At 66.8% G+C, this 114,313-nt stretch carries 107 protein-coding genes (2 of these 107 cut by a window edge); 46 read left to right on the top strand and 61 right to left on the bottom strand.

Annotated features, from left to right (window positions below):
- On the top strand, window positions 1-581 hold the 3' portion of the coding sequence (locus tag ABQF30_RS24685; protein WP_448468749.1) for a DUF4097 family beta strand repeat-containing protein. It extends 304 nt beyond the left edge of the window; the window shows 581 of its 885 coding nt (coding positions 305-885); its start codon lies off the left edge, out of view; the stop codon is at window positions 579-581.
- 13 nt (window positions 582-594) lie between these two features.
- Here ABQF30_RS24685 and ABQF30_RS24680 read toward each other — a convergent pair whose 3' ends face one another.
- Window positions 595-1,620, bottom strand: a complete 1,026-nt coding sequence (locus tag ABQF30_RS24680) for a nitronate monooxygenase (RefSeq protein WP_448468747.1) — start codon at window positions 1,618-1,620, stop codon at window positions 595-597.
- Window positions 1,620-2,138: a GNAT family N-acetyltransferase gene (locus tag ABQF30_RS24675; protein WP_448468745.1), complete on the bottom strand. Its 519-nt coding sequence runs from the start codon at window positions 2,136-2,138 to the stop codon at window positions 1,620-1,622. The genes ABQF30_RS24680 and ABQF30_RS24675 overlap by 1 nt, the downstream gene beginning before the upstream one ends.
- Before the next feature lie 55 nt (window positions 2,139-2,193).
- Between ABQF30_RS24675 and ABQF30_RS24670 the strand changes: the two genes are divergently transcribed.
- Window positions 2,194-2,577, top strand: coding sequence for a VOC family protein (locus tag ABQF30_RS24670; protein WP_448468843.1), 384 nt, complete (start codon window positions 2,194-2,196; stop codon window positions 2,575-2,577).
- On the opposite strand, the gene ABQF30_RS24665 is transcribed toward ABQF30_RS24670, so the two are convergent.
- The gene (locus ABQF30_RS24665) at window positions 2,555-3,205 is read right to left on the bottom strand and encodes a maleylpyruvate isomerase family mycothiol-dependent enzyme (RefSeq protein ID WP_448468743.1); all 651 of its coding nucleotides are present in this window, start codon (window positions 3,203-3,205) and stop codon (window positions 2,555-2,557) included. The two genes, ABQF30_RS24670 and ABQF30_RS24665, sit on opposite strands and share 23 nt — an antisense overlap.
- Window positions 3,192-4,094 carry an alpha/beta hydrolase gene (locus tag ABQF30_RS24660; RefSeq protein ID WP_448468741.1) on the bottom strand — a complete coding sequence of 301 codons (903 nt, stop codon included), beginning with the start codon at window positions 4,092-4,094 and terminating at the stop codon, window positions 3,192-3,194. The genes ABQF30_RS24665 and ABQF30_RS24660 overlap by 14 nt, the downstream gene beginning before the upstream one ends.
- Before the next feature lie 78 nt (window positions 4,095-4,172).
- Here ABQF30_RS24660 and ABQF30_RS24655 point away from each other — a divergent pair, with 78 nt between their 5' ends.
- On the top strand, window positions 4,173-4,826 hold the full coding sequence (locus ABQF30_RS24655) for a TetR/AcrR family transcriptional regulator (protein ID WP_448468739.1): 654 nt from the start codon (window positions 4,173-4,175) through the stop codon (window positions 4,824-4,826).
- Here the strand turns inward: ABQF30_RS24655 and ABQF30_RS24650 are convergent.
- Genes ABQF30_RS24650 through ABQF30_RS24640 form a run of 3 tightly spaced genes read right to left on the bottom strand, consistent with a single transcriptional unit; the run spans window position 4,795 to window position 6,575 of the window.
- On the bottom strand, window positions 4,795-5,265 hold the full coding sequence (locus ABQF30_RS24650; protein ID WP_448468737.1) for an Rrf2 family transcriptional regulator: 471 nt from the start codon (window positions 5,263-5,265) through the stop codon (window positions 4,795-4,797). The two genes, ABQF30_RS24655 and ABQF30_RS24650, sit on opposite strands and share 32 nt — an antisense overlap.
- A gap of 41 nt (window positions 5,266-5,306) precedes the next feature.
- Window positions 5,307-5,972: a pyridoxamine 5'-phosphate oxidase family protein gene (locus ABQF30_RS24645; RefSeq protein WP_448468735.1), complete on the bottom strand. Its 666-nt coding sequence runs from the start codon at window positions 5,970-5,972 to the stop codon at window positions 5,307-5,309.
- 6 nt (window positions 5,973-5,978) lie between these two features.
- The gene (locus ABQF30_RS24640; RefSeq protein ID WP_448468733.1) at window positions 5,979-6,575 is read right to left on the bottom strand and encodes a cysteine hydrolase family protein; all 597 of its coding nucleotides are present in this window, start codon (window positions 6,573-6,575) and stop codon (window positions 5,979-5,981) included.
- A gap of 44 nt (window positions 6,576-6,619) precedes the next feature.
- On the opposite strand from ABQF30_RS24640, the gene ABQF30_RS24635 reads away from it, so the two are divergent.
- On the top strand, window positions 6,620-7,069 hold the full coding sequence (locus ABQF30_RS24635) for a hypothetical protein (protein ID WP_448468731.1): 450 nt from the start codon (window positions 6,620-6,622) through the stop codon (window positions 7,067-7,069).
- A gap of 7 nt (window positions 7,070-7,076) precedes the next feature.
- On the opposite strand, the gene ABQF30_RS24630 is transcribed toward ABQF30_RS24635, so the two are convergent.
- From ABQF30_RS24630 to ABQF30_RS24605, 6 genes are all read right to left on the bottom strand, one after another.
- On the bottom strand, window positions 7,077-7,817 hold the full coding sequence (locus tag ABQF30_RS24630; protein WP_448468729.1) for a 3'(2'),5'-bisphosphate nucleotidase CysQ: 741 nt from the start codon (window positions 7,815-7,817) through the stop codon (window positions 7,077-7,079).
- Window positions 7,814-9,658 (bottom strand): sulfate adenylyltransferase subunit CysN, encoded by a 1,845-nt coding sequence (cysC, locus tag ABQF30_RS24625; protein ID WP_448468727.1) that lies wholly within the window; start codon window positions 9,656-9,658, stop codon window positions 7,814-7,816. The genes ABQF30_RS24630 and cysC overlap by 4 nt, the downstream gene beginning before the upstream one ends.
- Window positions 9,658-10,596: a sulfate adenylyltransferase subunit CysD gene (cysD, locus tag ABQF30_RS24620; RefSeq protein WP_448468725.1), complete on the bottom strand. Its 939-nt coding sequence runs from the start codon at window positions 10,594-10,596 to the stop codon at window positions 9,658-9,660. Before cysD ends, cysC begins: the two co-directional genes overlap by 1 nt.
- A gap of 94 nt (window positions 10,597-10,690) precedes the next feature.
- Window positions 10,691-12,022: an MFS transporter gene (locus ABQF30_RS24615; protein WP_448468723.1), complete on the bottom strand. Its 1,332-nt coding sequence runs from the start codon at window positions 12,020-12,022 to the stop codon at window positions 10,691-10,693.
- Window positions 12,023-12,091: 69 nt separating this feature from the next.
- The gene (locus ABQF30_RS24610; RefSeq protein WP_448468721.1) at window positions 12,092-13,024 is read right to left on the bottom strand and encodes a phosphotransferase family protein; all 933 of its coding nucleotides are present in this window, start codon (window positions 13,022-13,024) and stop codon (window positions 12,092-12,094) included.
- Between the two features lie 77 nt (window positions 13,025-13,101).
- A complete protein-coding gene (locus ABQF30_RS24605; protein ID WP_448468719.1) occupies window positions 13,102-14,217 on the bottom strand; it encodes an Rv3169 family protein in 1,116 nt (371 codons plus the stop codon).
- 73 nt (window positions 14,218-14,290) lie between these two features.
- Here ABQF30_RS24605 and ABQF30_RS24600 point away from each other — a divergent pair, with 73 nt between their 5' ends.
- Window positions 14,291-14,863: a TetR/AcrR family transcriptional regulator gene (locus ABQF30_RS24600; protein WP_448468717.1), complete on the top strand. Its 573-nt coding sequence runs from the start codon at window positions 14,291-14,293 to the stop codon at window positions 14,861-14,863.
- Window positions 14,864-14,916: 53 nt separating this feature from the next.
- A complete protein-coding gene (locus tag ABQF30_RS24595; RefSeq protein ID WP_448468841.1) occupies window positions 14,917-15,303 on the top strand; it encodes a PaaI family thioesterase in 387 nt (128 codons plus the stop codon).
- A 3-nt stretch (window positions 15,304-15,306) separates the two neighbouring features.
- Here ABQF30_RS24595 and ABQF30_RS24590 read toward each other — a convergent pair whose 3' ends face one another.
- The 8 genes from ABQF30_RS24590 to ABQF30_RS24555 all read right to left on the bottom strand — a co-directional run bounded on the left by ABQF30_RS24590 (window position 15,307) and on the right by ABQF30_RS24555 (window position 24,293).
- Window positions 15,307-15,798 carry a beta-class carbonic anhydrase gene (locus ABQF30_RS24590; RefSeq protein WP_448468715.1) on the bottom strand — a complete coding sequence of 164 codons (492 nt, stop codon included), beginning with the start codon at window positions 15,796-15,798 and terminating at the stop codon, window positions 15,307-15,309.
- 189 nt (window positions 15,799-15,987) lie between these two features.
- Window positions 15,988-17,928: a glycosyltransferase family 39 protein gene (locus tag ABQF30_RS24585; protein ID WP_448468713.1), complete on the bottom strand. Its 1,941-nt coding sequence runs from the start codon at window positions 17,926-17,928 to the stop codon at window positions 15,988-15,990.
- Between the two features lie 24 nt (window positions 17,929-17,952).
- The gene (locus ABQF30_RS24580) at window positions 17,953-19,212 is read right to left on the bottom strand and encodes a bifunctional glycosyltransferase family 2/GtrA family protein (RefSeq protein ID WP_448468711.1); all 1,260 of its coding nucleotides are present in this window, start codon (window positions 19,210-19,212) and stop codon (window positions 17,953-17,955) included.
- 55 nt (window positions 19,213-19,267) lie between these two features.
- On the bottom strand, window positions 19,268-21,061 hold the full coding sequence (locus ABQF30_RS24575) for an ArnT family glycosyltransferase (protein WP_448468839.1): 1,794 nt from the start codon (window positions 21,059-21,061) through the stop codon (window positions 19,268-19,270).
- A 79-nt stretch (window positions 21,062-21,140) separates the two neighbouring features.
- Window positions 21,141-22,775 (bottom strand): sensor histidine kinase, encoded by a 1,635-nt coding sequence (locus ABQF30_RS24570; protein WP_448468709.1) that lies wholly within the window; start codon window positions 22,773-22,775, stop codon window positions 21,141-21,143.
- The gene (locus ABQF30_RS24565) at window positions 22,753-23,457 is read right to left on the bottom strand and encodes a response regulator transcription factor (RefSeq protein WP_448468838.1); all 705 of its coding nucleotides are present in this window, start codon (window positions 23,455-23,457) and stop codon (window positions 22,753-22,755) included. Before ABQF30_RS24565 ends, ABQF30_RS24570 begins: the two co-directional genes overlap by 23 nt.
- 181 nt (window positions 23,458-23,638) lie before the next feature.
- Window positions 23,639-23,959 carry a hypothetical protein gene (locus ABQF30_RS24560; RefSeq protein ID WP_448468707.1) on the bottom strand — a complete coding sequence of 107 codons (321 nt, stop codon included), beginning with the start codon at window positions 23,957-23,959 and terminating at the stop codon, window positions 23,639-23,641.
- 79 nt (window positions 23,960-24,038) lie between these two features.
- Window positions 24,039-24,293 (bottom strand): hypothetical protein, encoded by a 255-nt coding sequence (locus ABQF30_RS24555; RefSeq protein WP_448468705.1) that lies wholly within the window; start codon window positions 24,291-24,293, stop codon window positions 24,039-24,041.
- Between the two features lie 272 nt (window positions 24,294-24,565).
- On the opposite strand from ABQF30_RS24555, the gene ABQF30_RS24550 reads away from it, so the two are divergent.
- The 4 genes from ABQF30_RS24550 to ABQF30_RS24535 are packed head-to-tail and all read left to right on the top strand — an operon-like array spanning window position 24,566 to window position 30,023.
- Window positions 24,566-25,543 carry an oligopeptide ABC transporter permease OppB gene (locus ABQF30_RS24550; protein WP_448468703.1) on the top strand — a complete coding sequence of 326 codons (978 nt, stop codon included), beginning with the start codon at window positions 24,566-24,568 and terminating at the stop codon, window positions 25,541-25,543.
- Window positions 25,540-26,463, top strand: coding sequence for an oligopeptide ABC transporter permease OppC (locus ABQF30_RS24545; protein ID WP_448468701.1), 924 nt, complete (start codon window positions 25,540-25,542; stop codon window positions 26,461-26,463). The genes ABQF30_RS24550 and ABQF30_RS24545 overlap by 4 nt, the downstream gene beginning before the upstream one ends.
- A complete protein-coding gene (locus tag ABQF30_RS24540) occupies window positions 26,460-28,298 on the top strand; it encodes an oligopeptide ABC transporter ATP-binding protein OppD (protein ID WP_448468699.1) in 1,839 nt (612 codons plus the stop codon). Before ABQF30_RS24545 ends, ABQF30_RS24540 begins: the two co-directional genes overlap by 4 nt.
- Window positions 28,299-28,340: 42 nt before the next feature.
- Window positions 28,341-30,023 carry an oligopeptide ABC transporter substrate-binding protein OppA gene (locus ABQF30_RS24535; RefSeq protein ID WP_448468697.1) on the top strand — a complete coding sequence of 561 codons (1,683 nt, stop codon included), beginning with the start codon at window positions 28,341-28,343 and terminating at the stop codon, window positions 30,021-30,023.
- Window positions 30,024-30,081: 58 nt separating this feature from the next.
- Here the strand turns inward: ABQF30_RS24535 and ABQF30_RS24530 are convergent, their stop codons facing one another.
- The 5 genes from ABQF30_RS24530 to ABQF30_RS24510 are packed head-to-tail and all read right to left on the bottom strand — an operon-like array spanning window position 30,082 to window position 36,426.
- Window positions 30,082-30,570, bottom strand: coding sequence for a DUF2231 domain-containing protein (locus ABQF30_RS24530; RefSeq protein ID WP_448468695.1), 489 nt, complete (start codon window positions 30,568-30,570; stop codon window positions 30,082-30,084).
- A gap of 55 nt (window positions 30,571-30,625) precedes the next feature.
- Window positions 30,626-31,096 (bottom strand): DUF309 domain-containing protein, encoded by a 471-nt coding sequence (locus ABQF30_RS24525; protein WP_448468693.1) that lies wholly within the window; start codon window positions 31,094-31,096, stop codon window positions 30,626-30,628.
- Between the two features lie 18 nt (window positions 31,097-31,114).
- Entirely contained in the window at window positions 31,115-32,614 is a 1,500-nt protein-coding gene (locus tag ABQF30_RS24520; protein WP_448468691.1) for a GMC family oxidoreductase, read from the bottom strand.
- A 39-nt stretch (window positions 32,615-32,653) separates the two neighbouring features.
- Window positions 32,654-35,287 (bottom strand): AAA family ATPase, encoded by a 2,634-nt coding sequence (locus tag ABQF30_RS24515; protein WP_448468689.1) that lies wholly within the window; start codon window positions 35,285-35,287, stop codon window positions 32,654-32,656.
- Window positions 35,284-36,426, bottom strand: a complete 1,143-nt coding sequence (locus ABQF30_RS24510; protein ID WP_448468687.1) for a metallophosphoesterase family protein — start codon at window positions 36,424-36,426, stop codon at window positions 35,284-35,286. Before ABQF30_RS24510 ends, ABQF30_RS24515 begins: the two co-directional genes overlap by 4 nt.
- A 133-nt stretch (window positions 36,427-36,559) precedes the next feature.
- Between ABQF30_RS24510 and ABQF30_RS24505 the strand changes: the two genes are divergently transcribed.
- On the top strand, window positions 36,560-37,042 hold the full coding sequence (locus tag ABQF30_RS24505) for a SixA phosphatase family protein (protein WP_448468837.1): 483 nt from the start codon (window positions 36,560-36,562) through the stop codon (window positions 37,040-37,042).
- Between the two features lie 3 nt (window positions 37,043-37,045).
- Here the strand turns inward: ABQF30_RS24505 and ABQF30_RS24500 are convergent, their stop codons facing one another.
- Together ABQF30_RS24500 and ABQF30_RS24495 are read right to left on the bottom strand one after the other, a co-directional pair.
- Window positions 37,046-37,594 carry a DUF3558 domain-containing protein gene (locus tag ABQF30_RS24500; RefSeq protein WP_448468685.1) on the bottom strand — a complete coding sequence of 183 codons (549 nt, stop codon included), beginning with the start codon at window positions 37,592-37,594 and terminating at the stop codon, window positions 37,046-37,048.
- A gap of 8 nt (window positions 37,595-37,602) precedes the next feature.
- Window positions 37,603-38,196, bottom strand: a complete 594-nt coding sequence (locus ABQF30_RS24495) for a DUF3558 domain-containing protein (protein ID WP_448468683.1) — start codon at window positions 38,194-38,196, stop codon at window positions 37,603-37,605.
- 118 nt (window positions 38,197-38,314) lie between these two features.
- Here ABQF30_RS24495 and ABQF30_RS24490 point away from each other — a divergent pair, with 118 nt between their 5' ends.
- Genes ABQF30_RS24490 through ABQF30_RS24480 form a run of 3 tightly spaced genes read left to right on the top strand, consistent with a single transcriptional unit; the run spans window position 38,315 to window position 44,138 of the window.
- Window positions 38,315-40,051 (top strand): ABC transporter ATP-binding protein, encoded by a 1,737-nt coding sequence (locus tag ABQF30_RS24490; RefSeq protein WP_448468681.1) that lies wholly within the window; start codon window positions 38,315-38,317, stop codon window positions 40,049-40,051.
- Window positions 40,048-41,940 carry an ABC transporter ATP-binding protein gene (locus tag ABQF30_RS24485; protein ID WP_448468679.1) on the top strand — a complete coding sequence of 631 codons (1,893 nt, stop codon included), beginning with the start codon at window positions 40,048-40,050 and terminating at the stop codon, window positions 41,938-41,940. Before ABQF30_RS24490 ends, ABQF30_RS24485 begins: the two co-directional genes overlap by 4 nt.
- 35 nt (window positions 41,941-41,975) lie before the next feature.
- Complete coding sequence (locus tag ABQF30_RS24480; protein WP_448468677.1) at window positions 41,976-44,138, top strand: molybdopterin-containing oxidoreductase family protein; 2,163 nt, start codon at window positions 41,976-41,978, stop codon at window positions 44,136-44,138.
- Here the strand turns inward: ABQF30_RS24480 and ABQF30_RS24475 are convergent.
- A complete protein-coding gene (locus tag ABQF30_RS24475) occupies window positions 44,135-44,650 on the bottom strand; it encodes an ATP-binding transcription factor AbmR (protein ID WP_448468675.1) in 516 nt (171 codons plus the stop codon). The two genes, ABQF30_RS24480 and ABQF30_RS24475, sit on opposite strands and share 4 nt — an antisense overlap.
- Before the next feature lie 75 nt (window positions 44,651-44,725).
- Entirely contained in the window at window positions 44,726-44,929 is a 204-nt protein-coding gene (locus ABQF30_RS24470; RefSeq protein WP_448468673.1) for a hypothetical protein, read from the bottom strand.
- Between the two features lie 114 nt (window positions 44,930-45,043).
- On the opposite strand from ABQF30_RS24470, the gene ABQF30_RS24465 reads away from it, so the two are divergent.
- On the top strand, window positions 45,044-45,898 hold the full coding sequence (locus ABQF30_RS24465) for an AIM24 family protein (RefSeq protein ID WP_448468671.1): 855 nt from the start codon (window positions 45,044-45,046) through the stop codon (window positions 45,896-45,898).
- Window positions 45,899-45,921: 23 nt separating this feature from the next.
- Here ABQF30_RS24465 and ABQF30_RS24460 read toward each other — a convergent pair whose 3' ends face one another.
- From ABQF30_RS24460 to ABQF30_RS24435, 6 genes are all read right to left on the bottom strand, one after another.
- Window positions 45,922-47,142: an MFS transporter gene (locus ABQF30_RS24460; protein WP_448468835.1), complete on the bottom strand. Its 1,221-nt coding sequence runs from the start codon at window positions 47,140-47,142 to the stop codon at window positions 45,922-45,924.
- A 32-nt stretch (window positions 47,143-47,174) separates the two neighbouring features.
- Window positions 47,175-48,251 (bottom strand): PLP-dependent cysteine synthase family protein, encoded by a 1,077-nt coding sequence (locus ABQF30_RS24455; RefSeq protein ID WP_448468669.1) that lies wholly within the window; start codon window positions 48,249-48,251, stop codon window positions 47,175-47,177.
- Window positions 48,252-48,342: 91 nt separating this feature from the next.
- Window positions 48,343-48,720, bottom strand: a complete 378-nt coding sequence (gene lpqS / locus ABQF30_RS24450; protein WP_448468667.1) for a putative copper homeostasis (lipo)protein LpqS — start codon at window positions 48,718-48,720, stop codon at window positions 48,343-48,345.
- On the bottom strand, window positions 48,717-50,918 hold the full coding sequence (locus tag ABQF30_RS24445; protein ID WP_448468665.1) for a heavy metal translocating P-type ATPase: 2,202 nt from the start codon (window positions 50,916-50,918) through the stop codon (window positions 48,717-48,719). The genes lpqS and ABQF30_RS24445 overlap by 4 nt, the downstream gene beginning before the upstream one ends.
- 11 nt (window positions 50,919-50,929) lie before the next feature.
- Window positions 50,930-51,766, bottom strand: coding sequence for a DUF8832 domain-containing protein (locus tag ABQF30_RS24440; protein ID WP_448468663.1), 837 nt, complete (start codon window positions 51,764-51,766; stop codon window positions 50,930-50,932).
- 8 nt (window positions 51,767-51,774) lie between these two features.
- Complete coding sequence (locus tag ABQF30_RS24435) at window positions 51,775-51,981, bottom strand: heavy-metal-associated domain-containing protein (protein ID WP_448468661.1); 207 nt, start codon at window positions 51,979-51,981, stop codon at window positions 51,775-51,777.
- Window positions 51,982-52,071: 90 nt separating this feature from the next.
- Here ABQF30_RS24435 and ABQF30_RS24430 point away from each other — a divergent pair, with 90 nt between their 5' ends.
- Both ABQF30_RS24430 and ABQF30_RS24425 read left to right on the top strand, forming a co-directional pair.
- Entirely contained in the window at window positions 52,072-52,779 is a 708-nt protein-coding gene (locus ABQF30_RS24430; RefSeq protein WP_448468659.1) for a response regulator, read from the top strand.
- Window positions 52,776-53,882: a sensor histidine kinase gene (locus ABQF30_RS24425; protein WP_448468657.1), complete on the top strand. Its 1,107-nt coding sequence runs from the start codon at window positions 52,776-52,778 to the stop codon at window positions 53,880-53,882. Before ABQF30_RS24430 ends, ABQF30_RS24425 begins: the two co-directional genes overlap by 4 nt.
- Here ABQF30_RS24425 and ABQF30_RS24420 read toward each other — a convergent pair.
- The 3 genes from ABQF30_RS24420 to ABQF30_RS24410 all read right to left on the bottom strand — a co-directional run bounded on the left by ABQF30_RS24420 (window position 53,879) and on the right by ABQF30_RS24410 (window position 56,995).
- Window positions 53,879-54,541 (bottom strand): DUF305 domain-containing protein, encoded by a 663-nt coding sequence (locus ABQF30_RS24420; RefSeq protein ID WP_448468655.1) that lies wholly within the window; start codon window positions 54,539-54,541, stop codon window positions 53,879-53,881. The genes ABQF30_RS24425 and ABQF30_RS24420 overlap by 4 nt on opposite strands.
- Window positions 54,542-54,612: 71 nt before the next feature.
- Entirely contained in the window at window positions 54,613-55,896 is a 1,284-nt protein-coding gene (locus tag ABQF30_RS24415; RefSeq protein WP_448468653.1) for a GAF domain-containing protein, read from the bottom strand.
- 52 nt (window positions 55,897-55,948) lie between these two features.
- Entirely contained in the window at window positions 55,949-56,995 is a 1,047-nt protein-coding gene (locus ABQF30_RS24410) for a 2,3-butanediol dehydrogenase (RefSeq protein WP_448468651.1), read from the bottom strand.
- A 141-nt stretch (window positions 56,996-57,136) separates the two neighbouring features.
- On the opposite strand from ABQF30_RS24410, the gene ABQF30_RS24405 reads away from it, so the two are divergent.
- From ABQF30_RS24405 to ABQF30_RS24375, 7 genes are all read left to right on the top strand, one after another.
- Window positions 57,137-58,966 (top strand): flavin-containing monooxygenase, encoded by a 1,830-nt coding sequence (locus tag ABQF30_RS24405; protein ID WP_448468649.1) that lies wholly within the window; start codon window positions 57,137-57,139, stop codon window positions 58,964-58,966.
- An 80-nt stretch (window positions 58,967-59,046) separates the two neighbouring features.
- Entirely contained in the window at window positions 59,047-59,751 is a 705-nt protein-coding gene (locus tag ABQF30_RS24400; RefSeq protein ID WP_448468647.1) for a polysaccharide deacetylase family protein, read from the top strand.
- A gap of 98 nt (window positions 59,752-59,849) precedes the next feature.
- Window positions 59,850-61,589 carry a GMC oxidoreductase gene (locus ABQF30_RS24395; protein ID WP_448468645.1) on the top strand — a complete coding sequence of 580 codons (1,740 nt, stop codon included), beginning with the start codon at window positions 59,850-59,852 and terminating at the stop codon, window positions 61,587-61,589.
- A gap of 10 nt (window positions 61,590-61,599) precedes the next feature.
- Entirely contained in the window at window positions 61,600-61,926 is a 327-nt protein-coding gene (locus tag ABQF30_RS24390; RefSeq protein ID WP_448468643.1) for a Rieske (2Fe-2S) protein, read from the top strand.
- A complete protein-coding gene (locus ABQF30_RS24385; RefSeq protein WP_448468641.1) occupies window positions 61,883-62,407 on the top strand; it encodes a DNA-deoxyinosine glycosylase in 525 nt (174 codons plus the stop codon). Before ABQF30_RS24390 ends, ABQF30_RS24385 begins: the two co-directional genes overlap by 44 nt.
- A 17-nt stretch (window positions 62,408-62,424) precedes the next feature.
- On the top strand, window positions 62,425-62,961 hold the full coding sequence (locus tag ABQF30_RS24380; protein ID WP_448468639.1) for a P-loop nucleotide/nucleoside kinase family protein: 537 nt from the start codon (window positions 62,425-62,427) through the stop codon (window positions 62,959-62,961).
- A 40-nt stretch (window positions 62,962-63,001) separates the two neighbouring features.
- Window positions 63,002-64,426, top strand: coding sequence for an HNH endonuclease signature motif containing protein (locus ABQF30_RS24375; protein ID WP_448468637.1), 1,425 nt, complete (start codon window positions 63,002-63,004; stop codon window positions 64,424-64,426).
- Here ABQF30_RS24375 and ABQF30_RS24370 read toward each other — a convergent pair.
- Window positions 64,405-65,238, bottom strand: a complete 834-nt coding sequence (locus ABQF30_RS24370; protein ID WP_448468635.1) for an AraC family transcriptional regulator — start codon at window positions 65,236-65,238, stop codon at window positions 64,405-64,407. The two genes, ABQF30_RS24375 and ABQF30_RS24370, sit on opposite strands and share 22 nt — an antisense overlap.
- Window positions 65,239-65,265: 27 nt before the next feature.
- Between ABQF30_RS24370 and ABQF30_RS24365 the strand changes: the two genes are divergently transcribed.
- Genes ABQF30_RS24365 through ABQF30_RS24355 form a run of 3 tightly spaced genes read left to right on the top strand, consistent with a single transcriptional unit; the run spans window position 65,266 to window position 66,628 of the window.
- Window positions 65,266-65,733: a VOC family protein gene (locus tag ABQF30_RS24365; RefSeq protein WP_448468633.1), complete on the top strand. Its 468-nt coding sequence runs from the start codon at window positions 65,266-65,268 to the stop codon at window positions 65,731-65,733.
- 9 nt (window positions 65,734-65,742) lie between these two features.
- Window positions 65,743-66,180: an HIT family protein gene (locus tag ABQF30_RS24360; protein ID WP_448468631.1), complete on the top strand. Its 438-nt coding sequence runs from the start codon at window positions 65,743-65,745 to the stop codon at window positions 66,178-66,180.
- Window positions 66,181-66,184: 4 nt separating this feature from the next.
- Window positions 66,185-66,628: a nitroreductase family deazaflavin-dependent oxidoreductase gene (locus tag ABQF30_RS24355; RefSeq protein ID WP_448468629.1), complete on the top strand. Its 444-nt coding sequence runs from the start codon at window positions 66,185-66,187 to the stop codon at window positions 66,626-66,628.
- Here the strand turns inward: ABQF30_RS24355 and ABQF30_RS24350 are convergent.
- On the bottom strand, window positions 66,625-67,674 hold the full coding sequence (locus ABQF30_RS24350) for an LLM class flavin-dependent oxidoreductase (protein ID WP_448468627.1): 1,050 nt from the start codon (window positions 67,672-67,674) through the stop codon (window positions 66,625-66,627). The two genes, ABQF30_RS24355 and ABQF30_RS24350, sit on opposite strands and share 4 nt — an antisense overlap.
- Before the next feature lie 13 nt (window positions 67,675-67,687).
- On the bottom strand, window positions 67,688-68,509 hold the full coding sequence (locus tag ABQF30_RS24345) for a uracil-DNA glycosylase (protein WP_448468625.1): 822 nt from the start codon (window positions 68,507-68,509) through the stop codon (window positions 67,688-67,690).
- Window positions 68,510-68,579: 70 nt separating this feature from the next.
- Between ABQF30_RS24345 and ABQF30_RS24340 the strand changes: the two genes are divergently transcribed.
- Window positions 68,580-69,806: a multidrug efflux MFS transporter Tap gene (locus ABQF30_RS24340; RefSeq protein WP_448468623.1), complete on the top strand. Its 1,227-nt coding sequence runs from the start codon at window positions 68,580-68,582 to the stop codon at window positions 69,804-69,806.
- On the opposite strand, the gene ABQF30_RS24335 is transcribed toward ABQF30_RS24340, so the two are convergent.
- The gene (locus ABQF30_RS24335; RefSeq protein WP_448468621.1) at window positions 69,799-70,530 is read right to left on the bottom strand and encodes a ParA family protein; all 732 of its coding nucleotides are present in this window, start codon (window positions 70,528-70,530) and stop codon (window positions 69,799-69,801) included. The genes ABQF30_RS24340 and ABQF30_RS24335 overlap by 8 nt on opposite strands.
- Window positions 70,527-72,020, bottom strand: coding sequence for a CHAD domain-containing protein (locus tag ABQF30_RS24330; protein WP_448468619.1), 1,494 nt, complete (start codon window positions 72,018-72,020; stop codon window positions 70,527-70,529). The genes ABQF30_RS24335 and ABQF30_RS24330 overlap by 4 nt, the downstream gene beginning before the upstream one ends.
- A 59-nt stretch (window positions 72,021-72,079) precedes the next feature.
- On the opposite strand from ABQF30_RS24330, the gene ABQF30_RS24325 reads away from it, so the two are divergent.
- Window positions 72,080-73,447, top strand: coding sequence for an FAD-binding oxidoreductase (locus ABQF30_RS24325; protein WP_448468617.1), 1,368 nt, complete (start codon window positions 72,080-72,082; stop codon window positions 73,445-73,447).
- On the opposite strand, the gene ABQF30_RS24320 is transcribed toward ABQF30_RS24325, so the two are convergent.
- Window positions 73,444-74,316, bottom strand: a complete 873-nt coding sequence (locus ABQF30_RS24320) for a rhomboid family intramembrane serine protease (RefSeq protein ID WP_448468615.1) — start codon at window positions 74,314-74,316, stop codon at window positions 73,444-73,446. The two genes, ABQF30_RS24325 and ABQF30_RS24320, sit on opposite strands and share 4 nt — an antisense overlap.
- 80 nt (window positions 74,317-74,396) lie before the next feature.
- Here ABQF30_RS24320 and ABQF30_RS24315 point away from each other — a divergent pair, with 80 nt between their 5' ends.
- From ABQF30_RS24315 to ABQF30_RS24305, 3 genes are read left to right on the top strand one after another with little or no spacing between them, the layout of a single operon-like run.
- The gene (locus ABQF30_RS24315; protein WP_448468613.1) at window positions 74,397-75,638 is read left to right on the top strand and encodes a cytochrome P450; all 1,242 of its coding nucleotides are present in this window, start codon (window positions 74,397-74,399) and stop codon (window positions 75,636-75,638) included.
- Entirely contained in the window at window positions 75,638-76,234 is a 597-nt protein-coding gene (locus ABQF30_RS24310) for a TetR/AcrR family transcriptional regulator (RefSeq protein ID WP_448468611.1), read from the top strand. Before ABQF30_RS24315 ends, ABQF30_RS24310 begins: the two co-directional genes overlap by 1 nt.
- A gap of 44 nt (window positions 76,235-76,278) precedes the next feature.
- Entirely contained in the window at window positions 76,279-77,109 is an 831-nt protein-coding gene (locus tag ABQF30_RS24305) for a DUF5995 family protein (protein ID WP_448468609.1), read from the top strand.
- A gap of 7 nt (window positions 77,110-77,116) precedes the next feature.
- Here the strand turns inward: ABQF30_RS24305 and ABQF30_RS24300 are convergent, their stop codons facing one another.
- The 4 genes from ABQF30_RS24300 to ABQF30_RS24285 form a co-directional block, all read right to left on the bottom strand.
- Window positions 77,117-79,483 (bottom strand): arylsulfatase, encoded by a 2,367-nt coding sequence (locus ABQF30_RS24300; protein WP_448468607.1) that lies wholly within the window; start codon window positions 79,481-79,483, stop codon window positions 77,117-77,119.
- A 91-nt stretch (window positions 79,484-79,574) separates the two neighbouring features.
- Window positions 79,575-80,288, bottom strand: a complete 714-nt coding sequence (locus tag ABQF30_RS24295; protein WP_448468605.1) for a siderophore-interacting protein — start codon at window positions 80,286-80,288, stop codon at window positions 79,575-79,577.
- A gap of 46 nt (window positions 80,289-80,334) precedes the next feature.
- Window positions 80,335-81,486: an acyltransferase family protein gene (locus tag ABQF30_RS24290; RefSeq protein ID WP_448468603.1), complete on the bottom strand. Its 1,152-nt coding sequence runs from the start codon at window positions 81,484-81,486 to the stop codon at window positions 80,335-80,337.
- The gene (locus ABQF30_RS24285; protein ID WP_448468602.1) at window positions 81,483-83,237 is read right to left on the bottom strand and encodes a DEAD/DEAH box helicase; all 1,755 of its coding nucleotides are present in this window, start codon (window positions 83,235-83,237) and stop codon (window positions 81,483-81,485) included. Before ABQF30_RS24285 ends, ABQF30_RS24290 begins: the two co-directional genes overlap by 4 nt.
- 46 nt (window positions 83,238-83,283) lie before the next feature.
- Between ABQF30_RS24285 and ABQF30_RS24280 the strand changes: the two genes are divergently transcribed.
- The 4 genes from ABQF30_RS24280 (at window position 83,284) to ABQF30_RS24265 (ending at window position 89,761) form a co-directional block, all read left to right on the top strand.
- Window positions 83,284-83,883 carry an LppP/LprE family lipoprotein gene (locus ABQF30_RS24280; RefSeq protein ID WP_448468600.1) on the top strand — a complete coding sequence of 200 codons (600 nt, stop codon included), beginning with the start codon at window positions 83,284-83,286 and terminating at the stop codon, window positions 83,881-83,883.
- A gap of 162 nt (window positions 83,884-84,045) precedes the next feature.
- Window positions 84,046-84,915, top strand: a complete 870-nt coding sequence (locus tag ABQF30_RS24275; RefSeq protein WP_448468598.1) for a putative endonuclease domain-containing protein — start codon at window positions 84,046-84,048, stop codon at window positions 84,913-84,915.
- A gap of 74 nt (window positions 84,916-84,989) precedes the next feature.
- Window positions 84,990-88,412, top strand: a complete 3,423-nt coding sequence (locus ABQF30_RS24270; protein WP_448468596.1) for a TM0106 family RecB-like putative nuclease — start codon at window positions 84,990-84,992, stop codon at window positions 88,410-88,412.
- The gene (locus ABQF30_RS24265) at window positions 88,409-89,761 is read left to right on the top strand and encodes an FAD-binding oxidoreductase (protein WP_448468594.1); all 1,353 of its coding nucleotides are present in this window, start codon (window positions 88,409-88,411) and stop codon (window positions 89,759-89,761) included. Before ABQF30_RS24270 ends, ABQF30_RS24265 begins: the two co-directional genes overlap by 4 nt.
- 18 nt (window positions 89,762-89,779) lie before the next feature.
- Here ABQF30_RS24265 and ABQF30_RS24260 read toward each other — a convergent pair whose 3' ends face one another.
- Both ABQF30_RS24260 and ABQF30_RS24255 read right to left on the bottom strand, forming a co-directional pair.
- Entirely contained in the window at window positions 89,780-91,543 is a 1,764-nt protein-coding gene (locus ABQF30_RS24260; RefSeq protein ID WP_448468592.1) for an MFS transporter, read from the bottom strand.
- A gap of 91 nt (window positions 91,544-91,634) precedes the next feature.
- Window positions 91,635-92,918, bottom strand: a complete 1,284-nt coding sequence (locus tag ABQF30_RS24255) for a multidrug effflux MFS transporter (RefSeq protein ID WP_448468590.1) — start codon at window positions 92,916-92,918, stop codon at window positions 91,635-91,637.
- A 171-nt stretch (window positions 92,919-93,089) separates the two neighbouring features.
- Between ABQF30_RS24255 and ABQF30_RS24250 the strand changes: the two genes are divergently transcribed.
- Together ABQF30_RS24250 and ABQF30_RS24245 are read left to right on the top strand one after the other, a co-directional pair.
- A complete protein-coding gene (locus tag ABQF30_RS24250) occupies window positions 93,090-93,848 on the top strand; it encodes a hypothetical protein (protein ID WP_448468833.1) in 759 nt (252 codons plus the stop codon).
- Between the two features lie 183 nt (window positions 93,849-94,031).
- A complete protein-coding gene (locus ABQF30_RS24245) occupies window positions 94,032-97,754 on the top strand; it encodes a multifunctional oxoglutarate decarboxylase/oxoglutarate dehydrogenase thiamine pyrophosphate-binding subunit/dihydrolipoyllysine-residue succinyltransferase subunit (RefSeq protein ID WP_448468588.1) in 3,723 nt (1,240 codons plus the stop codon).
- A 9-nt stretch (window positions 97,755-97,763) separates the two neighbouring features.
- Here the strand turns inward: ABQF30_RS24245 and map are convergent, their stop codons facing one another.
- Window positions 97,764-98,525 (bottom strand): type I methionyl aminopeptidase, encoded by a 762-nt coding sequence (gene map, locus ABQF30_RS24240; protein WP_448468586.1) that lies wholly within the window; start codon window positions 98,523-98,525, stop codon window positions 97,764-97,766.
- A gap of 65 nt (window positions 98,526-98,590) precedes the next feature.
- Between map and ABQF30_RS24235 the strand changes: the two genes are divergently transcribed.
- Both ABQF30_RS24235 and ABQF30_RS24230 read left to right on the top strand, forming a co-directional pair.
- Window positions 98,591-98,857: a helix-turn-helix domain-containing protein gene (locus ABQF30_RS24235; RefSeq protein ID WP_448468584.1), complete on the top strand. Its 267-nt coding sequence runs from the start codon at window positions 98,591-98,593 to the stop codon at window positions 98,855-98,857.
- An 87-nt stretch (window positions 98,858-98,944) separates the two neighbouring features.
- Window positions 98,945-99,769, top strand: a complete 825-nt coding sequence (locus tag ABQF30_RS24230) for an SDR family NAD(P)-dependent oxidoreductase (RefSeq protein WP_448468582.1) — start codon at window positions 98,945-98,947, stop codon at window positions 99,767-99,769.
- 87 nt (window positions 99,770-99,856) lie between these two features.
- Here ABQF30_RS24230 and ABQF30_RS24225 read toward each other — a convergent pair whose 3' ends face one another.
- Together ABQF30_RS24225 and ABQF30_RS24220 are read right to left on the bottom strand one after the other, a co-directional pair.
- Window positions 99,857-100,690, bottom strand: a complete 834-nt coding sequence (locus tag ABQF30_RS24225; RefSeq protein WP_448468580.1) for a glycine betaine ABC transporter substrate-binding protein — start codon at window positions 100,688-100,690, stop codon at window positions 99,857-99,859.
- A gap of 8 nt (window positions 100,691-100,698) precedes the next feature.
- Complete coding sequence (locus tag ABQF30_RS24220; RefSeq protein WP_448468578.1) at window positions 100,699-101,901, bottom strand: NAD(P)-dependent malic enzyme; 1,203 nt, start codon at window positions 101,899-101,901, stop codon at window positions 100,699-100,701.
- A gap of 120 nt (window positions 101,902-102,021) precedes the next feature.
- Here ABQF30_RS24220 and corA point away from each other — a divergent pair, with 120 nt between their 5' ends.
- The gene (gene corA / locus ABQF30_RS24215) at window positions 102,022-103,128 is read left to right on the top strand and encodes a magnesium/cobalt transporter CorA (RefSeq protein WP_448468576.1); all 1,107 of its coding nucleotides are present in this window, start codon (window positions 102,022-102,024) and stop codon (window positions 103,126-103,128) included.
- On the opposite strand, the gene ABQF30_RS24210 is transcribed toward corA, so the two are convergent.
- From ABQF30_RS24210 to ABQF30_RS24185, 6 genes are all read right to left on the bottom strand, one after another.
- Window positions 103,125-103,730 (bottom strand): suppressor of fused domain protein, encoded by a 606-nt coding sequence (locus ABQF30_RS24210; protein ID WP_448468574.1) that lies wholly within the window; start codon window positions 103,728-103,730, stop codon window positions 103,125-103,127. The two genes, corA and ABQF30_RS24210, sit on opposite strands and share 4 nt — an antisense overlap.
- Window positions 103,727-105,025: an ABC transporter ATP-binding protein gene (locus ABQF30_RS24205; protein ID WP_448468571.1), complete on the bottom strand. Its 1,299-nt coding sequence runs from the start codon at window positions 105,023-105,025 to the stop codon at window positions 103,727-103,729. Before ABQF30_RS24205 ends, ABQF30_RS24210 begins: the two co-directional genes overlap by 4 nt.
- A gap of 4 nt (window positions 105,026-105,029) precedes the next feature.
- Window positions 105,030-105,866: a carbohydrate ABC transporter permease gene (locus ABQF30_RS24200; protein WP_448468569.1), complete on the bottom strand. Its 837-nt coding sequence runs from the start codon at window positions 105,864-105,866 to the stop codon at window positions 105,030-105,032.
- Window position 105,867: 1 nt separating this feature from the next.
- A complete protein-coding gene (locus tag ABQF30_RS24195; protein ID WP_448468567.1) occupies window positions 105,868-106,770 on the bottom strand; it encodes a carbohydrate ABC transporter permease in 903 nt (300 codons plus the stop codon).
- Window positions 106,767-108,164, bottom strand: a complete 1,398-nt coding sequence (locus tag ABQF30_RS24190; protein WP_448468831.1) for an ABC transporter substrate-binding protein — start codon at window positions 108,162-108,164, stop codon at window positions 106,767-106,769. The genes ABQF30_RS24195 and ABQF30_RS24190 overlap by 4 nt, the downstream gene beginning before the upstream one ends.
- Before the next feature lie 204 nt (window positions 108,165-108,368).
- The gene (locus ABQF30_RS24185; protein ID WP_448468565.1) at window positions 108,369-108,881 is read right to left on the bottom strand and encodes a YflT domain-containing protein; all 513 of its coding nucleotides are present in this window, start codon (window positions 108,879-108,881) and stop codon (window positions 108,369-108,371) included.
- Window positions 108,882-109,032: 151 nt separating this feature from the next.
- Between ABQF30_RS24185 and ABQF30_RS24180 the strand changes: the two genes are divergently transcribed.
- Window positions 109,033-109,677, top strand: coding sequence for a DUF4190 domain-containing protein (locus ABQF30_RS24180; RefSeq protein WP_448468563.1), 645 nt, complete (start codon window positions 109,033-109,035; stop codon window positions 109,675-109,677).
- Between the two features lie 36 nt (window positions 109,678-109,713).
- Here ABQF30_RS24180 and ABQF30_RS24175 read toward each other — a convergent pair whose 3' ends face one another.
- Window positions 109,714-110,670 carry an HpcH/HpaI aldolase/citrate lyase family protein gene (locus ABQF30_RS24175; RefSeq protein ID WP_448468561.1) on the bottom strand — a complete coding sequence of 319 codons (957 nt, stop codon included), beginning with the start codon at window positions 110,668-110,670 and terminating at the stop codon, window positions 109,714-109,716.
- A gap of 25 nt (window positions 110,671-110,695) precedes the next feature.
- On the opposite strand from ABQF30_RS24175, the gene ABQF30_RS24170 reads away from it, so the two are divergent.
- From ABQF30_RS24170 to ABQF30_RS24155, 4 genes are all read left to right on the top strand, one after another.
- Window positions 110,696-111,982, top strand: coding sequence for a magnesium transporter MgtE N-terminal domain-containing protein (locus ABQF30_RS24170; protein ID WP_448468559.1), 1,287 nt, complete (start codon window positions 110,696-110,698; stop codon window positions 111,980-111,982).
- The gene (locus tag ABQF30_RS24165) at window positions 111,979-112,527 is read left to right on the top strand and encodes a DUF1003 domain-containing protein (RefSeq protein WP_448468557.1); all 549 of its coding nucleotides are present in this window, start codon (window positions 111,979-111,981) and stop codon (window positions 112,525-112,527) included. The genes ABQF30_RS24170 and ABQF30_RS24165 overlap by 4 nt, the downstream gene beginning before the upstream one ends.
- A gap of 263 nt (window positions 112,528-112,790) precedes the next feature.
- Complete coding sequence (locus tag ABQF30_RS24160; RefSeq protein ID WP_448468829.1) at window positions 112,791-114,056, top strand: lytic transglycosylase domain-containing protein; 1,266 nt, start codon at window positions 112,791-112,793, stop codon at window positions 114,054-114,056.
- Window positions 114,057-114,094: 38 nt separating this feature from the next.
- Window positions 114,095-114,313 carry the beginning of an Mrp/NBP35 family ATP-binding protein gene (locus tag ABQF30_RS24155; RefSeq protein ID WP_448468555.1) on the top strand. 924 nt of this gene lie beyond the right edge of the window, so the window shows 219 of its 1,143 coding nt (coding positions 1-219); it begins with the start codon at window positions 114,095-114,097; the stop codon falls past the right edge of the window.

The following is a 114,313-nucleotide window of genomic DNA, read 5'->3' as shown; positions in this document are numbered from 1 at the left end:
ACAGCGGCGAACATGAGCTGAATGTGACCACCGAAGGCAGCGAAACCCGGATCAGTATCGCGGGCCAACCCTCGCCCATGTTGGAGTGGGCCCGCGGCGGGGAGATCACCATCGCCTTGCCGCCCGAGCAGGCGCGCCGGATGACCGTACGCACCGAACAAGAGATCGGGATGGTGATGGCGCAGGCCGACCTCGATCAACTCATCTCGCGCACGAACGACGGGCCGATCATTCTCGGGGGCGCGGCTCGGCGTATCGAGGTACACACGGTCAGCGGCGATGTGACGACCCGCGACCCGATCGCGGTCACCGAGCACTTCAGCGCCACCACCTCAGACGGTGACATCACGGTCGATTTCAAGGAAGCGCCACCGCGCACAGTCGAGGCGACAAGCCGCGAGGGGGACGTGGTCATCGGGCTGCCGGAGCCCGGTCCCTACCTGGTGCTCGCACAGTCGAGTGAATCGACGGAAGTACGGGTGCCCCAAACCAGCACACCCGCCAACGCGGCCAGCGAGATCACGGCACGCACGGACGACGGCGCGGTGATCATCGAGGCTGCTCGTGTCGAACATCGATGAGGTGGGAGCGATCTCAGCTCTGCGGCGCCACCCTGTCCATGATCTCGGCCACCGAACCCGACCGGGATTCGCGGAAGCCCGCGCCTGCCCACACATTCGTGGCGTGCGGGTCGCCCGCGGCCACCGACGCCTTGCGCACCGGGCTGGTCAGATAGTGGATCTCCGGGTAGCCGAACGGAGCTTGTCCCTCGTGCTCTGTGATGAACCGGTTGCGCAGGCCGCGGGCGTAGCGCCCGGAAAATGCGCGGGTGACAACGGTTTCGGTGAATTCGGGGCTTTGCAGCGCAGCGCGGTGCACCGGGCTGCTGCCGGCTTCGTCGGCGAGCAGGAACGCGGTGCCGAGTTGGGCGGCCACCGCACCGGCGGACAGCACTACGGTGACGTCGTCGGCGGTCGCCAGCCCACCGGCGGCGGCCACCGGTAGGTCCACCACGGCAAGAATCTCAGCCAGCAGTTGGTTCAGCGGCTGCGTCCCAGGTGCTGCGGCGGGGTCGAAGGTGCCGCGGTGACCGCCCGCAGCAGGTCCCTGCACCGCGAGCGCATCGACACCACGGGCCCCGGCCAACCGTGCCTCGTCGACGGTCGTCACCGTGCCTACGGTCGTCACCCCGGCGCTGCGCAACCGCGCGACCTCTTCGACGCTCGGCAACCCGAACGTGAAAGACACCACCTCGGGCCGCAGGTCACCCACCACGTCCAACTTGGCCGACCACGCGTCGTCGTCATAACGCGGCTCGCCCAGTGCGACGCCGTACCGAACCGACTCACCGGCAAGCGCCTGCGCGTAAGCCTCGATCTCGGCCGGTGTCCCCGCACTGGGCTGTACCGCAAAGAGATTCACGCCCAACGGTTCGGTGGTCAGCCGGCGCGCTGCAGCGACGCGCTCGGCAAGCCCGTCGGCCGTGAGATACCCGGCGGCGATGAATCCGAGCCCGCCGGCGTTGCTGCCTGCCGCAGCCAACTGCGGGGTCGACGGCCCACCGGCCATCGGTGCGACGATCACCGGCCGTCGCAGTCCCCGTAGGTCGAATCCGCTCATCACCGCACCGCCTTTCCGAAGAGAAACACATCCTGGGGTTCGTCACTGAGGTTCGGGAACTGGCCGTAGCGCGCGAGCCGCCCTTCCAGTGTCAGCCCGCAGCGTTGCAAGACCCCGGCCGATCCGACGTTGTCGACATGGCAGTACGCCGACACCCGGTAGACCGACGGGTCGCGCGCCGCCTCGTCCAACAACACCGTAACCACCTCCGTCATCAATCCCTGCCGCCACCATTGACGTCCCAGGCAGTACCCCAGTTCGGCCTCGTGTTGCTGCGGACGCCGCATGCCACATACCCCGATCACCTCGCCGGAAAGCTCGATCAACCAGGTCCGTTCCTCACCGACGTTGAACAACGAGGTGATCACCCGCCGTGTTTCCTCCACACCCGGATGCGGACGCCACGACAGGTAGCGCGTCACGTCGGGATCGGATGCGACCCGGGCGAACAGGACCTCGGCGTCGGTGACGACGGGCGCCCGCAGCAGTACCCGCCGCCCGCTCAGGATCTCGGCCATGCGCTCATCCTGCACCGTTGCCGATCACATCCCACAGCGGGTTTACTGGATCCACATGGCCATCACCTTCAACCACACCATCGTCGCCGCCAGGGATCGGCAAGAGTCTGCGGACTTCTTCACCGAACTTTTCGGCCTGCCCAGCCCGCAGGAATTCGGACCGTTTCTCGCGGTGACACTCAACCACGGCGTCAGCCTGGACTACGCCCAAGTCGCCCCCGGCGCGGAGATTCACCCCCAGCACTACGCATTCCTGGTGTCCGAGGCTGAATTCGACGCGATCTACGACAAAATCCACGAGCGGGGCCTGCAGCACTGGGCAGATCCGCATCAGACGCGGCCCGGCGAGATCAACCACAACGACGGCGGCCGCGGCGTGTACTTTCCGGACCCCTCCGGGCATTACCTGGAGATCATCACCCGACCGTACGGCGGCTGAGCACCCGCCGCGAGAGCAGTTCGACGCCCGCACCGCGCAGCCGTGGGAGCATCTTGGCGCGGTTCCCCAGCACTGAGACCAAATCCGCCGCACGGCCCTCCACCAGCGGGCCGCCGTTGCCGTGCGTCCAATCCGCGTCGGTGGCCACCAGCCTCAGCCCACGACTGTTGCGGAATGCCGGGACGAACGGATTCGGCAGGGATACTTGGGTATTGAGCACCCCGACGAGAACTTCGGCGGGAATCCGAGGTTCCCGATCCAGGGCGTAGAGGATGTCGAGTTCGTGCGTGACGTGGTCGCCGACCAGCAGCCGGCGCGGGAAGTACCGGCCCATACCTGACGGTCGGACCATGAACCCGCGGAAGTCTGCCAGCAGATCGTCGGGACTGCGGGTGGCGGCCAGCGTCCGGGCCAGCGCAGTGTTGGCGGGGTCGAAGCCCCGCCGGCGATACATCTGCATGGCGAAAGTGCCGACACCGCAGCTATATCCGACCACCAGGTGGGCGAGCACCTCGTGGTTGGTCCACTCCGCGCACAGGCTGGGCGCCGCCCACTCCTCGGGCTCCAGCGTCGCGGCAACAGCGGCGAACCGGGTGTCATTGGCCCGCAACACCTCACGCGTCGACACTGAGATGCTCCTTGAGGAAGTCGGTCTGATCCGCCAGTGCCCGGGTGACCAGTGGCGGGTGATAGATCGCGAAATGGTCGGAATCATAGTGCCGGGCCACACCATTGGGTGCACTTAGCGCTATCTGCTCGGCGTGGCGGGGATCCATCAGATTCTCCCGCTCGCACACGCAGACCAGCAGGGGTGCGCGCACCCGCCGTGCCTGCCGCAGCGCCGAACCCGCCACGATGCCGATGGCGTCGGCTGCCACGAGGCGGTTGTCGAAGGCGGCCCCGAACGGCACGGTGGAGTTCCAGCCGGCTTCGGCTCCCGGCGCGGTGACCAGTGCATATCCCCCGGGCGGCCCGACAATCGGTACGTAGCGACGCCGCCGGCGGAACAGCGCGCGCAGCGAGTCCTCGACGATCGCCGGCGCCAGGCGTAGCGGACCGATAAGCCCGAGGCTGCGCGCAGCGCCCGGGCCGTGCACGATTGGACACTGCACGACGGTGGCGGCGACATCGGTCCGCTCGGCGGCCACCCGAACCGCGTTCATCGCGCCGAGGCTGGTCCCCCACAGAGCCAGCCGACTGGCGTCGACATCAGCACAAGTGCGCAGGTGGTTCAACGCCGCATGCACGTCCCGGCATTGCCGTCGTATCGAAATGCGTTGTCGTGGCATGCCTTCCGACGCGCCGGTGTGGCGGTAGTCGAACGCGAGGGTGGCGATGCCCGAAGCCGCGAAATGTTGCTCGTACTGCCCCAGCATCATGTCGTGCGTAGCACCGAGACCATGGGCCAGTACGACGGCCGGGTGCGGCCCAGGCGTCGTGGGCAGTGTCAGCCAGGCTGCGCACTCCGCGGTTCCGGACATGAAACTGACGCGGCTGGTGGGTATGACGACCGACATTCCGACCTCCAATATAAGTACGATGTACGTATTGGCTACACTTCATTACGTACGCCGTACTTGTCAAGGGGTCCTCAGATGCGCGCACGCTTCACGGTCGACGAAATCGCCTCGGCAGCATTGGAAATCGTTGACCGATCCGGACCGGCCGCGCTGAGCATGCGAGCGCTGGGCAGTGCATTGGGCACCGGCCCGATGACGATGTACAACTACGTCGCCGACAAAGAGGCGCTGGAGGAACTGGTGGTGGCCGCGGTGGTCGCCGAGATCACCGTGCCCGGCGCCACCGGCGACTGGCAGGTCGACGTGCACTCGATCGCCACGGCGATGTGGCGGGGCGTGCGGGCCCATCCGGCCGCCGTCCCATTGGTGCTGACGCGCCGGATGTCCTCGGCGACCGGCTTCGCGATCGCCGACGCGCTGGTGGCCGCGCTCGGTCGTGCCGGCCTGTCCGACAGCGACCGGCTTTCGGCCTTCCACGCGGTGCTGGGCCTGGTCACCGGATCCGCGCAAGCCGAACTTGCCGGCCCTTTGACTGGTGGCGCTCCCGAGGCTGCCGCGCGGATCGGATCGGTCGCGGGCGCCGAGTACCCGCATATCGAAGCGCTGTCACACGTGGCTGCGCGGACGTCGGTCACCGACGACTTCGACGGCGCGCTGCGGATGCTGATCGACGGCATCGCACTGCGCGGCGGTGCAACTAGCCGTGTCCGCGCTGCTCTTCCTGATTGATGTAGGCACCCGCCAGCTTCGCGACGTGGGGGGGCAACTTGCCGCGGGCCACGTCGGCCAGGCTGGTCTCCTCCAGCACCGAGCGCATGCTGGCCCGCAGTGCGCGCCAGACGTCGGTCAACGCTGCGGTCGGGCCGGAGTACGGCAGATCCCCCAGCCCGATGTCACGCACGCTGGCGAGCGGCCCGTCGATGCAGCGCAGCACGTCAGCGATGCTGATGTCGGCGGCCGGACGGGCCAGTTCATACCCGCCGTCTCGACCGCGATGGCTGCGGACCAGCCGATCTGTCCGCAGGTCGGAGAGGATATCGACGAGAAACTGCGCCGGGATGCCCTGCGCCTTGGCCAGGTCGTCGGTTTTCACCAGGCCGCCATCGCCAACAGTGGCCAGTTGGACCATGGCGCGGACGGCATATTCCGCCTTCGCCGACATCCGCATGCTGTGGATTGTGCCAGCCGGACAATTCGGGTGCGGTCGCCCTACCGCTCCGGCGTGTTCCGTAGGTGTCCTGCCATGGCGCGCACCGACGGCGGTACCGGTGTCCCCGGCGTGACATCCGGAGCCTGCTGCGGAGTCCCGTACTGCACCGTCAACGGCACAACACCGGCCCACCCGCCCGCGGCGATGTCCTCGTCCGCGTCCTCGGGCCAGCCGTCGCTGATCTTCAGCGACCAATTGTCGGCACCGATGGGCAGCCGCATCGCCACGGTGGCGGCGAGCTCTTTGCGGGTGCTTGCCCGCAGTTCGGCCGTCCGCCCGGGAATGAAACTGTCGGTGAGGGTCTGGAGGTAGCGGTTCTTGTCGTCCTCGGCGATGGGCTCGAACGATCCGAACAGCACCGCGCTGCGATAGCGGAACGACGATTCGAAGCTGCTGCGCGCCACCACCACAGCGTCGAGCGCGGTCACCGAGACCGCGGCAGACGCACCGGCCGCCAGGGCCCGCAGCCACGGCGATCCGGTCGAGCCGTGAATCACCAATTCGTCTCCGACGCGGGCGAATCCGGTCGGGAAGACCACCGGATGGCCGTCGCGCACCAACGCTATGGTGGCCAGCGGCGTGCTGTCCAGCAGCTCGTCGAGCTGACGGCGCTCGGTGCTCTGCTTCTCGTCAAGTCTCGTGATACGTGTGGAGGGGTGGGTCATGCGGTATCAGTCCGGGATGCTGCCCGCGTCCGGCACGACGATGGCGAACAGGTCGGCCATCGCGGCCAGGCTCGCGGACTGCATCGCCGGGGCAGGTACCGGAGCCCCATCCGGTCCGGCCAGGGTGCGCGTTGCGGTGGCGGCGGCCACCACCGTGGGCGCATAGCCGAGGTTGAAGGCGCCGCGAGCGGTGGAATTCACGCACATGTGCGTCATGAACCCCGCCAGCACCAGGTGCGACGCGTTCACCTCTTGTAGCCGCTGTTGAAGGTCGGTCTGCACGAACGAGTTCGGGAAGTTCTTCACCACAACGGGTTCGCCTTCGCGGGGTGCCACCGCGGCGACGATGGCCCCGCTCTCGCCGTCGACGTCGTAGAGCGATCCCGGCCCATCGGAGTGCTGGATGTGGATGATCGGGATGCCGGCCGTGCGGGCCCGGTCGAGCAGTTGAGCCGTCTCATCCAGAGCGGCCTGCACCCCTTCGAGCTCCAAGGCGCCCTGGGTGTAGGTGTTCTGGCAGTCGATGAGGACCAGGGCGGATTCGGCAAGGCCGACCGGCGCGGCTGGCAGGCCTGCGAGTTCGCGCAGCGTAGGACGGGTCATGCCGGTCAGCGTACTGGCCCGCGCCGACGCCGTAGTCTGCATTGGTGTCGATCCGGGATTGGTCGAGCGCCAAGGTCAGGCTCGTCATGCTTGCGATCGCCGCGCCCTTCATGACGATCTGGGTGATCGTCGGCTACGCGCAGGAGTCGAGCGGCCAGAACCCGGATTGTGCGCATGCGGATACCGCGGCCCGACACTGGGCAGTGGTCATTCCCGGCATCCACGCCGGGCTGGCGGGCGGTGCCGAAACCCCGAACCTCTCCCGCGACACGGCCGACGCCGCCGACGCAATCCGCGGCGAGGCTGACTCGATCACGGACTCGACGTTGAAAACCAAGGTGCTGGCGCTGGCCACCGCGCTGGACCGGGTCAGCCGAGGCAACCCGAGCAGTCCACCGAACGGCTTCCCGGACAAGGACTACATGGGCGGCATGCAGGGTGCGACATCGGCACTGCACGACCTCAAGATCGCCTGTCCGGACATCGGCGATTGACGCCGAGTTAGGTGGTGGCGGCCAGGACCCGCTCGGCAAGCTCGGGTCGGCACACCAGCAGATCGGGTAGCAGCGGATCGGCTGAGTTGTAGACCAGCGGCGAACCGTCGATCCGTGAGGTGTGCAGTCCGGCCGCCCTGGCCACCGCCACCGGGGCCGCCGAATCCCACTCGTACTGACCGCCGGCATGCACGTACACGTCGGCGACCCCGCGGATCACCGCAGCGACCTTCGCGCCCGCCGAACCCATTTCCACCAGAGTGCCGCCCAGCGCATCGCGCACCGCGAGCGCCACCGCGGGCGGCCTGGTCCGTGACACCACGATGCGCGGCGGGCCGTCGAAGGCGCGCGGCGCGGCCACCTCGGGGGTGGACAACGTGGTGTTCTGTGCGGGCAGCGCGATGGCTCCGGCGACGAGTGTGCCTGCGCTCCACAGGGCCACGTGCACGGCCCAGTCGTCGCGGCCGAGTTCGGAGAACTCCCGGGTCCCGTCGAGCGGGTCGACGATCCACACCCGCTCGGCATTGAACCTGGCCGGATCGGCTTTGTCTTTTTCGGACGCTTCCTCTGACAGAACCGCATCGCCGGGACGCGCGGCCGCCAGCTCAGCCATCAAGAAGTCGTGAGACTGCTTGTCCCCCTCGGCTTTCCGATCAGCTTCCGAGGCGTCGGCGAAGTCGGCGCGCACGTCGAGCAGCAGATCCCCGGCCCGCGTGGCCAGCCGGGCGGCCAGTTCGTGATCGTTCACCGGCGACTGTCCAACAGGTCGATCACCAGCTGTGCCAGCTCCTCGGGCGTGCGGTCCGGGGTGAGGCGCAGATCAGGGTTCTTCGGCCGCTGGTACGGGCTGTCGATCCCGGTGAAGTGGGTGATCTCACCGGAGCGCGCCTTGGCGTAGAGCCCCTTGGGATCACGGCGCTCGCAGTCCTCAAGCGGGGTGTCGCAGAACACCTCGAAGAAGTCGACGCCGCTTTCGGTCGCCACGCGCCGAGCCAGCTCGCGGTGCTCCTCCAACGGGCTGATCGCCGGAACCAGCACGACCTGGCCGGAATCGGCCAGCAGCGACGCGACATGAGCGAGCCTGCGCAGGTTCTCGGCCCGGTCGGCCATCGAGAATCCGAGGTCGGCATTCAAGCCGTGCCGCAGGTTGTCGCCGTCGAGTACGTAAGCGGCAACACCTCTTTCGAGCAGCTTCTGCTCGACCAGCATTGCCACCGACGACTTGCCGGAACCCGACAGCCCGGTGAACCACACCGTGCGGCCGCGGCTGAGCCGGTCTTGCGGCGTAACCAACGAATCGTGCCGCACCGTGTTCGGGCTCGCGGTCTCGTTGCGCGTATCACGCAGCACCATGCCCGCTCCGACGGTGCCGTTGGTGTTCGGGTCGATCAGAATGAACGACCCGGTGGTCGCGTTGCGGCTGTACTCGTCGAGCAGCAACGGCGCCTGGGTCCGCAATGAAACACGGCCCAGCTCATTGAGTTTGAGTGCAGTCGCGGTCTTGTCCCGATGCAGGGTGTTGACGTCCAGGCGGTAGTCCAGGCCGACGACCTTCACCCTCGTGGTGCGGGTGGTCTGCTTGATCAGGTACTCGCGACCGGGCTCCAGCGACGATTCGTCCGCCATCCAGCACACCGTGGCGTCGAAGTCCTGCACCACCCGGGGTTGGTTGTTGGGCCGCGCGATCATGTCGCCACGCGAGATGTCGATGTCGTCGGACAGACTGATCGACACCGCCATCGGTGGGAACGCCTCGTCGACAACGCCGCCGGGACCGTCGATCTGGGTGATCCGCGAGAGTTTCCCGGCCGGCAGCACGACCACGTCGTCACCGGGACGCAGCACCCCGCTGGCGACGGTGCCTGCATAGCTGCGATGGTCGGCATGCTCATGGGTCTGTGGCCGGATCACGTACTGCACCGGGAACCGGACGTCGACGAGATTGCGGTCCCCGGCGATGTACACGTCTTCGAGGTGGCTCAGCAGGGCCGGCCCGTCGTACCAGGGGGTCGCATCCGACTTCGTGACCACGTTGTCGCCGAGCAGCGCCGACAACGGAATCGTCGTCACATCATGGACGTCCAACCGCGCTGCAAACGCGTGGAACTCGTCGCGGATCGCCTCGAACTTCTCCTGGTTCCAGTCGATCAGGTCCATTTTGTTCACGGCCAGGACGATGTGCTGGATGCCCAGCAGGGAGGCCAGGAACGCGTGCCGGCGTGACTGTTCCAACAGTCCGTGCCGGGCATCGACGAGCACGATGGCCAGCTGCGCGGTGGACGTACCGGTCACCATGTTGCGGGTGTACTGCAGGTGCCCCGGGGTGTCGGCGATGATGAATTTGCGCTTGGCCGTGGCGAAATAGCGGTACGCGACGTCGATCGTGATGCCCTGCTCACGCTCGGCCCGCAGACCGTCGGTGACCAGCGCCAGGTCGGTGTAGTCGTGGCCACGTTCTTTGGAGGTCTGCTCGACGGCCGCGAGCTGATCCTCCATGACGGCCTTGCTGTCGAAGAGCAGCCGGCCGATGAGGGTGGATTTGCCGTCGTCGACAGATCCTGCGGTCGCGAGCCTCAGCAACGTGCTCATCAGAAATACCCCTCACGCTTACGGTCTTCCATGCCGGCCTCAGAGATCCGGTCGTCGGCGCGCGTCGCACCACGCTCGGTCAGCCGCGAGATCGCGGTCTCGGCGATCACCTCGGAAACCGTTGCGGCCGTTGACTCGACGCAACCGGTGCAGGTCACGTCGCCGACGGTGCGGAACCGCACCGACTTCTCGATGATCGGCTCCTCCTTGCGGGGCTGGAGATACTTGTGGACCGCGAGCAGCATGCCGTCACGCTCGAACACCTTGCGTTGGTGGGCGTAATAGATGCTCGGCAGCTTTATCTTCTCGGCGCCGATGTAGGACCAGATGTCGAACTCGGTCCAGTTGGAGATCGGGAACGCGCGGATGTGCTCACCCTTGTGATGACGTCCGTTGTACAGGTTCCACAGTTCGGGCCGCTGCGCCTTGGGGTCCCACTGGCCGAACTCGTCGCGGAAGCTGAACACCCGCTCCTTGGCGCGGGCCTTCTCCTCGTCGCGACGGGCACCGCCGAAAGCGGCGTCGAACTTGTTTTCCCGGATGGCGCGCAGCAGCGTGACGGTCTGCAACGGGTTGCGCGACGGGATCGTCTCGACCACCCGCCCGGCGTCGATGTCGTCCTGCACCTTGGCAACGACCAGCCGGACGCCGTGCTCGGCGACCAGTTCGTCGCGGGTCGAAATGACCTCGTCGAAGTTGTGTCCGGTGTCGACGTGCATGACCGGGAACGGCAGCCGCCCCGGCTTGAACGCCTTGATCGCCAGATGCAGCATGACGATGGAGTCCTTGCCGCCGGAGAACAACAGCACCGGCCGTTCGAACTCCGCGGCGACCTCGCGGATGATGTGGATGGCCTCGGCCTCCAACGAGCGCAGATGACTCAGCTCGTAGTGGCCTGAGTGGTCGGACTGCTTCTCGGGTGTCTCAGCTGTGGTCACTACTTCCCCATTAAGTTGGTAGGAATGGCCAAAATTGCAAGCATGGCCTGAAATCTAACCGGCGAGCCGTTTCGGTGTCAACGTGGCGATGTCCTCATCTATGCCCGCTGACGTGCGCACCCGCGCTACGGGGCAGCCGCAGGGTCTCGATCAGGGTCACCGCGAGCAGTGCGCCGAGCACCAGGTACGTCGACGAATAGGAGGTCAACTGACTGAGCAGCAGCGCCGCCACCGCGATGCCGAGGCCGGCGGCGAGTTCCTGCACCGTCGCATTCAAGGTGTTGGCGTGGGTCAGCTGGCCAGTGTCCACATCAGAGAAGGCCAGGCTGTTGTAGGCGGTGAACCCGATGGACCGCAGCGCACCGCTGAGGTAGAGGACGACGACCATCACCGCGACAGGCAGCCCGGGCTGCAGCAGGGCCAACAGGCCGAAGCAGCCGACCGAGGCCACCCCGTTGACCAACAGCACGCCGCGGATGCCGAACCGGCGCATCACTGGCGTGGTGGCCGGCTTGATCGTCAGATTGCCCGCGAACAGCGCGGCCACCATGAGGCCCGCGGCGAACGGAGTCCAGCCGAACTCCAACTGGAACTGCAGCGGCAGCAGAAACGGCACCGCGGTGATCGCCAACCGGTACAGCGACCCAGCCTGCACGGTGATGCGTAGGGTGCGCACGCGCAGCACACGCAACTGCACCAGCGGCGCGGCCGCGGTGAGCAGTCGCCACAGGGCACCACCCAGCAGGATCACCGCGGCCGCACCGCACGAACCGACCAGCAGCCAGTCGGTGCCGGCCACCCGGATGTTCTCCAGCGCGATGAGCGCCGCAGCAATCCCGGAGCCGAGCGCCAGCAGGCCGGGCCAATCCAGCGATCGGGGCGATGGGTTGGGCGCACCGCGAACGAGCCGCAGTGCGAACAGAATTCCGATCAGCCCGATCGGAATGTTCACCGCGAAAATCCACCGCCAACTGCCCAGCGTCGCGATCGCGCCGCCCAGTACCGGCGCCAGCACGGGCGCAGCCAGCGCGGGCCAGGTCAGCAGCGCGATGGCCCGCACAAGATCCGACTTGTCGCTGTAGCGCAACACCGCCAAGCGCCCGACGGGCACCATCATCGCGCCGCCAACCCCTTGCAGCACCCGCATGCCGACCAGCATCGGCAGCGAGACGCTGAGCGCACACCCCACCGAGGCCAGGGTGAACACCGCGATCGCGGCGATGAACACCCGTCGGATGCCGAACCGGTCGGCCAGCCATCCGCTTACCGGGATCAGCACCGCCACGGTGACCAGGTAGGCCGAGATCGCCACGTTGACGTCGACGGCGTCAACCTCGAACGACGATGCGATCAGCGGGATCGCGGGGGTGATGATCGTCGCGTCGAGGATCTCCATGAAGAATGCGCCGGCAACCAAGAGCGCCATTCCCCGTGGGAAGGGGGGACGCTCGGCTGCGGACATCCCGGGAAATCTAATGCAGCAGGCGGGTCACCCTCAGCTTCCGAGCACGAAGTCGATGCGCCGGGCGCAAACATCGGCCAGGTCGACGCCGGGGATGTCGAACCTGCGATTGAGCCGGACCATGGCGACCGCCAGCAAAAGCGGCGCGGTGACGTCACCGAACGCGATGTTGCCGATCTGATGGCCCACCGCACACTCGTAACGGTCGATGGTCTCCGCCCGGCTCGGGGTGCCCGGCGCCGGCGCGTTGTCGGGCAGCGGGCTGCTCACCCAGTCGGTCATGAGCAGCCAGCTGATGTCGGCGGCCGGGTCGCCCAGATAGGCGATCTCCCAGTCGAGTGCCGCGACCGGCGACAGGTCCGGCCGATACAGCACATTCGACATCCGGCTGTCGCCCCAGCACAATCCGACCCGCTCCGGGGTGTAGAGGTGCGCGTCCAGCCAGTTCAGGGCTTTGGTGAGCGTGGGGTGGATCGGCTTGTCGCCGTACGCCCAGTTGATCGCGTAGCGCAAGAAGTCCACCAACGCGGTGGGCGTCGGGGTGCCGAGGAACCCTAACCGGTAGGCCTGCGGATCGAGCCGGTGCACCGCCGCGATCATGCCGACGCAGCCGTTCCACAGCGTGGCTCGGCCTGCGTCGTCGGTCTCCGCGTAGATTCCGGCCTCGTGGTACGGCGGCACGTCACTGACGCCGACCACGTCGTCGATGCGGTCCATCACCAGGTACTGGGTGCCCACTGCGTCGCCGGTGGCATCGATCCAGCGCACCGTGGGAACCGGAATAGGCGAGGCGGCAAGCCTTTCCATGACGAGATACTGCCGACGCAGGTCGTAATCTGGCAGGATCTGAAACTCGGGAGGCCGACGGAACACCAGGCCGTGCGTCGCTCCGTCATCGAGACCCTCCAAGTCGAACAGGAAGGTCTCGGTGGAGAAGCCACCCGGGCTGGGCGTCCAATTCGTCACACGGGCCTGCGACGCTCCGGTAACCCGTTGCCGCGCAATGCTTTCGAGAGCTGCAGGCAGCTCCTCTGCCGGGAGCCTCACCAGCCGGTGTATCCGTAGCGCGGGTATGCCCCGACGAACACCATCTCGACCAAGCCGTGCCCTGTTTTGCCGTTCATCTTGACCTCGCACAAGGTCTCCGAGAGGAAGCTGACGGGTTTGACGACATCGAGGTCGTTGATGTCGGCCGTGAACCCGTCGATGAAATCGGTTCCGCGCCAATGCCCGGACGCGTATCCCTTGACCTCCATGTAGCCGGCGAGCCCCGGCCAGAAGTCGGTGATCGGCGTTACCTCGATGGTGCTGGTGGTCCGGTCACCCCGATGCACGGTAAAGGTGCCACCGCTGATCACGCGTAGGTCGTCGCGGAATTTCAAATCGTGCTCGACGTCGATGATGGCGCCCGCCGGACGGTCGGTGTGGATCGGGTACAGAACCTCACCCTCGAATTGCCACCGCTCCCCCGTGCTCGTCTCGCGCTGGGCGAAATGCACCAGCTCGTCCTCGAATTCGAAGATGCCCATGTAGTAGAGCGTGCCCTCCGGGATCTCCTGGGGCTGCAGATTCGCACCTTCCGACAAGCTGCCGCCGCCGGGGCCATTGCGCACGCCCCACGAGTGGTCACGGCCGAACCACCAACGGGACGAGTCGATCTCGATGCGCTCGCCGTCGATCTCGATCCAGCCCTCCAGGTCCCCGTTCTGGTAGAACCGGCGCGCGTCCTCACTGACGCGACCGCGGCTGCGGTGGAACGCGGGAGTCTGCTCGTAGGCCGGAAATTGGCCCCGTAGCCGAAGATCCAGGCTGACGCCCTGATCGTTGGGCTCCAGCACGGCCCGTACCGTCCGCAGTGGTTCCTCGATGCTGTAGGTGTACGGCCCGACGGTATAGCTGCCGAGCGCGCCGGCCTGCGGGTTGAGTTCTGTCGACATGCGCACCACGCGCGCCTCGCCGCTGCGCTTGGTGATCATCACGTACGCGTCGGTGACATTGCGGTTGGGGTAGCGCGCCAGGCCGGTCATCACGTTGATGTCGCCCGAGCGGTCGAATCCGTACATGACGATGCGTTCGGTCCATCGCAGATCGGATTGGGCGACGTGGTCGAACGTGGTCGGCAACTGATGGCACAGCAGTTCGTCGTGTGGGGTGAGCATCGCGATCCTTCCGGTAATTACGTTATGTGCCGTAACGTAACAGGCGTGAGCCGATGAGGATAGGTTTTTGAACATGACCATCGCCGCCGGGCGGCCCCGCGACCCCGCCAAGGATGTCGCCGTGCTGACGGCCGCCCGGGAACTCCTGGTCGAGGAGGGCTACCAGGGCACCACGGTGCTGGCGATCGCCCGGCGCGCCGGTGTCGGCGCGCCGACCATCTACCGACGCTGGCCCACCAAGGAGGCCCTGGTCGAGGACGCGGCGTTCGGACACAGCGACCAGTTGCCCGTGCCTACCCCGACCGGCGATCTGCGCGCGGATCTGCGCGGCTGGGTCGCGATGTTCCTGGACTGGCTCGCCGACCCGGTGACCCGGGCAGCCCTGCCCGGCCTGCTCACGGCTTATCACCGCGACGAATCGATCTACGAACGGCTCGTGCTGCGCGCGGAGACCGATGTGCGCGCACTGATGGTCGACCTGCTCGACGGCGACGCTGCGCGGGCCGAGACCGTGTTCGATTTCCTCCGGGCCACCACTGTGGTGCGCGCCATGACCTGGGGCCTGACCGACCGCGACGAATTCTGCGACCGCACCGCCGACGCACTGGCCGCCCTGGCCCGCTCCGATTACCCCGTAGGTAATTGAAACGCCGATCGCCGGTCAGCAGACTTCGGGCTATGACTCAGACCGGCGCCGAGGTGATGGCGCAGTTCATCCCGCAATCACCGTTCGTTTCGAAGCTCGGGATCGTGCCCGAACGTCTCGACGGCGAGGTCCGGCTGCGGCTGCCGTGGGATCCGTCGAACGTCACGCTCGCCGACATGGTGCACGGCGGTGCGATCGCCGCCCTGGCCGACGTCACGGTGATGGCCGCTGCTTGGGCCGACGCCGAGGTGCCGGATTCCCTTCGCGGCGTTACGGTGTCGATGACGCTGCAGTACCTGGCGCCGGCGCGGGCCACCGACCTCGTCGGTGTCGGACGCGTGCTGCGGCGCGGCAAGTCGCTGGTGATTTGCGACGTGGACATCGTCACGCCGTCCGGTGAACCGGTCGCCAAAGCGATCGCGACCTACAAGATCGGCTGAGCGCTACAGCGTGACCTCGTTGAGCTTGCCGGTGGCGACGTCAAAGACGAAGCCGCGCAATGATTCATGCTTGGTGACGAACGGGCTGGCCTCGATGCGGCGCATGGACTGCCGGACGTCCTCGTCCAGATCCTGAAACGCCTCCGCTGCCCACTCGGGCTTGAGCCCCGTATCGTCCTGGATCTGCTGTTTGAACCCGTCGTCGGTGAAGGTCAGCATGCCGCAGTCGGTGTGGTGGATCAGGATGATCTCCTTGGTGCCCAACAGCCGCTGGCTGACGGCCAGGGACCGGATCTCGTCGTCGGTGATGACACCGCCGGCGTTGCGGATGACATGCGCCTCACCGTCGGCCAGGCCGAGGATCCGATACACGTCCATCCTGGCATCCATGCACGCCACCACCGCGACGTGCTTGCTGGGCGGCAGCGGCAACGGTCCAGTGAAGGCCTTGGCGTACTCCGCGTTGTTGGCCAAGTATTGATCGGTGACAGACATGGGCGGAGATTAACCCCTTCACGCCCATACGTCACGGTTCAGAATCAGGAAGCCACCGAACAGCTATCCGGGGGCTGCGCCCCGTGGTGGAGGATGAAAATTGTGTCGATGTGCGGATTCATCCGCGGCTCGCCGATGCGCGCGGATCAAACCGCACACTCGGCGCCGGTCGTCATCGCCGCAACAGGATCAGGCGCGCGGTTCCTGCAGATCGTAGACCGCGGTACCTCCGACCTCGGTTTTAGTGAAAGTCTGCTTCACCCAGTTGGTGATCGCAGTGCCGCTGCTGTTCTGGTCGCGGGGCGGGCCGGGCGGGCCACCGCGCTCACCTTCCGAGCGGTCCAGGAAATAGCGGACCTCGCCGTTCGCGACATACTGCTGGAATTGCGCCAGGGTGGGCGAATTGTCACCTCCGGTGAACCCGCCGATCGCCATGAGTGATTCACCTGTCTTGAGCTCCAGGTCGCTGACCAACATCGAGCCCACACTGGCTGCTGCCCAACGGTTGTCGGCGCCCGCGATGAGATCGGCCAGCGCCGGGTCATCCGCGCGCCCAAATCCGGGCGGTGGACCACCCGGACCGCCTGGGCCACCCGGGCCACCCGGGCCCCCGAAGCCGAAGCCCTCGTCGCGTTGCGGACCCGACGTCGCCATCGGACCGCTGCCGCCCCCGTGTCGCACCGTCTCGATCGAGTAGGCCGCGGTCGCGCCCAGCCCGAATACCGCTGCCGCCAAGGCCAGGACGGCCGTCGCCCGGCCCGACCGGTGCGCACCTACGGCCAGCGCCACAGCGACGAGGATCGAGCCGATGAGCACGATCCAGCGCAATGCCGGCAGCCAGTCGGGGGTGCGGTTCAGCAGGACGAAAGCCCACGCTCCGGTGCCGGCCATCATCACAGCCAGCACCAGACGTGCGCCGAGTTGCCCACGCACCCGCCACAACTCGGCCACCGAGATGCCCACGAGTGCCGCGATGGCCGGGGCCAGCGCCACGGTGTAGTACGGGTGAATGGTGCCGTCCATGAAGCTGAACACGGCTCCGGTCACCAGCAGCCAGCCACCCCACATCAGCAGGCCGGCGCGCGGACCCGAAGTACGCGGGGTGCGCCGCGTCAGCCACAGCGCGGCGACCAGACCGATGAGCGCGGCGGGCAGCAACCAGGATGCCTCGGTACCCATGGACAGCCCGAACAACCGGCCGATGCCTGACTCACCGCCGAAGAACAGGTTGGGCCCGCCGCCACCGGGCCCGTGGCCGGGGCCGCCGCCAGGCTGATTGTTCCCGACGATGCGGTCGATCCCGTTGTATCCGAATGCCAGCTGCAGCAGGCTGTTGTCGGTCGACCCGGCGATGTAGGGCCGCGAGTCTGCCGGCCACAGCGCCACCAGCGCGAGGTACCACCCGGCCGACACGACCATCGCGAGACCGCCCACCAAAACCATGCCCACGCGCTTCCACACGGAGGCAACAGGCACGGCGACCAGCACGACCAGCGCCAGACCCGGAATGACCAGGAAGGCCTGCAACATCTTGGTCAGGAACGCGAAACCCAATGCGCACCCGGCCAACCCGACCCACAGCGTGCTGGTTCTGGCCGAGACGTCACCGATGGCCCGCACGATGCAGTAGGCCGCAACCACCAGCAGCAGCACCAGCAGTGCGTCGGGATTGTTGTAGCGGAACATCGACGTGGCCACCGGGGTCAGCGCCAACACCGCTCCCGCGATCAAGCCGGCGGCAGGACCGCTCGTCCGCCGCACGGCGGCGTACAGGATGGCAACGGCGGCCACGCCCATCAGCGCTTGCGGCAGCAGCATGGTGAACTCGTTGAAGCCGAACACCCTGCCCGACAAACCCATTGCCCACATCGTGGCCGGCGGCTTGTCCACCGTGATGGCATTGCCGGCATCCAACGACCCGAACAGCCAGGCCTTCCACGACTGCGTTCCGGCCTGCGCCGCGGCGGCGTAGTAACTGTTGGCCCATCCCGAGGATCCCAGCCCCCACAGGTACAGCACGGCAGTGCCGGTCAGTAGCGCCCAGTAGGCGGGCCACTCCCAGCGCGGCTGGGCATGGGGTGGTGTGGACACCGCGGCGGTGCCCGCGCCGACGTCAGCGATGGTCGTCATATCTGCAGTCTTTCGGGTCGGAGTTCAGCGTCGCGTGCGGGACGGATGGAAAACCCAGCCGCGCAACAACACGAAGCGCACGATCGTGGCCGCGAGGTTCGCCGCCACCAGCACGCCGAGTTCGAAGCCACCGTGCGGTTGGGGAGTGACCGCGTGCAGCAGGCCCAGTGAGCCGCTGGTGATGGTCAGCGCGATCGCGAAGACGGTCAGCCCTTCCAGATGATGGCGGGTGACGCTTCCGGCCCCGGCGATGCCGAACGTGAACCGCCGGTTGGCGGCGGTGTTGCCGATCGCGGTCAGCAGCAGCGCCACCAGGTTCGCGGCCTGCGCGCCGAGTCCGGACCGCAGCGCCACGAACAGCACGAGGTAGGCCAGGGTGGACACCACGCCGACTGCCCCGAACCGCACAACCTGCCTCAACAACGACCTGGGTGCGGCCGACTTTCGTGACGAACCGAGTTGAGCGGCAATGGTATTGACCGGAATCGAACCGTTGGCGAATCCGCGCAACAACCGGCCGATGCCCTTGAGGTCGGCGGTTGCGGTGGCAACGATGTCCACCCGGCTGTCGGGATCGTCGACCCAGTCGACGGGAACTTCATGGATACGCAGACCACTGCGTTCGGCCAGCACCAGCAACTCGGTGTCGAAGAACCAGCCGGTGTCGGTGACATGCGGCAGCAGCCGCTCGGCCACGTCGGCGCGGATCGCCTTGAATCCGCACTGGGCGTCGGAGAACCGGGCCGCCAACGTGGACTTCAGGATGAAGTTGTAACAGCGGGAGAGGAACTCACGCTTGGCGCCGCGAATCACGCGCGAGCCGCGGCCCAGCCGGGTGCCGATCGCCAGATCCGAGTGACCGGAGATCAGCGGGGCCACCAGCGGCGCCAGCGCCGTCAGGTCGGTCGACAGATCCACGTCCATGTACGCCAGCACCGGAGCATCCGAGGTGGACCACACGGCGTGCAGGGCACGGCCACGGCCCTTCTCTTCCAACCGGACCACCCGCACGTTGTCCAGTTCCGCGGCAAGCTCGGCGGCGATGCGTGCGGTGGCGTCGACGCTGGCGTTGTCCGCGATGGTGATGCGGGCCGGCAGCGGGAAGTTGTCCTGCAGATAGCGGTGCAACCCGCGTACCGAATGTGCCAGCGCCGCTTCCTCGTTGTACACCGGCACGACCACATCGAGAACCGGGACTCCGGATGCGCGGGCGGCCAGCGCGGCGTTGGGCCGCGAGGCGAAGCGGAACCGATCGGTGTCGGGTGGCGTAGCGGTCTCTGTCATGTCTCCATGCTTGTTCGGTGGCTTGTGATCGGCGTGGGGCGAAACTGTGCGCCTGCTATGTGTTCGGCGCACGCTGCGTCAGGTCGTAGACGGTGACGTTGTCGACCGTGATGGGGGCGAAATGGGATTCGACCCATTGGGTGATCTCGGCGGATTCCCGGCTGCCGCTCGGCGTGTGCCCACCGAATCCGCCCATCATCATCCGGCTGCTGATGAAGTAGTGGATCTGCCCCTCTGCGACATAGTGCCTGAACTCGTCGAGGGTGGGCGCCGGGTCTGTGCCGTTGAAGCCGCCGACCGCCATGATCGGCGCGTCAGTGGCCAATTGGTAACCGGCGGCATTGCTGGATCCCACTACGGCCGCCGCCCAGATGTACTTCTCGGCATCAGTGGCCAGCGTCGCCGTCAGCAACTCGCCGGGATCCGGCGCCGCGAACGGGCCGCCGAACCCTCCACGTGATGGGCCGACCGACGGTATCGCTCCGCTGTGCGGGCCTGCCGCTGTGGCAACGGAGATCGCGGCAGGTCCGGCCAAGCAGACCAGTACGGCCAGCCCGGCCACCGCTCGCGCCGCCGGACGGTCCAACCGCCCGACCACAAGCAAGAGCACTGCCGCGCCCACTCCCCCGACCACCACCACAGCACGGAGTCCGGGCATCCAGTCGTGGCGGCCCAACAGCATCGCCGCCAGGATCGCGGTCACCAGCACAGCTCCCGACATCGCGGTCGCGGCCCGAATATCCTTGCGACGCTGCCACAGCAGCGTCGCACCGATGCCGATGACCGCGCCGATTGCGGGAGCCAGCGCCACGGTGTAGTACGGGTGCACGATGCCGTTCATGAAGCTGAAGACCACCGCGGTGATCAGGAGCCAGCCGCCCCACAGGATGAATGCGGCGCGGGTGCGGTCGGTGCGCGGCGCGCGACGGGTGACGTAAAGCCCGGCCACCAAGCAGATCAGCGCGGCGGGTAACAGCCAGGCGATGTCGGCGCCCATTTGCGAGCCGAACAGCCGACCTGCCCCGACGTCGAAGTTCAGATTGCCCAGCCCGCCGGTCTCTTCACCGGTGAGCCGACCGAAACCGTTGTAGCCCAGGGCCAGTTCGACGATGCTGTCGTTCTGTGATCCGCCGATGTACGGCCGCGCCGACGACGGCCACAGCTCGACCAGCAGCAGATACCATCCGCCGCTGACCAGCAGCGCGGCGCCCGCCGCGACGAGGTCAAGGATCCGTTTGCCGACTGGACGGTCCCCGGCCACCAGCGCTGCCGCGGCGAACGCCGGCAACACGAGGAACGCCTGCAGCATCTTGGCCAGGAAACCGAACCCGACGGCCGTACCCGCTGCGACGAACCACCAACGGCTGGCATCTTTCTCGATCCCGCGCTGCACGCAGTAGGCGGCGATGACGAGCATCAGCACCAGAAGCGCGTCGGGATTGTTGAACCGGAAGATCAACGCCGCCACCGGCGTCAGTGCCAGCACCGCACCTGCCAACAACGCGGCGGTAGGCCCGCTCGCGCGACGAACCGCGGCGTACAGCACCGCAACCGAGGCGACCCCCATCAGGGCCTGCGGCACCAGCACACTCCACGGGTTCAGGCCGAAGAGCCGCACCGAGATGTCGATGATCCACAGGGCGGCAGGGGTTTTGTCCACGGTGATCGCATTGGCCGGGTCGCTGGACCCGAACAACATCGCCGTCCAGTCTTGCGCCCCAGCTTGGGCCGCTGCCGAGTAGAAGGCATTGGCCCATCCGCTGATCGACAGGTTCCAGAGGTACAGCGCCGCCGTGCCGGCCAACAGCACTCCGAGCGCCACCCGGTGCGAGCAGACAGAGAATCGCATTACCGGCGCGGGTTTTGTGCGAGTCTGCGACTGCTCGGCAGGGAGAACCAGGGTCACCTGTCCATCGTCGCTGCGGCGACTAGGTGCCCGATTTGTCCAAACTGTGTGTGCGCTGTGAGCCGGGCAGGCGCACCACGAACTCCGTAGCACCGGGGACGCTGTGCACGTCGATGGTCCCGCTATGGGCCTTGACGACCGCCGCGACGATCGCGAGCCCCAGCCCGGTGCTGCCCTCGCGCCGCGACCGCGACGAGTCGCCGCGGGCAAACCGCTCGAACACGTTGGGCAGCAAAGCCTCTGGAATACCGGGGCCGTCGTCGGCGACGGTCACGGTGACGGTGTCCGTGTCGTCAGCGCTCAACGCCACCGTCACCGACGTACCCGGTGGGGTGTGGGTGCGCGCATTGGCCAGCAGGTTGGCCAGGACCTGATGCAACCTGGCCCCGTCCCCGTCGATGACCACTGGATGCTCGGGCAGGTCAAGCGCCCACTGGTGATCCGGTCCGGCGATGTGCGCGTCGCTCACCGTGTCCACGATCAACCGGGACAGATCCACCGGCTCGCGGTCCAGCGGCCGCCCGGCGTCCAGCCGGGCAAGCAACAGCATGTCCTCGACCAGCTGCGTCATCCGCGCCGTTTCGGACTCGACCCGGCTCATCGCGTGGGCGACATCGCCGGGCAGATCGTCGCGTTTACGCTGCGCCAACTCGGTGTAGCCGCGGATGGCGGCCAACGGCGTGCGCAACTCGTGGCTGGCGTCCGCGACGAACTGGCGCACCCGGGTCTCGCTGGCATGCCGGGCGGACAGTGCGCTGGAGATCCGGTCGAGCATCCGGTTCAGCGAGGTGCCGAGCTGGCCGACCTCGGTGTGCGCGGCGGCCGGGTCGACCCGCACGATGGGCGTGGGCAAGCGGACCTCACCGCGGTCGAGTTCGAGATTGGCGACATCTCGGGCGGCCGCGGAAACCCTTGACAGCGGGGCGAGTTGACGCCGGATGATGAGGATGCCCCCGGTGGTCGCTGCGATCAGCGCAATCACCGCCAGGATGCAGAACATGCCGAGCACCCAAAGCAGCGTGTCGTCCACCACCGCGGTCGGCAGGCCGGTCACGATCGTCTGCGGGCCGCCGTGCCGTGGGTGAACGCCGATCACCCGGTACCGGCCGAGCCCATCGAGGTCGACCGTCTCCGGCACGCGGTTCGCCGGAATCTGAGCGAGCTGGTCGGCCGCGGCTGCGCTGACCTCCTCGCGATCGCCGTCAGCGGTGATCACGCCGGCGTCGACCGGCCGGCCCGGCGCGATGACCGCGCCGACAGTGCGCGCGGCCTGACCCGGTGCGTTGAGGAATCCAGGCCCGGGCCCCTGTTCGGGGTCGAAAATCACTCGGTAGCGGCCGTGGCGTGTCGGGCCGGTCGGGGGCCCCGTTTCCGGTCCGATCATCACCGGCGGGGGGAAGCCCATCGGCGGGGGTGGCAGTTCGAAGATCGCGGCCGAGCGGCGGCCCGCTTCGACCAGCTGATCGTCCAGCTGATTCATCAGAAAGCGTTGCAGTGCAAACTCGGTCGCCAGGCCGATGCTTGCGCACACCACCGCGAGCAGCGCGACCTGTGTCACCACAAGCCGGGCACGCAACGTCCAGGTGCGCGGCGCCCACCACTTGGTCCCCTTGGTAATCGGCCCGCCGTGCGCGTCAGCGCGGGGGTCGAAGGACATACCCCGCACCGCGCAACGTGTGGATCATCGGTTCGCGACCGCTGTCGATTTTCTTGCGCAGGTACGAGACGTACAACTCCACGATGTTGGAGCGGCCGCCGAAGTCGTAGCTCCACACGCGATCGAGGATCTGGGCCTTGCTCAGCACCCGCTTGGCGTTGCGCATCATGAATCGCAACAGCTCGAATTCCGTCGCGGTCAGGGTGATCTCATCCCCGCCGCGAGTCACTTCATGACTGTCCTCATCGAGCACAAGATCGCCGACGACGATCTTGGCGCCGCCGTCGGCGCTGGCGACCCCGGTGCGTCGCAGGAGGGCCCGCAACCGCAGCACTACCTCTTCGATGCTGAACGGCTTGGTGACGTAGTCGTCGCCGCCCGCGGTGAGCCCGGCGATGCGATCCTCGACCGAGTCCTTGGCGGTCAGCAGCAGCAACGGCAGTCCGGGGATCTGCGCGCGCAGCTTGTGCAACACGTCCAGGCCGCTCATATCGGGCAGCATGACGTCGAGCACGACGACGTCCGGCGGGTTCTCCCTCGCCAAGGCGATCGCAGTGGCACCGTCCCCGGCGGTGGCGATGTCCCAGCCCTCGTACCGCAGCGCCATCGAAACAAGCTCCGCCAGTACGGGCTCGTCATCGACCACCAGGACCTGGATGGGGTTGCCGTCGGCGCGGCGCATGACTGCGCGTCCGGACTCCGTGTCGGTTACCACGGCGCCCATTATTCGCCCGCCCGATAGGGCCTGCCTGTGCGGTTTCTATGTGCCGGCTGTGAGAAAGATGGGACGTCCCTCGACACAGCGACGGCACAACCGGCTCACAGCAAACTCAGTGCAGCCGTCCGAGTGTACGGCTGGCGGTCTAGCCCATTCCGTAACCGTCGGGCAGCTCAACCTCAACGGGAGGCGTCGCCACCGAAGTCTCCAACTCACTGGGAGCTGTTGTCTCCGTTACAGTCTCGCCAATCTCACCGCCCGGCTCAGCGCCGAGGGCCGGTGTTTGACCCAGCACTGCGCCGAATGCGCCCATCGCCACCACCGCGGCAGCGCCGGCACCGGCCAGCACAAGCTTGTATTGCTTTTTGTGTTGTTCTCCGGTCACCTTGACCACCCCATTCTTGGCTCGGGTCAGGGCCTCCCGTTCAGCGGGTAGGCCCGTCGAACAGTTCACGACTGAACGCATTTCCCCCGTGCGCTCGGGCGTCACCATAAGCAGCTTGTGGCGAGCCTGTCCACCGCAGACCAAACCTCAGATCAGGCGATCAGTGCGGCACAGCAAACCCGGACGGCGTGGTCACGCTGATCGGCGGGGTGGCCATCGACGTTTCGGGTGAGGTCGGCGGCGTCGTCTGCGTGATGGTCTCACCTGTGGTGATTGCCGGCGGCTCCACATTGTTCTGTGCCCCCGCCAGGCCTTCACTCATACCGAGACCCACCACCGCCATCGCTAACCCCGCGGCGGCTCCCACACCTGCGGCTGCAAGTTTCAGTTGTTGACGGTTCTTCTCCGAATCCACCTGTTCACCTCCGGTGTCCTCTCGGTTTCAGCTCTGCTCTGTCGGGTAGCCGCAACAGCCCGAGGCGAAACCGCTGATCGGCCATTTCCTCGGGTCGCTGCAGACGTTCACGATCGAGATACTGCAGGTCGAATCGAGTAAACGCGGCATTCCTATGTGCAGGCTGGTTCTGCGCTGGCAATTGCCCGGCACGCCAGAACCCCCACATGACAGCTGTGAAGTCCGTCCTCTTCTACCCTGTCTCCCATGCAGCACCCGGCGGGACCGACCGTATGACGCGTTTCCTCGCGCGCCGGCTGCTCAACTACATCGTGCTGCTGGCGCTGGCATCGTTTCTTACGTTCACCCTGACCTCGCTGGCCTTCGAACCTCTCGACAGCCTGCTTCAGCGCAATCCCAGGCCACCCCAATCCACGATCGACGCGAAAGCCGCCGAACTCGGACTCGACAAGCCCATCCCCATCCGGTACCTCGACTGGACATCCGGAGCGATCCGCGGCGACTTCGGCACCACGGTGGCCGGCCAGCCGGTGGGCGACGAATTGTGGCGACGTATCGGCGTCAGCCTGCGGTTGTTGATCATCGGTTCCGTGCTGGGCACCATCATCGGCGTCGTCGTCGGGGCCTGGGGCGCCATCCGGCAGTACCGCCTATCCGACCGGGTCATCACCGTGCTGTCCCTGCTCGTGCTGAGCACTCCGACGTTCGTGATCGCCAACATGCTGATCCTGGGCGCGCTCAATGTGAACTCCGTATTGGGCGTCCAGTTGTTCGAGTACACAGGCGAAACCTCCCCCGACACCGTGGGCGGTTGGTGGAATCAGTTCGCCGACCGGATCCAGCACCTTGTGCTGCCGACCATCACGCTGGCGTTGGCAGCGATCGCCGGCTACAGCCGGTATCAGCGCAATGCCATGCTCGACGTGCTCGGCCAGGACTTCATCCGCACTGCCAGGGCCAAAGGCCTGACGCGGCGACAGGCACTGTTCAAGCACGGCCTGCGCACCGCGCTCATCCCGATGGCCACCCTGTTCGCCTACGGGGTCGCCGGCCTCGTCACCGGGGCGGTGTTCGTCGAGAAGATTTTCGGCTGGCACGGCATGGGCGAATGGGTGGTGCAGGGCATCGCGACTCAGGACACCAACATCATCGCCGCCATCACGGTGTTCACCGGCACCGTGGTACTGCTCGCCGGGCTGCTGTCCGACGTGATCTATGCGGCGCTCGATCCGAGGGTGAGAGTGCGATGAGCGACGCATCTACCACCTCCGCACAGTCGGGTCTGCACACCGAGGAGTTCGCCACCCGGCGCACCCTGGTGTGGCGCCGCTTTCTGCGCAACAAACCCGCAGTGGTGTCTCTGGTGCTGCTGGTCCTGATGTTCGTCAGCTGCTATGCCCTGCCGTTGCTGCTGCCCTACAGCTACACCGATCTCGACTATTACGCCTTGCAGCAGCCACCGACCGTCCGGCATTGGTTCGGCACCAATGCGCTCGGCCAGGACATCCTGGCCCAAACTCTGCGCGGGATGCAGAAATCCATGTTGATCGGTGTGTGCGTGGCGTTCATCTCGACGGTCATCGCGGCCACCGTCGGATCGATCGCCGGATACTTCGGCGGCTGGCGCGACCGGAGCTTGATGTGGATCGTCGACGTGTTGTTGGTGGTGCCCAGCTTCATCCTGATCGCGATCGTGACGCCACGGCTGAGCCAATCCGACCGCGTCTTCTGGTTGATCATCCTGTTGTCGGCCTTCAGCTGGATGATCAGCTCTCGCATTGTGCGCGGCATGACCATGAGCCTGCGCGAGCGCGAATTCGTCGTGGCTGCACGGTATATGGGTGTGAGCAACTGGCGGATCATCGTGCGCCACATCGTGCCCAACGTGGCGTCCCTGCTGATCATCGACACCGCACTCAACGTCGGCCTGGCAATTCTGGCCGAAACCGGTTTGAGCTTCCTGGGTTTCGGTATCCAGCCGCCCGACGTATCGCTGGGCACGCTGATCGCCGACGGCACGAAGTCGGCTACGACGTTCCCCTGGGTATTCCTGTTCCCGGCCGGGGTGCTCGTGCTGATCATCTTGTGCGCCAACCTGGTCGGTGATGGCCTGCGGGACGCGCTCGATCCGGGCGCCGGCCAGCTGCGCCGGAGGAGGACCCGCAGATGACCCGACTCCTCGAGGTGACGGGCCTGCAGGTGGCGTTCCCCACCGACGCCGAGCCGGTGCACGCCGTGCGGGGCCTGGAATTTTACGTCGACGCCGGCGAGGTCGTCGCACTCGTAGGCGAATCCGGCGCAGGGAAGTCGGCCAGCGCCATGGCCGTCGTCGGGCTGCTGCCTGAGTTCGCCGAGGTTTCGGGATCGGTGCGGCTGCGCGGCGAGGAGCTGCTGGGATTGTCCGACCGGGAGATGTCCGCGTTGCGCGGCAACACGATCGGAACGGTTTTTCAGGACCCGATGTCCGCGCTGACCCCGGTCTACACCGTCGGCGACCAGATCGCCGAGGCGCTCCAAATCCACCACCGCGAACTGGGCCGCCGGACCGCCAGGGCGCGCGCTGTCGAACTGCTCGAGCTCGTCGGGATCGCGCAGCCCGAACAACGCGCCCGCGCCTTCCCCCATGAACTGTCCGGCGGCGAACGCCAGCGCGTGGTGATCGCCATCGCGATCGCCAACGATCCGGACCTACTGATCTGCGACGAGCCCACCACCGCACTGGATGTCACCGTGCAGGCCCAGATTCTCGAGGTGCTCAAGACGGCACGCGACGTGACCGGCGCCGGGGTGCTGATCATCACCCACGATCTGGGCGTGGTGGCCGAGTTCGCGAATCGGGCGCTGGTGATGTATGCCGGACGGGCCGTCGAGGATGCCCCTGTGGCCGAGCTGTACCGGGCAGCCCGAATGCCTTACACCGTCGGGCTTCTCGGCTCCGTCCCGCGGCTCGACGCGCCACAAGGCACCCGACTGGTTCCGATCCCCGGCTCACCACCGGCGCTGACCGCGATACCGCAGGGCTGCCCGTTCGTCCCACGGTGCCCGCTGTCGATCAGTGCATGCGAAGCCGCCGAACCCGAACTCATCGAACTGTCGCCGAATCACCACGCCGCGTGCATCCGCACCGACGAGGTGGCCCGGCACACCGCCGCCGAGATCTACGACGTCCCACCACCGCCCGCGGACGCCGAACCGGCTGCCGATGCCCCATTGGTCCTGCGCGTGCGCGACCTGGTAAAGACATACAAGCTGACCAAAGGTGTGGTGCTGCGCCGTCAGGTCGGCCAGGTCAAAGCGGTCGACAACGTCAGCTTCGAACTGCGGGGCGGCCGCACGCTGGGCATCGTCGGCGAATCCGGATCGGGCAAGTCCACCACGCTGCACCAGATCCTGGACCTGGCGGCGCCGCAATCCGGCACGATCGAAGTGCTCGGTGCCGACGTCGCCCAACTGGACCGCCGCTCCCGCAAAGCCCTTCGCACCGACCTGCAGATGGTGTTCCAGGACCCGGTGGCGTCCCTCGATCCGCGGCTACCGGTGTTCGATGTGCTGGCAGAGCCGTTGGCCGCCAACGGCTTCGACAAGTCGCAGGTAACCGACCGGGTGGCAGAACTGTTGGAGCTGGTGGGACTGCGCCGCACCGATGCCAGCCGCTACCCCGCCGAGTTTTCCGGCGGACAGAAGCAACGCATCGGCATCGCCCGCGCGCTGGCCACCCAACCCAAGATCATCGCGCTGGACGAACCGGTCTCGGCGCTCGACGTGTCGATCCAGGCAGGCATCATCAATCTGCTGCTCGATCTGCAGGACCGGTTCGGCTTGTCGTATTTGTTCGTCTCCCACGATCTGTCCGTCGTCAAGCATCTGGCCCACGACGTCGCGGTGATGTACAAGGGCGCGATCGTCGAACAGGGTTCGGGCGACGCCGTGTTCGTCAACCCCCAGCACGAATACACCCGCCGACTGCTGGCCGCGGTGCCACAACCCGAACCCAGAGACTCGTAGGTATTGCGCAGCCTCGGCTCGATTACCTCTAGCATCGGCGAGATGAACGGGATCAAAGTCCGTCGCCTCGCGATCACGGCCCTCGTCGCCGCACTGACCTTCACCGGGTGCTCCACCACGGAACAAGAGGTGCCGTCGGCGGGCGGTGCCGCCGAGGTCGGCGCGACCAACGACATCAACCCGCAGGATCCGGCGAACCTGCGTCAAGGCGGCAATCTGCGCCTGGCCCTGCCTGCCTTCCCGGCCAATTTCAACCCCCTGCACATCGACGGCAACGAGGCCACCCTGGCCTCGATGCTGCGTCCCACCTTGCCGAGGGCGTTCCGAGTCGCGCCGGACGGTTCGACAACGGTCAACACCGACTACTTCACCAGCGTCGAACTGACCAGCACCGAACCACAGGTCGTGACCTACACGATCAACCCCAAGGCGGTGTGGAGCGACGGCACTCCGATCACGTGGGAGGACATCGCCTCCCATATCCACGCCAACAGCGGGAAGGACAGGGCGTTCCTGATCGCCTCGACCAATGGTGCCGACCGGGTCCGATCCGTCACGCGGGGCGTCGACGACCGCCAGGCCGTCATGACGTTCGACAAGCACTTCTCCGAATGGCAGGGCATGTTCGCAGGCAATGCCATGCTGCTGCCCAAGAGCATGACCGCCAACCCCGAGGTATTCAACAAGGGTCACCTCAACGGCCCCGGTCTGTCCGCCGGCCCGTTCGTGATCTCCAACCTGGACCGCGGCGCGCAGCGAATCACGTTGACCCGCAACCCGAAGTGGTGGGGTACCCCGCCGCTGTTGGACAGCATCACCTATTCGGTACTCGATGACGCGGCTCGCATTCCCGCCCTGCAGAACAATGCGATCGACGCGACCGGCGTGGGCTCACTGGACGAGATGACCATCGCGCGCAATACCCCGGGCCTCTCGATCCGCCGTGCACCGAGCCCGCAGTGGTACCACTTCACCTTCAACGGCGCGCCCGGATCGATCCTGGCAGACAAGGCGCTGCGACTGGCCGTCGCCAAGGGCATCGACCGTCAGGCCATCGCCAACATCAGCCAACGCGGCCTCGCCGACAACCCGACCCCGCTGAACAACCACATTTACGTTGCCGGCGAACAGGGTTACCAGGACAACAGCGGAGTGGTGGCCTTCGACCCGGAGAAGGCCAAGGCCGAACTCGACGCGCTTGGCTGGAAACTGCCCGAGGGCAGACAGTTCCGCGAGAAGGACGGCAAGAGGCTGGTCATCCGCGATGTCATCTACGACTCGCTGAGCACCAGGCAGATCGCCCAGATAGCGCAGAACACGCTCGCCTCGATCGGTGTCGAGCTCGCGATCGAAGCCAAGCCCGGCACCGGCTTCTTCACCGACTGGATCATTCCCGGAAACTTCGACATTGCCCAGTTCGCCTGGGTCGGCGACGCGTTCTCGCTGTGCTGCCTGAATCAGATCTACACCACCGGCGCCGAGAGCAACTTCGGCAAGATCAGCAGCCCCGAGATCGACGCCAAGGTCGAGGAGACCTTCAACGAGCTCGACGAGGAGAAAGCCAGGACGCTGGCCAACGAACTCGACAAGCTGATCTGGGCTGAGGGGTTCAGCCTCCCGCTGTTCCAGACGCCGGGCAACCTCGCTGTCCGCAGTAACCTGGCCAACTACGGGCCTGCCGGCATCGGCGATCTGGATTACACCAAGATCGGCTACATGAAGTAGCGATTTGTGGCGTTTTCGCCGTATGCAGCACGGCTGGAACTCCACAAGTCACAACACGTCAGGTCGTTACGTGCTTGTGGCTCAATGAACTTGGCGCATCGGTGTTGGCGCCCTCGTCGACGCCGATGCCCAGCCGTTCCACCAGCTCGCCACCCAGCCAAGCGGTGCCCACCGCGAGCACCACCGCGACGAAACTGCACGCCAACGCCCAATTGGTCGGTGCCCAGCCGTCGGCGTTGGCGCGGATCAGCCAGCTGACCGCAAAGAGCACCAGCACCAGGCCGTTGCCGAGCCCGTGGACCAGGCCGACGCGCTTCGCGCGGGTGTCAGCCGGGATCTTGAACCAGTCGATCCAACCGAACGGGGCTGCCGCCGCGCCGCCGACGATTCCCGCGGCTATCGCGAATGCAGCAGCCACGGTGAATGCGGGCCGGTCGGTGATCAGCCAGATGATGTCGAACACCACTGCCGTTGCCAACAGGCCCAAGGGAAACGGGATCAGCATCGGATGTATGGCGTGACCGAGTATCTTCGCGCGGCTTTCCATGGCAGCCTCCAACCTCTGTCGAGAGACCTCCGAGGGATACCCGCCGCAGACGCGGTCAAAACACCAGGCGCGGGGATAGCCGCTCGGGGCTGATCGCGGCACCGGACTCCAGATCGTCGAGCAGCGCCTCGGCATGCGCGATCAACCCGGCGGTGTCGATGCCATGCGGTGCGGGCCGGTGGTGCACCAGTTGCCCTGCGCCCCGGCGCAGCAGGGTTTGCGCTCCCTTGACGTTGCCGCGCTGGATGTGGGTGATTCCGACCGCGAGCTGGGCCAGGCCCTGCCACAGCGTGCGCTCCGCGTCGGGGCCGTTCTTCCACGCGGCCTCCAGAACCTCGTGGGCGTTGAAGGCCAGGCCCCGGTCCAGCAAGTCTTGGGCGTAGGCCAGCGTTTCGGCCGGCGGCAACTCCAGGTCGTCCGGGATCCGCGGCACACCGTTGCTGCCCCGGGGAAGCGGTCGGCCCAGGGCGTCACGCGGACGGGTGCTGCGCGCCCGACCGAACTCGTCACGATCGCGTTCGGTCATGACCTCAGGATGCCAACCTCAGCTGCGGATGAGGTCGGCGGCCTTCTCCCCGATCAGCACGCTGGGCGCGTGGGTGTGGCCACGAATGATCGTGGGCATGATCGACGCGTCCGCCACCCGCAGCCCGTCGACGCCGCGGACCCGCAGCTGTGGGTCGACGACGCTGGCCTCGTCGCTGCCCATGCGGCAGGTGCCGACCGGGTGATACAGCGTGTGCGAAATGGTGTTCAGCGCCTTGTCGAGGGTTTCCTCGGTCAGCTCGCGGGCGTCGAGCGGCCGGGCGATCTTGCCGATGACGCCCTTGAGCGCTCGTGACTGGGAGATCGTCGCGCACATGCGCAGCCCCGTCATGAGGGCGGCGCGATCACCGGGATCCGTGAGGTACCGCGGGTCGATCACGGGCTTGTCCATCGGATCGCCCGACCGCAACCTGATGGTGCCGCGACTGTTCGGCTTGAGCAGGATCGGGCCCATGACGACGGCATGCCCCGAGTAGGGGTCGCCGATGCCCTCGTCGAAGAACGGCGCCGGGGCGAAGATCAGCTCGAGATCGGGCCATTCCAACTGAGGGCTGCTCTTGACGAACCCGTGCGCCTCACCGACGTTCGAGGTGAGCATGCCGCGCCGGCGAATCAGGTAGTTGACCAATTCCAGCGGCTTCTCGGCGGCGAACAACGTGTCATGCGGCGCATCGAAGCCCAACGGAACCACGAGGTGGTCAAGCAGGTTGGCGCCGACTTCGGGTGCGCGCGTGACGACGTCGATGCCGTGTCTGGCGAGTTGGTCGGGGTCACCGATACCGGACAGCATCAACAGCTGTGGGCTGTTGATGGCACCGCTACACAGCACTACTTCGCGGCGCGCGGTGACGGTCCGACGAGTGCCGGCCTGTTGGATTTCCACCCCGGTGACGCGGTTTCCGTCGATCAGCACCCGGGTGGCGGTCGCCTGGGTGAACAGGGTCAGGTTGGGGCGTTTGAGCGCCGGCTTGAGGTAGGCGTCAGCGGTGCTCCACCGGGCACCGCGATGCTGCGTGACCCGGGTTTCGCAGACGTCGTCATAGCCGCATTCCCGCGCGGCGGTCAACCACGCGGCGGTCGAACTGCGTGGGCTGCGTTGGGCGGAGATCTCCAGAGGACCGTTCTCGATGCGCTGGAAGTACTTTTCGACGTGCGCGTAGTTCCAATCCGTACCGGCGTGTTGACCCCACTCGTCGTAGTCGGCGGGAAAGCCACGCACCCACATCATTGCGTTCATCGACGACGAGCCGCCGAGCATTTTGCCTCGGGGCCAGTAGATCTGGCGGCCGCTGAGTTCCTCTTGGGGCTCGGTCAGATAGTTCCAGTCCACCGCACTGCGAAACAGCTTGGCGAATGCCGCTGGGATGCGAATGAACTTGTCTTTGTCGGGCAGGCCCGCCTCCAAGACCACGACCTGTACGTTCGGGTCGGCACTGAGGCGGTTGGCCACGACTGAGCCGGCCGAACCGGTTCCCACCACGATGTAATCGGCGTCCACCCGCCGCAGTCTGTCACGAACCGGCCGGCTCAGACGCCCTTATGCGGTGAGCTCGATGTGGTGGGCGCCGGCCACGCTGGCGTACCGGTCCGGGCTGCACGTCAACACGATGACCTGACTGTCGCCGCCCACCGCGTCGAACACGGCGCCCATTTTCGCCAGCCGACCCGCATCGGAAAACCCCAACGCGTCGTCGATGACGACCGGCACACCGTCCTCCTTGGCCACCAGGCCGGCGCTCGCCAAGCGCGCCACGATGCCGAGTTGTTCTTTGGCGCCCCCGGACAGTGATTCGTAGGGGACGGTGCGGCCCGACAGGGTGCGGGTCTGGATGCGCAATGCACTGTCGATGTCGACTTCGAAGTCGTCGCCGAACACCAGCCGGCCCAACCGTTGCACCTCGGTGCGGAACGGGTCGACGTACCGCTGACGGGTCGCGTCGCGGTGCCGAGTCATCACCGAGCGCAGCATTTCTGCGGCGCGGGCACGCCGATGCGCTTGCCGGTATTCCGACTCGGCGTGCTCGCGTTCGGTTTCGGCGGCGTCGAGTTGGCCTTTGCGGCCTTCGGTGCCGTACACCTTCAGCCGCGTGGTGACATCGCGCAACTCCTCGACCGCCGCGTCGTACCGCGCGCCCAGGACCTCGGCCTGCCGGGTTGCGTCATCGAGCTCGGCGGCCACCGAATCCGGTGCGCTGCGAGACAACTCGTCTCGCAACGCGACAACCCGGTCGGTGGCGGCTCGGGCCTGCTCATCGTCGGCCTGGGCCTTGACAGCCAAAGCTTCATCGCCGGCGGCGGCGCGCTGCACCTCAAGCCGTCCGCTGCTGACCGCCAACTCGGTCTGCGCTGCGCTGAGCTTCTCGGTCAGCACACTGACGCGGGTGGACTTCTCGGTCAGCCGCTGCGCTGCCGCGGCGAGGACCTTACGGCTGGTCTCACACTGCGCGACCACCTGCCGGTGGGCGGCCACAGCGCTGTCGAGTTCGCTTCGGGCAGTGGCGATATCGGCGGGGCCGTCCAGGTCGAACAACGCGTCTTCGTCAGGCTGGCCGTCGCGCAGCACAGCAAGCCGGGCACGCAGGTCTGGCACCCGGTCGTCCCCCGTCAACGCGTCCACAGTGGCGCGCAACCGGTCCCGACTACCGATCAGCTCACGGCGACGGCCGTCGACCGTACGTGCCGCCGCGACATCCCCGACCCCGGCGGCGGCCAGCGCGGCGGCGAGCAAACCCTGGGCCTCGTCGAGCCGGGACTGAGTCTCGGCCGCGGGACTCCCCGGCAGCACCCGCACCCTCAGCACACCCGGCACGTCGACCTCGGTCTGGGCCGTGGTGCTGACCGACCACGCCGACCCGGACTGCAGTGCCACCTCCGCACCATCCACCCGGACGCCGAGATCGGATTCTGCGACCAGTTCGATTCGCGCCGAGGCGAGTTCGGCTTGTCCGGTGGCACGCTCGACGGCTATAGCGGCCGCTTCGATGGCCCGCAGGGCAGGCTCGTCGAGCGTGATCTGTGCGAGTTCGCCGGTGACCGTGTCGAGTTCACGGACTGCCGCGTCGATCTTGGTGAGCCGCCCTGCCAGCCGATCAGCCTCGTCGCGGTCGGCGAGCCGCTCGACGGCAGCGCGGGCGGCTTCGACCCGGGTCGCATGGTCGTGCACGGCGATCTGCGCCTGTTCGACCGCGTCCTCGGCGGCTTCGTGCACCTCCCGCGAGGTCTCGGCGTCCGCACTCGTCGCGGTGAGTGCGGCCTCCGATTCGGTGATTGTCGCAGCGCGCTCATCGATTTCGGCGCGCAGGCGACGTCGTTCGGCCAGGGCCGCCACCGACGCGGCGTATGTGACCTGCGCGGCCTCAGCCACTACCTCGGCCTCTTTGAGCCGCTGGACCAGCGCCGCCACGGCGTCGGCCGCGGTTCGCGAGGCGGCCAGGCGTACCACCGCCTGCTCCCGTTCGCCTGCCAGCCGTGCCACATCCTCGCTCAACTCGGCGTGCCGACGCACTGCGTCGTCGACCTCGGCCACCTTGGCCGCGCAGCGGGCCACCTCCTCGTCGGCGGCCCGCAGCCGCTTGACCGCGGCCGCCCACTCCCCGGTGGGTCGGCCGGTGGCGGTGAAATACCGCTGATACTCGGCGTCGATCCGTTCGACCAGCAGCGGCTCGTCTCCCGACAACGCCACCGCCTCGCCCGCCGCGACATCCAGGGCCCGGGCAAGTGCATCCGAACCGGACAGGTCAACCGCCGTGGTGGACGCCGCCTGCAGTACCCGCTGAGCCTGCCAGAGGTCGATGTCCACGGTTTCGTCCAGCATCGCGCGGACCCGGTCGTGCGCCTCGTCGCCGCTGAGCTGCTCACGCTGCGGAGCCAGTATCGTCAGCTGAGTCTCTGCGCGTTTGTGGAACCGCTTGCGATACACGAATCGATAAGGGCCGGTGGAGATTTCGGCGCTGACCTCGGCCCCGACGTCAGCGTGGGTGGGCTTGACCTGCTTGACTTCCTTTTTCGTCGAGCGGTCCTTGGCCTCCAACAGCAGATCGAGCGCCTCGATCATCGACGACTTGCCGATCTCGTTGGCGCCGCACACCACCACCACGCCGTGATCGGGGAATTCGATGTCGCGGTGCGTGATACCGCGGTAGTTGGTCAGGACGAGCCGGTGCAGTTTCATGCGGCACCCCTATCCGCCAACCGCAACAACAATCCGAGCGCGGCGCGGGCATCATCAGCACTGTCGGCGTTCGATCTCGCCGCGGCTACCAATTCGTCGACCGCGGCGGCGGCGAACCCACCGATGCCCAGGTCGTCGAACTCGCCGTCGGCGGGCAGGACGGCGATGTCGGTGTGCCGCTCCCAGGTGGTGAGTGCGGCGAACAGCCGCGCGTACTTGTCCAGGCAGGCGTCGAGGGCGGCCTTGTCGGTGACGGTCAAGGATCCCGTCAGCGCGAGCCGCACCACCGTGCGCTCCTTGTCGTCCAGCAGATCCAGGTTGATGTCGAGATCCGCGACGTCGCGGTCGGTATCGACCGACCGACGCAGCGTCACGAACCGCCAGCGGCCGACGCGCTCGGCGGTCACCGCAACGCTACGGTCTGCCTCATCAATGTCGACGATCAGCACGTGACCGGGATCGGACTCGATGTCGTCGTAGTTGGTGACTTCGGGCGAACCCGAGTACCACACCCGACCGCTGCCGCCCACCTCGGTGCGAGAATGCTTGTCCCCCAACGCCACATAGTGCACTGCACCACGCGTGAGGGCTTCTTCGACCGCAGCCAACCGGATCAGCGACGGCTTGTCCTTGTCCGGATCGAGGATGTCGACCCCACCGTGGGCGACCAGCACCCGGGTGACACCGTCGGCGGGCAGATCGGCCAACACGTCGCCGACCAGGTCGGTGGTCGGCGATTTGGAACGCCACGGTGCCGCGACGATCTGCAGGCCCGGCCGCACCTCGTGGACACCGGCCCGATCCAGCACGACGACGTTGTCCGGGCGTTCGGCGAGAAACAGCGGACTGGTGTAGACCGACGACGCATCGAGCGGATCGTGATTGCCGGGCAGCAGGTACACCGGGACGCCGATGGCTCGCATCGCCTCCAACGACTGGCTGACGTCGCGCGGCGCCAACTGATTGTGCTCGAAGACATCGCCGGCCACCACGACGAACTCGGCCCCCGATTCAGCGGCCAGTGCGCCCAGACCGGCGACGGCATCGCGGCGGGCAGCCGAATACCTTGGCTGCGCCTCGCCATTGAGGAAGTGACGGGTCATGCCGAGTTGCCAGTCAGCAGTGTGCAGGAATCGCATCGCGGCCCGTCCTCTCATCCTCTGTTTGCGGCGGTTCATCTAACAAGCAAGGCGAGTGTAGGTCTGGGCCCCGACAAGTCCTGGGACCTGCGGCGGCATGCCCTAGCCTGGTTGCGTGAGAACCCTGCTGCTGATGCGCCACGCCAAGTCGGACTACCCCGACGGGGTCGCCGACCACGACCGGCCGCTGGCCCCGCGCGGGGTTCGGGAAGCCGGGCTGGCCGGCGACTGGATCCGCGCCAATGCCCCGACGATCGACGCCGTGCTGTGCTCGACCGCGACCAGGACCCGTCAGACGCTCGAGCGCACGGGGATCGCCGCGCCTGTCGAGTACGTCGACCGCATCTACGACGCCACCCCCGGCACGGTGATCGACGAGATCAACGGCGTGGAGTCACGTTTCGGCACTGAACTGGCCACGGTGCTGGTCATCGGTCACGAACCGGCGATGTCCGCGGTGGCGCTCGGCCTGGCCGACGGAACGAATACCACTGCCGCCGAGAGCATCTCGCTGAAGTTCCCGACGTCGGCGATCGCGGTGCTTCACCCAGCCGGCACGTGGCGGGAACTCGCACTGGGCGGCGCCGGGCTGGTCACGTTTCACGTGCCGCGGTAGCGCTTACGCGTTGGTGGCGAGCGTCAGTTCCATCAGCTTGATGGCCATCGAACACGCGTCGATGCCGGGCGCCTGCGGGTTCACCCACCAGCCGACGACACCTGCGGCGTCACTGGCCACGCCGCACCCCCCGTTGGGACCGCCGGGCCGCATCACGATGGACTGCACACCTTGCACCCGGCGGTCCTCGATCTGGTACTCGAGTTGCTCCGCGGTCTGGCGCTCGTTGTCCAGGCTGCCCTGCTCGTACCAGAACCGGGTGATATCAACCAGGCCTGCCGGATTGGCCGCCTGCCAGCGGCACACCGCGCCGACGAAGGTGCTTTGGATGTCGAGAGGGTCGGCTCCGACCGTCTCGGCCAGAATGTCCTCGGTCAGGACGTCGCACTCTTTGAGCAGGTTCGGGTACTGCCGCTCCGAATTGTTGTTGCTGGGCCCGCCGCCAGCGCCCTCGCGGGCCGCGGTGCCGTCAACCGTGCGCGTGCAGCCGGTCAGGCCTGCGAACACAGCAAGCCCGGCCGCCACTGCTGCAACGCCGCGGCGCAGGCTCATTCCCGAACTCATTTGGAATTCACAATCGACTGACGGGTGAGCTCCTTGGCCACCTCGCACGGATCGGGATACGGCTTCTGGCTGTAGCTGATCGACCACTCGATGAAGTCGTCCTCGAATTGGATGCCGATTTCACACAGGTTGACGTCGCCCGGCCTGCCCAGCGGGTCCTCCCCCGTCGCGATGAAACCGCTCTGTCCCTCGATGTTGATGTCCTCCACGCTGGTGCGCGACAGTTCCTCGGTCTTGCGTTCCCGGCCGATTGGACTGCCGCGGAACCAGGTGAACGAAAAGTGCGGGCCGAGAATGCTGCCACCCTGCAGCCACTGGCAGCCCGACGAGTTCGTCGCGGTGTTCACCAGCCCCGGCACCTGGGTCAGCTCGATCACGGTCTGATCGCTGATACCGCCACACTGGGGGAAGAACGGACCGTGCGTAGCATCCGCCGCGCTCGGCGCGTCGCTCTGCGGTACCTCGGGGGACGCGGGCTCTTCGCTGGAGCACGCGGCGAATACCGGAACCAGGGCAGCCGCCAACACCGCCAAGGTCCTGGCGCTGCGGGTCCGGGGCATAACGGCCGTGCTGACAGTCACGCCATGCACTGTAGCGGCAGCGCGACTACCCAACCACCGACATGCCGACTGACCTGGACTTTCGGCACTGATGACACGGCGACGGCCGAACAGGAACCGACACCGGCAGGTGTGCGACAGTAGCTGGATGCTCTGGGCGTTGCTGCGACAGTATGTGCGGCCGTACCGGCGGCTACTTGCGGCAGTCGCCACCCTGCAGGTGATCAGCACGCTGGCCTCGCTGTACCTGCCGACCGTCAACGCCGCGATCATCGACGACGGCGTGGCGAAGGGCGACACCGGCAGGATCGTCGAACTGGGCGGGGTGATGCTGGCAGTCACCGCGCTGCAGGTGGTGTGCGCGGTGGGCGCCGTCTACTTCGGATCGCGCGGCGCGACGAGCTTCGGCCGTGACCTGCGCGCCGCGATGTTCAACCACGTCACGACGTTCTCGGCCGAGGAGACCGCCCGGTTCGGCGCGCCGTCGCTGCTGACCCGAACCACCAACGACGTCGGGCAGATCCAGCAGCTGTTGCAGTTGACCGCCACGATGCTGATCACCGCACCGATCATGTCGATCGGCGGGATTTTCATGGCGCTGCATCAGGACGCCGGGCTGTCCTGGCTGCTGCTGGTCAGTGTGCCGGTGCTGGCGCTGGCCAACTACTGGATCATCCGGCACCTGATGCCGATCTACCGGCGCATGCAGCTGCTCATCGATGGGATCAACCGGGTTATGCGCGATCAGCTGTCCGGCATCCGGGTCATCCGGGCGTTTGCCCGTGAGCCCGTGGAGCAGCGCCGGTTCGGTGACGCCAACCAGGCCCTGTCGGACACCGCACTGGATGGCGGCCGGTGGCAGGCGCTGATGCTGCCGGTCACCACGCTGGTGATCAACATCTCCAGCGTCGCGCTGATCTGGTTCGGCGGGTTGCGCATCGACGCCGGCCAGATGCAGGTGGGCTCGCTGATCGCGTTCCTGGCCTACTTCATGCAGATCCTGATGGCCGTGCTGATGGCCACCTTCATGATGGTGATGTTCCCCCGGGCGGCGGTGTGCGCCGACCGCATCAACGAAGTGCTGTCGACGCGCGCCGCGATCGTCAGCCCGCCCCAGCCGGTGCGCCCGCCGATCATCACCGGCGAGATCAGTCTGCAGGACGCGACTTTCAGCTATCCGCGAGCGGATCGCCCAGTGCTACAGGATGTTTCGTTCACGGCACCCCCCGGCACCACGACCGCCGTGGTCGGATCGACCGGCTCGGGAAAATCGACCCTGCTGTCCCTGATCTGCCGGCTCTACGACGCCACCGCCGGCACGGTGCGGGTGGATGGCGTCGATGTGCGCGATCTCGACATCGAGCACTTGTGGTCGGCGATCGGCCTGGTGCCGCAGCGCGGCTACCTGTTCTCCGGGACCGTCGCCGAGAATCTCCGCTACGGCAAGGCCGACGCGAGCGAAGACGAGATGTGGGAGGCGCTGCGGGTCGCCGCGGCCGACGACTTCGTCGGGACCCACGCCGACGGCCTGGACATGCCGGTGGCACAGGGCGGCATCAATTTCTCCGGCGGACAACGGCAACGGCTCGCGATCGCCCGAGCGGTGATCCGCCGGCCTGCCATCTACCTGTTCGACGACGCGTTCTCCGCGCTCGACGTGCACACCGACGCCCGGGTCCGGGCGGCCTTGCGCGAGGTGGCCGGCGAAGCCACCGTCGTCATCGTGTCGCAACGGATCTCCACCGTTGCCGAGGCCGACCAGGTGATCGTCGTCGAGGACGGCCGCATCGTCGGTATCGGCACCCACGACACCCTGCTGACTGATTGCCCCACCTACGCCGAGTTCGCCGAATCCCAGTCGGTCGCCGCGGGAGACCCCAGATGACCGGTCCGATGATGCGTCGTTCAGGGGCCCCGGCCGCGCCGCTCGAGCGCACCCGCGACTTCCGGGGTTCGGCGCTGCGACTGGTGAAACTGTTAGTTCCGCAGCGCGGTTTGGCGATCACGGTGATCCTGCTCGGCGTCGCAGGCATCGCAATCGGCGTGATCGGTCCACGGATTCTCGGCCACGCCACCGACTTGCTGTTCAACGGGGTCATAGGGCGTGGGCTGCCCGCCGGCCTGACCAAGGAGCAGGCGATCGAGGCGGCCAGGGCACGCGGTGACACCACGTATGCCGATCTGCTCTCCGGGATGAACGTGATCCCCGGCCAGGGTGTGGACTTCGGTGCCGTCGCACGCACCCTGGCCCTGGCGCTCGGCCTGTATCTGGTTGCTGCCCTGCTGGTTTGGCTGCAGGCCCTGCTGCTCAACGTCACCGTCCAGCGCACCATGGTGGCACTGCGGGCCGAGGTCGAGGCCAAGGTGCACCGATTGCCGTTGTCCTACTTCGATTCCCGTCAACGCGGTGAGGTACTCAGCCGCGTCACCAATGACGTCGACAATCTCCAGACGTCGGTGTCGATGACGATCAGTCAGCTGCTCACCTCGGTGCTGACAGTGTTCGCGGTGCTGGTGATGATGCTGACCATCTCGCCGCTGCTCACGCTGCTGACAGTCATCACGGTGCCTCTGACCTTGTGGGCCATCCGCTGGATCACCCGTAGGTCGCAGCGGCTGTTCGTCGCACAGTGGCGCAACACCGGGCGGCTTTCCGCGCACATCGAGGAGACCTACAGCGGTTTCACCATCGTCAAGACCTTCGGTCACCGGGCAGCCGCGCAGCAGCGCTTCGCCGAGCTGAATTCCGAGGTGTACCAGTCCACATCCGGCGCCCAGTTCTTCTCGGGCCTGGTCGGGCCGGCGACGATGTTCATCGGCAACCTCAGCTATGTGGCCGTCGCGGTGGTCGGTGGCCTGCAGGTCGCCACCGGACAGATCACGCTGGGAAGCATCCAGGCGTTCATCCAGTACGTGCGGCAGTTCAACCAGCCACTCTCCCAGGTCGCCGGGATGTACAACACGCTGCAATCCGGAGTGGCCAGTGCGGAGCGGGTATTCGAGCTGCTCGACTCGCCCGAGCAATCTCCCGATACACCTGTCGCGCTCGAAAACCGCACCGCCAAAGTCGAGTTCGAGCACGTCAGCTTCGGCTACCTGCCGGGCACGCCCGTCATCGAGGATCTGTCCCTGGTAGCCGAGCCGGGTAGCACCGTGGCGATCGTGGGGCCCACCGGGGCCGGGAAAACCACCCTGGTGAATCTGCTGATGCGGTTCTACGAGGTCGACTCCGGCCGCATCCTCGTCGACGACGTCGACATCTCGACGGTGAGCCGCCAATCGCTGCGATCCTCGATCGGCATGGTGCTGCAGGACACCTGGCTGTTCGGCGGCACCATCTACGACAACATCGCCTACGGCCGGCCGGACGCCTCCGAAGACGAGGTGATCGAGGCGGCGAAAGCGGCGTATGTGGACCGGTTCGTGCACACCCTGCCGGGCGGGTACGCCACAAGGGTTGACGACGACGGCGGCAGCATCAGCGCCGGGGAGAAGCAGCTGATCACGATTGCCCGTGCGGTGCTGGCCCGACCCAAGCTGCTGGTGCTCGACGAGGCCACCAGCTCGGTGGACACCCGCACCGAACTGCTGATCCAGCACGCCATGGCGGAGCTGCGCAGGGACCGCACGAGTTTCATCATCGCCCACCGGCTTTCCACGATCCGCGACGCGGACCTGATCCTGGTGATGGTCGCCGGAAAGATCGTCGAACGCGGCAGCCACGAGGAGCTGATGGCGCGGCACGGCAGATACTGGGAGATGGCGCGGATTTAACACCTGGAACCGTTACAAACCGTACTCTCAGTGTAATGACGACCCGCACCATGCACACCTTCTGCAGGTACTGCCTCGCGTCGTGTGGTGTCGAGGTGACGGTCGAGGACAACCGGGTACAAAAGATCTCCGCCGACAAGCTCAATCCGCACAGTTGGCACGACTTCTGCGCCAAGGGTCGCACCGCGGCCCAGGTCGTCGAGCACCCCAGACGCCTCCTGCGCCCGATGCGCCGGGTGGGCGATTCGTACGTCGAGGCCACCTGGGACGAGGCGATCCGCGACATCGCCGACCGGATGAACGACGTCATCGCCGCAGGCGGCCCGGATGCGGTCGGCGCGTACTACGGCAACCCGGCGGGCTACTCGTCGTCGAATCTGGTGTTCATGAACGGCTGGCTCGACGCCATCGGTACCCACAACCGCTATGCGGTCGGATCCGTCGACCAGAACGCACTGCATGTGGTGGCGCAGGCGATGTACGGCTCGCAGCTGATGGTGCCGGTGTCCGACATCGACAACTGCGACTACTTCCTGCTGGTCGGCACGAATCCCGCTGTCAGCGCATGGAACTGGGTTGAATCGGTGCCCGGCGGTTGGCGGCGGGCGCTCGCGCGCCGACAGCGGGGCGCCCGCATTGTCGTGGTCGACCCGCTGCGCACCGAGTCCGCGGACAAGGCGGACCTGCACGTGGCGGTGCGGCCCGGTCAGGACTGGGCCCTGTTGCTGGCCATGGTCAAGGTCATTCTGGACGACGGGCTGCAGCACCGAGGCGACTGCGCGGATCTGGCCACCGGGGTCGACGAGTTGCGCGCCCTGGTCGGCGCCGCCGACCTCGACGACCTGTCGGCCCGCTGTGACGTCGGCCGCGAGGTGATCGAGGGAATAGCCCGCGAATTCGCTTCAGCGCCGGGCGCCATGGTGGTCACGCGCACGGGCGTATCGCTGCACGCGGCAGGCACCGTCGCGGAATGGCTGGGGCACGTGCTCAACGTGATCACCGGCCGGATGGACCGACCGGGCGGGCGCAGGTTCGAGCCGGGCTATGTCGATACCCTGCGGCTGGCGAGCCTGGCCGGGAATAAGCCGCACCGTAGCCGACTGGCCGGGCGCGAGATGGTGGCCGGGGCGCATGCGCTTGCCGAGTTGCCCGACGAAATCAGTACGCCGGGGCCCGGGCAGATCCGGGCGATGCTGATCAATTGCGGCAATCCGGTGATCTCCGGGCCCGACGGGGCCCGGCTCGACTCCGCGTTGGCGGGGCTCGACCTGCTGGTGGTGATCGACCTCGTGCAGCGCGAAAGTCACCGGCACGCGCACTGGTTGCTGCCCGCGGTGCACTGGCTGGAACGCGACGATCTGCTGGCGCTCACCAGCGGCATGCACGACGAGCCCTATGTGCAATACGGCGCCAAGGTCGTCGAACCGCCCGCCGCGGCCCGCGAGGAATGGCGCATTTTCACCGATCTGGCCCTGGCGATGGGCAGGCCGCTGTTCGGCGCGAAGGGTCTCAATGCGTTCATCCGCGCCACCCGGGGTGCGGCTCGGCTGACCGGCAGGCCAGGGCTGGCCTTCGGACCACACTGGCTGGACCGCATCCTGATCGCGACGTCGCGAAAGATCAACGGGCGCAAGCTCAAATGGCGGGATCTGCTGGCCAACCCGCACGGAATGGTGCTCGGTGCGCGGGAATTCGGCCACTTCCGGGCCGCGCTGCGGACTCCGGACAAGAAGGTGCATGTCGCGCCCGCCGAATTCGTTGCGCGCGCTCACGAATTGCTCGGTGAGGAACATCCGGCCGCACCGCCGAGCTACCCGTTTCTGCTCGGCAACCGCCGCCACCGGCATTCGATGAACTCATGGCTCAACGAGCTGCCCGGCCTGCATCCGGCAGGCAAGGGCAACGCGGTGCTGATCCATCCCGACGACGCCGCGCGTCTGGGTATCGGCGACGGCGATCTGGTCAGGGTGTTCTCGGATACCGGCGCTGTCGAACTGACTGCAGCGATCAGCGACCGCCCGCGTCCGGGGGTCGTGGTGATCGACCACGGTTGGGGGTCAAGGGTTTACGACCCACACGGCGGCGAGCCACAGTCCTTCGGGGTGAACCGCAACCTGCTGGTCGACCGCACCTCGGTGGATCCGCTCTCCCAGACCTCCGCGCTGAGTTCGGCCTACGTGGGGATCCGACGCGCTTAGACGCCAGGGCCTTCGGCGCGCAGATCGTCGACCGACTTCATCGCATCACGCAACTTGGCCAGCCACTCCTCGGCATGCTCTCCGACCAGGCGTACCGACCAGGCCAGCGCGTCGGAGCGGGACCGGGCCACGCCTGCGTCGACCAGGGTGTCGAGCACCTGCCGTTCGGGTTGCCGTAACCGCGTCATCACCGGAACGGCGATGTGGGTGAAGAGGATTCGTTCGGGCGGGGAGCCGATCTCGACACCCCAGGAGACCTTGCGGCCGAACCGATCCTGCGCCTCGTCGGCGATGCGCATTCGCTCACCGCGAGTCTCTTCCCGGAATCTGGCGGCCCGGCCGGAAGCTCTGGCCTCGCTCTCGGACTCCGGATCGGGGAGATGGCCGATGACAGTGATCTCCTCGCGGTCGACGATGACTGTCGGATCACCGGTGAACCAGCCCTCGGGTAGGCGTCCGGCGAACCACTCGGCGGCTTCGCTCGCATCGTGGCGATGATGTTGATGCCTCATGATTACATGATTACACCGTTACATCGCAGATAGAGCAGTGTTCACCAAGGGCGAACAACTGTCCGTCGGAGTTAGTTAGTTGCGCTTCATCAGCAGTGCGGCGCCCCCGGCCAGCAGGAGCGCGACCAGCAGCAGCCCGGCCCAGCCCGGTCCAAGCACCCACCACACCGCGCCCAATGCGACGAGCACGGGTGACGCGGCGAACAACACCAGGCCGGGGTGCTGCTTGAAGACCGCGAGCGCGCCCTTGGCGCGAATCGGGTCGATTTCCTTTGCCATGCCACCAGAATGCCAGTGTTCGACCGCAAACGGCGGTTTCGACGCTGTCGATTGGCGGCGCCGGTGCCTTAGGGTCGTCACCGTCCCCCGCAACACGACTCAAGGAGTGAATCCGTGAACGGTCCCCGCCCTGGCAGCTGGCTGCCGGATCCCGAAGGCCGCTACGAGTACCGCTGGTGGGACGGACAGTCCTGGACCGACCAGGTGTCGCATCAGGGCCAGGTCCACCAGGCCCCGCTGGGGCCACCGCCCGAGGCCCAGGCACCGGCACCCAGCGCACCGGTCCCGGCCGGCGACGGGTTCGCCGGAATCAGCGGCGATCTGGTCGACGGCCGGTTCAGTGAGAAAGAGGCGACGCCGATCGCCAACCAGAACAAAAAGATGCTGCGCGTACGCCTGGGTGAGCCGTTCATGGCCCGGCAGGGTTCGATGGTCGCCTATCAGGGCAACGTCGACTTCGCCTTCGAGGGCGGCGGCGCGTCCAAGTTCATCAAGAAGGCGCTGACCGGCGAAGGCCTGCCGCTGATGCGGTGCCAGGGCCAGGGTGACGTGTTCCTCGCCGACCAGGCATGCGACGTGCACATGCTGCAACTGTCAAATGCCGGGCTGTCCATCAGCGGCAAGAACGTGCTGGCCTTCTCCTCGAGCCTGGACTGGAATATCGAGCGGGTCAGGGGCGGCAGCATCGCGACGGGCGGTTTGTTCAACACCACCTTGCGCGGCACCGGGTGGGTGGCGCTGACCACCGACGGCCCGCCCGTGGTGCTCAACGCCGCCGAAGCGCCGACCTTCGCCGACACCAATGCCGTGGTGGCTTGGTCGGCTCACCTGCAGACCCAGCTGAAGACCAGCTTCAAGGCGAGCGCGCTGATCGGGCGGGGTTCGGGCGAGGCACTGCAGGTGGCGTTCCACGGCAACGGCTTCGTCATTGTCCAGCCGTCCGAAGGGCTGACCGTACCGGTCCAGTGACGACGTCGGCCCCACGCTGTCGGTCAGGGTATGGGCGCCTCCACGCCCGGGCTCTTCAAATGCTGACCGCGGTCGAGCGCATACAGCGCCAACGCGGACACTGCGCCGACCGCGAACAGGCCGAGCCACACAAGCGAGGCCAGGCCGGCACCGCGGGCAGCACCGATGAGCGATCCGGTCGCGACGTTGCCGAGCAGGATGCCGACACCGACGATCGTGTTGTAGAACCCGTAGTGCGTGGCCACCAGCCGATCACGCGAAAGCGCCACGATGGTGTCCATCTCGAACGGGAACACCGCTGCCGAGCCCAGCGCCAGCAGGACGGCCGTCAGGATCAGAGCAGCCACCGCGGCAGGCGTTCCGAACCGGTCCGCGTCGGGCACCACCGCCAACGGTAAGAAGGCCACCGCCAGAACCGCCAATCCGACCGCCAGACTGCGCCCGTTACCCCAGCGCGCCGCGAACCATCGGGTGATCCGCAGCTGCCCGGCTACGGCCACCACCCCTGAGACCACGAAAACTCCTGCCACGAGCCCCGATTCAGCACCCGGCAGCAGCACCGCGGCCTGCAATGGCAACGCCAGGTACACCTGGAAGGACAGCACGTAGGAACCGACCATCGCCGCCGCGAACAGCAGGAACGACCGGTTCGCCAGGACACTGCGCCAGTCCACCAGAACCGAATTGCGTTGCGCCACTGGGCGTACCTTCTTACGCGGCAGGGCGAACAGCTGTGCCACCGTCAGCACCGCGAACACACCGGCCGCCGCTGCGGCGGTAACCCGGAAGTCGAATGCCAACAACGCCATTCCCACCAGCGGCCCCAGCAGGATCCCGGACTGGTAGAAGACATTGAACGTCGCGAAGGCCTGCAGCCGCCGGTCACCGGCGTCCTCAGCGAGATAGGCCCGCACCGCCGGGTTGAACAGCGCTCCGGCGAACCCGGTTGCGGCCGAGGCGATCAGGATCGCGGGCAGCGAATCGGCGATTACGAGCAGGCCGAAACCGGCCGTGCGCAACAGACACCCCGCGACGATCAGCGGTTTGTAGCCGAGCCGGTCAGCCAGCGTGCCGCCGACGATGAACATGCCCTGCTGGGAGAAATTGCGCACGCCGAGCACCAGCCCCACCGCCCAGGCCGCCAAACCCAGCGGACCCGCGAGATACCCGGCCAGATACGGCATGAGCATGTAGAAGCCGAGGTTGATGCCGAACTGGTTGACCATCAACAGCCTGCTCGGCATGTCGAAACTGCGGAACTCCGTGACGAATCCGCTCACTGGGCCACCGCCATGGGGTCTTCCACCGTCTCGCAACGGGTCCAGGACTGCACCACCCGATCCCCCGGCCGGTCGATCACGTCGGGCTCGCGCGGCGGATCACCGACCAACAGCTGGTGCTGCCGGCAGTAGTCGTCGTTGTACACGGTGTCGAAATACCGCTCCGGCCCGTCCGGGAAGATGGCGGCAACGGTGGTGCCTGGCCGGTGATTACGGGCAGCCCAGCCGGCGACCACACTGACCGCACCGACGCTCCAGCCCCCGGTCGCGTAATACGTGGCGGCCAGCGTGCGGCAGGCCCACACGGCATCCGCCGGTGGCACCCAGTGCACTTCGTCGAACGCGGCGTAGTCGACGTTGCGCGGATAGATGCTGGAGCCCAGTCCGCGCATGATGCGGCTGGCTGCGGGTTGGCCGAAGATCGTCGAACCGATCGTGTCCACCCCGATAAGCCGTAACCGCGGGTTGAACTCGCGCAGTACCCGTGCCGCCCCGGCGGAATGACCGCCGGTTCCGACCGAGCAGACCAGCACGTCGACCTGTCCGAGTTGTGCATTGAGTTCCAGCGCCAGCGGCCGGTACGCGTTGACGTTGTCGGGATTGTTGTACTGGTCGGGATACCAGGAACCCGGATGAGCGGTGAGCAATTCGGCGACTCTGTCGCGCCGGGCCTGCTGCCAGCCACCGGTGGGATGCGGCTGGGCCACCGCGTCAACGTCGGCGCCGTAGGCGGTGAGCATCCGCGCGAGGATGGGCTCCAAGCCCGGATCGGTCACCAGAGTGACGGGATGGCGGTACACAGTTCCGGCGAATGCCAGACCGAGACCGAGTGTGCCGCTGGTGGATTCGATGATCCTGGCACCCGGTTTCAGATCACCTCGGGCGCGGGCGCGCTCCACCATGTGCATGGCGGGCCGGTCCTTCATCCCGCCGGGATTGAAACCCTCCAACTTGGCCCAGAAGCCGCGGGCATCGTCGGTGAAGGGTGTGGAGATCCACAGTGCCGGAGTGTGTCCGACCATGGTGTTGGGTCCGCGGTTACGGCGCAGGCCTTGGGACAGGGCAAGGTACATGTGGTTGTCGTTTCTGCATCGGAGCCACGCCATGCGCGGCAATCGGCCTGGACAGCGTTGGGCGACAGTTGGAATCGCCCGGCGCTGCCTGTCAGCGGCGCGCGATGCAGAACCGAATCAGAATCGACTGACCGGTGTGGACGGACGCTCGGCGGTCCGGCGGCCCCCTGGTGGCGCGTAGCAGGATGCATCCGCACAACACGGCGCAGCCCAAGATGAACGCGACCAGCGCGAGTGTTGTCAATGACCCTGCCGCCCTGGGGAGAACGGCACTGGCGAAGCTGTCAGGAAGGTGTGCGTCCGTTCCATCGCCGGCGTGCGGATGATCGATGACGACGCCGGCCTGGTCGCCGATCGACGCCGCGACGGCGTGCGGATGGTGGGCAGGTTCGTCCGACACCGACTGCCACTGTCCCGCGGCGACCAGCGCCCAGCATACGATCGCCGCGATGAGGGCGAATCGCGTCAACGGAACCGCCTCAGCCGCAAGCTGTTGCTGACCACGAACACCGACGAGAACGCCATCGCCGCACCGGCCAGCATCGGGTTCAGCAGCCCCGCGGCAGCCAACGGGAGCGCAGCGACGTTGTAGGCGAAGGCCCAGAAGAGGTTGCCCTTGATGGTGGCCAACGTCCTGCGGGACAACCGAATCGCGTCGGGCGCGGCCCGCAGATCACCGCGCACCAGGGTCAGATCGCTCGCCTCGATGGCGACGTCGGTGCCGGTGCCCATTGCCAAACCCAGGTCGGCCTGCGCCAACGCCGCCGCGTCGTTCACTCCATCACCGACCATGGCGACCACGTCGCCTTCGGCCTGCAGGCCCTTGATCACGTCCACCTTGTCCTGGGGCAGCACGTCGGCATAGACATCCTCGATACCAACGTCTTTCGCGATGGCCCGGGCTGCGGCCTCGTTGTCGCCGGTCAGCATGATGGGTTTCAGCCCGAGCGCACGCAGCTGCTTGATCGCCTCGGCAGAGGTCGGCTTGACCGCATCCGCGACCACCAGAACCCCACGCGCCTTACCGTCCCAGCCCACGGCCACTGCGGTGCGGCCCTGGCCCTGGGCTTCGCGCATCGCGTCGTTGAGCTTGGGCGGCAGTAGTTGTGCCCAGTCCGCCAGCAGCCGGCTCCTGCCGACCACCACAGCGTGCCCGTCGACGACGCCCTGGACGCCGAGTCCCTCGGCGTTGGCGAAATCCTCGACCGCAGGAAGCTCCCCGACCTTTTCTTTGGCACCCTTGGCGATTGCCCTGGCGATCGGATGCTCGGAGGCATCCTCCACCGCACCCGCCAGGCGAAGGACCTCGCCGGGTTCCTCGTCGTCGGCTGTGATCACATCGAGCAGTGTCATCGTGCCGGTGGTGACGGTGCCCGTCTTGTCCAGCACGATCGTGTCGATCCGGCGGGTGGACTCCAGCACTTCGGGCCCCTTGATGAGGATGCCGAGCTGGGCGCCCCGTCCGGTGCCGACCATGAGCGCGGTCGGGGTGGCCAGACCGAGCGCACACGGGCAGGCGATGATCAGCACCGCGACGGCAGCGGTGAACGCCGCGGCGACCGATCCCCCGGTGCCGATCCAAAAGCCCAGCGTCGCCACCGCAAGCGCGATCACGATGGGTACGAACACGCCGGAGATCTTGTCGGCCAGGCGTTGTGCCTGCGCCTTGCCGTTCTGGGCATCTTCGACCAACCGGGCCATCTGGGCGAGCTGGGTGTCGGATCCAATTCTGTTGGCCCGAACCACGAGCCGGCCGCCGACGTTGACCGTCGCCCCGACCACCTGATCACCGCGTCCGACCTCGACCGGCACCGATTCCCCGGTGAGCATCGACGCGTCCACCGCCGAGGAACCCTCGACCACCACGCCGTCGGTGGCGATCTTCTCACCGGGCCGCACCACGAACTCGTCTCCGACAATCAGCTGTTCGATCGGAATTCGTTGCTCCATACCTTCTCTGCGCACCGCGACATCTTTGGCACCCAGTTCGAGCAGCGCCCGCAATGCCGCACCGGCACGACGCTTGGACCTGGCCTCGAAGTAGCGGCCGGCCAGGATGAAGGTGGTGACCCCGGCGGCGACCTCAAGGTAGATGTTGCCGGTGCCGTCGGTGCGGGAGATGGCCAGGGTGAACGGGTGCGTCATACCGGCGACGCCCGCGGTCCCCCAGAACAGCGCGTACAGCGACCAACCGAACGCCGCGATGGTGCCCATCGAGATCAGGGTGTCCATGGTGGCGGTGCCGTGGCGCAGGTTCAGCCAGGCGGCACGGTGGAACGGTAAAGCGCCCCAAACCACCACGGGGGCGGCGAGAGTCAGCGACAGCCATTGCCAGTTGGTGAATTGCAGCGCGGGGATCATCGCCATGGCGATGACGGGAACCGTCAGCACCGCGGAGACGATGAGCCTGGTACGCAACGCGGCCGTGGGATCGTTCTCGACGCCCGCTTCGATAGGTTCCGGCTGCGGTAGGTGCGCGGTGTAGCCCGCGGTTTCGACGACCTCGATCAACTGCTCGGGCGAAACATCGCCCACGACGTCGACGTTGGCCTTCTCCGTCGCATAGTTCACGGTGGCGGTGACGCCGTCGAGCTTGTTGAGCTTCTTCTCGATGCGCGCGGCGCACGAGGCACACGTCATCCCACCGATCTGCAATTCAACCGTCATGGCGGTTCCTTTCAGTGGCTGTGACTTTGGCCGTGTTCCGCGTCGCCGTGCGCCGACTCGGACACGGATACGGTGAATTCGGCCGTGCGCACCACATCGCGGTGTTTGAAGTCGAGATACAGCCGGTAGTCCCCCGCGCTCGGGAAACTCGTGTGGAATCCGATCGCCGGACCGGCCGGGGTGACGGAGTCACCGGGTTCACCCATCGGGTGCACGTGCAGGTAGGTCAGGTCCGTGGCACGCAAGGCGACGAGATGCCCGTACGCGCCCAGGTAGGGCTGCAGGTCGGTGACCGGCTTGCCGCCCCGGCTCACCGACAGCGTCAGCTCGGACGGCTCGCCCGCCTTCGGCGAGCCCGCCAGGGTGACGGTGTATCCGTCGACGGTCGTCGCGGCGGCCGGTGCGGGCAGCGGCTGCGGCTCGTAGTCGCCGGCCACCCGCAGGTCGGCTCCCAGCGTCAGGCCATCGGTGCCCGCCGGGACGAAGTCGGCGAACACGCGGTAGTCCCCTGCGCTGCGCAGATTGAGGTCGACGCTCCATGTGCCGGTGTCGTCCAACGTCGGGTGCACGTGCTGGTATCGGGTGAGGTCATGGCGCACCACGATGAGGTGCAGGGGCTTTTCATGCGTTTCGACGTAGTCCGTCACCGCGGCACCCGAGCTGTCGGTGATGCGGAACCGCACCGGCACCTTGTCACCTGACGCCGGCTGCGAGTCGGCGAGTTCCAGTGCGTAGGCCGGGGTGGCCGGCGTGTTCGCCGGTCCCCACACCATGCCGAGCCCGAGGGCGACGGCGAATATCACCGCGAGGCCCGCGGTGAATCCGGCGATCTTCTGCGTCGCGGTCACGGTTCCGCTCAGCCCGCTACTGCGTAGCCGGCCTCGGCCACGGCGTCCCGGATGACTCCGGGCTCGACCTGACCGGCACTGTCGATGGTGACCAGCCCGCTGGCCAGGTCGACATCGACTGCGGTGACGCCCGGAATGCTGCCCACCTCTTCACGCACCGAGGAGGCGCAATGCCCGCAGGTCATCCCGGTGACAGTGACGGTTTGGATGCTCATTCGGCTTCCCTTCTACAGACTGACGATGTTTCTCTGTTTCATACTATACCCCCCTAGGGTATTAGGCTGGGCCTCATGCACCATAGGACTATGGATCGAACCCCGGGCGGCTACCGTGCACTGATCGTCGACGACGAGGTCCCGCTGGCGGGCGTCATCGCCAGCTACCTCGTGCGCGAACAGTTCGAGGTGAGCGTCGCCCACGACGGGCACGAGGCCCTGCGGCTGGCCCGCGAAGTCGACCCCGATGTCGTGGTGCTCGACCTCGGGTTGCCCGGTGTCGACGGGGTCGAAGCCTGCCGCCAGTTGCGCACGTTCTCCGACGCGTACGTGGTGATGCTGACCGCGCGCGACACCGAAATGGACACCATCGTCGGGCTGTCGGTCGGCGCCGACGACTACGTGACCAAGCCATTCAGCCCGCGAGAGCTGGTCGCCCGCATCCGGGCCATGCTTCGCCGGCCGCGTAGCCCGTCTGCGCTGCACCTGCCCGACACCAGGGTTTTCGGTGCGCTGCGGATCGACGTGGGTGGGCGCCAGGTGTTCCTCGGCGACGACCCGATCACGTTGACTCGCACCGAGTTCGACGTGCTTGCCGCGTTGTCGGACCGGCCAGGGGTGGTGCTGAGCCGTCGTCAGCTCCTCGAAACCGTTTGGGAACCAACCTACGTCGGCAACGAACACCTCGTCGACGTCCATATCGGGCACCTCCGCCGCAAACTCGGCGACGACCCGGCGGCCCCACGCTATGTGGTCACCGTCCGGGGCGTCGGATACCGCATGGGCACCGGGCTGTGACCGGCCGCTCCGGCACAAGGCCCGGCCTCGGTGCCCGGCTGCTGTTTGCCCAAGCACTGGTACTGGGCACCGGTGCCGCGACGACCGGACTGGTGGCGGCCATCGTCGGCCCGCCACTGTTCCGTGAACATCTGCACCGCGCCGGGGTTTCCGGTGATTCGGCCGAGCAGATGCACGCCGAGGAAGCCTACGTCTACGCCACGGCGATCTCGGTCGGTGTCGCCCTCTTCGTGGCCGTGCTGGCCGCCCTCGTCGTCACGTGGTACGTCAGCCGGCGCCTGCAGCGGTCGGTCACCGACGTCGCCAGAGCGGCAACTGCCGTCGCCGACGGTCACTACGACTCTCGGGTGCCACCAGCGCACCTTGGTGACGACTTCGACGCTCTGGCACGGGCTTTCAACCAGATGGCAGGACGACTGGAGGCGGTGGACGCCAGCCGTCGGCAGCTCTTCAGCGATCTGGCGCACGAGATTCGCACCCCTGTCTCGGTATTGGAAGCCTACTTCGAAGCCGTGGAGGACGGAGTGAGAACCCTTGACCCCGAGACGGTTTCGATGCTGCGCGGCCAGACTCACCGGCTGGTGCGGTTCGCCGGCGACGCGGCCGCCCTTGCTCAGGCCGAGGAGAGCCAAGCCACGTTCCACCCCGTTTCGGTCACGGTTGACGACGTGGTGGCCGCCGCGGTGGCCGCGGCGCGCGACCGGTACGACGCCAAAGGCGTGGCCTTGCACTCCGCAATTCCCACGGACCTGCCGTCGCTGTGGGCAGACCCGCACCGGCTCGGGCAGGTTCTGGGCAACCTGCTCGACAACGCCCTGCAGCACACCCCGCCGGGCGGCAGGGTATCGGTCGAAGCCCGCCCGGGAGCCGGTTCCGTCACGCTGACCGTGGCCGACACGGGCGACGGCATACCCGCCGAACATCTGCCGCATATCTTCGAACGGTTCTACCGGGCCGATACCGCGCGCGACCGCGGCCACGGCGGGTCGGGCATCGGCCTGGCGATCGCCAAGGCGCTCGTCGAAGCCCACGGCGGCCGCATCACCGCGACCAGCGAAGCGGCCGGAACGACCTTCACGATCACCCTGCCAACCGTCGCTTAGAGCGTGCCCAGAATGCCGCGCATGGTGTCGATCTCCTGCTGCTGCGTGGTGACGATGGTGCGAGCCATCTCCACCGCGGCCGGGAACTGACCGTCGTCGATCTCGTCCTGCGCCATGGTGATGGCGCCCTCGTGATGGGCGATCATCTGCGTCAGGAACAGCTTCGCGGCTTCGACGCCCTGGGCGTTCTGCAGTGCGGTCATGTCAGCCTCCGACATCATCCCCTGCATGCCGGGCATACCGCCGTCGCCCATGTCGCCGTGCTCCATGCCCCCGTGGGCCGTGTCCCCGGACGGCATTGGCGGCATCGGCGGATTGCCCCACTGCTTCAGCCAGCCCTGCATCTGCTCGATCTCCGGCGCCTGTGCGGCCCTGATTTGCGTGGCCAGATCGGTCACCCGCGCGTCGATACCCTGTTTGGCCAGCAACATGTCGCTCATCTCGACCGCCTGCCGGTGGTGCGGAATCATGTGCTGGGCGAACATCACGTCGGCGTCGTTGTGCGCCTCGGCTCCCGGGGCCACCGAGCTGGTGACGCTGATCGAGGGCGCCGGTGTTGGGGTATTTGCCGACTGATCCGCCGTGTCGTTGCTACAGCCTGCCGCCACCGCGACCGCCACGAGAGCGCCTGCGCCTACCAAAGTTGTCCGTATCCACATGACTTCGAGCCTGCCCGCTGTCGATGTGGCTGCCCTAGTCGTTCGATGAAGATTCGATAAAGCTCGACAGCTCAACCGAGGTTGCGGGCCGCGCGGACAGCCGGCGCGGTTGACGATGTGAGCAGTGTCGACATGTCCTGCGGGTACCGGATTTCGACGTCCACCGAGTCGCCGAAGCGGTACGGCTTTCCGGCGACCAAACCGGCGAACTGCTTGCGCAGGCGCGACATCTCCGCCCGCACCGTAACCACCCGCGAGCGGTCCCCGTACAGGTCGTCGGCCAGCTCCGTCGCCGACCGGCCCTGCGGGCAGGTGGCCAGGATGAGCAGGATTTCGGCGTGTCGGCTGGAGATTCCCCGCCGCCAGCTACCGAATTGGCCGGTCATCTCCAGCGAGGGTTCGTTCCCGTCGCGCAGATCGAGGGTGATCCGAGACAGCGCGGGGCTTTCCTCGGCTTCGTCGGCGACCCGGACCAGCCAACCGTCAGGCAGTGACTCCACGTCACACATCCCGAACGGCGGTATCCATACCCGGCCCGGTATGCCGTTCTCCGGCAACAGAATCCGATTGTGCAGCGGTAGTGAGTCGACGGCCGCCACCCAGCCATGCGGGTCGACGGCGAGCGACGGAGCACCCATTCGGGCCAGGATGGGCGCCGACACCGTCCGCAGCCGGTTGAGCGTGCGGTCGTGCGCCTCGCGCAGCTTCGACTCGGCCAGTCGAGCCACCAGATCCACCAGCGCGACGGTGGTCGGGTGCACGGTCGCGGCCGGCCCGGACACGTCGACGATGCCGATGACGTGCCCGGTGCGCGGATCCCTGATCGGGGCGCCGGCACACGTCCACGGGTGGTGGCTGCGCAGAAAGTGCTCGGCGGAGAAGATCTGCACCGCACGGTGGGAGGCCAGCGCTGTGCCGATCCCATTTGTGCCCACCGAGTTCTCACTCCAGACCGCACCCTCGATGAATCCGAGCCGGTCGGCCAGGCTCAAGACGCGGGGCGAGCCCGAACGCCACAGCACCCGGCCGCGGGCATCGGCCATCACCAGGATGTTGTGGCCCTCGTCGATCACCGAATCCAGCCCACGCGATACGTCGTCGAGGACGGTCAGCAACCCCGATGATTGCCGCAGCATATCCAGCCCGCTGGTGTCGATCTGCGGCGGCGAATGACGCTCAGGATGGATACCTTTGCCCATCAGGCGTTTCCACGAATCGGCGATCAGTTCACGAGGCCGCGCAGGCGCCCGGGAACCGGACATCGTGGCGTCGTACACCTCGGACAGCAGCATGGCGTATCGCCGCGGGTCGTCGCCAGACGCGACCGCGGGCTCAGGTACCGACGAACCGGCCATCACCCACGATTGTGCTCCATGTCACAGCAATGTGCTGCATCCCCCTACCGAATTACTTCGCGGGGTCGACGAGCACCTTCATCTTCGTTCCCGCGTGGAGGGCTTCGAAGCCCTCGTCGACGACGTCGTCGATCCCGATCGCGCTCACCCAGCCCGTCGTGTCGTACACCCCTTGCGCCATCAGGTCGATGACCGCTTCGAAATCGGCGGAGGTGTAACACAGCGAACCCTGGATCCGGGACTCGTTCATCACCAGATTCAGAAGCGGGGTGGTCAACGGCTTCTCGTAGATCGCGACGCTGATGGTCGGCCTGCGTGCACCGACACAAGCTGTCGCCGCTTCGACGGCGGGGGCGACCCCGGCGGCGTCGAACGCGGCGTCGGCCCCGCGCCCCGACGTGTGGTCGGCGATGAACGCAGGAACGTCGATCTGCGTCGGGTCAAGGGTCCTGGCGCCCTGCGCCTCGATCGCCGCACGCCGGGTGGGTGAGGGTTCGGACACGAACACCGAATCCAGGCCTTTGCCGCGCAGCGCGAACCACAACCCGATCCCGATCGGTCCCGCACCGAAGATCACCGCCGTGTGCAGTGGGCCCACCTCACCCAACGTGGCTGCGTGATAGGCCACCGACATCGGCTCGACCAGTGCCCCCAGTTCCAGCGATACGTTGTCGGGCAACCGGTGCAGCATGTCGGTCGGCACCACGGTGTACTCGGCCATGCCGCCGTCCGACATCAGGCCGTGGAAGCCGATCTGCTGACAAATGTTGTAGGTCCCGGCCCGGCAGGGACCACATTTTCCACAGCGATAGATCGGTTCGATCGCGACCCGGTCGCCGGGCGCGAAATCGGTGACGCCGGCGCCGATGTCAGTGATGGTGCCGGAGAACTCGTGCCCCATGGTCAGCGGAAGTTGCCTGCCGGTCAGCGGATGCGGCTCGGTCGGCACAAAGATCGGTCCCGCATAGTATTCGTGCAGGTCAGTGCCGCAGATCCCGTTGAATCCGACCTTGACTTTGACGGTGCCCGCCGCGGGTTGGGGCTCGGGAACGTCGGTGACCTCGACCTTGTTCGGTCCGTAGTACACGGCTGCTTTCATACCGCTGTTCTAGGTGACCCAGAGCACGCGCCGGAAGAGTTGCAACACGTTGCGGGTCATGTTTCCGCAATCAAACAGTCGGTGTCCTGCAACCCCGTGCAACCCTTGTCGCAACCTTGCACCGCGGTGTGCGCTAGGCCCATGACTCAGACCACCGTTGCACCGCTGGCCACTCTGTCACCGCAGGAGCGGGTCGATGCGTGGCTGGCCGACTTCGAGTCCGCCCTGGCCTCCCGGAACATCGCTCGCGTCATCGACAAGTTCGCCACCGACAGCTTCTGGCGCGACCTCGTCGCCTTCACCTGGAACATCAAGACCGTCGACGGGCACGACGGCATTGCCGACATGCTGACCGCGCGGCTCGACGACACCGACCCGTCGGGCTTCCGGACCAAGGAGACGCCGACCGAGGAATTCGACGGCGATGCGGTCATCACCTCGGCGTTCATCGAGTTCGAAACCGCGGCCGGCCGCGGAAACGGGCATCTGCGGCTGCGGGATGACCAAGCATGGACACTGCTGACCACCCTGCAGGAGATCAAAGGCCACGAGGAGCGCAAAGGTGCCACCCGGGTGCTGGGTGCGGTGCACGGCTCTGACCCCGACACCCGCTCGTGGGCTGAGAAGCGCCTTGACGAGGAGCTGACGCTCGGCTACTCCGAGCAGCCCTACACCCTGGTGATCGGCGGCGGCCAGGGCGGCATCGCGCTCGGAGCGCGACTGCGCCAGCTCGGCGTGCCGGCCATCGTCGTCGACAAACACGAACGGCCCGGCGACCAGTGGCGCAAGCGCTACAAGTCACTGTGCCTGCACGACCCGGTGTGGTACGACCATCTGCCGTATCTGCCGTTCCCGCCGAACTGGCCGGTGTTCGCACCGAAGGACAAGATCGGCGACTGGCTGGAGTTCTACACCCGGGTGATGGAGGTACCGTACTGGAGTTCGACGACCTGCCTGTCCGCCAGCTATGACGAGACCGAGCAGCGTTGGACAGTCGAGGTGGACCGCAAGGGCGACCGGGTGACGCTGCGGCCGACGCACCTTGTGCTCGCGACCGGCATGTCCGGCAAGCCGAGCATCCCGACGTTGGCCGGTCAGGGAGTGTTCCGCGGAGACCAGCACCATTCGAGTCACCATCCCGGCCCCGATCGGTATGCCGGCAAACGGGCCGTGGTGATCGGCTCCAACAACTCCGCGCATGACATCTGCAAGGCGTTGTACGAGAACGACGTCGACGTCACGATGGTGCAGCGATCCTCTACCCACATCGTCAAGTCGGATTCGCTGATGGAGATCGGCCTGGGCGACCTCTACTCGGAGCGCGCGGTGGCCGCAGGCATGACAACCGAGAAGGCCGATCTGACGTTCGCCTCACTGCCGTATGCCATCATGGCCGATTTCCAGCGCCCCATCTACGACGCAATTCGCCAGCGCGACAAGGACTTCTACGCGCGGCTGGAAGCTGCCGGATTCGATCTGGACTTCGGTGACGACGACTCCGGGCTGTTCATGAAGTACCTGCGCCGCGGCTCGGGCTACTACATCGACGTCGGCGCTTCGGACCTGATCGCCGATGGCAGCGTGAAACTCGCACACGGCCAGGTCGACCGGCTCACCGAGGATGCGGTGATTCTGGCCGACGGCACCGAACTACCTGCCGATGTGGTGGTCTACGCCACCGGGTTCGGCTCGATGAACGGCTGGGCGGCCGATCTCATCGGGCAAGAGGTCGCCGACAAGGTCGGCAAGGTTTGGGGTCTGGGCTCGGGCACCACGAAGGATCCTGGCCCGTGGGAAGGCGAACAGCGCAACATGTGGAAGCCCACCCAACAGGACAACCTGTGGTTCCACGGCGGCAACCTGCATCAATCCCGGCACTACTCACTGTATTTGGCGTTGCAGCTCAAGGCCCGCTACGAAGGGCTGGCGACGCCGGTGTACGGACTGCAGGAGGTCCATCACCTGAGCTGACGACCACCACACATGGCGCCCCGAACGTGATACCCCCAACGCCGTTCGGGGCGCCTGCGTGGTGTTGATATACAGCAGGGATGCGCCGATGGCTGTGGGGTGTGGCCCTGGTATTGACGGTGATCGTCGGAGTGGCGGCCTGCGGGTACTGGGTGTCCAACGCGAGAACCTTCCAGTTGGCGGGCCGACTGGTGGACCGGGTCGACACGTCCGAAAAGGTCGTCGCACTCACCCTCGACGATGGCCCGACCGACCAAACCCCCGAAGTGCTGCAGATTCTCGCAGATGCCGACGTGCCGGCAACCTTCTACCTGACCGGCCGGGAGTTGGAAGCCGCCCCTGCGCATGGTGCGGCGATCGCCGCGGCGGGACACGAAATCGGCAATCACAGTTACTCCCACGAGCGGATGCTGCTGATGTCACCGCAAACCGTCGCCGACGAGGTCGAACGGACCGATGCCGCGATCCGTGCGACGGGTTACCAGGGCCCGATCACATTTCGGCCGCCCTACGGCAAGAAGCTGTGGACGTTGCCGCGTTACCTCTCCAAGCATGACCGCATCACGGTGACCTGGGACGTGGAGCCGGATTCCGCATCCCAGCCGAGCACGGACGAGATCGTCAGGCAAACGGTGGATTCGGTGCGCCCGGGATCGATCATCCTGTTGCACGCGATGTACGAGAGCCGCGCCGCGTCACGCGCCGCAATCCCCCACATTGTTGCCGAATTACGGTCAGACGGTTACCGATTCGCCACCGTGTCAGATCTGATCGGCCGCATTTGAATTTTCCTCCGGCGCAACGAGGTAAGTCATCCGAATCTTCGGATTAGTTTCGTGGTAATGCCGTTGGCGATACTCGACGCGTATTACGCTCAGGACACATGTCAGACGTGGACGCGCATTACGACGTAATCGTTGTCGGTTCCGGATTCGGCGGCAGCGTTGCCGCGATGCGGGCCGCCGAAAAGGGCTACTCCGTCGCCGTGATGGAGTCTGGAAAGCGTTGGCCCGACGACGAGGTTCCCGAAACCAGCTGGAATGTCCGCAAGTTCCTGTGGCAGCCCGAACTGGAAATGTTCGGCGTACAACGCATCGAGTTTCTCGATGACGTGTTGATTCTGTCCGGTGCCGGCGTCGGCGGCGGTTCCCATGTGTATGCCAACACGTTGTACGTACCGCCGCGGCGGTTCTTCAATGCACCCGAGTGGGCAGGCATCACCGACTGGGCTGACGAATTGGCCCCCTACATCGACCAGGCCCGTCGCATGCTCGGTGTCGTTCGGGTGCCGTACATGCCGACCGACTTCGACCGCGAGATGCATCAGGTGGCTGTCGACATGGGCGTCGGCCACACGTTCAACCGGGCCCCGGTCGGGGTCTACTTCGGCACCCCCGGCGTCGAAGAAGAGGATCCGTACTTCGGTGGCGTGGGCCCGCGCCGCCGGGGCTGCATCAACTGTGGTGACTGCATGATCGGCTGCGGACGCAACGCCAAGAACAAGCTGAATGTCAACTACCTGTATCTGGCCGAGAAGCTCGGCGCCGTCGTCCACGAGTTGCATGAGGTCTACGAGGTCACCCGGCGCGACGGCGGCGGCTTCGAGGTACTGACCCGCCATCCCGGCTGGGCACAGCGCGCGGTTCACCTGCACCGCCATCGCTACACCGCGGACCAGGTGATCGTCGCGGCGCATGCCTACGGGACGGCAAAGCTGCTCCTGCACATGCAGCACGACGGGAAGCTCGACGGCATGTCCGCCGAGCTCGGCCAGCGCGCCCGCACCAACTCCGAGCAGCTGCTCAACATCATTCGTCCGTACAGCGATTGGAAGAGCGATCCGGAGAAGGTCCACGTCACCCCCGGCGCAGTCTCCATCACCTCCGGTGTATGGCCCGACGACATGACGAGCATCGAACCCGTCTACTACGGACCGGGGAGCAACTTCATGGCGCTGTTGTTCAGCTATCACCAGCGCGGCGAGCAGGAGCACCCCACGCGGGATTGGCTGAGAGAACTGTTGACCAACCCGGGCAATGTTCTGGGTGCCAACGATGTTCGGCATTGGTCTGAACGCATGGCGGTGATGCTGTGCATGCAGGCCGACGACACGTCGATCGAGTTGTACTGGAAGAACGGCATGCTGCGCAGCCGCAAGAGCGGGCCCAATTCGCCGCCGGTGCACATCCCGATTGTCGAAGAATTCTCCGACCGCCTCGCGAAACGGATGAACAGCAAGCAGTACGCGCTGATGTTCGAGTCCGTCAACCGCACCGCCTCAGCGCACTTCATCGGCGGGATGCCGATCGGTGACAACGCCGAACACGGTGCCGTCGACCCATATCAGCGCGTCTTCGGCCAGCCCGGATTGCACATCCTCGACGGCAGCGTGATGCCATCCAACCCGGGCGTCAACCCGTCGCTGATGATCACCGCGATGGCCGAGCGCGCAATGTCGTTGTGGCCCAACAAGGGTGACGCCGACCTCCGCCCGCCGCTCGGATCCGGATACGAAAGGCTGGCCGCGACGATGCCGCACCGGCCGTTGGTGCCCGCCGGCGCGCCCGGTGAGCTGCGGTTGGATGCCCGGCAAGAAGACATCGTTCCCGATTATCCGTACTGAAGAGGTCACCGTGAGCACACCGACCAAGCCGTTACGGCGCCTCGGCGACGCGAACCAGTTGCCCGAAGGCGCAGTTATTCCCTTCTACCTGGACGATCTCAAGCACCGGGTGTCGGTGGCCCGCGTGGGTGGGCGGCTCTACGCGTTCGACGACCTGTGCCCCGTCGAACCGTGCCCGCTCTCAGCGGGCTTGCTCACCGGCACGACCCTGATGTGCCAGTGCCACGGCTGCCGCTTCGACATCACCAACGGCTCGGTGCTCAACGGACCCGCCTCGAAAAGCCTTGGTACCTATGAGGTCACCGAAACCGACGGTGCGATCTACGTATCGATCTGAGGTGCTGCACGGGTTGGCGCCGATCGCTGACGAGCGCGCCCGCGTGCTGATCCTCGGCAACATGCCCAGCGCGATCTCGTTGGCCACCAAGCAGTACTACGGCAATCCGCGGAACGGGTTTTGGCGGATCACCGGGGCGATCTTCGAGTTCGACTTCGATGCGCCGTACGAGGCACGGGTGTCGGCACTGCGTGGCCATGGTGTCGCGGTGTGGGACGTGCTGCGGTCCTGTCGTCGGGTCGGCAGCCTGGACTCGGCCGTCGAGCGGGACAGCATGGTGCCCAATGATTTTGCGCAACTCTTTGCCGCCCACCCAGGGATCGAGCGGCTGGTGTTCAACGGCGCTGCCGCCGAAACGAACTACCGCCGCCTGGTCGGGTCGGTCTCGCTGCCCGCCGTCCGGGCTCCATCGACCAGCCCAGCGCAGACCATGCGGTACGAAGCCAAGCTTGCCGCGTGGCGGGCCGCACTGGAGGTTTAGGCCATATGCTCCGAGGTATGGCCGAGTCCGGACGCACCGGTGTGCTCGTCGTCCTCTCCGGTCTTCCCGGGGTCGGTAAGACCACCATCGCGCGCCAGGCGAGTCAGCGTCTTGACGCAGTCCATCTGCGGATTGACACCATCGAATCCGCAATGGTCAGTTGCGGAATCGTCGCGGCGGCGGGCGGTTGGGACGCTGTCCCTGATGCGGGTTATCAGGTCGCCTACCGGCTCGCGGCCGACTTACTGCGTGCCGGGCACAACGTCATCGCCGATAGCGTGAACCCCCTCGTCGTCACCCGGCAGTCCTGGTCGGAGGTCGCCGTCGCAGCTGATGCGTTGTCGCTCAACGTCGAAGTCATTTGCAGCGACCCACGCCTTCATCGCGACCGGGTTGAGGCTCGGACGTCGGATTTGGATGGACTGACAGTTCCTACCTGGGAGCAAGTGCAGCGCCGGGAGTATCAACCGTGGGACAGTCCCGTCCTGCGGGTGGACACGGCTTTGGGCATCGACACCGCAGTGGACGACATCGTGGCCGCCGTCAGCAAGTAAGTGAAGCGATTTGTCGGCCATCCGGAGTAGTATCGAACACATGTTCGAACACGACTCTGACGCCGATCTGATCGACGCGCTAAGCACCGCGTCGCGGGCAGAGTCAGCCGCCATCGCCCACCGGTTCGCCGTGATCGGCGAACTCGATGCCCGCCGCGCCGTGGAACTGGCCGAGATGGCGCTCTGGACCACCGACCCCTTCGAAGCCGTCGCCGCCGAACTCTCCGCCGCCCTCAACATCAGCCGCTCGCGGGCCGGCTGGCGGATCCGCCACGCCCGCGCGCTGCGCGACCGGCTACCCAAAGTCGCGGCGGTGTTCGCCACCGGTGTCATCGACCTGCGAATGGTCGCCGCCCTCATCGCCCGCACCGACACCGTCGAGGAAACCGTCTGGCCCCAGCTTGATGAGGCCCTGGCCACCCAGGCGGTGCGATGGATGAAACTGTCCGAACGCAAACTCAACGACCGCATCGACCGCTGTGTCGCCAAACTCGACCCCAACGGGGTACGCGTCCCACCCGCCGTCGACGACAAACGCTTCATCCAAATCCAACCCGACCGCCCCGGCACCGCCACCATCTTCGGCACCGTACGCGCCGAAGACGGCGCCGCCCTCGACCAACGCCTCGACGCCGTGGCCAACACCGTCTGCGACCGCGATCCCCGCACCTTCGAACAACGCCGCACCGACGCCCTGGGGCCCGTGGCCCGCCTCCAAGAATGGATGGCCTGCCAGTGCGGCTTCCAGGACTGCCCGGTGGCCACCGAACACAAGAAAGCCGCGGCCGTGGTGATCCACGTGCTGGCCGACCAAGCCACCCTCGACGGGACCAGCGACGCGCCGGGCTATATCCCCGGCTTCGGCATCCAACCCGCCGACACCGTCCGCGAACTCGCCACAACCGCCACCCTCAAACCCGTGACGGCGCCCGCCGATCAGACTGATCCGAGCTACCGACCGTCGGTGGCGTTGGCCGAATTCATCCGCTGGCGCGACCTGACCTGTCGCTTCCCCGGCTGCGACGCCCCCGCCGGCCGCTGCGACATCGACCACACCACGCCGTATCCTGCCGGGCCGACCCACCCGTCCAACACCAAGCTCTACTGCCGTCCACATCATCTCGTCAAGACCTTCTACACCGGACCCGGCGGCTGGACTGACCGCCAACTACCCGACGGCACAATCGTTTTCACCTCGCCCACCGGGCACACCTACACCACCGAACCCCACGGCGCTGCACTCTTCCCCACCCTCGCCCAACCCACCGGCGAACTGAGCCTGCCCGAACCCCAAACACCCACCACCAACCGCGCCATCATGATGCCCACCCGCAAACAAACCCGCGAACAAGACCGCGCAGACTGCATCAACGCCGAACGCCGCCAACGCGCCGAACTCAACACCGAACAAGAACGCCAACGCCAAGCCTGGCTCGCCGCCAACTACGAACCACCACCGTTCTGATACCTGGTGGAGTATTCACCCGGCGTGCAGCCCAGCATCGTCCGGAAGTCATTGATGAAGTGCGCCTGGTCATACCAGCCGAGACGCACTGCGATGTCGGCGAAGTCGACGCCCGGGCAGCTTTCGATCTCCAGTGCGGCCTGTTGCAGGCGGTACCGGCACAGCACCCATTTGACCGGAACGCCGACATAACGGCGGAACACCCGTTGGGTGGTGCGAACACTCCACGGCGACCACTTCATCACCTGCTCCACCCGGTGCAGGGTGTCGTCGTCGCGGATCCGCCGCACCAGCGTGGTCAGCGCCTGGTACGTCGGGTCGGGTTCACCCGCGTAGGCCCCGATCGCCTCGTCCATCTGTGCGGCCGCAGACTCGATATCGTCGTCGAAAATCATTCGCCCACCGAATAACTCGTCGTCGACGGGTGCGACCCGTCCCGTCAGTGCGGCGGCGTCCCTACCGAACCGGGCCAAGAACCCGCCCGGACGGAAACGTGCGCCAACCACTGCGCCGCGCTCACTGATCGTCGTCCGAAACACCTTGTCCACCACGCCATGCACCAAGCTGCACGGCAGCTGAAACCCGTGACGCCAGCGGTCTTCTCCCCATTCATGGGTGAGGTGCAGCGCAGGGAAGGTGATGACGGTGCTCTCGAACGGCCCCTCGTCACGACGGTCCCAACTGACCGACCAAAAATGCTCGACGAACCGCGCGGCGTCCTCCGACGGCGCCCAGCGGCTCAGATCGAATGCCGAGCTGCTGCCGGCACGGCCGACCACGCCCCGCATTGGCGCGTTTTTACAAGCGGCCACAAGACACAGGCTACGAGACTGGACGGCATGAGCGACAAAGCAATCCCGGACGGCTACACCAGCCTGACCCCGTTCCTGTGTATCGACGGTGCCGCCAGGGCCATCGAGTTCTATGAGAGCGTGTTCGGCGCGAAAGTCGTCGAGCGGATGGACGGCCCCGACGGCACCGTCGCCCACGCCGAACTGGACTTCGGCACAGGACGCCTGCAGCTCGGCGACCCACAGGACGCATTCCAGATCGCCGCTCCCGATCCGGCGGCGCCCGCCACGCACTCGCTGGGGTTGTACTGCCCCGATGTGGACGCTGTGGTGGCGCGCGCGGAAAGGGCCGGCGCCACCATCCGGGAACCCGCGCAGACCTTCGTCACCGGCGACCGGTTCGCCTCGATTCTGGATCCATTCGGCCAGCGCTGGACCGTGATGACCCGCGTCGAGGACTACTCACCCGAAGAGCGGGAACGCCGCGTGGCCGAATGGGCGGCCGCCAACGGTTAACGTGACGGGATGTCATGTGTGTTCTGCGCCATCGTCGCCGGTGACGCACCGGCCATCCGCATCTACGAGGACGACGATTACCTGGGAATTCTCGACATCCGGCCGTTCAGCCGTGGCCATACGCTGGTGATCCCGAAGAAGCACACCGTCGATCTGACCGATACCCCGCCGACCACAGTCTCCGACATGGCCGCCATCGGCCAGCGCATCGCCCGGGCCGCCCGGCAATCCGGGCTGCACGCCGACGGCAACAACATCGTCATCAACGACGGCAAATCGGCCTTCCAGAGCGTGTTCCACATCCACCTGCACGTGGTGCCGCGCCGCGACGGCGACAAACTGTCGTTCGCCAAGGGCATGCTGCTGCGCCGCGACCCGGACCGGGAGGAGTCCGGACGACTGTTACGTGCGGCGCTGGCACAACTGGACGCCGCCGAGCAGGATTGAACCCATGAGTCATCTCTCACCGGTGGAACAGGTCGGCCTGCGGCTGCTGCACATCCACGATCTGATCTACCAGAAGACCAACGGTCGGATCGGGCACCGGTTGCCCGGGGTTCCGCCGAGTCTGTTGTTGCACACCGTCGGGGCCAAGACCGGTAAGGCGCGGATCAATACGCTCAGCTACGCCCGCGACGGCGAGAGTTACCTGGTGGTCGCGTCGATGGGCGGGGCGCCCAAGTCCCCCGGCTGGTACCACAACCTCAAGGCTCAACCGAAAGTCGAAATCAACGTCGGCACAAAGCGATTGGGCGTGACCGCGAAACCCGTGCTACCCGATGATCCGGACTACGCGCGGTTGTGGAAGCTGGTCAACGAGAACAATTCCCACCGCTACGAGTCCTACCAGAAGAAGACGACGCGGCCCATTCCGATCGTGGTGCTGACGCCTTAGAACAGTTCCTTCGCCAGTAGTTCGAGCGTGGTGTCGCGGGCGGTCGCGGTGGCCGGATCGGCGCCGCGGCGGGCAGAGGCCACCGGGTTGACCATGACCTCGTCGACGTCGAACTCCTCGGCCAGCGCCCTTACCTGGTCGGCAGCTTCGGCCGGGGAACCGACCACAGCACGCTGGAGGCCGGCTGCCACCACGGCCTGGGCTTGCGGGGTCATGGTGGTCGCTTCGGCATCCTCGACCAGGTCCAGCGCGCCCAGCGGCTGTCCGGTACGCAGCCGCCCCATCATCTGCAGTTGTGGCAGCAGCAATGCCTTTGCCTCATCAGTGGTTTCGGCCACCACGGCGTTGACGGTCAGGAACGTCACCGGCTCCGACGCCAAGTCGCTGGGCTCGAATTCGTCACGGTAGACGGCCAGCGCCTCAGCGGTGCCGTGTCCGGAGAAATGGTGGGCGAAAACGTACGGCAGGCCCTTGGCGGCGGCCAGGTGTGCGGAGTACATCGACGAGCCGAGCAGCCACAGCCGCGGCTCGGTGGCCGCGGCCGGTGTGGCCTTGAGTATGTAGTTCTCCCGCATCAGATCCCGTGGCAGCGGTACCCGGACCCCGCGGGCGCCCATCAACGCCGCCACGTCGTCGAGGTACTGCGGGAACGCCTCGATATCACGGTCGTCGCGTCCAGCGGCGCCGCGCAAAGCGAGCGAGGTGACTGGGTCCGAGCCCGGTGCCCGGCCGATGCCCAGGTCGATCCGGCCGGGGTGGGCGGCCTCCAGCAGCGCGAACTGTTCGGCAACCGCCAGTGGCGCATGGTTGGGCAGCATCACCCCGCCCGAACCGAGCCGCAGCTGCGAGGTGTGCGCGGCGAGATGCGCGATCACCACTGGCGGGCTGGTCGCTGCGACCGCGGGCATGTTGTGGTGTTCGGCGATCCAGTAGCGGGTGTATCCCAGCCGGTCAGCAGTCTGCGCAAGGTGCGTTGAGGCCGTCAGCGCGTCGGCAGTGGTCTGGTCGGTGCGCACCGGGACGAGGTCGAGGACAGAAAGCCGCATGACAGCGTCAACGTCATTTCCCGCCGAGTTCGTTCCCGAGCGACTTGGCGGTGGCGAAGATCTCGTCGAGCATCGCCGTGGTGAGCCGTCCGGTGAAGGTGTTCTGTTGGCTGGGGTGATAGCAGCCGAGTAGCGTGACCCCGTCGAGCGGGGCAATCACCCCGTGGCCGAACTTGGGCGCCGGTTTGGGAGCGCCGATCAACTCCAGCGCCGCTCGCCAGGCGAAACCGCCGAGCGCGACGACCACCCGCACGGTCGGGCGCACGAGCCGCCATTCGGCCTGCAGCCACGGGGCGCAGGTGGCGCGCTCTGCCGGCGTCGGCGCATTCCCCGGCGGCGCGCAGCGCACCGCGGCGGCCATCCGGGTGTCGAACAACTGCATCCCGTCCGCAGCATCGACGCATAACGCCTGGTTGGCCAGGCCGGCCCGGTGCAGCGCGGCGAACAGGAAATCCCCCGACCGGTCGCCGGTGAACACCCGCCCGGTGCGGTTGGCGCCCTGCGCGGCGGGCGCCAGACCAACGATCATGATGCGGGGAGCCCCAGTTCCGAATCCGGGCGCGGGCCTGCCCCAGTACGGCTGATCGGCGAACGATTTGCGCTTGGCCACCGCGACCTCTTCGCGCCAGGCCACCAGCCGCGGACATGCGCGGCACACCGAGACCAGCGCGTCGAGTTCGTCGACCGAACCCGCCGTGGCGGCCAGGCGGCGCACCTGTGCCGCGGTCCGGGCCGCAGGGGTCTGGGCGGTCGCCGGATCTCCCGGCCAGCCCGTGCCGGGAGGCACCGGAGACTCGAACAGGTCGCCGGTGCTTGGATGGCGCAGTTGAGGCATCCGATCCACTGTGCCGGAAATTCCGTCGCAGCACCCACGGACGCGCTGTTAGATTCGGCCGGGATAGCCCATGACCAATACCAGGCGCGGCCCACTGCTGTTGATCCTGTTCGCCGCATTGATGGCCGGCGCGGGTAACGGTATCTCGATCGTCGCGTTTCCGTGGCTGGTATTGCAGCGCAACGGATCTGCGGTCGACGCGTCGATCGTCGCGATGGCCGGGACGCTGCCGTTGCTGGTCGCCACGGTGATCGCCGGTGCGGCGGTCGACTATCTGGGCCGGCGCCGGGTGTCGATGATCTCGGATGGGCTCTCGGCGCTGTCGGTTTCGGCTGTTCCGGTGCTGGCCCTGGCTTTCGGGGTGGACGCGATCAATGTCGCGGTGCTGGCGGTGTTGGCCGCCTTCGGCGCGTTCTTCGACCCGGCGGGCATGACGGCCCGCGAGACCATGCTTCCCGAGGCGGCGGGCCGGGCGGGTTGGACGCTGGACCGCGCCAACAGCGTGTACGAGGCCGTGTTCAACCTGGCCTACATCGTCGGGCCCGGGATCGGCGGCCTGCTCATCGCGACGCTCGGCGGAATCAACACCATGTGGGTGACCGCGGCTGCGTTCGGGTGCTCGATCGCGGCCACATCGGTGCTGCGGCTCGAGGGTGCGGGGAAACCCGACCGGACCGCACTGCCGGAAGGGGTGTGGTCCGGCATCGTCGAAGGGTTGCAGTTCGTCTGGCGCACCCCGGTACTGCGCACGCTGGCGGTCGTCGACTTGGTCGCCACCGGCCTGTACATGCCCATGGAGAGCGTGTTGTTCCCGAAGTACTTCGCGGACCGCAACGAGCCGACCGAGCTGGGCTGGGTGCTGATGGCGCTGAGCATCGGCGGCTTACTGGGCGCGCTCGGTTACGCCGTGCTGTCGAAGTACGTCAGCCGCCGCGCCACCATGCTGACAGCGGTACTGACGCTCGGCGTGGCGATGACGGTGATCGCGTTCCTGCCGCCGCTGCCGTTCATCCTGGCGCTGTGCGCCGTCGTCGGATTTGTGTACGGACCGATCGCGCCGATCTACAACTACGTGATGCAGACCAAGGCCCCGCAACACCTGCGGGGCCGGGTGGTCGGCGTGATGGGCTCACTGGCCTACGCCGCCGGACCGCTCGGCCTGATCCTGGCCGGACCGCTGGCCGACACCGCCGGACTGCACGCGACATTCCTGGCGTTGGCGCTGCCCATGCTGGTGCTCGGCGTGGTCGCGATCGGGTTGCCGGCGCTGCGGGAACTCGACCGGCCGGTCAGGTGATCTCGCCCCAGAGCGCCTGGTACTGCCGGGCTGCCGGGCTAGTGGGTGCGAAAGCCGTTACCGGCGCTCGCTTTTCGGCCATCTGCTCGATGATCGACAGCGCCGGGATGTCCGTGCCGAGAATCCCCGGCCGCTCCTGGGAAAGGTGTTCCACCATCTCGCGGTGTAGCCTCTTACGCCGGTCCACCATCGAGAAGAACGCTTTGACGGTCGGCTGTCTGCCGTCGAAATCCCCTACGAAGCTCACCAATTGGTCGAATGTACGCACCGACAGCGTCGCCGGGATCATCGGTACCAGCAGGGTATCCACCGCGTGCAGCACATTCTCGGAGACCAGCGAAATGCTGGGCGGGCAGTCGAGAAACACGACGTCGTACTCGTCGGCAAGAGGTTGAAGCAGCTGCCGGATCCGGCGGGTCGGCCGTTTGGCGCCGTCCAGCTGGACATCCATGTTGCGATAAGTGAAATCGGCGGGCACGAGGTCGAGCAGATCGAAATCGGTTGCCTTGATGGCGTCGTCGAGGGTGGTCCGGCCCCGCACCAACGCCTTGCTGCCGCCCTTGACCTTCGGCCGGACGCGGAAGAGGTACGTCGCCGCCCCTTGGGGGTCGAGGTCCCACAGCAAGGTCCGGTTAGCTTGCAGCGCGGACAGATGCGCGAGGTTGACCGCGGCCGAGGTCTTACCGACGCCCCCCTTGATGTTGTACGTCGCATAGATCTTCACCGGCGTATCAGCCCTTTCACTCGGGCCCGATTCTCTTCTGCCAGGACTGGTTTCAGCCGGCCCACCAGCTCCGACCGGGCGCGCAATTGATGAGCGTCGAGTTGGGCGGCCAACTCCCCCATCGCCAACATGGTTGCCGGTGGCGCAGTGCCCTCGTTCATCATCACTGCGGCGAATTCGCGGACCGCTTCGCGCTGCACCTCACCGTCCTGGAAATCCCCGAGCGTGTCCTGTAACGCCTTGAGCTCCTTCACCAATCGGCGATGCGGCTCCTCGGCGTGCAGCGGCCGGAACACCTCAAGCAGATAGCGTAATTCCTTGCACCGCTTGCGCAGTGAGTGCACGTCGGCGCTTGGCGAGTCCGCGGCGAGCCCCGCGCCCCGCTTGGCGACTCGGCTGAACGTCTTCCCCACCCGTTGGCGGGCCAGGGCGTCGACTGACGGACCGCCGCCGGTCGCCGCCACTCGGATGAGCTCGCTCTGCCACTCCTGCATCAGCTGCTCGAAACGTCGAGACCTCAGACCGCGCAACAGGATCCGACGTTCGGCTGTGCGGTGCTTGCGCAGGAACGACTGGAACGGCGCGAGATCTTTCGGGTCAGCGGACGTCAAGCCGGCTGCCATCGCGTCGAAACCGAGCAGGTAAACGTCGAGATCCCGCACCGGCGTAGTGAGATCGCCCAGCCATTTGAACTCGGGGGTGAACCGTGCCGCCAGATCGTCGGGCAGTACATCACCCACCAGCTTGAGAATCGACCGGGTGCGCCGCACCGCCACCCGCAGGTCGTGCAGGAACTCGGTGTCGATCGCGGAGATCGTGCCGTCCACGTTGTCATCGATCGCGGCGGCGAATCGCTGCAACACCAGCGCCATCGCCACCGACGCGGGGGTATCTGCAGTGATGGTCTCGGCGGGGCCGCGGGGTTTGCGCTCGGCATGGGCCAGCGCCTCGTCGTACGAGGTCGTCACTGCCGGGGTGAATCCGTCGACTGCGGCAAGCCCGCGCGTGATGCGATCGGCCTCGGCGTCGTATCCGCGCAGCGGCTGCACCTGCAGCCAGCCCACCCCGTTGTTGCTGTGTTCGATCAGCAGCCGGGCAACCGTCTTCTCGTCGGTGTTGAGCACCCGGCATTCCTGCACGGTGCCCTCGACGGCTACGACCGGCAGCAGTGCCCTCGGCTCGATGATCGGGGCGAGGGCGGCGTGCAGTGGGCCGGGCGGCAGATCCTCGGCCATCGCCGGCCACTTCGGCGTCACCGGGCACTGCAACTGCGTCCCGTCGGGTAGTTGCGCGGTCAGCGGGCGATCATCGACGAATCGCAGCGAGATCCCGGCGTCGTGTAACCGCCAATCGAATGTGTCGATCCAGGTGCGTGAGACAGCCCGTTCGGGCTCGGCAACAACCGTGTACTTCGGTCGCAGCGCGTCGGAGACCTCGTCGATGGTGGCCATGCCTTGTGTGCTGAAGGCGCGGTGCGGCGGTAATGGCATAGGCCAGTGATATTAGACAGGTTTCGTTACCCGAGTGTTCTCCTCGTAGCATCGAAGGAGTGCACAACGATGCGTTGACCGGGCTGATCGCCGAACTTCCTGACGGAGTCGTGGTCACCGATCCCGACATCCTGGCCTCCTACCGACAGGACCGGGCAGCCGACCCGGCCGCGGGTACGCCGCTGGCCGTGGTCCGTCCGCACCGCACCGAAGAAGTGCAGACGGTGCTTCGGTGGGCCGGCGAGCACAAGATCGCAGTGGTGCCGCGCGGTGCCGGCACCGGTTTGTCGGGCGGCGCGACGGCGCTTGACGGTGGCATCGTGTTGTCCACCGAGAAGATGCGCGACATCACCGTGGACACCGTCACCCGCACGGCCGTCGTACAGCCCGGCCTGCTCAACGCCGAGGTGAAGAAAGCCGTCGCCGCCCACGGTCTCTGGTACCCGCCCGATCCGTCGTCGTTCGAGATCTGCAGCATCGGCGGCAACATCGCCACCAACGCCGGCGGGCTGTGCTGCGTCAAATACGGCGTGACCACCGACTACGTGCTGGGCCTGCAGGTCGTGCTGGCCGACGGCACCGCGGTGCGCCTCGGCGGGCCGCGCCTCAAGGACGTCGCCGGCCTGAGCTTGACCAAGCTTTTCGTCGGCAGCGAGGGCACTCTCGGCATCGTCACCGAGGCGACGTTGCGGCTGTTGCCGCCCCAACATCCGGCGTGCACCGTGGTGGCCAGCTTCGATTCGGTCGAGGCGGCCGCGAGCGCAGTCGTGAAGATCACCGGGAAGATCCGGCCGTCGATGCTGGAGTTCATGGACTCTGTGGCGATCAACGCGGTCGAGGACAAGCTGAAGATGGGGCTGGACCGCAGCGCGGCGGCGATGATGGTGGCCGCCTCCGACGACCGGGGCGCCGCAGGTGCGGACGATGCCACTTTCATGGCTGAGGTTTTCACCGAATGCGGTGCCACCGAAGTGTTTTCGACGTCCGACCCAGAGGAGGGCGAGGCGTTCGTGGCGGCCAGGCGGTTCGCCATCCCCGCCGTGGAGGCCAAGGGGTCGTTGCTACTGGAGGACGTCGGAGTGCCGCTGCCCGCACTGGCCGACCTGGTCGGCGGGGTCGCCAAGATCGCCGCGCAGCGCGACCTGCTGATCTCGGTGATCGCGCATGCCGGCGACGGCAACACCCACCCGCTGATCGTGTTCGACCCCACCGATGCCGACATGGCCGGCCGCGCCCAGCTGGCCTTCGGCGAGATCATGGACCTCGCCGTCGGGTTGGGCGGCACCATCACCGGCGAACATGGCGTGGGCCGGTTGAAGCAACCGTGGCTGGCCGGTCAGATCGGCCCGGACGCCATGGCCCTCAACCAGCGGATCAAGCGGGCGCTGGACCCGGACAACATCCTCAACCCGGGTGCCGCGATCTAAGCAAGCCCGACCGACGCCAGCAGATCGTTGGTGCGCCAAGCGATCAGCGCGACGAACAGCAGCGCGAAGGCCACCGACACCCCGGCTTGAACGGCGTTACGACGCTGGCGCGGGGCGTAGACGAAGGCAGCGGCGACCGCGGCGCCGGTGATCAGCCCGCCGAGGTGGCCCTGCCAGCTGATGGCGCCGGTGCCGAGCAAGGGCCCGACGAACGTGAACACCAGGTTGATGACGACGACGGCGCCGATCGCGCGGACGTCGAGGTTGAGGTGACGGGCCACCACGAAGATGGCGCCGAACAGGCCGAAGATCGCTCCTGAGGCACCAGCCGTCGCAGAGTCCAACGGCGACAACAGGTAGACCAGCACCGAGCCGCCGAGTGCACTCAGCGCATACAGCACACCGAAGCGCAGCCGGCCCAGCCAGTTCTCCAGCGGCGGCCCCACGACGTACAGCGCCCACATGTTGAACAGCAGATGCATCGCGCCGTAGTGCAGGAACGCCGATGTCACCAGGCGGTAGTACTCGTCATGCAGAGCGATCCCCGGCGGCCACAGCGTCAGCTCGGTTTCGAGGTTTTTCGACGCCATCTGCAGGACGAACATGAGCACGTTCACAGCGATCAGCGTGTAGGTGAGCAGTGGCGCACCCGAGCGCTGAACTCCGCCGAACTGGGTGCGCGCGGCCGGTACCGACTTGGCCCCCGCGTTGACACACTCCACGCACTGATGCCCGACGGCGGCCGCCCGCATGCACTCTGGGCAGATGTAGCGGCCACAGCGTGTGCAGCGGACATAGGTCTGCCGGTCCGGATGCCGATAACACGTCGGCGTCTCGGCAGGCGACTGCGGCGGGTACGGGTAGCTCACGCGCCCGAGCCTAATGCGACGACGCGAAGACCCGGCATGGGCTATTGACACATCACGACCATGTGTCGTAGCAATAAGACATGACAGTTGATTTGTCTCAGCAGACTCCGGTGCGCTTCGAACCCGCCAACGCCGACACCTGGCCCAACCCGTGGCCCATGTACGCCGCGCTACGCGACCACGACCCGGTGCACCACGTGGTGCCCGCCGAACACCCGGAACACGACTACTACGTACTGTCCCGGCACGCCGACATCTGGGCCGCCGCCCGCGACCACGAGACCTTCTCGTCCGCCCAGGGCCTCACGATCACCTACGGCGAGCTGGAGATGATCGGACTGGCCGACAATCCGCCGTTCGTCATGCAGGACCCGCCCGTGCATACACAGTTCCGCAAGCTGGTGTCCCGCGGCTTCACCCCGCGCCAGGTGGAGGCTGTCGAACCGAAGGTGCGGGAGTTCGTGGTCGAGCGCCTCGAGGGGTTGCGCTCGACCGGCGGCGGCGACATCGTCGCCGAACTGTTCAAGCCGCTGCCGTCGATGGTCGTTGCGCACTATCTCGGAGTGCCCGAGGAGGACCGGGCCCAGTTCGACGGCTGGACCGACGCCATCGTCGCCGCCAACACCGCCAGCGGCGGGATCACCGCCGCGATGGGAACCGCCGGTGAGGCGGTGGCCTCGATGATGGGGTACTTCTCCGAGCTGATCGAGCGCCGACGCCGCGAGCCCGGTGACGACACGATCTCGCATCTGGTGGCCGCCGGGGTCGGCGAGGACGGCGACATCGCCGGGGTGCTGTCCATCCTGGCGTTCACCTTCACCATGGTCACCGGCGGCAACGACACCACCACCGGATTGCTGGGCGGCGCAGTGCAACTGCTGCAGCAGCGGCCCGATCAGCGTCGCCTGCTCGTGGAGGACCCGGAGCTGATCACCGAGGCCATCGACGAGTTCCTGCGGCTGACCTCGCCGGTGCAGGGCCTGGCCCGCACCACCACCCGCGACGTCACCATCGGGGACACCACGATTCCGGCGGGCCGCAAGGCGCTGCTGCTGTACGGGTCGGGCAATCGTGATGAACGCGAATTCGGCCCTGATGCAGCAGAACTCGACGTCCGCCGCAAACCACGCAACATCCTCACGTTCAGCCACGGCGCGCACTTCTGCCTCGGCGCTGCCGCGGCCCGCATGCAGTCCCGCGTGGCGCTGACCGAATTGCTCTCGCGCTTCCCGGAATTCGAGGTCGATCTGGACGGCGTGGTGTGGGCCGGCGGCAGTTACGTGCGGCGGCCACTGTCCGTCCCGTTCCGGGCGGGGGGGTGATGGCGCGCGACTGGTTGGCTGCCCGTCGTACCGAGGTCGCCGCCGACCGCATCCTCGACGCCGCCGACGCGCTGTTCACCCGGCAGGACGCGGCTACCGTCGGCATGCATGAAATCGCCTCTGCAGCAGGGTGTTCCCGAGCGACGCTGTACCGGTACTTCGAGAACCGCGACGCCCTGTACACGGCCTACGTGCACCGCGAGGCGCGCAGGCTGTACCACGAGGTGAGCAAGCAGGTTGCCGGGCTGACCGATCCGACGCAACGATTGATCGAAGGCGTCGTCACCGCCCTGCGCGCGGTGCGCGACAGCCCCGCGTTGTCCTCGTGGTTCGCCACCGCGCAACCACCGATCGGCGGCGAGATGGCCGAGCATTCCGAGGTGATCAGGGCACTTGTCGAGGGTTTCGTCCGGTCTTTGGATGCCGAGGTGCGCGCTGACGAGGCAGACGACGCCGTTGGCCGGCGGGCCCGGTGGCTGGTGCGGGTGATGGTGTCGTTACTGGTCTTCCCGGGCGGCGACGAAGCCGACGAACGCGCGATGCTCGCGGAGTTCGTCGCCCCGCGGGTGGTGCTCGCGGTCCTGCCGGCGGACTAGCCGAAATCGGCGTGGCCAGCGGCCGGCCGGCTCATACTTCCGGTATGGCCGGCCAGCCGCTCCCACCGATACCACCCGTCGCAACGATCGACGAAGTGATCGCCGCCATCGAGACGATCACCGACTGGGCCGTCCGAAACTCGAGCCGACTGGGGTATTTCGCCTCGCTCTACAAGCGAATCACCATCGCGGTCGGTAAGGCCATCGAGGCGGGCGACTTCGAGGACGGCCCAGGTATGGACCGGCTCGACGCGGCATTCGCGTCCCGCTACTTCGACGCGCTGAACGGACACTTCCATCCCGGCCAGTACCCCGAGCCCACCCGGTCCTGGCGGGTCAGCTTCAAATGGGCCGAGCGTCCAGAGCCGATCCTGGTGCAACACATGCTCGCCGGGGTGACCGCTCATATCGTGCTGGACCTCGGGATCGCGGTGGTGCAAACCGCAGGCGGCTTCCGGCTGTCGCCGGTGCAACGGGACTTCAACACCATCAACGCGGTGCTCGCCAGCCAGATCAGCGGCGTCGTCGAGGACATCAACGAACTGTCACCGGCACTGGCCGATATCTATGCGGTCCTCAAGCAGCATCAGATCTTCGCGATCAACGAGGCCGTGCGGTCTCTGCGCGACAGCGCGTGGCGCTTCGCGACCGTGCTGGCGTTGGAGCCGGGTTTCGCACGGCCACTGACCATTTGGGCTCGGGACCGGCAGGTCGCCCATCAGTGCGAGCTGGTGTTCGACCCGCCCGGACTGGTCGGGGTGATCGACCGGGCGGTCAGGGAGATCGCCGCCGAGGAGAGCCGCGACGTCGCACGCAATGTCCGCGTGCTTGATGAGATCGCGTCGACCCCGGCGCCGATCGCCACTGAACTTTGACCGCGCGTCACTGCCTCGTTATCGCGATGTTGAGCTTGTCCTCCGCAGTCACCAGGTGGTCATGGCTGTCGGCACCGATGTCGATGGTCACCCGGTCGATCCGGCCGGTGAACTTGTTGCCGTGTGGTCCGTAGTCGGGTGACGTCGGCGAACCGGTGTCGGAGCCGACGTCACACGCTTCGTCAGCCGAGAACGCCATGGGCTCAGTCTGTTCGACGCGACCGCTACCGACGGCCCTACCGTCGCACAGCAGCGTCACATTGCCGCCCTTACCCAAACCTTCACCGTCGTAAGCGAACTCCATTCGCACCTCGTGCTCGCCCGCCGGGATGAGCTCGTCGGCGGTGGTGTAGTAATACTCGATGCCGAAGAAGTTGTAGCAATATTTGAGCCTGCCCTCGTGGGCGTAGAGGCACCAGCCACCCACGCCGCCGCCCTGGCTGATGATGACGCCGGCGGCGCCGTCCTCGGGCACCGTGATCTTGGCCGTGACCGAATGCGATCTGTTCTTGATGTTGAGCACGCAGTTCTCCAGCAACCGCATGCCCGAGAACAGCACCTGGGTGTCACCCCTGATGAGCTGAGGACGCCCCGCGATGTCGGGGTTGAACCGCTCGAACGACCGGTCGTCGATCGGTATCACGTTGTACTTGGTCGCCTCGATCAGCCAGAGCCGTTGCAGTTCAGCGAGTTTGGCGGGATTCTCGGCCGCGAGGTCGTGGGCCTGAGTCCAGTCGTCCGGGCCGTAGAGCTCCCAGACATCGTCGTCGAGTGCCGGCTGATCGTTCAGCCACGGTGTGCGGTGCTTGGTCACCGCGGTCCAGCCCTTGTGATAAATGCCGCGGTTGCCGAACATCTCGAAGTACTGCACCGTATGGGTCTCGGATGCGTCGCCGTCGCGCAGCGTCGCCAACATGCTGACGCCTTCCAGCGGCGCCTGCTGGATGCTGTTGACCACCATCGGCGCGGGAATGTTGGCCGCCTCCAGAATCGTCGGGGCGACGTCGATCACGGTGTGGAACTGATCGCGCGTCTCCCCCTTGTTCGCAATGCCTTTGGGCCAGTGCACGACGGTGCCGTTGCGGGTGCCGCCCCAGTGGGAGGCCACCTGCTTGGTCCACTGATACGGCGCGCACAACGCATGCGCCCAGCCGACCGCGTAGTGGTTGTAGGCGTCAGGGGTGCCGAAATCGTCGATCTTGGACAACAGGAATTCCTGCGTCTCGATACCGGCGAGGCCGTTGAGGGTGCACATCTCGTTGAAGCAGCCGTTCGGGGTGCCTTCCGCCGACGCACCGTTGTCGCCCAGGATGTAGTAGATCAACGTGTTGTCCAGGGCCCCAAGGTCTTCGATCGCATCGACCAGCCGACCGACCTCGTGATCGGTCTGCTCCAGGAACCCGGCGTAGATCTCCATCTGCCGCGCCAACACCGGCTTGAGCTCAGCGGGCATGTCGTCCCAGGCGGGAATCTCTGCGTGCCGCCCGGTGAGCTCGGCGTCCTCGGGAACGACGCCCAGCACCTTCTGCTTGGGCAGCATCTGCTCGCGCAGCACGTCCCAACCCGCGTCGAACTTGCCCTTGTACTTGTCCGGCCACTCCTTCGGCACGTGGTGCGGAGCGTGGGTGGCGCCCGGCGCGAAGTACATGAAGAACGGCTTGTCCGGCGTGAGCGCCTGCTGTTGACGCACCCAGGTGATCGCCCGGTCCGCCAGATCCTCGGTGAGGGTGTAACCCTCCTCCGGCGTCTTCTCCGGCTCGACGGGCTTCGTGCCCTCGTATAGGCCGGGGTAGTACTGGTTGGCCTCGCCGCCGATGAACCCGTAGAAGTGCTCGAAACCCGAGCCCGTCGGCCACTGGCCGAACGGTCCGACCGGCGACACCTCCCACACCGGAACCTCGTGGCACTTGCCGAACTGACTCGTCGAATAACCGTTCAGCCGTAGCGTCTCCGCGATCGGCGCCTTGTCCTTGGGCCGCACACTGCTGTAGCCGGGCGCTGAGGTCGCGAGCTCGGTGATGCCGCCCATTCCCACCGAGTGGTGGTTGCGTCCGGTCAGCAATGCCTGACGCGTCGGCGAGCACAGGGCCGTGGTGTGAAAACGGTTGAGCTTGAGGCCGCCTGCCGCGAGCCGCTCGGCCGTCGGGGTATTGCAGGGGCCGCCGAACACCGAGCTGGCTCCGAATCCGACGTCGTCGATCAGGACGATCAGCACATTGGGCGCGCCCAGGGGCGGCCGCAGCATGGTGATCGGCGGATACGTGGTGTCGGGGTCCTTGGCGTCATAGGTGGTCAACCCGACGTGCTGGGTGTCCGGGATCGGCAGGATATCGCGGCGGATGGCGTCCGCGGGATGACTGACTGGCGCATTCATGGGCATGTCCGCTCACCGAAGGGCCCGTCTGCTCGAGCCCCTAGAGGCACAGACTATGCGCTGCGAGGGCTGCGCCGTTCGAATTTGAGGGTCAGGCCACCCAATACGCCTGAGCCTTAATGGATTTGCGAGGGATGTTGTACTCTTCGCGGAACACTTGCGCCACCGCGCGGGTGGTGCGGTTGTTGCACGCCACCCAGCCGAAGTGGTCGACGGCGTCGAACGCCGACGAGCTGACCGCTTCCACCAATGCCTGCTCGTCGCGGTCCACCCAGACGATGTCGGCGTCGCCGGCCACGGGGAGCTCCCGATCGTCGTCGTAGCCGGCCTCCAGGAACACCCGCGCCGGGGCATCCCCGATCGCGTCGAGCAATGAATTGATGGCGGGCAGCGATGCGGTGTCGCCGACGATGACATACCCGGCCGGCTGCGGCTCGGGCAGCGAGAAACTGCTTCCGAGAACCGTCACCTCCAAGACGTCACCGGCCTCGGCCCCGCTCGCCCAGCGGGTGGCGACGCCGTCGTGCATGGCGAAGTCGATGTCGACGGTGCCGGCCTCCGGGTCCGGGTTGACAAGGGTGTAGCCGCGCTGGTGGGCCTTGCCGTCTTGAGGGAACCAGCCCCGCACCCACATCGTCGGATGCAGGCGCTGCTCGGCGAGCAGGCGCTCGGCGGTGAAATGGAGCCGTAGGTAGTTCGAGGTGAGCTGGGTGCGACCGGTGACAGTCAACTGGTAGTCGCCTCCGCGCCACAGTTTGACGAGCGCACCTTCCAGCAGCCCGCGCGACGCCGTCTGCTCCGCCATTTCGACCACCCTTCCTCCAGGTCAGTAAGGATAGCCTTACTTTACCTCAGGACCGGACGCGGGTGAACCGGTGCAAGAGCCAGGCAGCCGGAAGAGTGAACACCATGGTGAGCACGAAGAGGTTGACGATCGAGCCGGTGTACACCGGAGTGCGCATCACCTCCACCATGACCAACTCCATGATCAGCAGGTGGATCAGGAAGATCTCGTAGGAGATCTCACCGAGGAACACCATCGGCCGGCTGGCGAGGAACCGGGTGTACCAGCCGCGGTCCTCGAGTGCCGCCGGGGCCACCAGCAGACCGGCGATCAACGTGTAGAAGGCGGTTTTGGCCAGTGCCTCGCTCAGTTCTGCAGGTGAGGTGGTCGGCTCGCCCGCGATCGGCGTCGAGGCGATCAAGTAGCTCACCAACGCCAACGGCAGACACACCAGTGCATAGCCCCGCACTTTCATCTGCTGCAGCACCGTCAGCGCCATTCCGGCGACGAACCAGGCCAGATAGGTGGGCAACCACAACCGGGCCCCGTCGGGCAGTCCGGTGGAGTCGTGCACGATGGCCAGCCACACCGGCGACACCGCGGCCGTCACAGCCAATCCGGCCAGCAGCAGCCATGGCTGCCACCGCCTTCGACACAGCACGACGAGAAGCAGATAGGCCAGCAGGGGCAACACCACGTAGAACGCGGCCTCCACGGCCAGGCTCCACATCTGGGTGAGGCCCTGGTGCAGGTAGGAGAACAAATAGTTGTCGGTGTAGATCTGCGTCAGCGTCAGGTTGCGGAACAACCCCTCCCACGTGTGGCCGGGGTTGGGGCCCGCCATGCGGAAGTGGTAGACGAGATAGGCGATCAGCACGGTGACGGCGTAGGCCGGCATGATCCGTCGCACCCGGTGCCAGGCGTAGCGGCGCACCGACGGCCACGGGGCGTCGGCCTGGGCCGCAGCCTTGACCCACGGCCGGAACAACAGAAACCCACTGAGCACGAAGAAGATCGGGACGCCGATCTCGGCGCGCGAATACACCAACCCCAGATAGCCCTGCGGGTACTTGCCGGTGGTGTAGGCCGCGTGCGTCAACACCACGAGCAATGCGGCGACCGCACGGATACCCGTCAGCGCGGCCACCCGTTCAGGTGCGGATACAGATTCCAGACCGCCCTGCGCCGGTACCGTGCTGACGCCTTTCGACAGCGTCACTTCGCCTTCTTGCGGGGCTTACCTTCCCCGGCAGGCCGGTCGCGGTACTCCGACCGCTCGTGGCGTTGCGGACGGTCGGGCTGCAGATTGATGAGCACACCCTGAATGCGGGTGTTCTCCAGGGCTTTGAAAACCTTGCCGGGCAACTTCGCGGGCAGCTCCACCAGCGAGTGGTCGACCCGGATGGAGATGTGGCCGAAATCGCTGCGGTGCAGACCGCCCTCGTTGGCGATCGCGCCGACGATCGCCCCCGGTGCGACCTTGTGCCGCTTGCCCACCGCGATGCGGTAGGTCGCCAGATCGCTGCGCGTCTTCTCGTGACGCTTGCGCGGGGAGCCGTCATCACGGGACGACCGGTCGGCGCGTTCCCGGCGCTGCTCGGGCGGTGGCTCGGTCATCAGGAACGCCTCGCCGTCACGGGACTCCAGCGCGAGCGCGGAGGCGATATCGGCCATCGGGACGTCGTGGTCGCGCTCGTAGTCCTCGATCAGCTTGCGGAACAACTCGATTCCCGGCGCGTTGAGCGCGTCGGTGATCGAGTCGCGGAACTTCGCCACCCGCTGCGCGTTGACGTCGTCGACGCTGGGCAGTTCAGCTTCGATCAGCTTCTGCCGGGTGATCCGCTCGATCGACTTCAGCAGATGACGTTCCCGCGGAGAGACGAACAGCAGCGCCGTACCCGACCGGCCCGCCCTGCCCGTGCGGCCGATGCGGTGCACGTAGGACTCGGGGTCGTGCGGAATGTCGTAGTTGACGACGTGGCTGATCCGCTCGACGTCCAGGCCACGGGCCGCCACGTCGGTGGCCACCAGGATGTCGACACTGCCGTCCTTGAGATTTGCGATGGTCCGCTCACGCTGCGCCTGCGCGATGTCACCGTTGATCGCGGCGGCTGCGAAACCGCGGGCCTTCAACTTCTCCGCGACCTCTTCGGTGGCCTGCTTGGTGCGGACGAAGATGATCATCGCCGCGAACTGCTCGACTTCAAGGACCCGGGTCAGCGCGTCCATCTTGCGACGGCCGTCGACCTGGATGAACCGCTGCGAAATGTTGTCCGCCGTGGCGGTCTTCGCCTTGACCGCGACCTCGACGGCGTCGTGCAGGTATTTGTTGGTGATCTTGCGGATGGCCGGCGGCATGGTCGCCGAGAACAGGGCCACCTGCTTGTACTCGGGGGTGTCGGCGAGGATGCGCTCGACGTCTTCGGCGAAGCCCATCTGCAGCATCTCGTCGGCCTCGTCGAGCACAAGGTAATCCAGGTGCGAGAGATCCAGGTGACCCTTCTCCAGATGGTCGATCACCCGGCCCGGCGTACCGACGACCACCTGTGCCCCGCGCCGCAGGCCTGCCAGCTGCGGGCCGTAGGACGAGCCGCCGTAGATCGGCAGGACGTTGACGCCGGGCAGGTGCGCACCGTAGCGCCCGAATGCCTCAGCCACCTGCAGCGCCAACTCGCGCGTAGGCGCCAGCACCAGGGCCTGAGTCGCCCGACTCGAGGCGTCGATCTTGGACAGGATCGGGATGGCGAACGCCGCGGTCTTGCCGGTGCCGGTCTGGGCCAGGCCCACAACATCGGAGCCGGCCAGCATCGCCGGAATCGTGGCGGCCTGGATCGCCGAGGGCGACTCGTAGCCGACATCGACGACTGCCTGCAGCACCGACGGGTGAATCTGCAGGTCAGCAAAGGTGGGGTTGGTATCCCCCGGATCCGGGCTGGGATCCGGGCTCGGGCCCGGCTCTGTCGACGTCATCGTGACGGAAGTCTAGTGCCAAATCGCAGGCGGACCCGCAATACCAATGGCGGCACCCCCGCGCGTGCCTGCCGGACCGGCCGGAGGAAGCACGGTAGGTTGCCCAACTGTGAAGCAGGTCGTTGCGATTTTGGCGGCTCTCGTCACGCTTGCCGGGTGCGGATCGGGCGATTCCACCGTCTCCAAAACACCCGACGCCAGGCCGAACTCGGCCGCGACCGCGAGCCCGACCGCCACCGTGGCTGCGCCGACGTCTGCGGCCCCGCAGGCCGATCCGTGCGCGGTCAACCTCGCCGCCCCGGAAATCGCCAGGGCGGTCTCCGAGCTTCCCCGTGATCCGCGCAGCAACCAGGCCTGGAGTCCCGAACCGGTGGCCGGGAACTACAACGAATGCGCGCCGCTGTCGGTCGTGATCGTGCGGGCCAACACCAACGCCGAGCAGCCCAACACTCGGGCCGTGATGTTCCACCTGGGCAAGTTCATCCCGACCGGGGTACCCGACACCTACGGCTTCAACGGCATCGACAAGTCGGCGACCACCGGCGACACCGTGGCGTTGCAGTACTCCGGCGGCTTTCACGGGTTGGCGAGCACCGTGAAGTTCCGCTGGAACGGCAACGGCGTCGAGTTGATGGGCAACCTCTGACCCCATTTCGCCGCGGAACAGCATTCCCGGTTGTTAATCCACGCTCTTAACGACCCTCTCGTCACTCTCGCGGAATGCGGGCTGTGGGCTGTGGGCTGTGGGCTGGGGATAACCCCGAGCCGGAGCCCCTCAGATGTCGGGGCACCGCCCCAGGCTCGGCGCATGGGAACGATATTCGTGGGCAGCGAAGCGCTGGCCCGTGGCGAACTGACCAGAGGCCGCCTGCGATCGGCGTACCGGCCGATATTTCCTGACGTCTACCAACCGCGTATCGCCGAGCCGTCGCTGTACCGCAACACCGTCGGCGCGTGGCTGTGGTCGAAACGACGCGGCGTCATCACCGGTCGGGCCGCTGCAGCACTGCACGGAGCCGAGTGGGTCGACGAGGACGCGCCGATCGAACTGATCTGGCGTAACAACCGACCACCGCGCGGCATCATCACCCACAACGACCGGTTCACGTGCGACGACGTCGTCGAGATCAACGGCATGGCGGTCGTGACACTCCAGCGAGCGGCGCTCGACCTCGGCCGTTTCCTACCTCGCGGCACAGCCGTCGCGCACCTCGATGCGCTCGCCAGGGCGACCGGCCTGACGGCGGACCACGTCGCGCCACTCACCGAGGATTTCAAGGGGGCCCACGGGGTTCGACGCTGTCGCGAGGCTCTCGCGCTGATGGATGCCGGCGCCGAATCCCCGAAGGAAACCTGGCTGCGCCTCCTGGTGATCGACGCCGGATATTCACGCCCGAGAACGCAGATACCGGTGCTCAACGACTACGACTACCCGTTCGCCCGTCTCGACATGGGCTGGGAGGACGTGATGATCGCCCTCGAGTACGACGGCGAGATGCACCAGACCGACCGCTTGCGGTACGCCTGGGACGCCAAACGACTCCGCATGATTCAGCGCCGAGGCTGGCTGCACATCCGGGTGATCAAGGAGGACCGTCCCCGCGACATTCTCGATCGGGTGAGGGCGGCACGGGCGCAACGCGAGGCAGAACTCGGGGTCGTTAAGAGCGTGGGTTAGCAACCGGGAATGCTGTTCCGGGGGGATGTCGGCAGTTCCGCGGGGATGTCGGCGGGCTGACCTACAGTGGCAACGTGTTCGTCACCGACGACGACGTTGTGATCTACAGCGCGTCGGACCTCGCCGCGGCCGCCCGCTGCGAGTACGCCCTGTTGCGCTCGTTCGACGCTCAGCTCGGCCGGGGTCCGGCGGTCTCGGCGGAAGACGAATTGCTCGCGCGCACCGCAGAACTCGGCGGTGATCATGAACAGCGTCATCTCGACGAGCTGCGCGGCGAGGCCGAGGTGACAGTGATCGGCCGGCCGGCCTACACGGTGCCCGGCCTGAGTGCGGCCGCCGAAGCGACTCTGGCGGCGGTGCACCGCAGGGCGCCGGTGATCTATCAGGCCGCGATGTTCGACGGCCGGTTCGCCGGGTTCGCCGACTTCCTGCTGTTGTCGGACTCTGAGGACGGTGAACGCTACCGGCTGCGGGACACCAAGCTGGCCCGGTCGGTGAAGGTCGAGGCGCTGCTCCAGCTGGCTGCGTACACCGAGACGCTCGCCGCGGCGGGCGTGCCGGTGGCCGCCGAGGTAGAGCTGGTGCTGGGCGACGGTGCCACCGCCAGCTACCCGGTCGACGAACTGCTTCCGGTGTACCGGCCCCGCCGCGCGGCCCTGCAGCAGCTGCTGGATGACCACTTGGCCGCCGGCGAGCCGGTCAGCTGGGAAGACGCCGGCGTGCGGGCATGCTTCCGCTGCCCCGAATGCAGCATCGAGGTGCGCGGCCACGACGACCTGTTGTTGGTGGCGGGTATGCGGGTGAGCCAGCGGGCCCGGTTGATCGATGCAGGCATCACCACGGTGGCCGCCCTCACCGCACACCACGGTCCGGTCGACGGGCTGCATCCACGCATCCTGACCGGACTGACCGCGCAGGCCCGGTTGCAAATCGCGCCGCGGGTCGACGGCAAGCCGCCCTACGAGGTGGTGGATGCGCAACCACTCATGGCGCTGCCGAACCCCGACAAGGGCGACCTGTTCTTCGATTTCGAGGGCGACCCACTGTGGACCGACGACGGCGTGCAGTGGGGCCTGGAATACATGTTCGGCGTGCTCGGCACCGGCACATCCAGGGCCGACAACGATTTTCACCCGCTGTGGGCACACAACCGCGCCGAGGAGCGCCAAGCGCTGCGCGACTTCCTCGCCATGGTGCGCAAGCGGCGCAGGCGATATCCGAACATGCACATCTACCACTACGCCGCCTACGAGAAGACCGCGCTGCTGCGGCTGGCCGGGCGTTACGGCGAGGGTGAGGACGCCGTCGACGACCTGCTGCGCAATGGCGTGCTGGTCGACCTGTACCCCTTGGTGCGCAAGAGTATTCGCGTCGGCACCGAGAACTACAGCCTCAAATCCCTTGAGCCGCTGTACATGGGTTCCCAGCTGCGCAGCGGCGACGTCACCACCGCCACCGCGTCCATCAACCAGTACGCGCAGTACTGTGCGCTGCGCGCCGACGGGTGCGACGACGAAGCGGCAACCGTCCTCAAAGAGATCGAGGACTACAACCGCTACGACTGCACATCCACCCGCAAGTTGCGGGACTGGCTGATCAACCGGGCCATCGAAAACAGTGTTCCGCCGATGGGCGCACAGGCGGTCGGCCGCGATGCGCCCGTGGAACCCGAGGATCAGTTGGCCCGCACGCTGCGCCGCTTCGCCGGTGACACCGACCGCAGCCCGCAACAGCAGGCCGTGGCGATGATCGCGGCCGCCAGGGGGTACCACCGCCGCGAGGACAAGCCGTTCTGGTGGGGGCATTTCGACCGGTTGAACCATCCGGTCGAGGAATGGGCCGACGGCTCAGGGGTTTTCGTCGCAGACACTGCCGTCGTCGACACCGACTGGCAAACTCCGCCACGGGCCCGTAAACCTCAAAGACGGGTACGGCTCACGGGCGCACTGGCGACCGGCGAACTGAACAAGGAGATGTACGGGCTCTACGAGCCTCCGGCGCCGATTGGTCTCAGCGAAGATCCGGAGCGACGCGGCTGCGGGTCCGTGCAGGTGCTGGAGGTCGACGATCCTTCCGCGCCGTCCGAGGTGCTGATTCTCGAACGGGAACCCAAGGGCGGCACGACATTCGATCAGTTTCCGTTCGCGTTGACGCCGGGGCCGCCGATCCGCACCACCGCGCTGCGCGAGTCGATCGAGGCGGCCGCCAACCAGATCGCCGCGGGGCTGCCGCAGCTGCCGGACAACGCCGTCATCGACATCCTGCTGCGTCGGCCACCACGCACCCGCAGCGGAGCGCCGCTCCCCCAGACCGGCGACCGGGTCGAGGAGATCACCGCGGCACTACTGGAGTTGGACTCGTCGTATCTGGCGGTGCACGGGCCGCCGGGCACCGGTAAGACCTTCACATCGGCGGCGGTGATCGCCAGGCTGGTCAAGGATCACCGGTGGCGTATCGGGGTTGTCGCGCAGTCACATGCGGTGGTGGAGAACCTGTTCCGCGATGTGGTGGCGGCCGGGGTGGACGCGGAGGTGGTCGCCAAGAAGCCGCACGGGAACAACCCATGCTGGACCGAGCTCGCCGAGAAGGACTACCCGGCGTTCGTGTCGGACCACCACGGGTGCGTAATCGGCGGGACCGCGTGGGATTTCGCCAATCCCGCGCGCGTCGAGCCGGGCAGTCTGGACCTGTTGGTGGTCGAGGAAGCCGGACAGTACAGCCTGGCCAACACCATCGCGGTGGCTGCGGCGGCCGCCAATTTGCTGCTCCTCGGTGATCCGCAACAGCTGCCGCAGGTCAGCGCAGGCACTCACCCCGAACCGGTGGACACCTCGGCGCTGGGCTGGCTGGTGGACGGCCGGCACACCCTGCCCGCCGAGCTGGGCTACTTCCTGGACTGCTCGTACCGCATGCACCCCGCGGTGTGCTCGGCGGTGTCACGGCTGTCCTACGACGGGCGGTTGCGCTCGGTCGACGCGGTGACCTCGGCCCGCCGTCTCGAAGGACAGCCGCCGGGCGTGCGAGTGCTGCTCGTCGATCACGACGGCAACGCCACCGACAGTCCCGAGGAGGCCAAGGTGATCGTCGGCGAGATCGAGCGCCTGCTCGGTTCTGCCTGGACCGACGAGCACGGCACCACACCGCTGGCCCAACAGCACATTCTGGTGGTGACGCCGTACAACGCCCAGGTGGTGGCGCTGCGCCGGCGGCTGGACGCCGCGGGGCTGACCGAGGTCCGGGCCGGAACGGTGGACAAGTTCCAGGGCCAGCAGGCGCCGGTGGTCTTCATTTCCATGGTGGCGTCCTCGATCGATGACGTGCCACGCGGAATCTCGTTCCTGCTCAACAGGAATCGGCTCAATGTCGCAGTCAGCCGGGCCAAGTACGCAGCGGTGATCGTGCGGTCGGCCACGCTGACCGAATACCTGCCCGCCACTCCGGCCGGCATGGTGGAGTTGGGTGCATTCCTGCGGGCGTGTGATACACCGACGGAGTGACGGAAACGCTTACCGAACGGCTCGCGGCAATCGTCGGCGCCGGCCATGTCAGCACCGATCCCGATGTGCTGGCAGGCCGCTCGGTCGACCACACCGGGCGCTATCGCGGTCGGGCCACGGTGCTGGTTCGCCCCCGCGACGGTAACGAGGTGGCCGCGGTGCTGCGGGCCTGCCGCGAGGCCGGGGTATGTGTCACGGTGCAGGGCGGACGGACCTCGCTGGTCGCCGGAACGGTGCCCGAGAACGACGACGTCCTGCTCTCGACCGAGCGACTGACCGAGATGGGTGTCGTCGACGTGGTGGAGCGCCGGGTCAGCGTGGGTGCCGGGGTGACGCTGGCGGCCGTGCAGCGCGCCGCGACGGCGGCGGGCCTGGTGTTCGGCGTGGATCTGGCGGCGCGTGATTCGGCCACGGTGGGCGGGATGGCCTCGACCAACGCCGGCGGCCTGCGCACTGTGCGCTACGGCAACATGGGCGAGCAGGTGCTGGGCCTTGATGTGGCGCTGCCCGACGGGTCGATCGTGCACCGGCACAGCCGGGTACGTCGGGACAACACCGGCTACGACCTGGCCTCGCTGTTCGTCGGCGCCGAGGGCACCCTCGGGGTCATCACCGGCCTGGATCTACGGCTGCATCCCTCCCCGACTCACCGGGTGACCGCGGTCTGCGGCTTCGCCGAGCTGGGCGCACTCGTCGAAACCGGGCGGCTGTTCCGAGATTTGGACGGCATCGCCGCACTGGAGCTGATCGATGCCAGAGCCGGCGCGCTGACCGCCGAGCATCTGGGAGTTCCGGCGCCGGTCGACGGCGCCTGGCAGCTGCTCATCGAACTGGCCGGCGACACCGACCAGACCGAACGTCTCGCCGACGCGCTCGACGGTGCCCAGCTGTGTGGTGAGCCGGCGGTCGGCGTCGACGTCAATGCTCAGCAACGGTTGTGGCAGGTGCGGGAATCGGTGGCCGAGGTGCTCGGCCTGTTCGGGCCGCCACTGAAATTCGATGTCTCCCTTCCCCTGTCAGCCATCCAGGGTTTCGCGACGGCGGCCGCCGAGCTGGTGGCCGAGCATGCGCCTGATGCCATCCCGGTGTTGTTCGGTCATATCGGCGAGGGGAACCTGCATCTCAACGTGCTGCGCTGCTCCGCCGACGCCGAACGCGGGCTCTACGCCGCGATGATGGCGTTGATCGCGGACTGTGGCGGCAACGTCAGTTCCGAGCACGGTGTGGGCACCCGCAAGCGCGACTACGTGGCGATGTCCCGCACCGAGGCCGACATCGCGGCGATGCGCACGGTCAAGGCCGCGTTCGACCCGGCGGGATACCTCAACCCGGCAGTGCTGTTCAGCTAGCCACCTCGCGCGGAGAAACTACTCGTCGCCGGAGCGCGAATGCCTGCCGATCGGCTCAACCGATGATGTCGACGGCGGTTCCTCCAAAAGCTGGGCGAGGATCTGCTGCCACGGATCCTCGACGGGCACCGCGGTCAGCGGCTCGGTGACACTGTCGTCGTCGGCCGGCCGGCTCACGTGTGGCACCGGTTCATCCCGCGCGAGGATGTACTCGACGTATTCGTCATCGTCGGGGTATTCCGGCAGGAAGCGGTTGTCCGGCCCGACCACACGCAGCGCCTCGGTCTGTTCCTCGGACTCCTCTTCGGCGGGCGGCTGCGTCGGGACCGACCCGGTGCCGAAGCCCAGTAGGAACAGTGCGGCCACCACCCCGAACAGGGCGACGAACGCCGGCAACAACATCGCCTGCGACATCGCCGCCGCGAACGGCTCGTGGAGGTATGCCGGCAGCGGAGCGGCCGCGCCCTCACCGGCAGGAGCGGCAGCGGGCGAGCCCGGCAGTTCGGCACTGATCCGTGAGGTCATGTACGCCGCGATCCCCGCGCTGCCCAGCACCGAGCCGATCTGACGGGTGGTGTTGTAAACCCCGGATCCGGCTCCCGCCAGATCCGGCGGCAGGTTGCGGGTCGCGGTAGCCGCCAACGGTGACCAGATGAAGGCCATGCCGACGCCCATCAGCAGCTGCGGCAGGAGCAGCCGCCAGATCGGGGTGGTCGGGGTCATTTCGATCGACAGCCACGTCAGCCCGATCGCCATGGCGGAGAACCCGAAACCGATCACCGGCATCGGATGGGCCCGGTCGACGATGCGTCCGACGAGCGGCGCCAGCAGCCCGCTGGCAATCGCCGTCGGCGCGGTCAGCAAAGCCGACCGGATCGGGGACAACCCGCACACCGTTTGCGCATAGAACATCAACGGCAGGATCATCGCCGTCACCGCGAACCCGATGGTCGCGACGCCGACGTTGGCGAGGCTGAAGTCGCGATCGGCGAAGATCCGGAGTGGGATCAGCGGCTCGCGGGTGTTGACCGCCTGCCAGAAGACGAAGGCCGCCATCACACCGACACCCAGCGCTGCGGTGCCCCAGACCCACGGCGCCCAATGCCGGGACTGGCCCTCCTGCAGCGCGAACACGATGAGGAACATGCCGAAGCCGGAGAGCAGGACGCCGGGCACGTCGAACCGGTGCTGCTGGGTGGGCAGAACCGGCACCAGCCAGACCGCGAGGCCGAGGCCGAGGATTCCGATCGGAACGTTGACGAAGAAGATCCACTGCCAGCCCAGTCCGTCGACCAGGACGCCGCCTGCGAGCGGGCCGGCGAGCGTCGCCACCCCGGCGGTGGCCCCCCACACACTCATCGCGACCCCGCGCCGCTCGGCCGGGAAAATGCGGGTGATGGTGGACAACGTCTGCGGTGTCAGCAGCGCCGCGCCGATGCCCTGCACCACCCTGGCGGCGATCAGCGTCTCGATGCTGCCGGCCAGCCCGCACCACAACGACGCCGCAGTGAAGACGGCAAGTCCGGCGAGGTAGAGATTCTTCGGCCCGTACATGTCGCCGAGCCGGCCCGCGACGAGCAGCGGGACCGCGTACGCCAGCAGATAGGCACTGGTCACCCAGATCACGCCGTCGTAATCGGCGCCCAGCTCGGCCATGATCGTCGGGTTCGCGACGGCAACGATGGTGGCGTCGACGAGGATCATGAAGAAGCCGACCATCATGGCCCACAACGCGTTCCACGGGTTGTGGGCCTCGATCCGGGCGTTCAGCGATGGGAACATGACGGGTTCAGTGAGTGGTCGGCGGTTTGCGGCGCCCAGCCGACGCTACGGTTCGACCGGAATCCGGACAAGTCCGAGGCCGATGGCCGGATCAAGCCGGTTCGGAAACCGCCTCGGAAACCACGTCGTCGTCCAGCGGGAAGTCGTCAAGGTCGTCATCACCGCCGCGGGCGCCAACGGTCACGAGTGCCACCAGGGCGACCAGCATCCCGACCGTCATCACCGCGGCAAGGGCCAGCGCGCCGTTGCCGAGGGCACCGACGAGCGGCGCCACGGCGGCCCCGATACCGAACTGAGCGGCGCCCAGCAGCGCGGCGGCGGTACCGGCGGCATCCGGATGCCGCGACAGGGCGAGTGCCGGTGCGTTGGGGATCACCAGCCCCATGGCGGCCAGGATCGCGAAGACCGGCACGAGGAATCCGAACAACCCGCCGACCTGTGCGATGGTCAGCCCGATGAACCCGAACCCGGCCACCGCTGCCGCGGTCAGAGCGGTCAGGGTGATGGTCTGCGGCGTGAACCGTCGCAGCAGCACCACGTTCAACTGCGTCGAACCGATCAGTGCGATCGCGCCGGCGGCGAACACCAACGCGAACATCTGCTGGTCGAGCCCGTACCGGCCCTGCAGCACGAACGGCGCCGCCGAGATATAGGCGAACAGGCCCGACATGCCGAGCCCCGCGACCAGCACGAGGATCACAAACCGGGAGTCGCGCAGCAGTTCGCCGTAGGTGCCGATGATGCCGCGCACCTTGAGCGGACGGCGATGCGACACCGGCAGCGTTTCGGGCAGCGCCAGCGCGGCCACCAGCAGCAGGCCACCGGCCAGCACCACCAGCGCGACGAAGACCCAGTGCCACGATCCCTTGAGCAGCACCGCAGCGCCCAACGACGGCGCCAGCACCGGTGCCACGCCGAGGACGAGCATCAGCCGCGACATCACCGTGGCGGCCGCCGAACCGGCGAACAGGTCGCCGACGACGGCGATCGCGACCACGGCGGCCGCGGCAGCACCCATCCCCTGCAGGCCGCGCGCCAAGCCGAGCATCACGATGTTCGGAGACAGCACACACAGGATCGAGGCGAGCATGTGCAGCACGATGCCCGCCATCAAGGGCCGTCGGCGGCCGAGCGAATCCGACAGCGGGCCCACGATCAGCTGGCCCAGGGCCAGCCCGGCCAGCGTTCCGGTGAGCGTCAGCTGCGCAACCGAGGACGATACCGACAGCTCTTCGCCGATCTTCGGCAGCGCAGGCAGATACATGTCGATGGTGAGCGGCCCCAGAGCGACGAGCGCGCCGAGCACCAGGATCATCCGGATACGGCCCGGAGCGCCCGCAATATTCGTCTGGCCCACGTCGGGCGATGATGCCATGAAATTGATTAGCTCCGCATACCAGTTTTTTGTTCCCGGTTCGTCCGATGCCCGGCAGTGATCGCTGTCACTGCCGGGCACCTATGGCTGGTTCCTGTTCGTTCTCACCGATGTCAGGCCGACGGGATAGCCTGGACAGTCAACGACGGGTTCACACATGGAGAGGCCCTGATAGTGCGCGCTCGATCCAAGAGCCAGTTGCCGGCGACCGTTGACGGTGCTGCCGGGCCGTCAGAAGATCCTTCTACCGCTGCCAAGGTGCTCTCGCAGATCATCGAACGCAGTTCGCGCGTTCAGGCGCCCGCCGTCAAGGCCTATGTGGACCGGCTGCGCAGCCACGATCCGGACGCCACCCCGGCCGAGATCGTCACCAAGCTGGAGAAGCACTACCTCGCAGCCGTGATGGCCAGCGGGGCCGCCGTCGGCTCGGCGGCGGCGTTCCCCGGCATCGGCACCCTGGCCGCGTTGTCGGCGGTGGCAGGCGAGACCGTGGTGTTCCTCGAGGCCACCTCGGTGTTCGTACTCGCGGTCGCCGAAGTTCATGGCATACCCGCCGAGCACCGCGAACGCCGTCGTGCGCTCGTACTTTCGGTCCTCGTCGGTGAGGACAGCAAGCACGCCATGGCCGATCTGCTGGGTACCGGCCGCACGAGCGGCGCGTGGCTGTCCGAGGGCGCGGCGACGCTGCCGCTGCCGGCGGTGTCCCAACTCAACAACCGGCTGCTCAAGTACTTCGTCAAGAGGTATACGCTCAAGCGCGGCGCGATGGCTGTCGGCAAACTGCTGCCGGTGGGTATCGGTGCTGTCATCGGCGGGGTCGGCAACCGGCTGATGGGTAAGAAGATCGTCGCCAACGCACGCAAGGCGTTCGGCGCACCCCCGCCACGGTGGCCCGCAACGTTGCATGTGCTGCCGTCCGCTCAGCCCTAGGGATCACGCAAACCCTCCCGGACCCACACAGTTCCCAGAAATGTGGTGCCGTGGCCGGTGTGCGCCGAAAGGCGATAGCCTTTATGCGGCGGTCGAGCGGGGTCAACCGCCCACAGGAAAACACGAGCGGCGAGCGTCCTTGCCACAGCTTGCCGGGAACAAGAATCGAGGCGAGTGCCTGCCGTGAGCAGTTCACCTTCACCATTCGGACAGAACGAGTGGTTGGTCGAGGAGATGTATCGCAAGTTCCGCGAAGATCCCTCTTCGGTGGATCCCAGTTGGCACGAATTCCTGGTCGACTACTCCCCCGAACCAACGACCGATAGCGCAGTCGCAAACGGCCAGACGACAGCTCCCGTCGCGCCGGCAACGCCCGCACCGGCCCCGCCTCCTGCACCGGCCAAGCCGGCTCCCGCCAAGCCGGAACCCAAGCCGACAGCCGCCAAGCCTGCGCCCGAGGCAGCCCCCGCGCCGGCGGCCAAGCCTGCCGCCAAGCCCGCGCCGGTAGCCGAGGGCGACCAATCCCAGGTGTTGCGAGGCGCGGCGGCCGCCGTCGTCAAGAACATGAACGCGTCGCTGGAAGTACCGACCGCGACCAGCGTCCGCGCGATCCCCGCCAAGCTGATGATCGACAACCGCGTCGTCATCAACAACCACCTCAAGCGCACCCGCGGCGGCAAGATCAGCTTCACCCACCTGCTCGGCTACGCGATCGTCCAGGCGGTCAAGAAGTTCCCGAACATGAATCGGCACTTCACCGTGGTCAACGGCAAGCCCACCGCGGTCACGCCTGCCCATACGAACCTGGGCCTGGCCATCGACCTTCCGGGCAAGGACGGCAACCGCTCTCTTGTGGTCGCCGCCATCAAGCGTTGCGAGACAATGCGTTTCGGCCAGTTCATCGCCGCCTACGAGGACATCGTGCGACGTGCCCGCGACGGCAAGCTGACCGCCGAGGACTTCTCCGGCGTGTCGATCTCCCTGACCAACCCCGGCACCATCGGCACCGTGCACTCGGTCCCCCGCCTCATGCAGGGCCAGGGCGCCATCGTCGGCGCCGGCGCGATGGAATACCCCGCGGAGTTCCAGGGCGCCAGCGATGAGCGCATCGCCGACCTCGGTATCGGCAAGCTCATCACCCTGACCTCAACGTATGACCACCGCATCATCCAGGGCGCGGAGTCGGGCGACTTCCTGCGGACGATCCACCAGCTGCTGCTCGATGACGAGTTCTTCGACGAGATCTTCCGCGAGCTCGGGATTCCCTACGAGCCGGTGCGCTGGCGCAGGGACAACCCCGACTCGATCGAGGACAAGAACGCCCGCGTCATCGAGCTGATCGCGGCTTACCGCAACCGCGGCCACCTGATGGCCGATATCGACCCGCTGCGCTTGGACAACACCCGGTTCCGCAGCCACCCCGATCTCGACGTGCTGACCCATGGTCTGACGCTGTGGGACCTGGACCGCGAGTTCAAGGTCGACGGGTTCGCCGGTGCGGAGTACAAGAAGCTGCGCGATGTGCTGTCGGTGCTGCGCGACGCCTACTGCCGCCACGTCGGCGTGGAGTACACCCACATCCTGGAACCCGAACAGCAGAAGTGGATTCAGGACCGCGTCGAGACCAAGCACGACAAGCCGACCGTCGCGCAGCAGAAGTACATTCTGTCGAAGCTGAATGCGGCCGAGGCGTTCGAGACGTTTTTGCAGACCAAATACGTTGGCCAGAAGCGGTTCTCGCTCGAAGGCGCGGAGACCGTCATCCCGATGATGGACGCGGTGATCGACCAGTGCGCCGAGCACGCGCTCAACGAGGTCGTCATCGGTATGCCGCACCGCGGCAGGCTCAACGTGCTGGCCAACATCGTCGGCAAGCCGTACTCCCAGATCTTCAGCGAGTTCGAGGGCAATCTCAACCCCTCGCAGGCGCACGGGTCGGGCGATGTGAAGTACCACCTCGGGGCCGGCGGCAACTACATCCAGATGTTCGGCGACAACGACATCGAGGTGTCGTTGACGGCCAACCCGTCACACCTGGAGGCCGTCGACCCGGTGCTCGAGGGACTGGTGCGCGCCAAGCAGGATCTGCTCGACAGCGGTAAGGACGCGGACGGTTCCGGCGAGTATCCGGTTGTGCCGCTGATGCTGCACGGCGATGCGGCGTTCGCCGGCCAGGGTGTGGTCGCCGAGACCCTGAACCTGGCGCTGCTGCGCGGCTACCGCACCGGCGGCACCATCCACATCGTGGTCAACAACCAGATCGGGTTCACCACCGCCCCAACGGATTCGCGCTCGAGCGAGTACTGCACGGATGTGGCGAAGATGATCGGGGCGCCGATCTTCCACGTCAACGGTGACGATCCGGAGGCGTGCGCCTGGGTGGCGCGGCTGGCTGTCGACTTCCGGCAGGCGTTCAAGAAGGACGTCATCATCGACATGCTGTGCTACCGCCGCCGCGGGCACAACGAGGGTGACGATCCGTCGATGACCCAGCCGTACATGTACGACGTCATCGACACCAAGCGCGGCTCGCGCAAGGCCTACACCGAAGCCCTGATCGGCCGCGGTGACATCTCGATGAAAGAGGCCGAGGACGCCCTGCGCGACTACCAGGGGCAGTTGGAGCGGGTGTTCAACGAGGTCCGCGAGCTGGAGAAGCACACGATCGAGCCGAGTGAGTCGGTGGAAGCCGATCAGCAGATCCCGCAGCGGCTCGCCACAGCCGTCGACAAGTCACTGCTGGCCCGGATCGGCGATGCCCACCTGGCTCTGCCGGAGGGCTTCACCGTGCACCCGCGCGTCAAGCCGGTGCTGGAGAAGCGCCGCGAGATGGCCTACGAGGGCAAGATCGACTGGGCGTTCGCCGAGATGCTGGCACTCGGGACGCTGGTCTCCGAAGGCAAGCTGGTGCGGTTGAGCGGCCAGGACACCCAGCGCGGCACCTTCACCCAGCGCCATTCGGTGATCGTCGACCGTAAGACCGGGGAGGAGTTCACCCCGCTGCAGCTGTTGGCCACCAACACCGACGGCACGCCGACCGGCGGCAAGTTCCTGGTGTACAACTCCGCGCTGTCGGAGTTCGCCGCGGTGGGCTTCGAGTACGGCTACTCGGTGGGCAATCCCGACGCGATGGTGCTGTGGGAGGCGCAGTTCGGCGACTTCGTCAACGGTGCGCAGCCGATCATCGACGAGTTCATCTCATCGGGCGAGGCCAAGTGGGGCCAGCTGTCCGATGTGGTGTTGCTGCTGCCGCACGGCCACGAAGGCCAGGGCCCGGACCACACCTCCGGTCGCATCGAACGCTTCCTGCAGCTGTGGGCTGAAGGCTCGATGACGATCGCGGTGCCGTCCACCCCGGCGAACTACTTCCATCTGCTGCGCAGGCACGGCCTGGACGGCATCCAGCGTCCGCTGATCGTCTTCACGCCGAAGTCGATGCTGCGCAACAAGGCTGCAGTCAGCGACATCCGCGACTTCACCGAGCAGAAGTTCCGCTCGGTGCTCGAAGAGCCGACCTACACGGATGGGGACGGCGATCGCGACAAGGTCCGCCGGGTGCTGCTGACCAGCGGCAAGCTCTACTACGAGCTCGCAGCGCGCAAAGCCAAGGAGAACCGCGAGGACGTGGCGATCGTCCGGATCGAACAGCTGGCCCCGCTGCCCAAGCGGCGGCTGGCCGAGACACTGGACCGGTATCCGAATGTTCAGGAGAAGTTCTGGGTTCAGGAGGAGCCGGCCAACCAGGGCGCCTGGCCGTCGATCGGGCTGACCCTGCCCGAGGTGCTGCCGGAGTACTTCACCCCGATCAAGCGGATCTCGCGGCGGGCCATGAGCGCACCGTCGTCGGGCTCGTCGAAGGTGCATGCCGTCGAGCAGCAGGAGATCATCGACGAGGCGTTCGCCTAACGCCTACCTTCACCGGGTCAGCACCACCGGGCCGTCGGCGGTGATCGCGACGGTGTTCTCGGTGTGGGCGGTGCGGGATCCGTCCGCGGATCGGATCGTCCAGCCGTCGCGATCGAACACGATGCGGTCGGTGGTGCGGGCGAACCACGGTTCGAGTGCCAGTGTCATGCCTGGACGCAGCGGCATGCCACGGCCGGGGCGGCCGCGGTTGGGAACATGCGGATCCTCGTGCATGGTGCGCCCCAACCCGTGGCCACCGAATTCGAGGTTGACCGGATATCCGTAATCGGCTGCGACGGCACCGATCGCCGCCGAGATGTCGCCGAGCCGGCCGCCGGGTTGCGCGGCGGCAGTCCCGGCGGCCAGCGCCTCCTCGGTGGCGCGGACCAGGCGCACGTCTTCGGGCGCAGGCGTTCCGACGATGACGGTGCGGGCCGCGTCGGCCACCCAGCCGTCGATCGACACCGCGAAGTCCATACTCAGCACGTCACCGTCCCGTAGCCGATAGTCATGCGGAAGGCCGTGCAGCACAGCGTCGTTCACCGACAGGCAGATCACGTTGCGAAACGGGCTCGAGCCGAACGACGGGTGGTAGTCCCAATAGCAGGACTGCGCGCCGCGGCCCTCGACCATGCCGCGGGCATGCAGTTCGAGGTCGAGCAGGTTGACCCCGATGTCAGCGAGCTTGGTCAACTCGGTGAGCACTTCGGCGACGAAGCTGCCGGTGACCCGCATGCGTTCGATTTCGTCGGCCGTCTTCAGCTCGATCACGTGCCCTCCTCGGTATTCAAATACCAACACTAGCGGTATATAAATACCAGCGCTAGCGTGGTGTCGTGGTCCGGACCCCTCTGACACCCGAGCAGATCGCTGCCGGTCGGCGCCTGGGAGCGAGCCTGCGCGCCGCCCGCGCGTCGCGCACCCTCGACGACGTCGCCGCCCAAGCCCGCATCTCGCCGGAGACGCTGCGCAAGATCGAGACCGGGCGCCTGCCCTCTCCTGCGTTCGGCACCGTGGTCGGGCTCAGTGCGGCACTCGGGATCGACCTACAGGCGCTCGCCGATGCGTGGTGCGACGCGAGCACTCCCGCAGTCGCTAGTTAGCAGCGGGCCGGAACCGAGGGCCACACAAACGAGACCGCGGGTACCGGCTAATCTCGGTGCCAACCAACAGACACGAGGAGTGTGGGTATGGAGGGCTTCGCCGGAAAGGTCGCCGTCGTCACCGGTGCCGGATCGGGAATCGGTCAGGCACTTGCCATCGAACTGGGCCGGTCGGGTGCCAAGGTGGCCATCTGCGACGTCGACACCGAGGGGCTCGCCGCCACCGAGGAGCGTCTGAAGGCGATCGGCGCCCCGGTCAAGGCCGATCGGCTCGACGTCACCGAACGAGAGGCGTTCCTGCTCTACGCCGACGCGGTCGCCGAACACTTCGGCAAGGTCAACCAGATCTACAACAACGCAGGTATCGCCTTCACCGGCGATGTCGAGATCAGCCAGTTCAAAGACATCGAACGCGTGATGGACGTCGACTTCTGGGGCGTCGTGAACGGCACCAAGGCTTTCCTGCCGCACCTCATCGCTTCCGGCGACGGCCACGTGGTCAACGTGTCGAGCGTCTTCGGGCTGTTCTCGGTGCCGGGTCAGGCCGCCTACAACTCCGCAAAGTTCGCCGTGCGCGGGTTCACCGAGGCGCTGCGGCAAGAGATGGTGCTGGCCAAGCACCCGGTCAAAGTCACCACCGTGCACCCTGGCGGCATCAAGACCGCCATCGCACGCAATGCCGGCGCCGCCGAAGGCTTGGATGCCAAAGAACTCGCCGAGACATTCGACAAGAAGCTGGCTAATACGACGCCACAGCGCGCCGCCGTGATCATCCTCGACGGCGTGCGCAAGAACAAGGCTCGCGTACTCGTCGGCCCGGACGCCAAGGTCCTCGACCTCATCGTGCGGATCACCGGCTCGGGCTACCAGCGGCTGTTCCAGTCCGTCGTCGGCAAGACGATGCCGCGCTAGGCGCACCCTCGATCGCCGTGACCGTGCGCGGAATGCTGCTGATTCGCGGCGTGCCGGGCAACAGACACGCACGCTCGTGGTGCTACGTCAGTGGCCGAGAGGATTGGCCTGCAGGAAAGCGTCGGCCACCGCACCGGGGTCGGCGCCTTCTGCGACCTGGCGCCGCATGTCGGCCAGGGAGCCGGTGTCCAGTACGCCGGCGATCTCGTTGAGCGCCAGGATCTGCCGCTCGCCGAGTTCGTTGCGGCGGTAAAGCGGCACGAGATTCTCGGCACGGATCAACGATGTCTTGTCGGCCAGCACCACGAGGTCTGACGGGATGGTCGGGTCGGCTGTCGTCGACCAGGCCGCGTTGATCGTCCCGGCGCGCAGCGCCGCGAACAGGCTCTCCTCGTCGGGAAACGCCCGGGTCTTCGGCAACGTGCAGGAGCCCACCTCCGCGGGCACCCGCGCACCGGCGACCGATCCGGGTCGCACCTTGGCACAGTTGCGCCGCAGTGCCGCCACATCGCTTCCGTCCCAATCCGCTGAGGTCGCCTCGGTCACCACGATGGCGGGCTTGTCCTGGGCTGACATGGTGTAGTCACCGGCGGCGACACCCTCCGGCAACGCCGAGACCAGATCGCGGTAGACCTGTTCGTCGGCGCGGGCCGTGGCGGCGGGGTCCAATGACGTCAGGAGCCTGCCGGTGAACCCCGGAAGCACGGTGACCGACCCGGAGTCCAGGGCTCCCGTTCCCTCGTCGGTGTCGACGACCGCAGCGGGTGTCCCGTAATACCGCAGCGCCGCCGCGTACAGATGGCCGGCGACCGCAGACTCGGACCCGGGTCCCGCCCCGACCGCCAGAGCGGCCGGGGCCGGGTTGCCACCGCAACCGGCGATCAGCAGCGCAAGCAGCGCCAATGCCAGGGTGCGGCGCACGTGACGGCTCAGACCTCGGAGGCCGCCGCGACGGCAGCAGCGACCGCCGGACCGACCCGCGGATCCAGCGCGCTGGGCACGATGTGGTCGACGGCCAGGTCGTCGCCGACCACCGAGAAGATCGCTTCGGCCGCGGCAACCTTCATCTTCTCGGTGATGCGCCGGGCGCCGGCGTCGAGCGCACCCCGGAACACACCGGGGAATGCCAGCACGTTGTTGATCTGATTCGGGAAGTCGCTGCGCCCCGTGGCGACGACGGCCGCGTACTTGCGAGCGGCATCGGGATGGATCTCCGGATCCGGGTTGGACAGCGCGAAGACGATGCCGTTGGGGGCCATCGTCGCGATGAGCTCCTCGGGCACCAGGCCGGCTGACACCCCGAGAAAGACGTCGGCGTCCTTGAGTGCCTCGGCCATGCCGCCGGTCAGCCCGCGCGGGTTGGTGCGCTCGGCCAGTTCGGCCTTGAACGGGTTGAGACCGTCACGGCCGCTGGAGACGATGCCCCGCGAGTCCAGCACGACGATGTCGGTGATGCCCTTGGCCAGCAAGATGTTGGTGCATGCCACACCCGCGGCGCCCGCACCGGAGACCACGACCCGCAGCTCGTGCATGTCGCGCTCGAGCACCTTGGTGGCGCCCAGCAGCGCGGCGAGCACGACGATCGCGGTGCCGTGCTGATCGTCATGCATGACAGGACAATCCAGCGCCTCGATCACCCGGCGCTCGATCTCGAAGCACCGCGGCGCCGAGATGTCCTCCAGGTTCACCGCGCCGAAAGTCGGGCGCAGCCGGATCAGGGTCTCGACGATCTCGTCGGGATCTTTGGTGGCCAGCACGATCGGGATCGAGTCGAGCCCGCCGAACGTCTTGAACAGTGCGCTCTTGCCCTCCATGACGGGCAACGACGCGGCCGGACCGATGTCGCCGAGGCCCAGCACCGCACTGCCGTCGCTGACCACGGCGACCAGACGGTTGGCCCAGGTGTACTTGGCGGCCAGCGTGTGGTCCGTGGCGATGGCCCGGCTCACCTGGGCAACGCCGGGCGTATAGGCGATCGACAACGCCCGCTGGGTGTCCAGTGGGGCCTTCAATTCGACCGAGAGCTTGCCGCCTTCATGAGCGGCGAAAATCTCCGCGTCTTCGATGACAACTTGCGGGGTACGCGCCTCTGACGAGCGCTCGGACGAGGAAGCGACTGTGGATTCCGACACCGCGTCAGGGTACTTCAACGACGAATCTCACATCGCCGGGTTCCCCCTTCGTGAGCGTTACGCAACAGGACGCACGCGTACCATCTCAAGTGCAGTTACGGCTGAGGGGAGATCCAGCGAATGCCGTCGTTCCGTGCATTGCCACCGCAGCTGCACCGTCCCGCGGCGCGCAGCCGAACCACCTCGACCGACGCTGCAACCATTCATGTTCCGGTCGCCCGAGCGATGGTCGACTGCGGCGTGTACAGCGACGGCACCCGACTGTCCGGCAAGTACACCCACGCCGCAGCCGTGGAAAAAGTACGTGAATTGCAGGCCGCCGATAAGAGGGCCTTCGTCTGGATCGGCCTGCACGAACCCGACGAGTTCCAGATGCAGTCGGTTGCCGAAGTGTTCGGCCTGCACGAACTGGCAGTCGAGGACGCGGTGCATGCCCATCAGCGGCCGAAACTGGAGCGCTACGACAAGACCCTCTTCCTCGTGTTGAAGACGGTCAACTACATCGCGCACGAGTCCGGCACCACCGCCGGTGAGATCGTCGAGACGGGCGAGATCATGATCTTCGTCGGCCCTGATTTCGTCGTGACCGTCCGCCACGGCGAGCACAGCGGCCTGGCCGGCGTGCGGCATCGGATGGACGCCACCCCGGCGAGCCTCAAGCTCGGCCCGTACGCGGTGATGCATGCGATCGCCGACCATGTGGTGGACAGCTACCTCGACATCACCGATTTGATCGAAACCGACATCGACGACATGGAGGAGAACGTCTTCTCCCCGCTCACACAGACCGACATCGAAGCCATCTACCTGCTCAAGCGAGAGGTCGTCGAGTTGCGCCGGTCGGTCGGCCCGCTCACCCAGGCGCTACAGCGACTCGGTACCGACCACAACGACCTCATATCGGTCGAAGTGCGCCGGTATCTGCGTGACGTACTCGATCACAATGTGCAAGCGTCCGAACGGATCACCAGCTACGACGACATGCTCACGTCACTGGTTCAGGCTGCGTCCGGCAAGGTCGCCATGCAGCAGAACGTGGACATGCGCAAGATCTCGGCCTGGGTCGCCATCGCGGCAGTCCCCACGATGATCGCCGGAATCTACGGCATGAACTTCGAGCACATGCCGGAACTCAAAGAGGTCTGGGGCTATCCCGCCATCCTGATCCTGATGGTCGCCATATGTGGATTCCTGTACGTGACGTTCCGGCGAAACCATTGGCTCTAGCTGGGGCTCGCGGCGCGTCGGGACGGATCCAATACGTCGACGCCGTCGGTGCGCCACGCCTCGCGCATCGCGTCAGCACCCTTGAGGCGCACCCAGGCGGCCTCGGTCGCGGTGATCGGGGTGGCCGAGAACACCCGCACCGGCGACAGTGGGTCAGGTAGAACCACCTCGTCAATTTCGCTGGTGCCCAACAGAAATGCGGTGAAGGGCGCCGACCCGAACAACGGCGTCTCCAGGTCGACGAGGGCATCGGCGTCCAGAATCAACCCCTCGACGGCCGGCGCCGCAGCCAGCACGGCCAGTGATCGGGCCAGCCCCGTCGGGGTCGGTCCGCGCAACGACACCACCACCTCGGCCCGTGGGCCGTGGATGGGGTCGGACACGAGCTCGGTCGGATCGAACATCGGATGGCGCGAACAACCCAGCGTCACATAGTGATACACGTCTTCGCGGTCGGCACGCAGATCGGGGCCGAAGCGCAGCACGTCGATACGTTCGGTGCCGAGAAAGGTGATGCTGGCGCCGACGGGCTCTCCGGTGATGCCGGCTTCGCTGAAGTGCTCACCGACCCGGGCCCGAACGGCGGCCAGGACGTCGATCACTCTTTTGTCGGTTCGTCCGACTCTCCGGCCGGATCGGCTTCGTCGGCGGCGTCTGTTTCGGGCTGATCTGGCTGTTCTGGCTGTTCGGCTGGCTCTGGTGCGGCGGCCTCGCCCGGTTCGGTCTCACGGGTCAGGTTGAGGCCCGTCTCGGCATCGAAGATCACCAGCTTGGTGGTGTCGAACGCGAGATCCACCTGCTGCCCGGTGGTCACCCGCGACTCGGAGGACACCCGTGCCACGAACTCATTCACCGCCCCACCCGAATCGGCGGCCAACTCGGCCAACTGCGCGGCCTGAGCGCCCGCACCCTCGATGGTGAAGTGGACATACTTGTCCGCCCCGAGGGATTCCACGATGTCCGCACGTACCGAAAAGGTCAGTGCCCGGATCCGGGCATACCCGTCGAGCAACGCCGCATCTTCCAGGTGCTCGGGACGGATACCCACGATGATGTTGTCCCGCTTGACATTACGCGCCAGCAGGTCGTGTACCTCCTGGGTCAGGGTCACCTCGCCGAACGGCAACCGAACCCCGACGTCGGTGAACGTCGCCGGGAAGAAGTTCATCGCGGGAGATCCGATGAAACCCGCGACAAACAGATTGGCCGGGTTGTTGTACAGCTCGTCGGGCGTGCCGATCTGCTGGACCTCACCGGCCAACAACACCACCACCCGGTCCCCCAGCGTCATCGCCTCGGTCTGATCGTGCGTGACGTAGACGGTCGTGGTGCCGAGTCGGCTCTGCAGCCGGGCGATCTCGGCGCGCATCTGCACACGCAATTTCGCGTCCAGGTTGGACAGCGGCTCGTCCATCAGGAATGCCTTGGGATTGCGCACAATTGCCCGCCCCATCGCCACGCGCTGACGCTGACCGCCGGACAGCTGGGCCGGCTTGCGGTCCAGCAGTTCTGCCAGGTCCAGGATCTTCGCGGTCTCATCCACCTTGGCCGCGATCTCGTCCTTCTTGAGTTTGGCCAAGGTGAGCGGGAAGGCGATGTTCTGCCGCACCGTCATGTGCGGGTAAAGCGCATAGGACTGGAACACCATCGCGATGTCACGGTCTTTGGGAGCTTTCTCGTTCACCCGCTGCCCGCCGATACGCACCTCCCCCGAGGAGATGTCTTCCAGGCCCGCAATCATGTTCAGCGTGGTGGACTTACCGCACCCGGACGGCCCCACGAGAATGATGAACTCGCCGTCGGCGATCGTCATCGAGAACTCTTTGACGGCCGCCCTGACACCGCCTGCGCCGTCGGGGTAACTCTTGGTCACCCGGTCCAACACGATTTCGGCCATCCAACTACCCCTTTACCGCACCGGATGTCAGGCCAGCGACGATCCGCCGCTGGAATATCAGTACAAAGATAATGATCGGGATGGTGATCACCATCGCGCCGGCCGCGATCGAGCCGGTCGGTTCCTCGAATTGCGAACTGCCGGTGAAGTTCGCGATCGCCACCGGTGCGGTGATCGCCCTTTGTGTCGCAGTCAGCGACAGGGCCAGCAGCAGGTCGTTCCACGCGAAGATGAACACCAGGATGGCCGCGGTGACGATGCCCGGCGCGGCCAGCGGCGCGATCACCTTCCGGAATGCCTGGGCGGGCGTGGCCCCGTCCATCTTCGCGGCCTTCTCCAAATCCCATGGAATCTCCCGGAAGAACGCCGAGAGCGTGTAGATCGCCAGGGGCAGCGCGAACGTGATGTACGGGATGATCAGGCCGGGCCAGGTGTCGAACAACCCCACCGTGCGCCACATGTTGAAGATCGGCGTCACCAGCGAGATGTGCGGGAACATCGCAATCAACAACGCGACACCGATCAGCAGCTGCTTACCCGGAAAGTCCAGCCGGGCCACCGCATAGGCGGCCATCCCGCCGATCACCACCGCGATGAATGTGGTGATCAGCCCGATACCGATCGAATTGATCAGCGCCGAGGTGAACGCGTCACCTTCGAAGACCGCTTTGTAGTTGTCCAATGTGAACTCAGCTGGAATCAGCTTGCCGTCCTTGACACTTGAGGTCGGCTTGAGCGACAGGCTCAGAATCCACAGCACCGGAACCAGCGCGTAGACGACCACGAGGATGTTGACGACGGTCCACCCCGTAGCGCGCCGGGCGCCCGCACCACTAGACACGTCAGCGCCCCTCCTGCTGTGATCCGGGCGCTGCGGCGCCGAAGATCTTGATGTAGATGAACGCGATGACCGCCACTGACAGGAAGATCAAAACGCTGATCGCGGAACCGAGTCCGACGTTGAATGCCTTGAACAAGTTGTCGTAACCAAGGATCGACACCGAGCCGGTGTTGTTGGCGCCACCGGTCAGGATGTAGATGTTGTCGAAGATGCGGAACGCGTCGAGCGTGCGGAACAACAAAGCCACGAGAATCGCCGGTTTGATCAGCGGCATAGTCACTTTGACGAACCGCTTCCAGGCGCCGGCCCCGTCGACCTGCGCGGCGTTGAGCAGATCCTGCGGCACCAGCGCCAGCCCGGCCAACAAGAGCAGCGCCATGAACGGCGTGGTCTTCCAGACCTCGGCGAGGATCACGATCGCCAACGAGGGCAGCTGCTCGGTCAGCGGTGCGCTGCCCTGGGGCAGCAGGTTGGCCAGGTACCCGGTGCCCGGCGTCCAGGCGTAGTACCAGCTGTACGACGCCGCCACCGTGACGATGCCGTACGGGATCAGCACCGCGGTACGCACCACGCCCTTACCGAAGATGGTGCGGTGCATGACCATTGCCAGCGCCATGCCGAGCGCGAACTCGATCGCCACCGAGATGACCGTGATCGCCAGAGTGACCGCGAAAGCCGTCCACCAGTACCCGTCGGCGAGGACTGTCTGATAGTTCTCCAACCCGACGAAGGCGGTGTCGTCGGGTTCGGCGAGGTTGTACCGCTGCAGGCTCAGCCAAACCGCATAACCGATCGGGTAGGCGGTCACCGCGAGCATCAGGATCACCGCCGGCGCGATGAGCCAGAACGCCAGCTTGCGCTCGGACCTGCGGTTGTCGGTTCCGGTAGTGGCCGTGAGGGTCACGGGATGAGCCCCTTACCGTCAATCGCCTTCTGGGCCGCTTCGGCCAGTTCGTCCGCGGTCGATTCCGGGTCGATGTCGGAGATCGGCGCCAACGTCGCCGACATCCTGGTCGACAGCGCCTGATACACCGGGGTTGCCGGCCGCACGGCTGCATCGGTCAGCTGCTCACGGATGATCTCGTACTGCGGGTACTTGGCCTGGAAGGCGGGATCGTCGTAGAGCGATTCCCGTACCGCGGGCAGGCCGCCCTCGATCGAGGTGTAGTGCTGGTTCTCCACATTGCGCAGGCATCGGATCGCCTCGAACGCCTCGGCCTTGTGCTGGCTTGTTTTGGCGACAGCCAGGTTCAGCCCGCCCAATGTCACCTTCGCGGGTTCGCCCTCCCGCACCCCCGGATAGTTGGCGAAGCCGAGCACCGGCTTGCTCGCGTCGAAAGCCATCTGGAACTGCTCGTCGGTCGGCGAGAACGTGCCCACGTCGTTGATGCTGCCCTCCAGCGCGGGATTGTCGTTCAGCGGCAGGAAGCTGACTCCGCCCTTGACCGCGTTCTCCAGCAGCGACGGCAGCACGTACGGCCAATTGACCTCGAGGGCCGCTTTGCCCTGCTCGAGCGCCAAGCGTGCGGTGGTCTCATCGGTCTGGGTGACCGACGGGTCGGCCCCCGGCGCGGTAGCCACCGACTTGATGATCTGCAATGCCTTCACAGTCGCAGCGCGGTGCTCTTCGGTGTCGGTGAGCGTGACGCGCTGACCGTCGTCGGAGAGCACCTGGCCGCCTGCGCTTTCCAGCAGCGTGTTGAACCACACCACCAAGCCCTCGTACTGCTTGCCCTGAACGGCGATCCAGCTCGGCTGACCCGCCGCGTGCAACCTGGTCGCCTCGGCCACCATGCCGTCCCAGGTGGCGGGCGGCTCGCTCATCAAATCGGCCCGGTACCAAAGCAATTGGGTGTTCGTGGTGATCGGCGCGGCATACAGCTTGTCCTGCCAGCGGGCTGTCTCCAGCGGGCCGGGCAGCGTGTTCTCCATCGCATCGGACTCCGCAAGACCTGCCGGGTCGTCGGACAGCGGCAGGGCCCAACCGGCTTCGGCGAACTCGGCGGTCCACACCACGTCGAGCGCCATCACGTCCAGCGACTTGTCGTTGCCGGTGAGTCTGCGGGCCAGTTGCAGCCGTTGGTCGTCAGCGCCCTTGGGCAGGTTGCGCTGCGCGATCTCGAACCGGCCGCCGAGCTGCTCGTTGCAGCGCTTGGCGACGGCGGTGAAGGTGGCCGCCTCGTTGGCCGGTGTGTAGTAGTTGATGACGATGCCGCCGGTCTCCGAACCGCAGGCCGACACCACCGATGCCGTCGTCAGTGCGGCCACTGCCGCAGCACATAGCCGCCGAGCGCGCACCGCTCTGCCTCCCGTCACCCTCTGATGTCACCGCCGGAGCGGCTCCACCGTCTGCTGTCACCGCCGAAACGGCTCCGGGCGGGGAACCTCCCGCGCGCAAACCGTAGAGCCAGATACGCGTGATGTGCAACACTTTCGGCACGGGCGCATCACAATCGTGACCTCTGGTTCTTTGCCAGCCCGTCGGCAACGCCGATAACGAGGTCAGATCGTCAAGCGCGCCAGCAGATCCCGACCCTGCTCGGCGTTCTGCGGATCGCACAGCACGTCATAGCGGCCTGCGACCAGCTGCATGGTCGAGCTGAAATCTCTTGTGCCGCGAGCCATCGCGTACGGGATCGCCGAAGTGATGAGGCCGAAGAACACACCGGCGATCAGACCCGTCAGCAGCGCACTCCAGGGGCTGGGGCTGAAGAAGCCGAGGATCAGGCCGATGAACAGGCCCAGCCAGGCACCCGACAGCACGCCGCCCCCGAGCACCTTCGCCCAGCTCAGCTTGCCGGTGACGCGCTCGACCTGCATGAGGTCGACACCGACTATGGTCACCTGCTGGACGGGAAACTCCTGATCGGACAGATAGTCGACAGCGCGCTGAGCTTCGACGTAGGTCGGGTAGGAGCCGATCGGCCACCCTCGCGGCGGAGTCGGCAGCGCACCCCGCATCGGAGTGCCGGACGCATTGCTCGGTTTCTGTCCGGGCTGGAATGGGCTCGTCATCGGTCTTCATTCTCCTCTGTGCCGCCGGTTGGTGCGACTGCTCCTACAACAGCAACGACCTGTCTCCGGATTTGGTGCCACCTTCGACGCAATCATTGCTGCGCACTTCTACCCAATCATTGCTGCGCAATCCGTGCGCTAGGTTGAAAGCATGACAAATCCGGACGGTCCCGCGGGCGAAACGCCGCCATCCGGGACGCCGTCGGAACCGTCATCGGGCGGCTATGAAGCACCTCCGATCGAGCAATCCGCGGATCGGCCGCAGATCGGCGACACGCCGTCGCCCGACGAGCCGCCGCCGCCCTACGAGATGCCACCGGCCTACGACGCCGGCCCGGCCTATCCGCCGGTGAACTACCCGGACTATCCCCAACCGCCGTCGGACTATCCGCAATATCCGCCGCCCTACGGCGCTGCGCCGCCGCAGCAACAGCAGTTCCCCGCCGCGCCCGGCTATCCCCCACCCGGCTACCCGGGGATGCCGGGCTACAACATGCCTGGCGGTTATTCGGCCGGTGGATATCCGACCGGTTACGGCCTGTCGGCGGCCCCGACGACCAACGGCATGGCGATCGGCTCGCTCGTCGCCTCCGGCGGGGGCGTCTTGTTCTTCTTCTTCTGTTTCACCGGAATCGTGCCCGCGATCGTCGGGATCGTGCTGGGCATCATCGCGCTCAACCAGATCAGGACCACCGGACAGGGCGGTCGAGGTTTGGCGATCTCCGGCATTGCGCTCGGTGCCGCGGTCACGCTGGTCACCATCTTGTTCTTCATCGCCGTCGGCCTGTCGATGTAGTGCATCGAATTCCGTTACGGCACAGGAACTTCCAGCTCAGGTAGGCGGGCAGAACCGCTCAGCCGACCGCGCCATGCCTGCGGCGCGCCCTTTGCCCGCGATCACCAGCGCCATCTTGCGGCTGGCCTCGTCGATCATCTCGTCGCCGAGCATCACCGCACCCTTGGCCCCGCCGGCCTGCGAGGTGTGCCATTCGTAGGCCTCCAGGATCAGCTCGGCGTGGTCGTAATCGGCCTGCCGCGGGCTGAAGATCTCGTTGCCCGCTTCGATCTGGTCCGGATGTAGCACCCATTTACCGTCGTACCCCAGTGCCGCTGAGCGTGCGGCCACCCGGCGGAACGCGTCGGTGTCGCGCACCTTCAGGTATGGCCCGTCGATCGCGTTGATCCCATGCGTGCGCGCGGCGATCAGGATCCGCATCAGCACGTGGTGGTGGGCATCGCCGACGTCGTAACCCTCGGGCTGCTCGCCGACCACCAAAGTGCGCATGTTGAGGCTGGCCATCATGTCCGCCGGGCCTAGCACGAGCGCCTGTACGCGTGGGCCTGCCGCGATCGCGTCGACGTTCGTCAGGCCCTGGGCGGTCTCGATCTGCGCCTCGATGCCGATGCGGCCCACCGGCAGTCCGTGTGTGCTCTCCAGCTGGCTCAGCAGCAGATCGAGCGCATGGATGTGCGCGACATCGGTCACCTTCGGCAACACGACGAGATCGAGCGTCGCACCGGCGGTCGACACCACCTCGATGACATCGGCATAGGTCCACGGCGTGGTCCAGTCGTTGACCCGGACCCCGCGCAGCTGGCCCGCCCACCCGTCCTCGGCCAGAGCCACAGCCACCTGGGTGCGGGCTTGCTCTTTGGCCTCCGGTGCGACCGCGTCCTCGAGGTCGAGGAACACCTCGTCCGCAGGCAGGGCTTTCGCCTTTTCGATCATCTTCGCGCTGCTACCCGGAACCGAGAGACACGTTCTACGGGGCCGATACGTGTTGTCCACGACCACAGTCTCTACCCTTTGACTCATGGCGGCGGTGAACAGGGTGTACGCGGCCCGACTTGCGGGATTGGTGGTGCTGGGCCCCGACGGCGAGTCGATCGGCCGCGTCCGCGACGTGGTGATCAGCATCAGCATCGTCCGCCAGCAGCCCCGGGTTCTCGGCCTTGTGGTCGAATTGCTCACCAGGAGAAGGATTTTCGTTCCAATCCTGCGAGTGACGGCGATCGAGCCCGGTTCGGTGACGCTGGCCACCGGCAGCGTGTCGCTGCGCCGCTTCGCGCAGCGTCCCGGCGAGGTCCTGGTGCTGGGGCAGGTGCTGGAGACCAGGGTCCGGATCGACGATCCCGATCTGCCCGAACTGGCCGGAATCGACGTTGTGGTGGTCGATCTGGGCATCGAACAAACCCGGACCAGGGACTGGATGGTCACCCGGGTCGCGGTGCGCCCGCAACGTCGGCTCGGCCGGCGCAGCAACATCCACGTCGTCGACTGGCAGAACGTGCACGGCTTGACGCCCTCGGGTCTGGCGATGCCCGACCAGGGCGTGGCCTCGCTGCTCGAGCAGTTCGAGGGGCAACGGCCGGTCGAGGTGGCCGAGGCGCTGCGCGAACTGCCCGCCAAACGTCGCTACGAGTTGTTCCGGGCGTTCGACGACGAACGACTCGCCGATGTGTTGCAGGAACTGCCCGAGGACGAGCAGGCTCAGGTGTTACAGCAGCTGAACACCGAGCGCGCCGCCGACGTGCTCGAGGCGATGGATCCCGACGACGCCGCCGACCTGCTGGGGGCGATGACGCCCGCGGACGCCGAGGTGCTGCTGGGCCGGATGGACCCCGAGGATTCCGAAGACGTGCGCCGGCTGTTGAGCCACTCGCCGGACACCGCGGGCGGCCTGATGACCTCCGAACCGGTGGTGCTGGCTCCCGACACCACTGTCGCCGAGGCCCTGGCCCGGGTGCGAGATCCCGACCTGACCCCCGCGCTGGCGTCGCTGGCGTTCGTCGCGCGCCCACCCACCGCCACGCCGACCGGTCACTATCTGGGCTGCGTGCATCTGCAGCGACTGCTGCGCGAGCCGCCGGCCACGCTGGTCAGCGGGATCGTCGACGTCGACCTGCCGACGCTGAGCCCACAGGATTCGCTCGCCGCGGTGACCCGCTACTTCGCCGCCTACAACCTGGTCTGCGGGCCGGTGCTGGATGCCGAAAGCCACCTGGTGGGCGCGGTGTCGGTCGACGACGTGCTCGACCATCTGCTGCCCGATGACTGGCGCGAACGCGACGAGCCCGAGCTGCCGGTGACCGGCTCATGAGCGAATCCAGCGCCCGCCAGCGGCTGGACACTCCCCGCGGCACGCGTCGCCTCGGGCTGCATGTCGACGTCGAGGCCGTAGGCCGGGTCGGTGAGTCCGTCGCCCGGTTCCTCGGCACGGGCCGGTATCTGGCGATCCAGACGGTCTTCGTGATCATCTGGATCTCACTGAATCTGTTCGCAGTCACCCTGCAGTGGGATCCGTATCCGTTCATCCTGCTCAACCTGGCCTTCTCCACCCAGGCCGCCTACGCCGCCCCGCTGATCCTGCTGGCCCAGAACAGGCAGGAGAACCGCGACCGGGTCTCCCTCGAAGAAGACCGACGTCGGGCCGAACAGACCAAAGCGGACACCGAATACCTGGCTCGCGAGCTGGCCGCGCTGCGACTCGCCGTCGGCGAGGTGGCAACCCGCGATTACCTGCGCCGTGAGTTGGACGAGCTGCGCGAGCTGGTCATCGGGCTGCAGCAACCGGCCCCGGGCGCCGATCGATCCGGGTCGGGCAAACCCGATGGCGCGGAGCGCCGGTCAAAACGCAGTGGCTGAGGCTGCAGTGGACCATTGTCGCAACAGGAGAACGTGTACTAGGTATGGTGACTTGGTTCACAACACAATCGTCGGATGAGTGTCGGTTCAGAGCGGACAAGGATGGATAAGTGCGCGTAGGGGGAGGAGCGGGGTTTCTGGCCGCTCGGCGCGGGGTGGGGGCGCTGACGCGCGGTCTGGCCAAACCTGCCCATGACGTGCGCGGTCCTTTCCTTGCCCCCGACGTGCGCGGTCCGTTCCTTGCTCCTCAGCTGCGTGGCAACTTGCCCCTCCCCAGCCCCCGCGCCGCGTTGGGCGTCGCCGTCCTGACCCCGCTCATCCTCGCCGGAGCGGTCGGCGCCTCTGCCCCACGGCATTCGACCGATGCCGCGGTCACCACGCTGGCCGCGGTCCAACCCCAGGCCGACCGTGCCGGCCCGGCAGTCGTCGCCGCTGCCAAGGCGCCCACCAAGTTCCGCATCGCCGCCTCGTCGGCGTCCGCTCCCCCGCCCGCCTTCGTCGTCAATTCACCCGGCGCCCTTGGCATTCCAGGTATGGCACTGAACGCCTACCGCAACGCCGAGCGGATGATGTCCGCGGCCTACCCCGGCTGTGGCGTGAGCTGGAATCTGCTGGCCGGTATCGGCCGCATCGAGTCAATGCACGCCAACGGGGGTTCCACAGACGCCCGCGGCACTGCCGTCCGCCCCATCTACGGACCCGCTCTGGACGGCACGTTGCCCGGCAACGAGGTCATCGTCCAGAACGCGCAGGCGGGCCGAGTTGTCTACGCCCGCGCCATGGGCCCGATGCAGTTCCTGCCCGGCACGTGGGCCCGATACGCCTCGGACGGAGACGGCGACGGCAAGGCGAACGTGCAGAACATGTTCGACGCGTCGCTGGCAGCGGCCCGCTACCTGTGCAGCGGCGGCCTCAACCTGCGCGACCAATCGCAGGTCATGGCGGCCATCCTGCGGTACAACAACTCGGTCGCATATGCACACAACGTGCTCGGCTGGGCCGCCGCTTACGCCACCGGCGTCGTGCCTGTCGACCTACCGCCGATCACCGGCTCGATCCCGCCGATCGGCGATTCGCACCTCGACAGCCAGGAGGGCCTCGGCCCCGGCCTGCCCGTCAACGCCACCGGCCTGCCTGCGGGTGATCCGCTGGCCCTGATACCCCTGCTCGGCCGCAACGACACCGCCACGCAGCTGCCGTCCACCAACGTTCCGGGCTTTGCACCCGGACAGATGCTCGGGCCGCTGCCCGGCCCCGCGCAAGCCGCGCCACCGCCGACCCCGCCGCGGTGGATTCCGCCCTGGGAGCAACCCCGACAGCCCGAATGCGTGGTGTTCTGCCTGGGTGAGCAGGCCCCGCCCACGCCAGCGCTCGCACCGGGGCCGCTGCCTGCCACACCGCCGGCTGCCCCCGGGCCGATGGTTCCACCACCTCCGGGTGCACCTGCGCCCGCACTCCCGGGGCCGGTGCCGCCCGCACCCGGACCGGCGCCCGGTCCTGCACCCGGACCCGCTCCCGGTCCAGCCTGACGCTTCGGCCCCTTTCAGCCGCCGTAGACTCAGCAGTGATGTCCGAATCTGCCACTGAGCTGCAACCCGCGGTCCGCGCTGCACTGGCCAAGGTGGTCGACCCCGAACTACGGCGGCCGATCACCGAACTCGGGATGGTCAAGAACATCGAGATCGCACCCGATCACGGTGTGCACGTCGAGATCTACCTGACCACCGCGGCCTGCCCCAAGAAGAACGAGATCGCCGAGCTTGTCTCCGCGGCCGTCACCGATGTT

Source organism: Mycolicibacterium sp. XJ870, assembly GCF_053483975.1.
This window is presented reverse-complemented; position numbering and strand designations above follow the sequence as displayed.

Bases quoted from the DNA above. Each gene is read 5' to 3' on its own strand.
- ABQF30_RS24305 (WP_448468609.1), top strand. From the start codon at position 76,279: ATGGCCGGCCAGCCGCTCCCACCGATACCACCCGTCGCAACGATCGAC.
- ABQF30_RS24640 (WP_448468733.1), bottom strand. From the start codon at position 6,575: ATGACCCGTCCTACGCTGCGCGAACTCGCAGGCCTGCCAGCCGCGCCG.
- ABQF30_RS24205 (WP_448468571.1), bottom strand. From the start codon at position 105,025: ATGGCCGAAATCGTGTTGGACCGGGTGACCAAGAGTTACCCCGACGGC.
- ABQF30_RS24180 (WP_448468563.1), top strand. From the start codon at position 109,033: ATGACAAATCCGGACGGTCCCGCGGGCGAAACGCCGCCATCCGGGACG.
- ABQF30_RS24170 (WP_448468559.1), top strand. From the start codon at position 110,696: ATGGCGGCGGTGAACAGGGTGTACGCGGCCCGACTTGCGGGATTGGTG.
- ABQF30_RS24295 (WP_448468605.1), bottom strand. From the start codon at position 80,288: ATGGCGGAGCAGACGGCGTCGCGCGGGCTGCTGGAAGGTGCGCTCGTC.
- ABQF30_RS24330 (WP_448468619.1), bottom strand. From the start codon at position 72,020: ATGCCATTACCGCCGCACCGCGCCTTCAGCACACAAGGCATGGCCACC.
- ABQF30_RS24345 (WP_448468625.1), bottom strand. From the start codon at position 68,509: ATGCCTCAACTGCGCCATCCAAGCACCGGCGACCTGTTCGAGTCTCCG.
- ABQF30_RS24475 (WP_448468675.1), bottom strand. From the start codon at position 44,650: ATGAGGCATCAACATCATCGCCACGATGCGAGCGAAGCCGCCGAGTGG.
- ABQF30_RS24645 (WP_448468735.1), bottom strand. From the start codon at position 5,972: ATGACCCACCCCTCCACACGTATCACGAGACTTGACGAGAAGCAGAGC.
- ABQF30_RS24580 (WP_448468711.1), bottom strand. From the start codon at position 19,212: ATGACAGAGACCGCTACGCCACCCGACACCGATCGGTTCCGCTTCGCC.
- ABQF30_RS24380 (WP_448468639.1), top strand. From the start codon at position 62,425: ATGGCCGAGTCCGGACGCACCGGTGTGCTCGTCGTCCTCTCCGGTCTT.
- ABQF30_RS24435 (WP_448468661.1), bottom strand. From the start codon at position 51,981: ATGAGCATCCAAACCGTCACTGTCACCGGGATGACCTGCGGGCATTGC.
- ABQF30_RS24165 (WP_448468557.1), top strand. From the start codon at position 111,979: ATGAGCGAATCCAGCGCCCGCCAGCGGCTGGACACTCCCCGCGGCACG.
- ABQF30_RS24605 (WP_448468719.1), bottom strand. From the start codon at position 14,217: ATGCTCACCCCACACGACGAACTGCTGTGCCATCAGTTGCCGACCACG.
- ABQF30_RS24355 (WP_448468629.1), top strand. From the start codon at position 66,185: ATGAGTCATCTCTCACCGGTGGAACAGGTCGGCCTGCGGCTGCTGCAC.
- ABQF30_RS24365 (WP_448468633.1), top strand. From the start codon at position 65,266: ATGAGCGACAAAGCAATCCCGGACGGCTACACCAGCCTGACCCCGTTC.
- ABQF30_RS24565 (WP_448468838.1), bottom strand. From the start codon at position 23,457: ATGCGCCGCGCCGACGGCAACCCCATCCAGGTCCTGGTGGTCGATGAC.
- ABQF30_RS24660 (WP_448468741.1), bottom strand. From the start codon at position 4,094: ATGTCGGTCGTCATACCCACCAGCCGCGTCAGTTTCATGTCCGGAACC.
- corA (WP_448468576.1), top strand. From the start codon at position 102,022: ATGCCGTCGTTCCGTGCATTGCCACCGCAGCTGCACCGTCCCGCGGCG.
- ABQF30_RS24680 (WP_448468747.1), bottom strand. From the start codon at position 1,620: ATGAGCGGATTCGACCTACGGGGACTGCGACGGCCGGTGATCGTCGCA.
- ABQF30_RS24315 (WP_448468613.1), top strand. From the start codon at position 74,397: ATGACAGTTGATTTGTCTCAGCAGACTCCGGTGCGCTTCGAACCCGCC.
- ABQF30_RS24415 (WP_448468653.1), bottom strand. From the start codon at position 55,896: ATGGCCGGTTCGTCGGTACCTGAGCCCGCGGTCGCGTCTGGCGACGAC.
- ABQF30_RS24500 (WP_448468685.1), bottom strand. From the start codon at position 37,594: ATGAGCCTGCGCCGCGGCGTTGCAGCAGTGGCGGCCGGGCTTGCTGTG.
- ABQF30_RS24230 (WP_448468582.1), top strand. From the start codon at position 98,945: ATGGAGGGCTTCGCCGGAAAGGTCGCCGTCGTCACCGGTGCCGGATCG.
- ABQF30_RS24670 (WP_448468843.1), top strand. From the start codon at position 2,194: ATGGCCATCACCTTCAACCACACCATCGTCGCCGCCAGGGATCGGCAA.
- ABQF30_RS24445 (WP_448468665.1), bottom strand. From the start codon at position 50,918: ATGACGGTTGAATTGCAGATCGGTGGGATGACGTGTGCCTCGTGCGCC.
- ABQF30_RS24480 (WP_448468677.1), top strand. From the start codon at position 41,976: ATGACGACCCGCACCATGCACACCTTCTGCAGGTACTGCCTCGCGTCG.
- cysC (WP_448468727.1), bottom strand. From the start codon at position 9,658: ATGAGCACGTTGCTGAGGCTCGCGACCGCAGGATCTGTCGACGACGGC.
- ABQF30_RS24615 (WP_448468723.1), bottom strand. From the start codon at position 12,022: ATGGCGCTCTTGGTTGCCGGCGCATTCTTCATGGAGATCCTCGACGCG.
- ABQF30_RS24600 (WP_448468717.1), top strand. From the start codon at position 14,291: ATGACCATCGCCGCCGGGCGGCCCCGCGACCCCGCCAAGGATGTCGCC.
- ABQF30_RS24455 (WP_448468669.1), bottom strand. From the start codon at position 48,251: ATGTACCTTGCCCTGTCCCAAGGCCTGCGCCGTAACCGCGGACCCAAC.
- ABQF30_RS24300 (WP_448468607.1), bottom strand. From the start codon at position 79,483: ATGAATGCGCCAGTCAGTCATCCCGCGGACGCCATCCGCCGCGATATC.
- ABQF30_RS24385 (WP_448468641.1), top strand. From the start codon at position 61,883: ATGAGGTCACCGAAACCGACGGTGCGATCTACGTATCGATCTGAGGTG.
- ABQF30_RS24525 (WP_448468693.1), bottom strand. From the start codon at position 31,096: ATGACCGAACGCGATCGTGACGAGTTCGGTCGGGCGCGCAGCACCCGT.
- ABQF30_RS24505 (WP_448468837.1), top strand. From the start codon at position 36,560: ATGCGCCACGCCAAGTCGGACTACCCCGACGGGGTCGCCGACCACGAC.
- ABQF30_RS24395 (WP_448468645.1), top strand. From the start codon at position 59,850: ATGTCAGACGTGGACGCGCATTACGACGTAATCGTTGTCGGTTCCGGA.
- ABQF30_RS24515 (WP_448468689.1), bottom strand. From the start codon at position 35,287: ATGAAACTGCACCGGCTCGTCCTGACCAACTACCGCGGTATCACGCAC.
- ABQF30_RS24470 (WP_448468673.1), bottom strand. From the start codon at position 44,929: ATGGCAAAGGAAATCGACCCGATTCGCGCCAAGGGCGCGCTCGCGGTC.
- ABQF30_RS24490 (WP_448468681.1), top strand. From the start codon at position 38,315: ATGCTCTGGGCGTTGCTGCGACAGTATGTGCGGCCGTACCGGCGGCTA.
- ABQF30_RS24350 (WP_448468627.1), bottom strand. From the start codon at position 67,674: ATGCGGCTTTCTGTCCTCGACCTCGTCCCGGTGCGCACCGACCAGACC.
- ABQF30_RS24400 (WP_448468647.1), top strand. From the start codon at position 59,047: ATGCGCCGATGGCTGTGGGGTGTGGCCCTGGTATTGACGGTGATCGTC.
- ABQF30_RS24285 (WP_448468602.1), bottom strand. From the start codon at position 83,237: ATGACGTCGACAGAGCCGGGCCCGAGCCCGGATCCCAGCCCGGATCCG.
- ABQF30_RS24275 (WP_448468598.1), top strand. From the start codon at position 84,046: ATGGGAACGATATTCGTGGGCAGCGAAGCGCTGGCCCGTGGCGAACTG.
- ABQF30_RS24310 (WP_448468611.1), top strand. From the start codon at position 75,638: ATGGCGCGCGACTGGTTGGCTGCCCGTCGTACCGAGGTCGCCGCCGAC.
- ABQF30_RS24655 (WP_448468739.1), top strand. From the start codon at position 4,173: ATGCGCGCACGCTTCACGGTCGACGAAATCGCCTCGGCAGCATTGGAA.
- ABQF30_RS24560 (WP_448468707.1), bottom strand. From the start codon at position 23,959: ATGCGTTCAGTCGTGAACTGTTCGACGGGCCTACCCGCTGAACGGGAG.
- ABQF30_RS24420 (WP_448468655.1), bottom strand. From the start codon at position 54,541: ATGTGGATACGGACAACTTTGGTAGGCGCAGGCGCTCTCGTGGCGGTC.
- ABQF30_RS24550 (WP_448468703.1), top strand. From the start codon at position 24,566: ATGACGCGTTTCCTCGCGCGCCGGCTGCTCAACTACATCGTGCTGCTG.
- ABQF30_RS24675 (WP_448468745.1), bottom strand. From the start codon at position 2,138: ATGGCCGAGATCCTGAGCGGGCGGCGGGTACTGCTGCGGGCGCCCGTC.
- ABQF30_RS24375 (WP_448468637.1), top strand. From the start codon at position 63,002: ATGTTCGAACACGACTCTGACGCCGATCTGATCGACGCGCTAAGCACC.
- ABQF30_RS24430 (WP_448468659.1), top strand. From the start codon at position 52,072: ATGGATCGAACCCCGGGCGGCTACCGTGCACTGATCGTCGACGACGAG.
- ABQF30_RS24340 (WP_448468623.1), top strand. From the start codon at position 68,580: ATGACCAATACCAGGCGCGGCCCACTGCTGTTGATCCTGTTCGCCGCA.
- ABQF30_RS24535 (WP_448468697.1), top strand. From the start codon at position 28,341: ATGAACGGGATCAAAGTCCGTCGCCTCGCGATCACGGCCCTCGTCGCC.
- ABQF30_RS24255 (WP_448468590.1), bottom strand. From the start codon at position 92,918: ATGGCATCATCGCCCGACGTGGGCCAGACGAATATTGCGGGCGCTCCG.
- ABQF30_RS24405 (WP_448468649.1), top strand. From the start codon at position 57,137: ATGACTCAGACCACCGTTGCACCGCTGGCCACTCTGTCACCGCAGGAG.
- ABQF30_RS24585 (WP_448468713.1), bottom strand. From the start codon at position 17,928: ATGACGACCATCGCTGACGTCGGCGCGGGCACCGCCGCGGTGTCCACA.
- ABQF30_RS24575 (WP_448468839.1), bottom strand. From the start codon at position 21,061: ATGCGATTCTCTGTCTGCTCGCACCGGGTGGCGCTCGGAGTGCTGTTG.
- ABQF30_RS24510 (WP_448468687.1), bottom strand. From the start codon at position 36,426: ATGCGATTCCTGCACACTGCTGACTGGCAACTCGGCATGACCCGTCAC.
- ABQF30_RS24185 (WP_448468565.1), bottom strand. From the start codon at position 108,881: ATGACGAGCCCATTCCAGCCCGGACAGAAACCGAGCAATGCGTCCGGC.
- ABQF30_RS24260 (WP_448468592.1), bottom strand. From the start codon at position 91,543: ATGTTCCCATCGCTGAACGCCCGGATCGAGGCCCACAACCCGTGGAAC.
- ABQF30_RS24590 (WP_448468715.1), bottom strand. From the start codon at position 15,798: ATGTCTGTCACCGATCAATACTTGGCCAACAACGCGGAGTACGCCAAG.
- ABQF30_RS24650 (WP_448468737.1), bottom strand. From the start codon at position 5,265: ATGCGGATGTCGGCGAAGGCGGAATATGCCGTCCGCGCCATGGTCCAA.
- ABQF30_RS24545 (WP_448468701.1), top strand. From the start codon at position 25,540: ATGAGCGACGCATCTACCACCTCCGCACAGTCGGGTCTGCACACCGAG.
- ABQF30_RS24540 (WP_448468699.1), top strand. From the start codon at position 26,460: ATGACCCGACTCCTCGAGGTGACGGGCCTGCAGGTGGCGTTCCCCACC.
- ABQF30_RS24410 (WP_448468651.1), bottom strand. From the start codon at position 56,995: ATGAAAGCAGCCGTGTACTACGGACCGAACAAGGTCGAGGTCACCGAC.
- ABQF30_RS24530 (WP_448468695.1), bottom strand. From the start codon at position 30,570: ATGGAAAGCCGCGCGAAGATACTCGGTCACGCCATACATCCGATGCTG.
- ABQF30_RS24485 (WP_448468679.1), top strand. From the start codon at position 40,048: ATGACCGGTCCGATGATGCGTCGTTCAGGGGCCCCGGCCGCGCCGCTC.
- ABQF30_RS24280 (WP_448468600.1), top strand. From the start codon at position 83,284: ATGGCGGCACCCCCGCGCGTGCCTGCCGGACCGGCCGGAGGAAGCACG.
- ABQF30_RS24570 (WP_448468709.1), bottom strand. From the start codon at position 22,775: ATGTCCTTCGACCCCCGCGCTGACGCGCACGGCGGGCCGATTACCAAG.
- ABQF30_RS24460 (WP_448468835.1), bottom strand. From the start codon at position 47,142: ATGCCGAGCAGGCTGTTGATGGTCAACCAGTTCGGCATCAACCTCGGC.
- ABQF30_RS24360 (WP_448468631.1), top strand. From the start codon at position 65,743: ATGTCATGTGTGTTCTGCGCCATCGTCGCCGGTGACGCACCGGCCATC.